Source organism: Corynebacterium glucuronolyticum DSM 44120 (assembly GCF_030440595.1).
GTDB classification, from domain to species: Bacteria; Actinomycetota; Actinomycetes; order Mycobacteriales; family Mycobacteriaceae; genus Corynebacterium; species Corynebacterium glucuronolyticum.
Genome location: NZ_CP047452.1, coordinates 1730144 through 1845486, shown reverse-complemented (window position 1 = coordinate 1845486; position 115343 = coordinate 1730144). Strand labels below are relative to the sequence as shown.

Annotated in this window: 93 protein-coding genes and 2 pseudogenes (2 of these 95 running past the window's edge); 77 read left to right on the top strand and 18 right to left on the bottom strand. The window is 58.5% G+C overall.

The window, feature by feature from the left end; genetic code table 11:
* Together glgX and CGLUCO_RS08130 are read right to left on the bottom strand one after the other, a co-directional pair.
* Positions 1 to 692: the 5' end (the start) of a glycogen debranching protein GlgX gene (gene glgX, locus CGLUCO_RS08135; RefSeq protein WP_084036993.1), read on the bottom strand. Its footprint begins 1510 nt before the window's first position; the window shows 692 of its 2202 coding nt (coding positions 1-692); its start codon is at positions 690 to 692; its stop codon lies beyond the left edge, outside the window.
* Between the two features lie 785 nt (positions 693 to 1477).
* Complete coding sequence (locus CGLUCO_RS08130; RefSeq protein ID WP_260322487.1) at positions 1478 to 2047, bottom strand: TetR family transcriptional regulator; 570 nt, start codon at positions 2045 to 2047, stop codon at positions 1478 to 1480.
* Positions 2048 to 2827: 780 nt separating this feature from the next.
* Here CGLUCO_RS08130 and CGLUCO_RS08125 point away from each other — a divergent pair.
* The 16 genes from CGLUCO_RS08125 (at position 2828) to pyk (ending at position 17481) form a co-directional block, all read left to right on the top strand.
* Positions 2828 to 3481, top strand: a complete 654-nt coding sequence (locus CGLUCO_RS08125; RefSeq protein ID WP_005395570.1) for an RAD23 family protein — start codon at positions 2828 to 2830, stop codon at positions 3479 to 3481.
* A gap of 18 nt (positions 3482 to 3499) precedes the next feature.
* The gene (locus CGLUCO_RS08120) at positions 3500 to 4012 is read left to right on the top strand and encodes a hypothetical protein (protein WP_005389542.1); all 513 of its coding nucleotides are present in this window, start codon (positions 3500 to 3502) and stop codon (positions 4010 to 4012) included.
* Between the two features lie 134 nt (positions 4013 to 4146).
* The gene (gene hisD, locus CGLUCO_RS08115; protein WP_070739218.1) at positions 4147 to 5448 is read left to right on the top strand and encodes a histidinol dehydrogenase; all 1302 of its coding nucleotides are present in this window, start codon (positions 4147 to 4149) and stop codon (positions 5446 to 5448) included.
* Positions 5445 to 6518, top strand: coding sequence for a histidinol-phosphate transaminase (locus CGLUCO_RS08110; RefSeq protein ID WP_005395579.1), 1074 nt, complete (start codon positions 5445 to 5447; stop codon positions 6516 to 6518). The genes hisD and CGLUCO_RS08110 overlap by 4 nt, the downstream gene beginning before the upstream one ends.
* Complete coding sequence (gene hisB / locus CGLUCO_RS08105) at positions 6511 to 7161, top strand: imidazoleglycerol-phosphate dehydratase HisB (RefSeq protein ID WP_005389547.1); 651 nt, start codon at positions 6511 to 6513, stop codon at positions 7159 to 7161. Before CGLUCO_RS08110 ends, hisB begins: the two co-directional genes overlap by 8 nt.
* 3 nt (positions 7162 to 7164) lie before the next feature.
* Positions 7165 to 7329 carry a CG2302 family histidine operon protein gene (locus CGLUCO_RS08100; RefSeq protein WP_159447608.1) on the top strand — a complete coding sequence of 55 codons (165 nt, stop codon included), beginning with the start codon at positions 7165 to 7167 and terminating at the stop codon, positions 7327 to 7329.
* Between the two features lie 141 nt (positions 7330 to 7470).
* Positions 7471 to 8670, top strand: coding sequence for an HNH endonuclease signature motif containing protein (locus CGLUCO_RS08095; protein ID WP_084037029.1), 1200 nt, complete (start codon positions 7471 to 7473; stop codon positions 8668 to 8670).
* 124 nt (positions 8671 to 8794) lie between these two features.
* On the top strand, positions 8795 to 10111 hold the full coding sequence (locus CGLUCO_RS08090; protein WP_084036995.1) for an MFS transporter: 1317 nt from the start codon (positions 8795 to 8797) through the stop codon (positions 10109 to 10111).
* Positions 10112 to 10118: 7 nt separating this feature from the next.
* Entirely contained in the window at positions 10119 to 10751 is a 633-nt protein-coding gene (gene hisH / locus CGLUCO_RS08085) for an imidazole glycerol phosphate synthase subunit HisH (protein WP_005389554.1), read from the top strand.
* Between the two features lie 14 nt (positions 10752 to 10765).
* Entirely contained in the window at positions 10766 to 11491 is a 726-nt protein-coding gene (priA, locus tag CGLUCO_RS08080; protein WP_005389555.1) for a bifunctional 1-(5-phosphoribosyl)-5-((5-phosphoribosylamino)methylideneamino)imidazole-4-carboxamide isomerase/phosphoribosylanthranilate isomerase PriA, read from the top strand.
* A gap of 8 nt (positions 11492 to 11499) precedes the next feature.
* Entirely contained in the window at positions 11500 to 12327 is an 828-nt protein-coding gene (locus CGLUCO_RS08075; protein ID WP_005389556.1) for an inositol monophosphatase family protein, read from the top strand.
* 2 nt (positions 12328 to 12329) lie between these two features.
* Positions 12330 to 13427, top strand: a complete 1098-nt coding sequence (gene hisF / locus CGLUCO_RS08070) for an imidazole glycerol phosphate synthase subunit HisF (RefSeq protein WP_084036997.1) — start codon at positions 12330 to 12332, stop codon at positions 13425 to 13427.
* A 6-nt stretch (positions 13428 to 13433) separates the two neighbouring features.
* Entirely contained in the window at positions 13434 to 14075 is a 642-nt protein-coding gene (locus tag CGLUCO_RS08060; RefSeq protein WP_084036999.1) for a TIGR02234 family membrane protein, read from the top strand.
* 119 nt (positions 14076 to 14194) lie between these two features.
* A complete protein-coding gene (trpC, locus tag CGLUCO_RS08055; protein WP_198481511.1) occupies positions 14195 to 15004 on the top strand; it encodes an indole-3-glycerol phosphate synthase TrpC in 810 nt (269 codons plus the stop codon).
* Between the two features lie 45 nt (positions 15005 to 15049).
* Positions 15050 to 15925, top strand: coding sequence for a prolipoprotein diacylglyceryl transferase (lgt, locus tag CGLUCO_RS08050; RefSeq protein ID WP_198481395.1), 876 nt, complete (start codon positions 15050 to 15052; stop codon positions 15923 to 15925).
* Between the two features lie 134 nt (positions 15926 to 16059).
* Positions 16060 to 17481 carry a pyruvate kinase gene (pyk, locus tag CGLUCO_RS08045; RefSeq protein ID WP_141759626.1) on the top strand — a complete coding sequence of 474 codons (1422 nt, stop codon included), beginning with the start codon at positions 16060 to 16062 and terminating at the stop codon, positions 17479 to 17481.
* Positions 17482 to 17518: 37 nt separating this feature from the next.
* On the opposite strand, the gene CGLUCO_RS08040 is transcribed toward pyk, so the two are convergent.
* Both CGLUCO_RS08040 and CGLUCO_RS08035 read right to left on the bottom strand, forming a co-directional pair.
* A complete protein-coding gene (locus CGLUCO_RS08040) occupies positions 17519 to 18736 on the bottom strand; it encodes an amidohydrolase (protein WP_005395589.1) in 1218 nt (405 codons plus the stop codon).
* A gap of 6 nt (positions 18737 to 18742) precedes the next feature.
* Positions 18743 to 20065 carry a DUF4921 family protein gene (locus CGLUCO_RS08035; RefSeq protein ID WP_196793921.1) on the bottom strand — a complete coding sequence of 441 codons (1323 nt, stop codon included), beginning with the start codon at positions 20063 to 20065 and terminating at the stop codon, positions 18743 to 18745.
* 32 nt (positions 20066 to 20097) lie between these two features.
* Between CGLUCO_RS08035 and CGLUCO_RS08030 the strand changes: the two genes are divergently transcribed.
* Positions 20098 to 20499 carry a hypothetical protein gene (locus tag CGLUCO_RS08030; protein WP_005389565.1) on the top strand — a complete coding sequence of 134 codons (402 nt, stop codon included), beginning with the start codon at positions 20098 to 20100 and terminating at the stop codon, positions 20497 to 20499.
* Here CGLUCO_RS08030 and CGLUCO_RS08025 read toward each other — a convergent pair.
* Positions 20465 to 21388: a glycerate kinase gene (locus CGLUCO_RS08025; RefSeq protein ID WP_005389566.1), complete on the bottom strand. Its 924-nt coding sequence runs from the start codon at positions 21386 to 21388 to the stop codon at positions 20465 to 20467. The two genes, CGLUCO_RS08030 and CGLUCO_RS08025, sit on opposite strands and share 35 nt — an antisense overlap.
* 210 nt (positions 21389 to 21598) lie before the next feature.
* On the opposite strand from CGLUCO_RS08025, the gene gdhA reads away from it, so the two are divergent.
* From gdhA to mutM, 5 genes are all read left to right on the top strand, one after another.
* Positions 21599 to 22945, top strand: coding sequence for an NADP-specific glutamate dehydrogenase (gene gdhA, locus CGLUCO_RS08020; RefSeq protein ID WP_005389567.1), 1347 nt, complete (start codon positions 21599 to 21601; stop codon positions 22943 to 22945).
* Between the two features lie 124 nt (positions 22946 to 23069).
* On the top strand, positions 23070 to 23783 hold the full coding sequence (locus CGLUCO_RS08015) for a DivIVA domain-containing protein (RefSeq protein ID WP_005389568.1): 714 nt from the start codon (positions 23070 to 23072) through the stop codon (positions 23781 to 23783).
* A gap of 12 nt (positions 23784 to 23795) precedes the next feature.
* Positions 23796 to 24329 (top strand): YceD family protein, encoded by a 534-nt coding sequence (locus CGLUCO_RS08010; RefSeq protein ID WP_005395592.1) that lies wholly within the window; start codon positions 23796 to 23798, stop codon positions 24327 to 24329.
* The gene (gene rnc / locus CGLUCO_RS08005) at positions 24326 to 25078 is read left to right on the top strand and encodes a ribonuclease III (RefSeq protein ID WP_005395594.1); all 753 of its coding nucleotides are present in this window, start codon (positions 24326 to 24328) and stop codon (positions 25076 to 25078) included. Before CGLUCO_RS08010 ends, rnc begins: the two co-directional genes overlap by 4 nt.
* Positions 25062 to 25883, top strand: coding sequence for a bifunctional DNA-formamidopyrimidine glycosylase/DNA-(apurinic or apyrimidinic site) lyase (gene mutM / locus CGLUCO_RS08000; protein WP_005395596.1), 822 nt, complete (start codon positions 25062 to 25064; stop codon positions 25881 to 25883). The genes rnc and mutM overlap by 17 nt, the downstream gene beginning before the upstream one ends.
* On the opposite strand, the gene CGLUCO_RS07995 is transcribed toward mutM, so the two are convergent.
* A complete protein-coding gene (locus CGLUCO_RS07995; protein WP_070739149.1) occupies positions 25880 to 27073 on the bottom strand; it encodes an MFS transporter in 1194 nt (397 codons plus the stop codon). The genes mutM and CGLUCO_RS07995 overlap by 4 nt on opposite strands.
* A gap of 30 nt (positions 27074 to 27103) precedes the next feature.
* Between CGLUCO_RS07995 and CGLUCO_RS07990 the strand changes: the two genes are divergently transcribed.
* Positions 27104 to 27397: an acylphosphatase gene (locus tag CGLUCO_RS07990; protein ID WP_084037005.1), complete on the top strand. Its 294-nt coding sequence runs from the start codon at positions 27104 to 27106 to the stop codon at positions 27395 to 27397.
* Between the two features lie 3 nt (positions 27398 to 27400).
* On the opposite strand, the gene glmS is transcribed toward CGLUCO_RS07990, so the two are convergent.
* Both glmS and CGLUCO_RS07980 read right to left on the bottom strand, forming a co-directional pair.
* Positions 27401 to 29275 carry a glutamine--fructose-6-phosphate transaminase (isomerizing) gene (gene glmS / locus CGLUCO_RS07985; protein ID WP_070739153.1) on the bottom strand — a complete coding sequence of 625 codons (1875 nt, stop codon included), beginning with the start codon at positions 29273 to 29275 and terminating at the stop codon, positions 27401 to 27403.
* A gap of 78 nt (positions 29276 to 29353) precedes the next feature.
* Entirely contained in the window at positions 29354 to 30589 is a 1236-nt protein-coding gene (locus CGLUCO_RS07980; protein WP_034989469.1) for an HNH endonuclease signature motif containing protein, read from the bottom strand.
* Positions 30590 to 30724: 135 nt separating this feature from the next.
* On the opposite strand from CGLUCO_RS07980, the gene smc reads away from it, so the two are divergent.
* The 18 genes and pseudogenes from smc to CGLUCO_RS07890 all read left to right on the top strand — a co-directional run bounded on the left by smc (position 30725) and on the right by CGLUCO_RS07890 (position 57040).
* Positions 30725 to 34141, top strand: a complete 3417-nt coding sequence (smc, locus tag CGLUCO_RS07975; RefSeq protein ID WP_084037007.1) for a chromosome segregation protein SMC — start codon at positions 30725 to 30727, stop codon at positions 34139 to 34141.
* A gap of 205 nt (positions 34142 to 34346) precedes the next feature.
* Positions 34347 to 35846: a cell surface protein gene (locus CGLUCO_RS07970; protein WP_232621832.1), complete on the top strand. Its 1500-nt coding sequence runs from the start codon at positions 34347 to 34349 to the stop codon at positions 35844 to 35846.
* A 128-nt stretch (positions 35847 to 35974) separates the two neighbouring features.
* Positions 35975 to 39487 carry a hypothetical protein gene (locus tag CGLUCO_RS07965; protein WP_084037009.1) on the top strand — a complete coding sequence of 1171 codons (3513 nt, stop codon included), beginning with the start codon at positions 35975 to 35977 and terminating at the stop codon, positions 39485 to 39487.
* 178 nt (positions 39488 to 39665) lie between these two features.
* Positions 39666 to 41615 (top strand): signal recognition particle-docking protein FtsY, encoded by a 1950-nt coding sequence (ftsY, locus tag CGLUCO_RS07960; protein ID WP_198481400.1) that lies wholly within the window; start codon positions 39666 to 39668, stop codon positions 41613 to 41615.
* 319 nt (positions 41616 to 41934) lie between these two features.
* The gene (locus CGLUCO_RS07955; protein WP_231286040.1) at positions 41935 to 42249 is read left to right on the top strand and encodes a DUF4298 domain-containing protein; all 315 of its coding nucleotides are present in this window, start codon (positions 41935 to 41937) and stop codon (positions 42247 to 42249) included.
* Positions 42250 to 42547: 298 nt separating this feature from the next.
* Positions 42548 to 44188 carry a signal recognition particle protein gene (gene ffh, locus CGLUCO_RS07950; protein WP_084037011.1) on the top strand — a complete coding sequence of 547 codons (1641 nt, stop codon included), beginning with the start codon at positions 42548 to 42550 and terminating at the stop codon, positions 44186 to 44188.
* A gap of 321 nt (positions 44189 to 44509) precedes the next feature.
* Complete coding sequence (gene rpsP, locus CGLUCO_RS07945) at positions 44510 to 45034, top strand: 30S ribosomal protein S16 (protein WP_005389589.1); 525 nt, start codon at positions 44510 to 44512, stop codon at positions 45032 to 45034.
* A 407-nt stretch (positions 45035 to 45441) separates the two neighbouring features.
* Positions 45442 to 45951: a ribosome maturation factor RimM gene (rimM, locus tag CGLUCO_RS07940; protein WP_034989471.1), complete on the top strand. Its 510-nt coding sequence runs from the start codon at positions 45442 to 45444 to the stop codon at positions 45949 to 45951.
* Between the two features lie 220 nt (positions 45952 to 46171).
* The gene (gene trmD, locus CGLUCO_RS07935) at positions 46172 to 47404 is read left to right on the top strand and encodes a tRNA (guanosine(37)-N1)-methyltransferase TrmD (protein WP_005389592.1); all 1233 of its coding nucleotides are present in this window, start codon (positions 46172 to 46174) and stop codon (positions 47402 to 47404) included.
* 134 nt (positions 47405 to 47538) lie between these two features.
* Positions 47539 to 49887, top strand: a complete 2349-nt coding sequence (locus CGLUCO_RS07930; protein WP_196793924.1) for a Tex family protein — start codon at positions 47539 to 47541, stop codon at positions 49885 to 49887.
* 117 nt (positions 49888 to 50004) lie between these two features.
* Positions 50005 to 50349: a 50S ribosomal protein L19 gene (gene rplS / locus CGLUCO_RS07925; protein ID WP_005389596.1), complete on the top strand. Its 345-nt coding sequence runs from the start codon at positions 50005 to 50007 to the stop codon at positions 50347 to 50349.
* Positions 50350 to 50486: 137 nt separating this feature from the next.
* Complete coding sequence (lepB, locus tag CGLUCO_RS07920) at positions 50487 to 51224, top strand: signal peptidase I (protein ID WP_005389597.1); 738 nt, start codon at positions 50487 to 50489, stop codon at positions 51222 to 51224.
* Positions 51225 to 51285: 61 nt separating this feature from the next.
* Positions 51286 to 51912: pseudogene (locus CGLUCO_RS07915) on the top strand (ribonuclease HII).
* Positions 51909 to 52214 (top strand): DUF2469 domain-containing protein, encoded by a 306-nt coding sequence (locus CGLUCO_RS07910; RefSeq protein ID WP_005389599.1) that lies wholly within the window; start codon positions 51909 to 51911, stop codon positions 52212 to 52214. Before CGLUCO_RS07915 ends, CGLUCO_RS07910 begins: the two are co-directional and overlap by 4 nt.
* A 570-nt stretch (positions 52215 to 52784) precedes the next feature.
* Positions 52785 to 53132 carry a YraN family protein gene (locus tag CGLUCO_RS07905; RefSeq protein WP_005389600.1) on the top strand — a complete coding sequence of 116 codons (348 nt, stop codon included), beginning with the start codon at positions 52785 to 52787 and terminating at the stop codon, positions 53130 to 53132.
* Positions 53119 to 54651, top strand: coding sequence for a YifB family Mg chelatase-like AAA ATPase (locus tag CGLUCO_RS07900; protein ID WP_005389601.1), 1533 nt, complete (start codon positions 53119 to 53121; stop codon positions 54649 to 54651). Before CGLUCO_RS07905 ends, CGLUCO_RS07900 begins: the two co-directional genes overlap by 14 nt.
* A gap of 62 nt (positions 54652 to 54713) precedes the next feature.
* On the top strand, positions 54714 to 55886 hold the full coding sequence (gene dprA / locus CGLUCO_RS07895) for a DNA-processing protein DprA (protein WP_034989509.1): 1173 nt from the start codon (positions 54714 to 54716) through the stop codon (positions 55884 to 55886).
* Between the two features lie 266 nt (positions 55887 to 56152).
* Positions 56153 to 57040 carry a tyrosine recombinase XerC gene (locus CGLUCO_RS07890; RefSeq protein ID WP_070739167.1) on the top strand — a complete coding sequence of 296 codons (888 nt, stop codon included), beginning with the start codon at positions 56153 to 56155 and terminating at the stop codon, positions 57038 to 57040.
* A gap of 141 nt (positions 57041 to 57181) precedes the next feature.
* Here the strand turns inward: CGLUCO_RS07890 and CGLUCO_RS07885 are convergent, their stop codons facing one another.
* Entirely contained in the window at positions 57182 to 58024 is an 843-nt protein-coding gene (locus tag CGLUCO_RS07885) for a M23 family metallopeptidase (protein ID WP_232622027.1), read from the bottom strand.
* Between the two features lie 612 nt (positions 58025 to 58636).
* Here CGLUCO_RS07885 and rpsB point away from each other — a divergent pair.
* From rpsB to rlmN, 6 genes are all read left to right on the top strand, one after another.
* Positions 58637 to 59488 carry a 30S ribosomal protein S2 gene (gene rpsB, locus CGLUCO_RS07880; protein ID WP_005389606.1) on the top strand — a complete coding sequence of 284 codons (852 nt, stop codon included), beginning with the start codon at positions 58637 to 58639 and terminating at the stop codon, positions 59486 to 59488.
* Positions 59489 to 59669: 181 nt separating this feature from the next.
* Positions 59670 to 60497 carry a translation elongation factor Ts gene (gene tsf / locus CGLUCO_RS07875; RefSeq protein WP_005389607.1) on the top strand — a complete coding sequence of 276 codons (828 nt, stop codon included), beginning with the start codon at positions 59670 to 59672 and terminating at the stop codon, positions 60495 to 60497.
* 204 nt (positions 60498 to 60701) lie between these two features.
* Positions 60702 to 61388 carry a UMP kinase gene (pyrH, locus tag CGLUCO_RS07870; protein WP_070739231.1) on the top strand — a complete coding sequence of 229 codons (687 nt, stop codon included), beginning with the start codon at positions 60702 to 60704 and terminating at the stop codon, positions 61386 to 61388.
* 216 nt (positions 61389 to 61604) lie between these two features.
* A complete protein-coding gene (frr, locus tag CGLUCO_RS07865) occupies positions 61605 to 62162 on the top strand; it encodes a ribosome recycling factor (RefSeq protein ID WP_005389609.1) in 558 nt (185 codons plus the stop codon).
* 384 nt (positions 62163 to 62546) lie between these two features.
* Positions 62547 to 63446, top strand: a complete 900-nt coding sequence (locus CGLUCO_RS07860) for a phosphatidate cytidylyltransferase (RefSeq protein WP_196793925.1) — start codon at positions 62547 to 62549, stop codon at positions 63444 to 63446.
* Positions 63447 to 63714: 268 nt separating this feature from the next.
* Positions 63715 to 64899: a dual-specificity RNA methyltransferase RlmN gene (gene rlmN, locus CGLUCO_RS07855; protein WP_414437182.1), complete on the top strand. Its 1185-nt coding sequence runs from the start codon at positions 63715 to 63717 to the stop codon at positions 64897 to 64899.
* A gap of 548 nt (positions 64900 to 65447) precedes the next feature.
* Here the strand turns inward: rlmN and CGLUCO_RS07850 are convergent.
* Positions 65448 to 65993, bottom strand: coding sequence for a DUF2631 domain-containing protein (locus CGLUCO_RS07850; RefSeq protein WP_005389613.1), 546 nt, complete (start codon positions 65991 to 65993; stop codon positions 65448 to 65450).
* Positions 65994 to 66671: 678 nt separating this feature from the next.
* Between CGLUCO_RS07850 and dxr the strand changes: the two genes are divergently transcribed.
* From dxr to ispG, 3 genes are all read left to right on the top strand, one after another.
* Positions 66672 to 67832 carry a 1-deoxy-D-xylulose-5-phosphate reductoisomerase gene (gene dxr, locus CGLUCO_RS07845; protein ID WP_005395640.1) on the top strand — a complete coding sequence of 387 codons (1161 nt, stop codon included), beginning with the start codon at positions 66672 to 66674 and terminating at the stop codon, positions 67830 to 67832.
* 277 nt (positions 67833 to 68109) lie between these two features.
* Entirely contained in the window at positions 68110 to 69291 is a 1182-nt protein-coding gene (locus tag CGLUCO_RS07840) for a M50 family metallopeptidase (protein ID WP_005395644.1), read from the top strand.
* A gap of 92 nt (positions 69292 to 69383) precedes the next feature.
* On the top strand, positions 69384 to 70508 hold the full coding sequence (gene ispG / locus CGLUCO_RS07835; protein ID WP_034989476.1) for a flavodoxin-dependent (E)-4-hydroxy-3-methylbut-2-enyl-diphosphate synthase: 1125 nt from the start codon (positions 69384 to 69386) through the stop codon (positions 70506 to 70508).
* A gap of 294 nt (positions 70509 to 70802) precedes the next feature.
* Here the strand turns inward: ispG and CGLUCO_RS07830 are convergent, their stop codons facing one another.
* On the bottom strand, positions 70803 to 72278 hold the full coding sequence (locus tag CGLUCO_RS07830; protein ID WP_084037013.1) for a DUF5129 domain-containing protein: 1476 nt from the start codon (positions 72276 to 72278) through the stop codon (positions 70803 to 70805).
* Between the two features lie 162 nt (positions 72279 to 72440).
* On the opposite strand from CGLUCO_RS07830, the gene CGLUCO_RS07825 reads away from it, so the two are divergent.
* Complete coding sequence (locus CGLUCO_RS07825) at positions 72441 to 74234, top strand: penicillin-binding transpeptidase domain-containing protein (protein ID WP_084037015.1); 1794 nt, start codon at positions 72441 to 72443, stop codon at positions 74232 to 74234.
* Positions 74235 to 74683: 449 nt separating this feature from the next.
* On the opposite strand, the gene CGLUCO_RS07820 is transcribed toward CGLUCO_RS07825, so the two are convergent.
* Positions 74684 to 76885 carry a LamG-like jellyroll fold domain-containing protein gene (locus CGLUCO_RS07820; RefSeq protein WP_005389623.1) on the bottom strand — a complete coding sequence of 734 codons (2202 nt, stop codon included), beginning with the start codon at positions 76883 to 76885 and terminating at the stop codon, positions 74684 to 74686.
* Between the two features lie 352 nt (positions 76886 to 77237).
* On the opposite strand from CGLUCO_RS07820, the gene map reads away from it, so the two are divergent.
* Positions 77238 to 78107: a type I methionyl aminopeptidase gene (gene map, locus CGLUCO_RS07815; protein ID WP_005389625.1), complete on the top strand. Its 870-nt coding sequence runs from the start codon at positions 77238 to 77240 to the stop codon at positions 78105 to 78107.
* Between the two features lie 86 nt (positions 78108 to 78193).
* Complete coding sequence (locus CGLUCO_RS07810; protein WP_005395657.1) at positions 78194 to 79612, top strand: cobyric acid synthase; 1419 nt, start codon at positions 78194 to 78196, stop codon at positions 79610 to 79612.
* A gap of 322 nt (positions 79613 to 79934) precedes the next feature.
* On the opposite strand, the gene CGLUCO_RS07805 is transcribed toward CGLUCO_RS07810, so the two are convergent.
* From CGLUCO_RS07805 to CGLUCO_RS07795, 3 genes are all read right to left on the bottom strand, one after another.
* Positions 79935 to 81674, bottom strand: coding sequence for an MFS transporter (locus CGLUCO_RS07805; protein WP_005389628.1), 1740 nt, complete (start codon positions 81672 to 81674; stop codon positions 79935 to 79937).
* A 711-nt stretch (positions 81675 to 82385) separates the two neighbouring features.
* On the bottom strand, positions 82386 to 83768 hold the full coding sequence (gene mtr / locus CGLUCO_RS07800; protein WP_005395658.1) for a mycothione reductase: 1383 nt from the start codon (positions 83766 to 83768) through the stop codon (positions 82386 to 82388).
* 527 nt (positions 83769 to 84295) lie between these two features.
* Positions 84296 to 85357, bottom strand: a complete 1062-nt coding sequence (locus tag CGLUCO_RS07795) for an alpha/beta hydrolase (RefSeq protein ID WP_231286042.1) — start codon at positions 85355 to 85357, stop codon at positions 84296 to 84298.
* Positions 85358 to 85954: 597 nt separating this feature from the next.
* Here CGLUCO_RS07795 and mqo point away from each other — a divergent pair.
* The 9 genes from mqo to CGLUCO_RS07750 all read left to right on the top strand — a co-directional run bounded on the left by mqo (position 85955) and on the right by CGLUCO_RS07750 (position 97521).
* Positions 85955 to 87454, top strand: coding sequence for a malate dehydrogenase (quinone) (gene mqo / locus CGLUCO_RS07790; RefSeq protein ID WP_034989515.1), 1500 nt, complete (start codon positions 85955 to 85957; stop codon positions 87452 to 87454).
* A 5-nt stretch (positions 87455 to 87459) separates the two neighbouring features.
* Complete coding sequence (locus CGLUCO_RS07785) at positions 87460 to 88725, top strand: magnesium chelatase ATPase subunit I (protein WP_005389635.1); 1266 nt, start codon at positions 87460 to 87462, stop codon at positions 88723 to 88725.
* 4 nt (positions 88726 to 88729) lie between these two features.
* On the top strand, positions 88730 to 89488 hold the full coding sequence (locus CGLUCO_RS07780) for a VWA domain-containing protein (protein ID WP_005389636.1): 759 nt from the start codon (positions 88730 to 88732) through the stop codon (positions 89486 to 89488).
* Positions 89489 to 90104: 616 nt separating this feature from the next.
* The gene (locus CGLUCO_RS07775; protein WP_232621833.1) at positions 90105 to 91010 is read left to right on the top strand and encodes a VOC family protein; all 906 of its coding nucleotides are present in this window, start codon (positions 90105 to 90107) and stop codon (positions 91008 to 91010) included.
* Between the two features lie 69 nt (positions 91011 to 91079).
* Positions 91080 to 91688 carry a cob(I)yrinic acid a,c-diamide adenosyltransferase gene (cobO, locus tag CGLUCO_RS07770; RefSeq protein ID WP_070739183.1) on the top strand — a complete coding sequence of 203 codons (609 nt, stop codon included), beginning with the start codon at positions 91080 to 91082 and terminating at the stop codon, positions 91686 to 91688.
* Positions 91682 to 93409: a cobyrinic acid a,c-diamide synthase CobB gene (locus tag CGLUCO_RS07765; RefSeq protein WP_084037019.1), complete on the top strand. Its 1728-nt coding sequence runs from the start codon at positions 91682 to 91684 to the stop codon at positions 93407 to 93409. Before cobO ends, CGLUCO_RS07765 begins: the two co-directional genes overlap by 7 nt.
* Before the next feature lie 14 nt (positions 93410 to 93423).
* Positions 93424 to 94227, top strand: a complete 804-nt coding sequence (cobA, locus tag CGLUCO_RS07760; protein WP_005389644.1) for a uroporphyrinogen-III C-methyltransferase — start codon at positions 93424 to 93426, stop codon at positions 94225 to 94227.
* Complete coding sequence (locus CGLUCO_RS07755) at positions 94224 to 95714, top strand: MFS transporter (protein WP_005389645.1); 1491 nt, start codon at positions 94224 to 94226, stop codon at positions 95712 to 95714. Before cobA ends, CGLUCO_RS07755 begins: the two co-directional genes overlap by 4 nt.
* Before the next feature lie 40 nt (positions 95715 to 95754).
* Positions 95755 to 97521: a proline--tRNA ligase gene (locus CGLUCO_RS07750; protein ID WP_084037021.1), complete on the top strand. Its 1767-nt coding sequence runs from the start codon at positions 95755 to 95757 to the stop codon at positions 97519 to 97521.
* A gap of 684 nt (positions 97522 to 98205) precedes the next feature.
* Here the strand turns inward: CGLUCO_RS07750 and CGLUCO_RS07745 are convergent.
* Both CGLUCO_RS07745 and CGLUCO_RS07740 read right to left on the bottom strand, forming a co-directional pair.
* Positions 98206 to 99042, bottom strand: a complete 837-nt coding sequence (locus tag CGLUCO_RS07745) for a FadR/GntR family transcriptional regulator (RefSeq protein WP_005389647.1) — start codon at positions 99040 to 99042, stop codon at positions 98206 to 98208.
* A 359-nt stretch (positions 99043 to 99401) separates the two neighbouring features.
* A complete protein-coding gene (locus tag CGLUCO_RS07740) occupies positions 99402 to 100439 on the bottom strand; it encodes a DUF4439 domain-containing protein (protein ID WP_005389649.1) in 1038 nt (345 codons plus the stop codon).
* Between the two features lie 175 nt (positions 100440 to 100614).
* Between CGLUCO_RS07740 and CGLUCO_RS07735 the strand changes: the two genes are divergently transcribed.
* The 15 genes and pseudogenes from CGLUCO_RS07735 (at position 100615) to CGLUCO_RS07665 (ending at position 115191) form a co-directional block, all read left to right on the top strand.
* Entirely contained in the window at positions 100615 to 101157 is a 543-nt protein-coding gene (locus CGLUCO_RS07735) for a ribosome assembly cofactor RimP (RefSeq protein WP_005389650.1), read from the top strand.
* Positions 101158 to 101318: 161 nt separating this feature from the next.
* Positions 101319 to 102311 (top strand): transcription termination factor NusA, encoded by a 993-nt coding sequence (gene nusA, locus CGLUCO_RS07730; RefSeq protein ID WP_196793926.1) that lies wholly within the window; start codon positions 101319 to 101321, stop codon positions 102309 to 102311.
* A 350-nt stretch (positions 102312 to 102661) separates the two neighbouring features.
* Positions 102662 to 103012 (top strand): YlxR family protein, encoded by a 351-nt coding sequence (locus CGLUCO_RS07725; RefSeq protein WP_081446510.1) that lies wholly within the window; start codon positions 102662 to 102664, stop codon positions 103010 to 103012.
* A gap of 141 nt (positions 103013 to 103153) precedes the next feature.
* A complete protein-coding gene (infB, locus tag CGLUCO_RS07720) occupies positions 103154 to 106057 on the top strand; it encodes a translation initiation factor IF-2 (protein WP_070739192.1) in 2904 nt (967 codons plus the stop codon).
* A 29-nt stretch (positions 106058 to 106086) separates the two neighbouring features.
* Entirely contained in the window at positions 106087 to 106305 is a 219-nt protein-coding gene (locus tag CGLUCO_RS07715; RefSeq protein ID WP_232621834.1) for a hypothetical protein, read from the top strand.
* Positions 106305 to 106658 (top strand): annotated as a pseudogene (locus tag CGLUCO_RS07710) (MMPL family transporter); the annotation flags it as partial. The gene CGLUCO_RS07715 and the pseudogene CGLUCO_RS07710, both read left to right, overlap by 1 nt.
* Positions 106653 to 107558 (top strand): MMPL family transporter, encoded by a 906-nt coding sequence (locus CGLUCO_RS07705; protein ID WP_301387160.1) that lies wholly within the window; start codon positions 106653 to 106655, stop codon positions 107556 to 107558. The pseudogene CGLUCO_RS07710 and the gene CGLUCO_RS07705, both read left to right, overlap by 6 nt.
* Before the next feature lie 56 nt (positions 107559 to 107614).
* Positions 107615 to 108037: a 30S ribosome-binding factor RbfA gene (rbfA, locus tag CGLUCO_RS07700; protein ID WP_034989479.1), complete on the top strand. Its 423-nt coding sequence runs from the start codon at positions 107615 to 107617 to the stop codon at positions 108035 to 108037.
* A 23-nt stretch (positions 108038 to 108060) separates the two neighbouring features.
* The gene (locus CGLUCO_RS07695; protein ID WP_070739197.1) at positions 108061 to 109044 is read left to right on the top strand and encodes a DHH family phosphoesterase; all 984 of its coding nucleotides are present in this window, start codon (positions 108061 to 108063) and stop codon (positions 109042 to 109044) included.
* Between the two features lie 321 nt (positions 109045 to 109365).
* On the top strand, positions 109366 to 110247 hold the full coding sequence (locus CGLUCO_RS07690; RefSeq protein WP_260322482.1) for an LGFP repeat-containing protein: 882 nt from the start codon (positions 109366 to 109368) through the stop codon (positions 110245 to 110247).
* A 107-nt stretch (positions 110248 to 110354) separates the two neighbouring features.
* Positions 110355 to 111179: a hypothetical protein gene (locus CGLUCO_RS07685; RefSeq protein WP_232622044.1), complete on the top strand. Its 825-nt coding sequence runs from the start codon at positions 110355 to 110357 to the stop codon at positions 111177 to 111179.
* A gap of 24 nt (positions 111180 to 111203) precedes the next feature.
* Positions 111204 to 111869, top strand: coding sequence for a hypothetical protein (locus CGLUCO_RS07680; protein ID WP_084037025.1), 666 nt, complete (start codon positions 111204 to 111206; stop codon positions 111867 to 111869).
* A 467-nt stretch (positions 111870 to 112336) separates the two neighbouring features.
* Positions 112337 to 113662: an MATE family efflux transporter gene (locus CGLUCO_RS07675; protein ID WP_070739202.1), complete on the top strand. Its 1326-nt coding sequence runs from the start codon at positions 112337 to 112339 to the stop codon at positions 113660 to 113662.
* A gap of 52 nt (positions 113663 to 113714) precedes the next feature.
* Positions 113715 to 114545: a metallophosphoesterase family protein gene (locus CGLUCO_RS07670; RefSeq protein ID WP_005395697.1), complete on the top strand. Its 831-nt coding sequence runs from the start codon at positions 113715 to 113717 to the stop codon at positions 114543 to 114545.
* On the top strand, positions 114538 to 115191 hold the full coding sequence (locus tag CGLUCO_RS07665) for a 4'-phosphopantetheinyl transferase family protein (protein WP_005389665.1): 654 nt from the start codon (positions 114538 to 114540) through the stop codon (positions 115189 to 115191). The genes CGLUCO_RS07670 and CGLUCO_RS07665 overlap by 8 nt, the downstream gene beginning before the upstream one ends.
* 18 nt (positions 115192 to 115209) lie before the next feature.
* Here the strand turns inward: CGLUCO_RS07665 and truB are convergent, their stop codons facing one another.
* On the bottom strand, positions 115210 to 115343 hold the 3' portion of the coding sequence (gene truB, locus CGLUCO_RS07660) for a tRNA pseudouridine(55) synthase TruB (RefSeq protein WP_005389666.1). Its footprint extends 754 nt past the window's final position; 134 of the gene's 888 nt are visible here — the last part of the coding sequence; its start codon lies beyond the right edge, outside the window; its stop codon occupies positions 115210 to 115212.

Genomic DNA, 115343 nt, shown 5'->3' with positions numbered 1-115343 from the left:
TTCCTCAAGCCCAGTTCGCGGAGGCGATCATCCTGGAAAAATTGGTGGATGGGCATGAGCTCGAGAGCGGTGATTCCCAGATTCTGGAGGTACTCAATAATTGCTGGGTGGGCTAGCCCTGCGTACGTTCCGCGGATGTTCTCTGGGATATCAGGGTGGGTCATCGTGAGACCCTTGACGTGGCCCTCGTAGATGACTGATTCGTTGTACGGAATCTTCGGGGCCTTGTCGTCTCCCCAGTCAAAAAACGGATTAACAACGACTGACTTCATCGTATGGCCGAGGGAGTCTTCCGTGTTGCGACCTTCCGGGCTATCGGGGTTCGTGATGTCGTAGGAGAACAGGGACGGGTCACCATCGTAATCGCCGTCGAATGCGCGGGAGTACGGGTCGACGAGCAACTTGTTTGGGTCGCAGCGGTGGCCGTTGGCGGGATCATAGGGTCCATGAACGCGGTAGCCGTAGCGTTGTCCCGGCTGGATACCCGGGAGGTAAGCGTGCCAAATGTTGGCATCAACCTCAGTAAGCTCGACCCGTGTCTCATTGTTTTCGCTGTCGAGCAAGCACAGTTCTACTTTGTCTGCAATGTCGCTGAACAGTGCGAAATTGGTGCCTGCGCCGTCGTATGTCGAACCGAGAGGGTACGACTGGCCGGGCCAGATTTCCATAGAAGGCTGATTTGCTTCACTCATAATGCGCCAGTTTATCGTCTATTTTTCGCAACTGTGAGTTGACAGCACGGACCAGAAAGCAACTATCGAGAGAAAGTTATGTTTGCCTTAAAAAACAGTGCACTACCTGTGGATTAGCTTGACGTGAGACAGGTAGCAGAAATTTGTACTCATTTCCTCGCGACGCTTCATGAAGTACCAGGTAGTCCACCATGTTGAACAATGTATGGAGGTATCCCTTTGGTTGTGATGAGTGCTTCGCTTCCGTGGGGTGGCCTCACTCACGCGCGTGGGCAATCCCGTAATCCATGTCAAGTGTGTGAATGGACACACCGCCGATTGTACGGATCCTGTAAACAAGATAATCCGGTTGTGTACGTCTAAATGAAGACAAAACTCACTGGTGCTCAACGCCCACTGGCGTTGGAAACAAACTGGTGCTGGAAACCCATTGGAGTGAGATAGGGCGCGAACGGAAGAATGGTGGTCGATGGGGGTGAAGCTAATGTGCGACGTAACTCATGTGGTGCGCATACCGGGCGGGATACTTAAAGGACTACGAGTGTGGTTTATATACGGCACCTTTCGTGGATCGCTCCAGCGTGTGACGGGGAAGCGGGCATGTTTCCCAATCTTTGCAGGAATTCGCGTGTAGAGCCCGGAGTCCTGAATTGTCGCTGAGCTTAGCGATGCGGAAACGACCATCTCAGCGATCGAGCAGTGCGGTGCCAGAAGCGTCCGTGGAGGCTCAGTCTCAAATCCCGTCCCGTTCACAGAGGGAGGAGTTTGAGAGGTGGTAGTACTTTCTACGAGGCCGAAATTCCGCGGAGAATTGTCTCCAGCCCTTCTTCGAACAGTCGGTTCGCTTCGGTTTCCTCTTCTTCTTGCAGGTCGGCAATCTTTGCAGCGACGCGAGCAGCGCCCTTATCGTGGCTCTCCTTAGTGGCCTTTGCGTCGAGGGCTAGGAGCTGAAGCTGGAACTGCTCGTACTGGACATGACCAAGCGTGAAGCTCAAGAGGGTGGAGGCGGCGGTTTCGCTCAATGACTCGTCGGGCATCCGAATGAGGCGAATGAGATCCTCCCGGACTAGCCCTGAGTTGTTGGCCGCTGCGACGACCTCGCAGCCATCGCGGAACTGCAGCATTGCTCGCCGAAGTTCACGGAGCATATCCGCAGTGGTGTCTTGGTCGGTGTCAACGTAATCGATGATTGCATGTCCGATAAGGGCGATGAGCTCCTGCTTGTTTTTCACATGCCAGTAAATGGAACCCGGCGCAGAGTTAAGCTTGCCTGCGATCCTTCGGATAGTCATATCCGCTAGACCGTATGTATCCAGAATTTCCAGCCCGGCTGCAATAATTTTATCTCTGTCCAAGTGCACGTTAGGCAATTGTAGTGGAAACTGTTGTGTTGGGGCATGAGGGCGTGGAGAGATTTTCCACTCCCTCCACGTAGACGTTTGCAAAATGTCTTTAACCAGAGAATTTATTGCAAAAAGTTCCTCTATCTTGCCGGACTATTTCCCCCATTTTTCTGTCTCGCCCTCCCCTCCACCGCTATGATCTCGTTCCTTTATTTTTCGTTGTGAACTTTTCCCTCTACTGGGGCAGGCTAGGCGGTCGTCGCGCAGCGCGGTCTGGGTGGCACCCCCATGCTCATCGTGCGCCTACCCTTCTTACACTTTGTAGTGCCTACCCATCTAGCGCCCATCTAATACATCTAGCACTTTTCGAGTTCGCCAGTTAATGGGGCGGGGAGAATACGAGACGGAGAAGGTTGGGATGTAGAGGCTGGCAAAAAGATGTCTGTGGCGTAAAGCTTGCCGGGGAGGGTGAGGGTTGCCTGCGGGGAATCCGTGAAGTCCCGTAAAAGCTCATTGGATCTGTAACAGCGGAAACAGTGCGGTGATAATGTAAGTGAAAGATTGGAAAGTCTGCTACCGTGCCATCTGGTAAGTGACCACGTCTGACCGTATGTAATCAAGCGGAACCGTTCGTTACCGCCCTGGTTCTAGGTTTTTTACGGATCTGAAGGCGATGCCGGGTAACTGGCAGCGTCCTTTCGCACGCCGTAACCGCGCGAATGTGGGGAAGACGGTGTATCTTGGAAAAACACGGTGACACGACCATAAAGTTATAAGGAGACGAAAAACATCGTGAAAATTAGTGCAGGTTCGAAGAAGTTTATCGCCCTGGCAATGGCAGCCACCGTTGCTCTTAGCGCCTCTGCATGCAGCAAGGAAAACAAGGATAAGGCTGCAGATCAGGTGACGGAGACCAACGTGTCCACCCGCACGACGCAGGTGACCGCAGCGCCGGAGGAGACTTCGAGCTCCGCTGCGCCGTCTCCAACGACGAAATCTGAGGCTCCCGAAACTCTCGTAGAGGAGCAGGGTGCTCAACCTGAGATAGCGCCACTGCCGCAGGTTCCGGCTCCTGAGGTTCTCGCCCCCGTTGAGGGTGAACCTGCAAGTGCGGAGGACGCTCAGGCGATTGCGGACCTCGTCCAGTCTGTGACCTGGGCACCGACGCTGCGCGCCTTCATGGGCAACTTCCTTGAGAACACGTGTCAGCGAGTGATTGAGCAGGCCGGTGGCCAGGGTGCCGTTGACCTGTCTCAGGTTCCAGAGATCCCGCTTGAGCAGATCCCGCAGTACCAGGAGACCCGCTCCACCATTGATGCCGTCGAGGACATCACCGTCAACGGCAACGAGGCTTCCGCATGGGTGACGACGACATCGCAGGGTAACACCCAGTCCGGCACGATGAAGTTCCTACGCGAGGACGGCCGCTGGAAGATGTGTAACTAGAAGCTAAACTTGTAGGCCATGACTGCAACAATCATGGCCCCCGCACTAACCCCACGCAGGATTGTCGGTGATATGTCCGGCATCGTCGCCGTGAGCCTCGTCCTTTCGGGCATCCTCGGCGCTGCGTGGGGTTTCTTCTCGCCAAAGGCCACTGTAGAGACTCTCGGGGATGGGACGTTTATACCGCCGGCGGATTACGGTGCCCACGATTTCCCCGTTTACGTTGCCTACCTCGTCATTGTCACCCTGGGTGGCGTGGCGATCGGCGCGGCAATGAGTCGGGTAAGCATGAAGGTGAGTGGCCAGCTTGTCGCTGTTGTTGTGGCTCTCGTTGCGGCACTGACTGTTGTGGCGGCGGGGCACTCAGTTGCGTACCTGCTTACCGATAGCGAAGGGCTGATGGGGCCGGAGGGGTCGGTGGTGACGGTGCGCAGCGCCGTCGAGGTCGGTGCTGCATTCCTGTGGGCTCCGCTTGCTGCAGCGATAACGTGGCTGTACGGTGCGTACACGGCCAGCACCCGCGCCGAATAAAAGTCTTACATGTAAGAAACATTGTTTTGACGTGGTGAAACGAGGATAATAGGCGGTTACACCCTTTTATCTCACGGTAAGGAGTCACCATGTCCACCACACCGTCTACAGCGGCCCCAGCTGCGGCATCGACAATGTTACGCACGATCGATATCTCCGCTCATTCCTACTCAGACCGAGAGTTGAGGCGGATCGTCCCCCGTAGCCACCAGTCTGTAGATAGCATGCTGGACACGGTGCGACCGATCGTCGAGAAGCTGAAAGAAGAGGGAGCGAGCGCGGCGCTGGCCTACAGCGAAAAATTCGACGGCATCCGACCGCCACACCTCCGCGTGCCCACAGAGGTGTGTGACGAGGCCGCCGCAGCACTTGATCCCGAATTGAAGAAGGCCCTCACCACGGCTATTACGCGCGTGCGGGCCGTCCACGAGGCGCAGAAACCGGCGGATGTCGAGGTCACGCTTGCCCCCGGTGCCACCGTGACACAAAAATTCATCCCCATTTCACGCGTCGGGTTGTATGTTCCTGGCGGTAACGCCGTGTATCCCTCCTCGGTGATCATGAACGTTGTTCCCGCCCAGGCAGCCGGTGTGACCTCCCTCGTTGTCGCCTCCCCGCCGCAGAAAGAAAACGGGGGCTACCCGCACCCCACGGTGCTCGCTGTCTGTTCCCTCCTGGGGGTGGACGAAGTGTGGGCCGTCGGTGGCGCCCAAGCCATCGGTCTGCTGGCCTATGGTGACGAGGGCTACGAGCCCGTCGATTTGATTACCGGCCCCGGCAACATTTTCGTCACCGCAGCCAAGCGACTCGTGCGCACCGTCGTCGGCATCGATGCGGAGGCAGGCCCAACCGAGATTGCGATCCTCGCCGATTCCACGGCTGATCCCACTCACGTTGCCTACGACCTCATTTCGCAGGCGGAACACGATGTTCTGGCCTCCTCGGTGCTCATCACCGATTCGGCGGAGCTCGCACGCGCCGTCGACGCAAAGGTTGCCGAACTCTACACCGTTACCCTCAACGCAGACCGGGTCGCTCAGGCACTCACCGGCGAGCAGTCCGCCATCGTCCTCACCTCCGGGCTTGACCAGTCGGTCGCCGTTGCCAACGCCTACGCCGCCGAGCACCTCGAGGTTCACACCCGCGACGCGGCGGCTGTTGCTGCTCGCATCACCAACGCCGGTGCTATCTTCGTCGGTCCGCACGCCCCGGTTCCCCTGGGGGACTACGCCGCAGGCTCGAATCACGTTCTGCCCACGTCCGGGTCTGCTCGCTACAGCTCTGGCTTGTCGACGCTCACCTTCCTCAAGCACGTCGACATCATCGACTACGACGCCGCAGCACTCGAGGAGATCGCCGACGATGTCATCCGCCTGTCCCAAGAAGAACGCCTGCCCGCCCACGGCGAGGCCATCACCGCACGGAGGACCAAATGATTGAGCTCCCCATCCGCGAGGACCTAAAAGGCAAAAGCCCGTACGGTGCCCCGCAGTTGAACACGCCTGTCCGCCTCAACACCAATGAGAACCCCTATCCACCAAGCGACGACCTCGCCCGCGAGATAGGGGAGGAGGCCGCCCGTCTAGCCGTCACCCTTAACCGCTACCCAGATCGTGATGCCGTTCAGCTGCGTACAGACCTCGCGGCCTACGCATCCCGCGCCACCGGCGTGCCCGTCACCCACGACAACGTATGGGCCGCCAACGGCTCCAACGAGGTGTTACAGCAGCTCCTCTTAGCCTTCGGTGGCCCGGGGCGCACAGCGATGGGCTTTACGCCCAGCTATTCCATGCACCCGCTGCTCGCCGCCGGCACGTTCACCGAGTTCATCTCCGTGCCGCGCGACGACGCTTTCGCCATCGACGAGGATGCCGCCCTCGCGGCCATCGCAGAGCACCAGCCGGACATCGTCTTCGTCACCACTCCGAACAACCCGACGGGCAACTCCACCCCGCTCGCCACGATCCGCGCCATCGTTGAGGCGGCACCAGGAATCGTCATCGTCGACGAAGCCTACGCCGAGTTCTCCACCGCGCCGTCGGCTGCGGTTCTTATTGGGGAGTTCCCGGGAAAGCTCGTCGTGAGCCGCACTATGAGCAAAGCCTTCGACTTCGCCGGTGGGCGACTCGGCTATTTCATCGCCCACCCGGCGTTTATCGATGCCGTCATGCTCGTCCGCCTGCCGTACCACCTGTCCACCCTCACCCAGGCGGCAGCCCGCGTGGCGCTGGCGCACGCGGAGGAAACGCTGGCAAGCGTCGACAAGCTCAAAAAAGATCGGGATGCGCTCGCCGACGATCTGACAAAGCTCGGCTACCGCGTCATCGACTCCGATGCCAACTTCCTCATGATCTCCCACCCGAACGCCACCTGGCAGGACTTCCTCGACGAGGGCGTACTCATCCGCGACAACGGCATTGACGGCTACCTCCGCGTCACCATCGGCACACCAGAGGAAAATTCGAGGTTTCTCGCCGTCGCCACTAAGGTAAGTGCACATGCCTGACATGTCCTTCTCCACGCGCGAGCGGCCCGACAACGCCGCCGCTAAAGACCGCATCGCCCGCGTCGAACGAGCAACCAAGGAAACGACCATCGCCGTCGAAATAAACCTCGACGGCTCCGGCAAGAGCGACATCCAAACTGGCGTCCCCTTCTTCGATCACATGCTCCAAGCATTCGCCAACCACTCGCTCATCGATGTCAGCATCCACGCCTCCGGCGACACCGAGATCGACTGCCACCACACCGTCGAAGACACCGCCATCGTCCTCGGCCAAGCCATCAACGATGCACTCGGCGACAAACGCGGCATAACCCGCTTCGGCTCCGCCTCCGTGCCCATGGATGAAACGCTCTGCGAAGCCGTCGTCGACCTGTCCGGCCGCCCCTACTTCGTCATGCGCGGCGAACCCGACAACATCCTCACCTCCATCATCGGCGGACACTACGCGACAGTCATCAACCAGCACTTCTTCGAAACACTGTCCTACCACGCCCGCATCAACCTCCACCTCATCTGCCACCACGGCCGCGACCCCCACCACATCACCGAAGCCGAATTCAAAGCCGTCGCCCGCGCCATCCGCGCCGCCGCCACCAAGGACCCCCGCCAAGCCGGCGTGCCGTCCACTAAGGGAGCGCTGTAGCCCGTGGGACACTGGTTCGTCTACCTCATGTTCCTCATCGCCGGCCTCCTCGTCGGCGGTGCCTGGTCCATGTACAAAAACGGCTCCCTCAAGGGAATCATCGTGGTGGGGATTTTGGCGGCGGGGGCGCTGGCGCTTGCCCTCATGAGCTACAGCACCGCCCAATAACAACTTTTCCACAGCCGTCTCGACGAAACGACCTGCGAAAACTACGCGACGGTGGCCGGGGTTTTCCGGGCGAGGAAAAGTTATCCACAGAATCGTCGCGTACCCGTGCCATGGGTCGTGTGTGCACGTACCGTGTGCACCATGACAGCTTTAACGGACTACGCACGCCTCACGCGCGGACTCGATCTCCTGCGCGACGTGTACGAGATCGACCGCCGACACCCCAACTCGGTCGAGCTCGTCTCCGCTGCTGCCTACGTTTTCGAAAGCACCGCCTCCGCCTGGCTCACCGCCGCCCGCTCCTGGTTCGGCTCCGGCAACGACGATGCCCTCGCCGAGGCTGAGAGCCTCCCACTAGATACACTTATCGCCATTTCCCGCGCCATCTACAAAGCCGCCCCCGAGCTGCGCGAGGAACTTCGGACCGAGCTCGCCCGCAGTGCCCACGGGAAAACACCCGAAGCTGTGAGGGCACACGCCAAGCAGAAGCTGAAGGAAACCGTCACCGCCAAGGTCACCAACACCATGACCATCTCCCACGAGGCGGATGTTATGGGTATGAAGCACGCCCACCTCCGCCTCCGGGAAGCTCAGATGAACGAGCTTCAGGCCCGCGCGCTGGCGGTCACCTCTCTCAACCGCAACGAGCCGGTCGCCGTCCGGCTTGCCGACGGACTCCTCAAGCTCTTATCCGGTACCTCACCCGACTACAGTGACCACTTCAATCGGTCCCTCACCCCGGCCATCATGCTCACCATCGATGACTCCACCTACGTCGGCGACGGCAAGTTCGCCACCACCGACGGACAAATCATCGATGCCAAGGACTTTTGCGACTACACCCTCGCCCCCTACGGGTTTGTCTGCATCTACGACTCCACCGGCCACATCGGTGTCGAATACGAACTGCGCAACGAGCGCTTCGCCTCCGGCCACCTTCGCAACGCCGTCACCCTAGACCAAATCTTCTGCGCCCACCCCGGCTGCCACGAACTCGCCCAATACGGGCAGTTCCACCACACCATCGCCGTTGCCGATGGTGGCGTGGCCACCTCCGACACCATCATCCCCTTATGCAAGCCACACAACGCGCAAAACGACGACCATAAGGAACGAAACAAGAACGGCTGGCACGGCCGCCACCCAATAACAGGAGAAGCCGGCTACAACCCGCCTGGTAGCGAGGAGTGGTTCTACAACGGGCACCCATCCACCGCGTACAGCGGTAGGGCCATCCACCTGAGACATCGAAAGATGCGGGAGGACAAGCGTCGAAAAGCGAAGAGAAAGCGGAGACGAGCAACACCGTACACGCGTAGGCGAGGACGACGCTGGCTGTAATCGCAGCGCATGCCATACCCCTCCGGGGACGGAGGGGCTATTGGCATGCCCTAAATGGCCATTATCCGGTTTGAGTGCTTGAATGTGGTGGAGGATTGAAACTGAAGACAGAAAGGCGTGATACATGTCCAATAAGAAGGACGAGATTTCAAGTGTCTGGGAAGCGCCTGGATTCATAGCAGCCCTCATCGCCATCGCCAGCGCCTTCGGCGGGTGGGCCATGCTCTTGCCCGTGGTGCCCTATGCCGTACTTCGCGACGGCGGATCTGCCTCCCTCGCCGGCGCAACAACCGGCGTATTCATGGGGTTCACCGTCTGTACCCAGATGATCACGCCAAAACTCACAAGGCGATTCGGTTATTCCCCCGTCCTCGTATGCGCCGCCTTTTTGCTCGGCATCCCCGCCCTTGGCCATATCGCCAGCGTGAAAGCGATCCCCGTGCTCTCAGTCAGCGCCATCCGCGGCATCGGATTCGGTGCGCTGTGCGTAGCGGAGTCGGCTCTCATTGCCGAGCTCGTTCCCGTTCGCTTTTTGGGGAAGGCTACCGCGCTTCTGGGCGTCTCGGTGGGACTGTCCCAGTGCATCCTCCTTCCCGCAGGTCTCACCGTTTCCGAGGCTGTGGGAACCACGCCGGTGTACATTTTCACCGCAGTCGTTTCCTTGATGTCGGCGCTCATGTGCCTGCGCATTCCGCGGTTGAAGCCACAAGCTGCTCCACGCAATAAGTCCCGTTTCACTGAAGACGGCCGATACTTGGCACCGACGTGGAAACTCGTGCTAGTTCCAGCTCTGTGCATCTGCACTGCGGCAATTGCTTACGGCGCAATCTCGTCTTTCCTTCCCAACGCCGTGAAAGAATCGATGCCGGCCCATGGTGCTCTTATTGGGGGTGCGCTTCTCGCCGCCGTCGGCTTCGCCCAAATGATATCCCGCTACTTCGCAGGCGTCGTCGCCGATAAGAGGGGAGTCCCCGGTGCGACGATGATTCCGGCTCAGATCCTGGTTCTTATTGGGGTGGTTTTGCTTGCCGTCACCCTCACCGGCGCCCTGGCCTGGCCGTGGCTTTTCGTCTGCGTGCTGGTGTATGGCCTGGGGTACGGCGCGATCCAGAATGAGTCGATGTTGGACATGTTTACGCGGTTGCCGCGTTCGAAGTTGTCGGAGGCGAGTGCGTTGTGGAATATGTCGTTTGATTCTGGCACGGGGCTGGGGAGCCTCTCATTGGGGTTTGTTGTCGCGTCCTCTGGGTACGTGGGTGCATTTTCGACGGCGGCGGTGATTGTCGCTGTGGCACTTTCGTTGAAGATTGGGGATACGATTATGGGTAATCATCGGATTGTGGAGTATGACAATACGGCTGTGCGGATGCGTCAGTTGGCGCGTTTGGGTAAGCGTGTGGCTGGTCGTGCTCCGGTGTTTTCTCGTCGTCGGAAGAAGTAGGTGTGTGATGGTGCGGCCATCGGTTGCGATTGTTGATTACGGTGCGGGCAATTTGTTTTCGGCCGCGCGCGCTTTGGAGGAGGTGGGTGCGTCTGTTTCGGTGACGGATCGTCCCAGCTTGTCGACGGATGGCGTGCTCATTCCCGGCGTTGGTGCCTTCGCGTCCGCGATGGAGGGACTGCGGTCTGTGTCTGCGGCGCGGATGGTGGAGGAGCGTCTGGCCGGTGGGCGTTCGGTGTTGGGGATCTGCTTGGGGTTGCAGGTGATGTTTGATAGTGGCGTGGAAAATGACGTGACGACGCGTGGTCTGGTCCAGTGGCCGGGCACGGTGGAGTCGTTGGGGGTGACGCCACTGCCACATATGGGGTGGAACACGGTGGAACGTGATGCGTCGTCGCGGATGTTCGCGGGTATCTCCCCCAATGAGAGGTTTTACTTTGTGCACTCCTACGGCGTGTTGGAGGACAACTTCGATCGGACCCCGCCGTTTTCTGCACCTCTTATTGGGTGGACGGAGCACGCGGGCCGTCGGTTCATCTCCGCAGTGGAGGATGGCCCCCTGTGGGCGACGCAGTTTCACCCGGAGAAGTCTGGTCGTGCGGGGTTGCGTTTGTTGTCTAATTGGGTCGATTCGCTGTAGTAGGATCGGTTGTTATGCTGACGCTTTTTCCTGCTGTTGATATTCGTGGTGGTAAGGCTGTTCGTCTGTTTCAGGGCAATGCCGGGAGCGAGACGGTGTATGGTTCGCCACTGGAGGTGGCGGAGGCTCTTAGCGGGGCGGGGTGGCTCCACGTTGTCGATCTGGATGCGGCTTTTGGGGAGGGGGATAATCGCGCAGCCGTGCGGGATATCGTCGATCGTCTGGGTGTGAAGGTGGATCTTTCCGGTGGGCTGCGGGATACCGCTGCTGTTGAGGCTGCGTTTGCTGCTGGTGCGTCGCGTGTGAGTGTCGGCACAGCTGCGGTGTCTGATCCTGCGTGGGTGGGGGAGCTTGTTCGTCGGTTTGGTGACCAGGTTGCGGTTGATTTGGCCTGCCAGCTTGTCGACGATCAGTGGCGGGTGTCCACTCATGGGTGGGTGTCGGATGGTGGAGACCTGTGGGAAGTCCTGGAGGCGCTCGACTCTCAGGGGTGCCGGCGCTTCGTGGTTACCGATGTGTCTAAAGATGGCGCAATGACAGGCCCCAATGTGGAACTGCTGCGGGAGGTGGTTGCCGCCACGGATGCGACAGTGACAGCCTCCGGCGGTGTATCCACGCTTGCTGATTTGGAGAGCCTTGCCCGCTATGAGGACGAGGGGATCGATGGCGTGATTGTAGGAAAGGCTCTGGTAGAGGGAGCCTTCACTGTTGAAGACGCACTGCGAGCGCTCGAGAAATAAGTACCGCTATGGAGGTGCAGCGACTTGCTGATACGGCTGAGCAGCTCATCGTCAGCCAGTGGGATGACTTTATGGACGGTTACGGCAGGGCGACGGCACGCAGAAAACGCGATGGTTCGCCGGTAACGGACACAGACGAGAACATTGAATCTCGGCTGCATACGCTCTTGGAAAAAGAGACGGGAATCGCTGCGGTGGGGGAAGAGACCATCGGTTGTGTGAGCAGCAGGGGGGAAGAGGTTGCCCGCTTGCACGATGCTGTGGAGGGGCTTTGCTATTGGGTGGTGGATCCCATTGACGGCACGTCGAACTATCTGCGTGGTAATCCCTCGTGTGCGATACTCGGAGTTTTGATCTCCAATGAGAGGCCTCTTATTGGGGTGACCAGCTTACCCGCGTTTGAGACGACGATCACCAGTATTGTCGGCGAGGGTCTCACAGTCACTGTGCGAGGCGAACGTCGCTGCTTTCCGATGAGAAAATGGGGTGCAGACGACGGTGGTGAGGAATTAGTTGAGGCCTTGGTGCCAGATTTTTTGGCCGACACGCGCCGCATCGTTTCGGGTCTTATTGAGCGTCCGCAGCCGCGGTTGCGTATTTCTGGATGCGTCGGTGCCAATCTGGGGCTTGTCGCAGCGGCGGGTGTGGGTACGACGGTATCCATGAGCCCGCATGTGTGGGACAACGGGGCCGGGGTGTGCCACCTCCTCGCGCGTGGTGCGTACGTGACAGACTTGCGAGGAAACCCGTGGTCGATCGGCTCGGATGGGGTTATTGGGGGAGTGGAAGAAACAGTGAAGCAGCTGAGTGCGTCTTTGCGAAGGATTGGAAGGTAGCAATGAGTGTCGGTGTGAGAGTTATTCCGTGTCTCGATGTAAAAGACGGCCGTGTGGTGAAGGGGGTTAATTTTGCGGGCCTGCGTGATGCTGGAGACCCGGTTGAACTCGCCGCCAGGTACTTCCAAGAGGGGGCGGATGAGCTGACTTTTCTGGACGTGTCTGCGACGGTGCAGGGCCGGGAGACGATGCGCGATGTTGTCCGGAAAGTTGCGGGCTCCGTCTTCATCCCGCTCACCGTCGGTGGGGGTGTGCGCAGCGTGGGCGATTGCGCGGAATTGCTTCGATGTGGGGCGGACAAGGTGAGCATCAATTCGGCTGCCGTTGCTGATCCGGGGTTAATCAATCAACTGGCTGAGCGGTTCGGTCGGCAGTGCGTTGTGTTGAGCCTCGATGCGCGTCGGACGGGAGAAGGAAACTTCGAGATCACCACCCACGGAGGCACCCGCGGGACCGGAATCGATGCAATTGGCTGGGCCCGGGATGCGGAGCGACGTGGCGCAGGTGAAATCCTCGTCAACTCGATGGATGCTGATGGCACGAAAGAAGGTTTTGACCTGGAATTGTTGCGTCTCATCAGAGAAGCTGTGTCTGTCCCTATTATCGCCTCCGGCGGTGCGGGAAAGGCCGATCACTTCCCGCCTGCGGTGGAAACTGGTGCGGATGCGGTGCTTGCTGCCAGCATTTTCCATTACGGGGATGTATCCATTGGGGCGGTGAAGAGGGCGCTGACCCGAGCAGGCTATGCCACTCGTCCAATAAGAACTCTGCCGGAAGCGGTCGCTGCGAAGGTGCAGTTCAACGCGGATGGTCTCGTGCCTGCGGTTGTCCAGGCTGATAGCGGTGAGGTGCTCATGCTCGCGTGGATGGATGATGTGGCGCTTGCTGCGACGATTGAGACCCGCCGGGCGACGTACTGGTCGCGTTCGCGGAGTGAATACTGGGTGAAGGGCGAAACCAGCGGCCACATTCAGGAAGTGGAGGGTGTGTGGCTGGACTGCGACGGAGACACCGTCCTTCTCCGTGTGAAGCAGACAGGGGCCGCGTGTCACACAGGTATGAGGACGTGCTTTGACGCTTTTCCTGTCGCGCTACAGTAAAAGACCATGAATACCCGTTACGTCTGCCCCGCTGTCTTCGGACTTTCCGGTCTTGCCTCTTGGCTACTTGCGCGACTGCCGTGGATGCACGCGACAGTGAATGACGATAAGGCCGGAGATTCCGTTGAGGTGTTGAGCGGAGCCGCATGGGCGACGGAGCTGCAGATCGCCTCGTTTGCGCTGATCGCGTTTCTCCTCGTCGCCTTAGTTACCAAGTCCGCTGGTCGCCGCGTGACGGGGGTACTGGCGGCGCTGGCTGGTGCCGTGCTGGCGTATTCTCCGATCATGCTTCTCACTGCTGGTGCAGACAGCGACCGGGTGTGGAATATCCTCGCCACAGGTGCCGTGTCTGCTAAAGCCACGGACCCTGTGCGAATCAGCCATTGGGCGGAGATCACAGGTGTCGATGTATCAGCAATTGGGCCTGGATGCACGGTTGTTGCAGCAGCAGCTGCGATTGCAGCGGGTGTCATCCTGGCGATGCGTCCCGGTAAGGACACGAAAAAAGCGGACATGCTGGAAGCGACGGGTACACGGAGGCAGCAGCTGGAAAGCGACATTGAGGCGGCGCCTGATTCGGAGCGCGTCATGTGGGATGCTCTGGACGAAGGAATTGATTTAACAGGTAGAGACGAAGACCGGGGGTAGTCAACAGATATCGGTGGATTTCGTGCCGACTACCTCAGCGGGCTAATATTCTCGGCATGGCCACAGTTTTTGAGGAGCAGCACTACACGCGGTTACGCGTGCGGGCGGAGTGATGCATGATGGCCACCTTATTCGACAATATCCTTGAGGGCGTTATTGCTGATGTGGCTGCCCGCGAAGAGGTTGTGCCCTTCAAAGAGATCAAGCGTCTTTCGCGCAATGTTCCTCCTGCCCGCGATGTCCTTTCCGTACTACAAAAACCAGGTTGTTGCGTGATCGCGGAGATCAAACGCGCGGATCCGGTGACCAACCATGTTATGCCTGTAGCGGATCCTGCAGCTCTTGCTCGCTTGTGTGAGGAGTCGGGAGCATGCATCATTGGGTGCCAAACGGAGGGAAGGCGTTTTAACGGCAGCCTCGAGGATGTGCGCACGGTAAAAGAGAACGTCTCCACACCGGTGTGGTGTAAATCTTTCATCGTCGACCCGTACCAGGTGCACGAGGCGAGATACTACGGTGCAGATCTCGTTGCTCTCCAAGTTGCTGCCCTCGAACAGGATCGCCTCGTGGCTTTGCTCGACCGGGTTCACTCATTAGGCATGGAAGCAATCGTCGAGGTGGCTTCGGAGGAAGAAGCCGACCGCGGTGTTACCGCCGGCGCCCGCATCATCGGCGTGGACGCTCGTGACATGCGTACGCGGACAATCGATCGGGGGCGTTTCCCGCTTATTGCACCCGGGTTGCCCAGTTCGGTGGTGAAAGTGGCGTTATCAGGGGTGTCCACGCCTGTGGATCTGATGCGCTACGCGGGTGCGGGTGCCGACGCCGTTGTTGTGGGTGAGGCACTGTCGCGTTCGACTACACCGGATAGACTGTGCCGGTCGCTTGTGGCAGCCGGTATGCACCCGGCGTGCCCCTCAGCCCGTTAGGGTACATTGTTGTGGGTAGTAATCTCACAAGTGAAAGGTGCCTGCGTGTCCGAAACTATCCTTGCCACCATTCCCTCTCCACCCCAAGGGGTGTGGTTTATCGGCCCGCTTCCGATTAGGGCGTACGCGCTGTGCATCATCACGGGTGTCGTTGTTGCGCTGTGGTTGTCAACGAAGCGCTACGTTGCCCGGGGTGGCGATGCTGATGTGGTGATGGACGCAGCCGTAGTCGCTGTGCCGGCAGGTCTTATTGGGGGGCGCTTGTACCACGTTGCCACCGACTACGATTCTTACTTCTGTTCCACCTGTAACCCGGTGGAGGCCCTATACGTGTGGCAGGGGGGATTGGGCATCATGGGTGCCGTGATCCTTGGTGTTCTGGCCGTGTGGGTGATGATGCGCAGCAAAGGACTGCCAATTGCGCCACTGGCTGATGCTGTCGCGCCGGGACTCGTCTTGGCGCAGGCGATTGGTCGCTTCGGGAATTATTTCAACCAGGAGTTGTATGGTCGCCCGACGGATGTTCCGTGGGGTTTGGAGATTTACTATCGCGTTAACGAGGCCGGGGAGTCTGCCCCCGTGACCGGCCATTCGACCGGAGAAATCATGAGTGTCGTGCATCCGACGTTTTTGTATGAGGCGCTGTGGAATGTGGCGGTTTGTGTCTTTCTCATCTGGGCGGACAAGAAGTTCCAGATGGGGCGTGGTCGTGTGTTTGGTTTGTACGTCGCGTCGTATATGCTGGGTCGCTTCATGGTGGAACTCATGCGTGATGACGCGGCGACGATGGTCTGGGGTCTGCGGATCAACACCATTACCTCGACCGTATTTTTCCTGCTTGCCGTGTTGTTCCTGGTGGTGAGGAAGGGGCGAAGAGAAACACCTGCAGAGGTTGATCCGCGACCCTTAAAAGCAAACTAATACGTCGTTTTGTCCGTTTATGTTTGTTTATGTGGATTTTTTTCCTACGGTCTGACCTGCACGAATAGTGGGAGAGGTGGAAAAGTGACCGGTTTCATGTGGCCATTTTGTCATTTTTGACCTACCCTTTAGGCGTGCAAAGAAGAACTAAGATCGTGTGTACGCTCGGTCCCGCTGTTGCTTCCAAGGAAGGCATCAAGGGACTTGTTGAAGCTGGTATGAACGTCGCCAGGCTGAACTTCTCCCATGGCGATTACGAAGATCATGTAAAGAACTACAACTGGACCCGTGAGGCCGGTGACGAGACGGGCAAGGCTGTTGGCGTCCTCGCCGACCTCCAAGGCCCGAAGATTCGTCTCGGTCGCTTTATTGACGGTGCAACGGTGTGGAATGATGGCGAGATCGTCACCATCACTGTCGATGACGTGCAAGGCACGCACGACCGCGTGTCCACCACGTACAAGGGCCTGGCCAAGGACGCGAAGCCCGGCGACCGTCTGCTTGTCGACGACGGCAAAGTCGCCCTCGTCTGCAAGGAGGTCAAGGGCAACGATGTCGTGTGCGAGGTCGTCGAAGGTGGCCCCGTCTCCAACAACAAGGGTGTGTCCCTTCCTGGCATGAACATTTCTGTTCCTGCCCTGAGCGAGAAGGACATTCGCGACCTGCGTTTCGCCCTGAAACTCGGTGTTGACTTCATTGCTCTGTCGTTCGTGCGTTCCCCCGCCGATGTGGATCTCGTCCACAAGGTCATGGATGAGGAAGGCCGCCGCGTTCCGGTTATCGCAAAACTGGAAAAGCCCGAGGCCATTGATGCGCTCGAGTCCATTATTCTGGCGTTTGATGCCGTTATGATCGCCCGTGGCGACCTCGGCGTGGAGGTGCCTCTGGAGGAGGTGCCGCTCGTCCAGAAGCGCGCCATCCAGATCGCCCGCGAGAACGCTAAGCCCGTCATCGTGGCTACGCAGATGCTCGACTCCATGATTGAAAACTCCCGTCCGACTCGCGCCGAGGCCTCTGACGTGGCCAACGCCGTTCTCGACGGCGCGGATGCAGTCATGCTTTCCGGCGAGACTTCCGTCGGTGCTCACCCGCAGCTGACCGTTCAGACCATGGCGCGTATCGTGCGCTCCGCGGAGCTCGACGGCGTTGTTCCGCCGCTCAGCCACATCCCGCGCACGAAGCGTGGCGTTATCAGCTACTCCGCTCGCGATATCGCTGAGCGCCTCAACGCCAAGGCCCTCGTTGCCTTCACCACCTCTGGTGATACGGCCAAGCGCGTTGCTCGCCTGCACTCGCACCTGCCGCTTTTGGTCTTCACCCCGCACCCGGAGGTGCGCAGCCAGCTGGCTCTCACCTGGGGCTGCGAGACATTCCTCTGCCCGGAGGTCGAAACCACCGACGAGATGCTGGGTGAGGTGAACAAGGCCCTCCTGGCTATGGAAGAGTACAAGCGCGACGACATGATGGTTGTCGTCGCTGGTACCCCGCCCGGAGTGTCCGGTAACACGAACATGATTCACGTTCACCTGCTTGGCGAGACTCCGAGCACCAAGTAGAAAAATTCCCCCACAGCGGACGCTGCGGGGGAATATTTTATCTCGCTAGATACGCTAGCGGTGCGAGAGCCGCAGCTTTCCACGCAGCGGTGAGCGTTGGCTCTGGATCCGGCAGAAACGTGGACTGGTGGTTACTCGGAGCCGCAGCCGGGTCCGCGTCCCACACTGCCCGCGGGGTCATGCCGAGCGTCCAGTAGACGTACGGAGCATCGAAGTGGCGGGGGATTTCGCTGAAATCGTCGGAGGCGGTCCATGGGGTGGCATCGACGGAATCCTCCCCGAAGGCCTCGTCAAAGACGGGGCGGATGGTGTTAAACACCTCGGGGGAGTTGTCGGTGAGCTCGCCGTGGGCGGAGTATACGATCTCCGGCTCTGCAGGGCAGGCGGAGGCTTCGCATTCGGCCTTTACCACGCGCTCAATGGAACGGTAGCAGCGGTCGCGGACAACCTCGTCGTAGAAACGGGTGTTGAGGACAAGCTCGGCTTTCTCCGGCACGATATTGTTCCGCGTGCCGGCACGGAGCTTGCCCACGGTGATCACCGCAAAATCTCCTGGGTACACCTCGCGGCCGACGATCGATTGCAGTCGCAGAATGATGTGCGCGGCGATGATCGTCGGATCCACACCCAGGTGCGGCATGGAGCCGTGCGAGCTGCGACCGTGGATGGTGATGGTCAGCGTGTCGCAGGCGGCTGCGGCGGGCCCCGGCATCGTGTACACAGTGCCCGCCGGACCGGGAAGAATGTGCTGGCCGAAGCACACATCCGGGCGGGGGATGTGGGAGGACAGGCCGTCCTCGATCATCATCGATGCGCCACGGGTGATTTCCTCCGCCGGCTGGAACAGGGCGATGAACGTGCCAGACCAGCGCTCGCGAGAAGCGTCGATAAGCTTGCATGCCCCGAGGAGGGCGGTGACGTGGACATCGTGCCCACAGGCGTGCATGACCCCTTCGTTCTCCGACGCATATGGTGCGCCCGTCTCTTCCGGAACGGGGAGGCCGTCGAAGTCGGCTCGCATGAGCGCTGTCGGACCGTCTCCGTTACGGAACACGGCGACGAGTCCGTGCCCACCTATACCCGTGGAGACCTCGCAGTCGAACTTCGAGAGGACATCCGCGATGTAGGCGGCTGTGTGCTCCTCTTCGAGCGACAGCTCGGGGTGGCGGTGGAGCCACTCGTAGTGCTGCCACAACCACTCGTAGGCGGGTGCAGCGGGAGAAGTGAGAAGTTCAGCAATAGATGCAGGTGACATGAATTCCTATTTCAGGGTGGGGTTGTACTTAAGGCTGTTGCGTTCCAGGCCGCACTCCATCGCGATGCGGATGTTCTTGTTGATGATGCCTTCGTCGCGCAGGCGGTAAAACTCCGGTACCATCCGGTCACGCACGTCCCAGGGAGAGCGGGTGTTGATGTAGATCTTCGTGCCACCCTCGAATCCGGCGAGGGTGGATACGCGCCACTTGATCATGACGCGCCACGGCATGGCAACGTCGAGGTCGATCGGCTGGTGGTACCACTCCTCGTTGCACGGAACGTCGGGCCCGGTTGCCGCGTGGCAGGCATGGATGAGGTCGCTCATGTCGTTGACTTCCTCGGCGGTGTGCTCCCACGGAAAGCACGAAGCAGACTTGGAGTAGATCTCGAGGGTGGGGTAGCGGTGGCCGAAACCAGCGAAGCATACAGCGTGATCGTTTTCGGCGATGATGAGGTTGCGGTATCCCGCGTAGTCCACTGCCCACTCGTTGTACATGTTCGGATTGGAACGCAGGGTGGCGATCTCCTGGTCGGCCTGCACACCGCGATCATCGACGGCGACGAGTTGCTTGTGGAGGTGATCGAAGGACGCGCCGGCGGGCTTCAACCAGTTCTGGAAGGCGACCACGTAGTGCGCGTAGCGGTTGCGCTGGTAGAGGTCGTGGATGCCGTCGATGGTGAACTGCGTAAAAGCACGGTGCTCGTCTTCCGTCAGGGTGCCAGAGGAGGCGAGCTGGTTGTCGTGGGTGGCATCGTCGGTGAAGTGGCGCCTAGCGATGATGACATCGTGACCACCACCGAAGTAGCCCTGCGCGCGACGCACGAGCTCTTCTTCCGGCTGGTTCGGATCTTGGCCCGCAGCCTTCAGGCGGGTACGGACGATGTTCAGAACATGCTCCTTGCCGGCCGGCTCGGACATGTAGCGTTCCATTCGCTCGTGGAGATCGGGATCCATGGTGAACCCGTAGTTCTTTTCCCAGTAGTCATAGGTGACGATCTCGAACAGGTTGGGTACGCGGCGGAACTCGGGGGTCGTATCGTGCAGCTGGCTGTGCTGGAGACCGCGGAGGATCTCCCAGCCGTTGTCGGTGCGCACCATGCGGGATTTTTCCGGTGGGGTGGCATCGAGGTTCCCAGAACAGAAAGCGCAACTGTTCGTGTGCGCATCTGCTCCGAGCGGGAGCGGGTTAGTGGCGGGGGTAGTAAGGGGGCGGTTGCCGCGGCCGGGAACCGTCCAGACCTCGGTGCCGGAGAACGGATTGACCTGTTTTATCGTGCCATCGGCCATGGTTTGGATCGGATGGGGACGCGAATGAATAGGAGACATGCTCCCCATACTAATTGGCTACAGTTAGGTTCATGGCGACCATCACCTTCGACGTGTACATGCCCGCGGAGAAAACCCGCGAACTCCGCTCGGCGTTTCTGCGCACAGCGCGCGATCTGCCTGGCGTGGCGGATACGCGGGTGAGTGTCAATATCCTTCCCGATCCTGAACTTCCCGCAGAGGTTGTTGACCAGTTGGTAGCCACGTATCGGCCGTCGGAGACGGCCGACGAAAAGGTCGAGGACCAACCCGGAGTGACGCGGTTTGTCATCTCCGCGCCGGATTTCACGGGCTCGGTCAACCAGCTGGCGATGCGCCTGTCTCGGATACTTACACCGGCGGTGAATCTGCCGCCGGATCGGGTGCTCTTGGAAAACGAGCTCGATTTCGAGGTTCCCGCTATTTACCCGTGGATCGTTCAGGCAGAGCGTTAGACACCCACTCTGCCAGGGCTGGTGCCGTCCACTCCCGTTCACCGGCCCCCGTCAGCTCGATAACGTCGGTGTCTCCGCTGGCCACACGTACAGCGCGGGTGAGGGCGGTCGGCTTGTCAGCCGGTGTAGCTGTGATGATCAGCTCCGCATCCGCAGCTGAGCTACGCAGCTGCTGATACGGCTCGGACATCGTCAGGGGATTAAAAACGAGCACCTTTCCTGTGCCCGCGAGGCTCACCAGGTACTGCAATGCGAGGGGAACCCCACCGCCGCTGCCGCTTGTTGCGGTGGGCTCCACACCTGTCAGCTCAGTAAGCTTCTCGACGCTCGGTTGGTGCAGCTCGTCCACCCCGCATACCTCCGGCGCATACACAATCCACGTCACGCCGAGTACCCCGGTATTCAGGCTGTTTAGGTCGATACTTCCCAGCTCGGCGAGGGCATGAGCCCCGGGGCTCAGTCGCCGGCCGGTGGCAGTTTGCAGCTGCGCTCCGAGCGCGGTGAGGATTCCCGCGCCAAGATCGTGGGCACCCGATCCTCCCGTGGATAAGACGATGGTGGTCGCCCTGCGAGCGACGGCATCGGCAATGAGAACACCGGTGCCGTACGAGTCGCCGTCGGCTGGATCGTACCCGGGGACCTTCCCGGAGGCGGCGGCCATATCGATGAAGGCGGTCGTGATCTCCTGGTTGAACGTATATGTTGCCTCGGTGAGTCGACCAGTTACCGTCGTCGTTGGTAGGGTGATGCGTTCGCCTGCGAAGTGGGAGGATGTGCCCAGGTAGGCGTCGATAAGCGGGAAAGCTGTACCACCGACTACGGGGGCGATGGCAGCGGCGGCCTCTGCGGGGCTCAACGGGGGAAAACGGTCAGGGGAAACGATGATCATAAAAATAAGCGTAGCCGACGCGAAAATACAGTACGCGCGTACTTTTTGGTGTTAATATATGCACAACGTTACGAACGGGCGATACGGTGCATCGCCTGCACTAACGAAAGGTGTGATAAATGCAACATTAAAGTAGCTTGCATATATGCACTCAAAAGTTGGAAAATTGTAACGTTTTTAGAAAACACGCGACCTAGAAGGGCCTCCCACATGAGTAATGTCGACGAGAAAATCGCCAACTACTACGACCAGATTAAGAAGCGCAACCCTGGTGAGACCGAATTCCACCAGGCAGTCGAGGAAGTCTTGGGGTCGCTTAAGTTTGTGCTGGAAAAGGACCCCAGCTACGCCGACAACGCCCTCATCGAGCGGCTTGTCGAGCCAGAACGCCAGATCATGTTCCGCGTCCCGTGGATCGATGACCGCAGCCAGGTGCAAGTCAACCGTGGCTTCCGCGTCCAGTTCAACTCCGCCCTTGGCCCGTACAAGGGCGGTTTGCGTTTTCACCCGTCTGTCAACCTCGGCATCATCAAATTCCTGGGGTTCGAGCAGATCTTTAAAAACTCGCTGACCGGCCTGCCTATCGGTGGCGGCAAGGGTGGCTCCGACTTCGACCCCAAGGGCAAGTCCGATGGCGAGGTCATGCGCTTCTGTCAGTCCTTTATGACGGAGCTCTTCCGCCACATCGGTGAGTACACCGACGTGCCCGCCGGTGACATCGGTGTCGGTGGCCGTGAAATCGGCTACCTCTTTGGCCAGTACAAGCGACTGACCCGTCGCAACGAGGCCGGCGTGCTCACCGGCAAGGGGCTGACCTGGGGTGGCTCCCTCGTCCGCACCGAGGCCACCGGCTACGGTCTCGTCTACTTCACCGAGGAGATGTTGGGAGCCCACAATGCTTCCTTCGACGGCGCAAAGGTCATCGTCTCCGGCTCCGGCAACGTCGCCATCTACGCCATCGAAAAGGCCCAGGAACTCGGTGCCACCGTCATCGGCTTCTCTGACTCTTCCGGCTGGGTCGAGTGCCCGAACGGTGTCGACCTCGAACTCCTCAAAGATGTCAAGGAAGTCCGTCGTGGCCGCGTCGCCGATTATGTCGAGGAAGCAGACGGTGCCACCCTCCACACCGACGGCACGATCTGGTCCCTGCCCGCCGACATCGCCCTGCCGTGCGCAACCCAGAACGAGATTACCGGTGCCCACGCCCGTCTCCTCGTCGAAAACGGCGTGAAGTTCGTCTGCGAGGGTGCCAACATGCCCTCCACCAACGAGGCCATCGAGATCTACCAGTCAAACGGCATCAATTACGCTCCTGGTAAGGCCTCCAACGCTGGCGGTGTGGCCACCTCCGCGCTGGAAATGCAGCAAAACGCCGGCCGCGACCACTGGACCTTCGAGGAGACGGATGCCCGCCTCAAGCGGATCATGAAGAACATCTTCCGCACGTCCTCCGAAACTGCCGCCAACTTCGGCCACGAGGGTAACTACGTCCTCGGCGCGAATATTGCCGGATTCAAGAAGGTCGCCGATGCCATGATCGCTCACGGCGTGGTCTAAAGATCACCCTTTTCGCGCCCCGTGCACATCGTGGCCGTCCCGTTCTCAATGAACGGGGCGATTATTTTTGCTCTTCTTGGGGTGTTAACCCGGTACACGCCGATTCAACCGGTAACCTGGGTTCATGTTCAAAGTATTTGACTCGCTGGACAAGCTCGTTGACACCGTTGACCGCGCCTACGGCGTACCCATGACCGCAAACTGCATGGTTCCCCGCGTCGAGATGCAGCAGTGGCTCGACGATCTCCGCGACGCTATACCGCATGAAATGGACGAAGCTCAAGATGTCCTCGACGAATCCGATCGGATTATTCACGACGCCGAGGAAAAGGCCTACCAACTAGAAACCCAGTCGGCCGCCGAAGCCGACCGCATCCTCGAGGAGGCCAAGGCAGAGGCAGATCGCCTTGTGCGTGACGCAGAGGAGAAAGCCAAGCGCACCCTCGACGACGCTTATCAAGAGGCCGATGAAGTGACCGAGCGGGCGCAGCGGGATGCCGATTCCACCATTAGTCGCGCCCACCAAGAGGCGGACACGTTGTCTACGCAGGCCAAGGAAGCCTACCAGCGCAGCGTCGATGATGGCCTGGCTGAGCAAGCACGTCTCGTCTCCGAGGCAGAGGTCGTGCGTGTGGCCAAGGAAGAAGCCCACCGCGTCGTGGACGAGGCGCACACCGAGTCCAACCGCCTGCGCCGCGAGTGTGACGACTTTGTCGATAGCAAGCTCGCCGATTTCGAGGCATCCCTGGAGTCCACGTTGCGCTCCGTATCCCGCGACCGTTCCGCGCTCCGCCGTGGGGCGGGAGCCTCCGGCGCGTCGAGTCGTCTCGACCGTTAAGGTGGATACGTTATGGGAAATCCACTACGAATAGACTGCACACGCTTCGTCCGCGGTGTCACCGAGCCGGAACATGTAACGCAGACTGGCGGTAGCCCGCAGCGCATCGGGCTGGAGATGATGGCCATCGAGGAAGGAGACGACATCACCCTCGATGTCGACCTGCTCCCGCTTGGCGAGGGGATCCACGTCCACGGATCTGTGACGGGCACAGCGAAGGCTCAGTGCTCCCGGTGTCTCACCGAGCATGCCGTCGGGGTCAGCATCGATATCGACCAGATCTTTGCGCTTACCGATTCCTTCATCACCACCCACGATGATGGGGCTGAAGAAGATGACGAAGAAGACGACATCCCCCGCGTAGAAAACAACATCATGGACCTCGCACAGGTGGTCATCGACGAGGCAGGAACCTCCTTCCCGTTTAACCCTACCTGCGATAGTTTGACGGGCTCGCCATGCCCGGAGGAAGCCGAGGTCCCCGAATCACAAGACCCGGACGAGCTCATCGACCCGCGCTGGGCCGGACTGGAGAAGTTTAAATGAGCAAAAAGAAGCGCCTCACCGGTGAAGCAGCACTAGAAGAGGCCTTCGCCGCTGTCGACCACGCCCCGCTGTTGGAAAAGCTGGGAACAACTGTTTCTCCAGAACTACTCCGACTGGCGCTCACACACCGCTCGTTTGCCAACGAGAATGGCGGACTACCCAACAACGAACGCCTGGAGTTCCTCGGCGACTCGGTGCTCGGCTGCTCCGTGGCATGGAAACTGTTCGAAACGTATCCATCCTCGCCAGAATCCGTCATCTCCAAGATGCGTGCCCGCATCGTTTCCCGCTTCGGCCTGGCAGATATTGCCCGCGAGATTGGTCTTGGTAAGTATATTCTGCTCGGTCGCGGCGAAATTCTTACCGACGGCCGCGAAAAGGACTCCATCCTCGCGGACACCACCGAGGCTCTCTTCGGCGCGATCTTCCTCGAGCACGGATTCGAGACGGCCCGGCACACCATCCTGACGCTTTTCCACGAGAAGATCGTTCATGCCTCCTCCGATTCCATCCACACGGATTGGAAGACCCTCCTGCAGGAGCGCGCCGCCGAGCGCAAGCTCCCCATGCCCGAGTACGAGGCGAGCTTCACCGGTCCAGACCACGACCGTTTCTTCACCGCAACTGCCATCATTGATGGGAAAGTTGTTGGTACCGGCCAGGGCCACAACAAGAAGGCGGCTGAGCAGCTTGCCGCCAAGCAGGCGGTCACGGTGTTGAGGGAACAAAACATTGCCCGAACTTCCTGAGGTCGAGGTCGTTCGTCGGGGGCTCGACCGGCTCTTGGTAGGGCACCGATTCGTATCGGTTTCCGTCCTCCACCCCCGCGCCGCCCGCAGTACGGAGGCCCTCGCCCCGCGCCTTGCGGGGCGCGAAATTTGTGGCACGGGAAGACGAGGAAAGTTCCTGTGGCTCGTCCTGGACGGCGCGGAAGCGCTCGTCATCCACCTGCGCATGAGTGGTCAGATGCGGATCACTCAGACGGCGCGGCCGGTCTCCCCGCACACGCGTATCGTCGCCGAACTCGACGGTCTGACCGTCCAGTTTGTGGATCAGCGCACCTTCGGCTCCTGGTCTCTTTCTGAGCTTGTCGACGGCCTCCCCGTCACCCTTGCCCACATCGCCCCCGACCTCCTCGACGCATCGCTGGACATACGAGGCGTCGCAAAGCACCTAAAGCGCGGGCGCGGAGAGCTGAAACCCGCCCTCCTCAACCAGGGAATCGTCAGTGGCATCGGCAACATCTACGCCGATGAGATGCTGTGGCGTGCCCGCCTTCACCCGCGCCAAACCCGCAGCCACGTGAGCCCCCACCGGCTCACAGAACTCCTGCTCGCCGGGCAAGATGTGATGCGCGACGCGCTCGCCCAAGGCGGCACCTCCTTCGACGAGCTCTACGTCAACGTCAATGGAGAGTCGGGATATTTCGACCGGTCACTCAACGCCTACGGTAAGGCAGGACTGCCGTGCGACCGCTGCGGTACCGAGATGGTGAAGGAAAAGATCGGCGGGCGCGGATCGACCTACTGCCCCCACTGCCAGCGCCGCTACTAGGCGGCGGGCTTCTCCACCCGGTGGGCAACAAAGGCGATGAAGACGAGCATCAACGCGGTGCCTACCAAGAGTGCCGTCACGAGCCCCGTCCAACCGAAGTCCTCGTAAACGAAGCCGAGTGACGACCCCAGGATAGACGAGCCCATGTAGTAGCTGAACACATAGCTAGACGACGCCTCCGCGCGCCCCTTGTCCGCCACGAGCCCCACCGTCGCCGACGCCGTCGAGTGAATGGCGAAAAAGGAAGCCGTGAACACCACAAGCCCCGCGATCATGAGGGGGAGGGAGGCGGAGTAGGTGGCCACCAGCCCGAGGGCGGAAAGGATCCCTCCTCCTACCAAGACCCGCCCCGGTCCCACCTTCGAGCTGAGCTTGCCCGCCTGCGTCGAGGACCACGTTCCGGACAGATAGAGGATGAAGAGGAAGCCGATGAGCGCCGGTGGGAAGCCGAATTCTTCGGTGAGGTGGTAGCCCACGAAGTTGTACATGGTGACGAACAGGCCCAGCGCCAAGAAGGGGATGGCAAACAGTGCGACAAGAAGTGGCCTGCGCCAGTGGCGCACAATCGCCCGGAATTCGCCAGCAAACGTCAATGAGCGGGCAACGAAGCGACGCTGTCTTGGTAAAGCGATGAGCGCAACGATGGCTAGCCCCACCGACACGACGGCATTCACCGCCAGAGCCCAGCGCCACCCGTAGGCATTGGATACAAACGCGGGAATGAGCCTGCCCGATAATCCGCCGATGGAGTCGGAGGCGATGTACCAGCCCATGACGACGGGTACGGCGGAGGCATCGATTTCTTCGGAAATCCAGGCCATAGCGACGGCGGGAACACCGGAGATCGCCAAGCCTTGCACGCCGCGCAGCGCGATGAGGGAGCCGATCGAGGGCGTGAAGGGGAGGCCGAGGGCAATGATGGTGGCGACGAGCAGAGAAATGGATAGGACGCGCCCGCGACCGTAGCGCTCGGAGAGGATGGAGACGGGGATGACCCCGAGGGCGATGGCGCCGGTTGTGGCGGAGACGGTGAGGGCGGAGGTGGAGGGTGAGGACTGGAAAGCGTCGGAAAGCTGGGGGAGGAGAGCTTGGGTACAGTACATGGCGTTGAACGCCGCAAACCCTACCAAGACCATTGCCAGAATTGCTCTGTTGAATCCTTTATCGCCGCGAGTGAGTCCTCTTACCATGCGGTCTATGCTTCTCCGCCCGCCGGTAGAATGCAACCCATGACTGACGCACAGCTTCTCGCTTTTGTTCACGGGCACGTCCAGGGCGTGGGCTTTCGGTGGTGGGTGAAGTCTCAGGCGCTTGCCCTCGGATTGAGGGGGGAGGCTCGCAATAAGTGGGATGGTCGCGTTGAGGTTGTCGCCGAGGGGGACCGCGCAGCGTGTGAGGAGCTCCTCGAACGCTTGTGTGAGCAACCATCCGCTTTTCGACGCCCCGGCCACGTCACCGTCGTTGTCGAGCAATGGAAAAAACCCCGCGGATTCGCGGGGTTCAAGGAGGCCTAACGGCTATTCCACCGTCACCGACTTGGCGAGGTTACGCGGCTGGTCAATGTCCAGCCCCTTTGCACCCGCCAGGGCGCAGGCGAAGATCTGCAGCGGCACCGTCGCCAGGAGGGGCTGCATAAGTGTTGCGCACTGCGGAATCCAGATGACGTGGTCGGCGTGCTCGACAACGGCCTCGTCGCCTTCCTCGGCGATTACCGTCGTGATGGCGCCACGGGCCTTAATCTCCTGAATATTGGACACTACCTTCGCGTGGAGCTCATTCCTACCACGAGGACTCGGCACGATGACGAAGACCGGCTGGCCGGGTTCGACAAGCGCGATCGGGCCGTGCTTCAGCTCGCCGGCAGCAAAACCCTCGGCGTGGATGTAGGCGATTTCCTTGAGCTTGAGGGCTCCCTCGAGCGCGACGGGGAACCCCACATGCCTACCAAGAAAGAGAACGCTCGTGGAATTGGACAGATCACGGCCGAGCTTTTTGATTTCCTCTTCCTTGTCAATGACCTGCTGCACCTTCTCCGGCATCTCCGTCAACGAGTTGAGAATGTCGCTGATCTCGTCGGCGTACATGTTGCCACGCAGCTGAGCCAGGTAGAGGCCCAAGAGATAAGCGGCCGTAATCTGGGCGAGGAACGCCTTCGTCGAGGCGACGGCGACCTCCGGGCCGGCATGCGTGTACAGGTTCGCGTCGGCCTCGCGGGGAATCGAGGAGCCGTTGGTGTTGCAGATGGCAATAACCTTGGCGCCCTGCTCCTTCGCGTGGCGCACGGCCATGAGCGTGTCCATCGTTTCGCCCGACTGGCTGAGCGCAACCACGAGGGTCTTTTCGTTGACAATCGGATCCCGGTAACGGAACTCGTGCGCCAACTCCACTTCGGTGGGGATGCGGCACCAGTGCTCGATGGCGTAGCGCGCCACCTGCCCGGCATAGCTTGCCGTACCACAAGCAATCACAACAATCTTGTCGACGCTGCGGAGCACCGACTCGTCAATGTTCAGCTCGTCGAGTTGAATGTGTCCATTCTCATCCAGGCGTCCCATGAGGGTGTCACGAACAGCGGCGGGCTGGTCGTGAATTTCTTTGTCCATGAAGGAGTCGAAGCCGCCCTTTTCTGCGGCTGCAGCATCCCACTGCACCTCGAAGGGCTTGCCCTCGGCAGGAGCCCCCTCGAAGTCGGTGATCTCGTAGTCGTCAGCCGTGATGGTGACGATCTGGTCGTTGCCCATCTCCACGCAATGCTTGGTGTGGTCGATGAAGGCGGTGACATCCGAGCCAAGGAAGTTCTCGCCGTCGCCAAGCCCAATTACCAAGGGTGAGTTGCGACGAGCGGCGACGATCCGATCTGGGTGCTCGGCGTGGATAGCCAGGAGAGTGAAAGCCCCCTCCAAACGGGCGACAGCGAGCTGCATGGCCTTAGTAAGGTCACCGGCGGCTTCCGTGTTGTAGTAATGGGCGATCAGGTTCGCCGCGACCTCGGTGTCCGTGTCGGAGTAGAAGTGCACGCCGGTGGCGATGAGCTCGCGCTTGAGCTCCGCGAAGTTCTCGATAATGCCGTTGTGCACTACGGCGAGACGACTGTTATCTACGACGTGCGGGTGGGCATTGTTGTCGGTTGGGCCACCGTGGGTTGCCCAACGCGTGTGCCCAATACCAATAGGCGCTGTTGGTAGGGGTGAGGCATCGAGTGCCTTTTCCAATTCGCTAACCTTGCCTGCCTTCTTTCGGTAGGCGATAACATCGTTTGAAATAACGGCGACGCCGGCGGAGTCGTATCCACGGTATTCGAGGCGACGGAGGCCTTCGAGGCACACGTGGAGGGCGTCGTTGACTAGCTGTTCGTTTTCGGGGTTACCGACGTATCCAACAATTCCACACATATGCGAAAGAGTACACGGTGATGTTGGGGGAGCGCAGCACTGCTCGCCCCACAGGCATGCCTGTGGGCGAGCAGGGTTTTATTCGCTGTTGTCGTCGCCGTCTGCGCAGCGGTCATCATCGGTGCAGTTGCTGTCGCGCCTGTCGTCATCGCGGCCGTCGTCGCGGTGCCCGGCGCGTTTTTCCTCGTCGAGGATCGTGCCGGCGATGTCTCTGCCGGTGTAACCCCGGCATGGGCTGTCGTGGTAGCGGGGCGGCCCACCGTCGGGCGGGACGTAGCGCGGGTCGCCGTTGACGGGGTCGCGTTCGTGACGGCCGTGTTTGGGTTTTGTGGGGTCGTCGTCGTTTTGTCCGTTGTGGTATTTGCAGGCTATGAGGATGTTTTCTGCGGTCGTTTCGCCGCCAGAAGCCCAGGATTTGTCGTGGTGGGCTTGGCTGTACGTGCCGATGCGGTAGCAGCCGGGGTGGGTGCAGAAGATCTGGTCGCAGGCGATACCGGTGCGGAGCGCGCCGTCGGCGAACCGTTGGTTCTTGAGTGGGAGGGTGCAGGAGAGTTTTTTGTTCCCGTCGTACATGACGGCGAAGCCGTAGGGCTCGAGTCGGCAGTTGGCGAGTTCTTCGGCATCGAGGATATCGCCGTCGGTGGTGGCGAACTTGCCGTCGCCGATGTAGGTGGAGTCCGGGATAGGAAGTATGAACGCTGGTGCTAGTCGTCGGTTCCAGAGCCTTGTCGACGTCGTTCCGCACACCCCATCCTCGTAGTCTTGAACGATGCGGTTGAGGCCTTGCGCCCAGCGGAAGGATTCCGGTAGGTCGCTCGGCGCGGTGGAAGCCTCGGCGATCAGCCCGATGAAGCGGTCCATCTTAAGGGCTTCCAGCTTAATATGCGCGTGCTTCATGCCGCAGGCATCGGCGACGGCGGAGACGGTGACCGAGTCGCTTACCTTGCGGGTTTTCACCACCCGGTGGGTGTCGGAGATCTTGGCCTTCAGCTCTTTCCACGTGTGACCTTCGCAGGCGTATGCGAGGAGCATGTCGCGTGTGGTCTCTTTGTCTTCGGCGGCTGTGAGTTCGACCGCCTTGGCGATGAGGATGAGTTGCTGAACGGAGATCGCTTTCGTTTTGCCTTCGGGGTCCTCGTAGGGCACCCAGGTGCGGGCCGCAGCAACGAGCTCTTTGGCAAAGTGCTGCGAAAAGCCAAATTCCTCGGTGAGTTTTTCCACGCGTAATGCCGCCGTATTCGCGAGGGTTGCTACCTCCGCGAATATGGCGGTGCCGTGGAGCGAGTCTGCGAGACTCCCGAGGATTGCTGTCATGGCACTCACGGTATGTCTAAAGATCGGCCGGTGCAGATAAACACCCAAAGTTATCCACAAGTAAAAATTCGACCGTATTTTCACGACGCTGGGCGCGCTTCCTGTGGATAACTAACGTCGGCTAGAGTACGTGACGTGTATTTGAAATCCCTGACGCTCAAAGGCTTTAAGTCGTTCGCCTCCGCAACGACGATGAAATTTGAGCCAGGGATCTGCGCGGTGGTGGGGCCGAACGGTTCTGGTAAGTCTAATGTCGTCGACGCCCTCGCCTGGGTCATGGGCGAACAGGGCGCCAAACAACTACGTGGCGGCAAAATGGAGGACGTGATTTTTGCGGGGGCCGGGTCTCGTAAACCATTGGGCCGCGCCGAGGTGACGTTGACCATCAATAACGACGACGGGGCGCTTCCGATTGAGTATTCGGAGGTGTCGATCACGCGGCGCATGTTCCGCGATGGCGCGAGTGAGTATGAAATCAATGGGTCGAAGGCGCGGCTCATGGATATTCAGGAGCTGCTGAGCGACTCTGGTATTGGCCGCGAGATGCACGTCATCGTGGGCCAGGGCAAGATTACGGAGATTTTGGAGTCGCGCCCGGAGGATCGGCGCGCCTATATAGAAGAGGCCGCGGGCGTGTTGAAGCATAAGCGGAGGAAGGAAAAGGCGCAGCGGAAGTTGACAGGGATGCAGGCGAATCTGGATCGCCTGACGGATTTGACGGATGAGCTGAAGCGCCAGTTGAAGCCCCTGGCGCGGCAGGCGGATGCGGCGCGCCGGGCGCAGACGGTGCAGTCTGAGGTGCGTGAGCTGCGGGGGCTGATTGCGGGCTACGAGCTGACGAGGCTGTGGGCGGCCAATGAGGCGTCGGAAAGCGCGAAGGCGGCGGCGAGTGTGGAGCTTGCGGCTGCCAACGCGGGGGTGAGCGAGGCGGAGGACGATCACCGTCTGGCTGAGGAGTCGCTGGCGAAGCAGCAGCCGGAGGCGACGGCGGCGAACCAAGTGTGGTTTGAGCTGTCTGCGTTGAAGGAGAAGGTGGACGCGACGGTGCGCATCGCGACGGATCGGGCATCGCGGAGCGAGGCGGAGCCCTACCAGGGGCCCGATCCGCAGGAAACGCTGCACCAGGCGGAGGATGCACAAGCGCAGGTGGAGGCTTTAGAGGATGCCTCCGATGTGGCGGCGGAGCGCCTGGAGACGATCCTTGACCAGGTGGAAGATGCGCGGGAGGCAGCGCACGCTGCTGATGAGGAGCATATGCGCCGCGTGCGGGCGATTGCGGACCGGCGCGAGGGGATCGTGCGGTTGGTTACCGGGGAGGAGCAGGCACGTGCGGAGGTGACTCGTGCGGAGGCGCGGGTGGCCGAGGCGTCTTCTAATTGTGCGGAGTCCCGCGAGGCCGCGCGGGCGGCCGATGCTGAGGCGACGCGGGCTTCCGAGGACGTGTCTGCGCATGAAAATGCTCGCGGTCCTCTGGAAGAGACGCGCGTGCGGGCGGTTGCTGAGTCCGGTGCTGCGGAGTCGCGCCTCAAGCAGTTGCGGGATGAGGAGCGCGCAGCGGAGCAGAAGGTTGCCTCGTTGACATCCCGGATTGAGACGCTCGAGTCGACGCGGGCGGCGGGGGAGACGGAGGCTGATCTTCCGCCGCTTGCGGATTTATTGACGGTGACTCCTGGTATGGAGAAGGCCGTTGCGGCGGCCCTTGGTCGTTTTTCGGATGCCGTTGTCGGCGAGCCCGGCGCGCACACCGGTGAGGATTGGTCGCGCACGGTTGTTGTGGATGAGACGGTCGGCGCGCCGTGGCACGTGGAAACGGAGGTGCTGCCGGCGGGTGCCCAATGGTTGACCGACCATGTCCAGGCCCCCCAAGCGGTGCGGCGCGTGTTGGCCGATACGGTCTTGGTAAGGGATACGGGCGAGGCGTTTGCTGTTGTGGTGGCGGATCCGCGCCTGCGGGCTGTTACGCCCGAGGGTCTTGTCGTGGGCGAAGGCTGGGCCGAGGTGGGTGAGGGTACCCGCAGCTCACTGGAGGTTTCTGGGCTTATCGACGCTGCTTCTTCCGCCCTTGCCGCCGCCCGCGCGAGCTTGGAGGAAATGTCGGGAACCGTATCTGGTGCCGAGGAGGCCGCTGAGCAGGCTCGTGTGGAGGCGGCGCAGGCGACGGCGGCGATGCGCGAGTTCCAAGCAGAGCATGCTGCGCTGGTGCGCGAAGCAGAAGCGGCGGTGAAGCGCGCTGCGGACCGTAAGCGGATGCACGAGGCGAACGTCGACAAGCTCACCGCTGCGGAGAAGGCGCTGGAGAAGGCGAAGACGGAGGCGGCTGATGCTGCCGACCGCTTGGCGCGTGTGGAGGATACCGAGACCGAGGAGGAGGTGTCCACCGAGGAACGTGACCGCGCAGCGGAGCGGCTGTCGCATATGCAGGCGATGGAGATGGAAGCCAAGATGGCTGCCCGCCAGGCGGCAGATGAGGTCGAGCGAGCCACGCAGCGTGCCGAGGGCCTGCGCAGGAAGGCCGCAGCGGATGCGGAGGCGCAGAAGCGCTACCGAGAGCAGCAGGAAAAGCGTCTGCGGGTGATCGAAAAGGCGCAACTCGTGCGCGACAATGCGGTGCGCGTGGCTACACGGGTTGCTGATGCCCTCGATCGCGCCCACGACGAGCGTGAACGGACCCGCGCCGTCGTAGCCGAGGCGGATGCCACCGTCAAGAAGCTAGCGGTCGCGGTCCACGATGCCAGACAGCGGCGCTCCCGGGCCCAGGAGGCTTACCATGAGGCGGAGATGGCCGCTGCCCAGGCGGCGGTGCGACTCGAGGAGGCGGAAAGACGAGCCACGGGCGAGACGGGAGTCGCCGCAACGGAGCTGCGGAAGCAGTTTGAGCAACCGGAGGACTTTTCCATCACCGAATACCGCAAGCGTTTGAAGAGCGCCGAGAAAGCACTCGCTGCACTGGGCAAGGTTAACCCGCTGGCGCTGGAGGAGTACGCGGCGCTGGAGGAGCGCTATTCGTTCCTGTCTACGCAGCTTGATGATGTCATCCGTGCCCGTGAGGACCTGCATTCTGTCATTGAGGAAGTAGATGAGAAGATCCTCACCCTGTTCACGGACGCGTGGCACGATGTTGAGGGGGAGTTCCCTGAGGTGTTTGCGACGTTGTTCCCCGGTGGCGAGGGGCGGTTGAAGCTCACGGACCCGGACGACATGTTGACAACGGGAATTGAGGTGGAGGCGCGCCCGCCGGGAAAGAAGGTCAAGCGTTTGAGCCTTCTTTCCGGTGGGGAAAAGACGCTGACGGCACTGGCGATGCTTGTTGCGATTTTCAAGGCGCGGCCGAGCCCGTTCTACGTCATGGATGAGGTGGAGGCAGCCCTCGATGATGTGAACCTTCGTCGTCTCATTGCGCTGTTTGAGAAGCTGCGGGCAACGAGTCAGCTCATTGTCATCACGCACCAGAAGCCGACGATGGATGTGGCTAACGTCCTCTATGGTGTGACGATGCACGGCGACGGCGTCACCCGCGTCATCAGCCAGCGGCTGCACCCCGCAGGGGAGTAGCAACATACCTCGTCTCCGATTCGTCGTGGCTCCTCATCCGCGTGGCATCCATGGGACGTGAAGGTACCGACCGTGCATGAGTCCAGCTGCTGGCAGAACCGGGACCGAGCAACCGACTGCGCCGGGACCGAGCAACCAGAAAGTGCGGATTTCCATTTACTTTGCTGGTGCTGACTAATACACTTGGGCTGAGGAGGATCGAGCTGTGAAAATTCGTGCCCTACTGGTTTCTGTTAGCTGTGGACTCGCACTCGTTGCGCCACCTGTGACACCGAACGCTGCACTCTCAGGTGGGGTGATACCGGTGGCGCATGCGGCGGGATTCAGCGGACTTAAAGATATCGCTCTTTCCCCTGGTGGCGCCGTCATTTACTCTTTGCCTGAAGAAGTAACCTCGCTAACAGTGACAACAGGCAGTGACCTCGCATCCTTGAGCCAGACCCAAAAAGGCAACTGGCGGTTGCAGCTCTCGCCCACGACCCGCCCCGGAACCTACACGCTGGGGATCAGGGCAAAGATAGGCGACACTGTTTCCGATAGCACTGTCCGCGTCACCGTTGGTGCTTACGAGCTGAACTACAAGCCGGAAACGGAAATCGAGCTCTTTCCTGGGCAAAAGATTAGGGTCGCGCCAACCGGTTTAGTGCCGGATGGTACAGAAGTCGACGTCGGCGACACGCCCATGACAGTGACCACGAAGGATCCTGGGAAAGAAAAGGGCGCGATCGCGGTTGCCGTTCCCCCCAACGCTCACCCAGGTCACTACGACATTCCGTTGACCGTTCGTTTTCCCGATACCACTGTGCAAACTACGATTCTGCCGCTTACCGTTAAGAAGCGGGAGATTAAATTCCCCACGCTGCTCACGATCAATCGTGGTGCGAAGACGACGATCAAAGCAGGTGGCTACGTTGCCCCATGGCCGTCGGAGGCAACCATCAGAACCGGAGTCTCCGACCGCTACATGACCGCAACGCCGCATGGCTCCACAGTAGACATCTCGGTTGCCGACGATGCCCCACTGGGAGAACACACCGTGACGCTATTCGTTGACACACCAGGACAGACCACGCAGATTAGCACTGTGACGATACAGGTGGGTCCGCACCAGTTCTTCAACTTTGAAGATGCATTCCACGTTCACGCAGGGGCGGTTCTGGAACTTCAAGATCTCCTATTGCCGGAGGGAGCAAAGGTAGCCCGTGTGCAGGCGGATACGGGGATTCGTGTTATCCATCGTCCGCAGCAGCCGATTACCCTGCAGCTAGGCTCCAACCTCGCAGCGGGTGAGTATTCCATTGACTTCTACATCGACTATCCCGGACAAGACCGGGTGAAAAAGACGATGAAGCTCGTCGTTGATGCTGAGGATGGTTCATCGACAAAGCCGGATGAGCAGCCGTCGCCAACGAAACCAGGGGAAAAGCCGGGGGCAACACCTGAGCCCAGCCCGTTGCCTGGTGCACCCGCCGGGGCATGCGTTGCTCCGCCAGCCGGTTACGCCATCCCGCTGGCGTGGGCGCTCCCGCTGTTGGCGCTCTCCGCCGTTCACCTCCCGCTTCCTGGTCTGCCAGAACCCATTGCCCAGTACCAGAAGAACATCGGCGAAAACGTTTCTGGAGCGATCGGGATCGTCACAACTCTCATCGCGGTAGTTTCTGCTATCGGCTACGGGATTGGGTGCTACGGTCAAAAGACCAACTAACCTAACCAACTAAGGTGTTGCCTATCCGGTGAATGTGAACCCCGCAATTGCGGGCGCGGTAGTCTAACTACCTACACGCTAAATTGGTGACTAACTGACTATTTTCCTGACGTAGAAAGGCAACATCGGTGTCCACGGGTGCCCAACAATCCCCCATTGCAGATCCGAATGATTCCCTCCTCGGGTGGGCATCCCAGACGGAGCTTCGCCTGGCAAGCACACTCAAGGATAACGACTGGTTCACCGAGGCTGGCCTAGATCACGATGAGTGCGAAGCTATAGAGAAGTTCTACGGCACATTCCTCGGGCGCCAGCTAGATTTTGGGGCGGATTTCAGCGTCCTCATTGCATCTACCCCTGCACTTACGGTCACGACTCTCGTCTACCGAGCATCCCGGATGGTTGAGGCAGAAAGTCTGTTCACTGAGTACTTCGGTGGACTAGGCATCGTCGGCACCGAGGGAGCCAGTGAAGACTATCTGCGCGAAAATATTTCGGGGCTCGTGGCCAAGGTCGGGCTCACGACGATCCCCGACTGCGACCCGATCACACTTCTGACGCTCCATGCAGGGATCACCAGCGACGAGGTCCCCACACTGCTGGAAGCGATGGATGCTGCTGAAGATAGTTCGGATAACGCTGGAATCACGGCCGAGTGCCCCCAGCTCACCGCCGGTGCCGACGTTGCGCCGCAGCGCGTGGAGGAGATTATTGAGGCCGTTCGTGGGCTCCGTCAGCACACAGTGGACCATCCCGGAACCTGGCAGATGGAAGATGACACCGAAGCGCCGATCCTGGTACAGGAGAAGGTGTTTGCGGAGCTAGCAGAACGCCCCGTGGGCACAGAAAACCGCAGGGACGCGGTGGGAGCGGGCCACCGTGAGGAGCGTCCGCGCCTAGTCCTCAACCTGGAGCAGGGGAAGGTCTGCGTCCGGTTGCCCGAACAGATTTTGGATCCCGGCGACAATGTCATCAGCTGGCGCGTATCCGTTGGTGGCACGACAGAGGTGTTCCGCACCAACCGGCCGTGGGGGAGCACTCGCAACCTGACCGAGTCCCTGGACCTCACCCTCCGGCACCAGGTGCGCGAAATCCAGGTGGCAGACGTAACCAACCAGCACACGTGGGTGGTTCCGGTTGTGAATAACGACGACCCTCTTCTCGTGTTTTCCACGCGTGGGCAAAACCTCACCGCCAAGCAGTCGCTGCATCACGGCGAGCTCGCGTGCGTGTGCCCTGCCGACGGGACGCTCATCGACGTTGTCACAGGCAAGGAACTCCCCGTCGAGGAAGTTTTTGATGTGGAGGGATGGAACGGCTGGGAAGGGCGCATCCTTGACTGCTCTTCCGCCGACTCGATTCAGCTGCTTCGATCCGGCGAAGCACCGAGCCCGATGAAGGCTGTCCGCTCCATCGACCCGCGCCAGCGCGTCGTATTCACCGAGCCCGAGGGCATCCTGCCGGATGTGCACTCGTCCACCGACCTTCCAGTCCACACCGAGTCTTTGGTTGTAGAGTTCCCGCCCACGCAGTCGGGGACGACGGAGCAGTGGTACCTCACGATTTCCGCCTACGCCGGTGCAGATCAGCAGGGCACGGAGATCGCGCCGACTGAGCCTCTTGAGGTGCCGGCCGAGGGCGGTATCTTTGATGTGTTTGACCCCGAGGTTTACGATGCCCCGTGGGTGGGGGAGTTCCTCGTCCGCATCCGTGGGCCGCGTGGTGAAAGCTTCCGTCACGAATATGCGCTTGTGGAAGGTGCGACGGCATTTGTCGAGGGGTCTGGCCCCTCGTTGCGTATCCCCGCCAAGGGTGGGCTGTCCACGGCGAGCCTGCATGTGCAGCCCGGCGAGAAAGATTTCGATGTCACGCCGCAGGTCGTCGACGTTGCCCCCGAAGAGGCAGGAGCTTTCTTCACGGTGGAGACCGACGAGGGGACGACAATGCCGATGCGGTTTTTCCCCTCTCGTCTGCGGTTCCAGCTCCCCATCAAAGAGTGCGGTCCCATCTGGCGGACGACACGGATCGTTACGCCCGCAGCCGATATCGACACGACCGGGCGAATCCGCGTGCGTGCCACCGGCGAGATTGGGAAGCCACAGGTCACGGTCCGTAACCGCACGGGTGCGCCAGTGCGCACGCTGAACCTCAATCCGGAGGATATGCGCACGTATTCAGCCGAGTTGTCGCCACTGGGTACAGGCCTGGTGGGGGTTAACGGCGGGCGGATCGAGTTCGAGTGGACCGATCCGGGAACGGATCGGCGCGTGTCCGTCAACATCGCGATTTTGGACTCCACACCGGTGGCTACAGGTGCGGAGATTCACGGGTCCACCCTAGAGCTCATCGATTTTGCCGCGCAGACGATCAATGAGACCCCGCGACAGCTCGCCGCGTGGGTGTGGCCGGATACAGCACCGTGGGTCAATGCGGTCACGCTTCCTGTTGAAGATGGAAAGGTGGAGCTACCGGAGAGCTACCAGCAGACGGGGCAGCTGTCGGTGTACCTGCACACTCCCGATCCGTTCAATACAGTGCGTCCCCCGCTGACCCCTCCGTCGACAAGCCTGACGGTGACCCAAGAGGGACATTTCCCGTCGAGCCACCCCGGATTCGACGAGCTGTCGGCGTTCCTCGCCGGTGAAACGGATAACCCGCCGGCGGATCCGTCCATCATGCCAGTTCTGTGGGACAGTGCGATTACCGAGGGTGTATCCCGCAAGGCCATCGTCTCGGTGTTTACCGCGCACCCGGCTGCCGCACTTGCGGGCCTGTCCGCCTCGCTCATCCCAGCGGAAAAGCAGCCCTCTCGGATCATCGCGTCTGGGCTTATCACCTCGTTGTTTAACAACGGAGAGGTGGCAACTGAGATGCACCGTGCGCCATGGATCGGTGCGCTGCAGCTCATCGGTCAGCTGCGCGCCAGCATTGCTGTGGACACGGCAGCAGATGGTGACGACGAAGCCACGCAGGAGGAGGCAGAAGCTCCAGCTGTTGGCGCTGAGACGCAGGTGCTCGACCCGAAGGAAAAGAAGAAGGTCATTGCCCGCCTCAAGGAGGTAGGTGGCAAGCGGCTTGTGGAGACTCTTGCCACCGGCCGCGATGCCACGTTGGACACCGCGTGCGTGGATAAGGGCATCGTCCAGATCTCACACATGGATCCGGCGCAACAGGAGACGCTGCTGTCGATGTTCTTCTCCTCCGCGGAGATCGTCCCCGGGCCGATACTGGAGGATTCCACGAGGCTGCTCGCCGTGTACGAAACGTTCAAGCACCGCGAGGAGCTCAACGTTTTGCTCGCCGATCAGCAGATGATTAAGGCTGCCGTGGCGCTGCTACGCGGGCTGCGGGGTGCGAACCGCCAGCTGTACACGTCGGCGCGCATCCGCTTTGACAAGCTCGACGGTGTGGATACGGAAAACCGCGATAACGTGTGGGCTTTGGCCCCCGTTGTGTCGCTTGTGTTCGCCCTCGCCGCACGTATGCACGCGTACGGACTCATCGGCAAGTCGAAGCAGCTGACGCAGGCGTCCCGTGGGTGGGCGAAGCTCGCCACCATTGTGCCGGAGCTCGTCACGGGGGATATCGTGTCGGCAGAGGCGATGGTGTGCGCGGTGACCTACCCGGGAATCGTCGGCTGAGACGGCGGTCGCGTCGGCGTGTGTTTTTTCCAGCTCACCCGCCACATGGGTGGAGGTGGTGAGGCTTGTCGACGCCCCTGAGATCCCCCTTTTATGCGCCGGTTACTGCTAGTGGGACCCAGGGGAGGCGAGTCGGGTCGGTCGCGCGCTCTGCCCGTTAGCCGGTAACCTGGGGAACATGATTGATTCCACAACGTTGCCCTACTGGATTATTGGTATTGTCATCGCGATCATCATTATCGCGTTGGTGATTTACTTCGGCTTGAAGCGCGGGAAATCTAAGCAGGTTTCCTTTGAGAAAAAAGAGGAACCGAAAGAGCTTACCCAGGCTGAGAAGTCCGGCAATTATCAAGCCAAGAGTGGTTTTAACTTCGCCGCCGGTAACAGTGGAGACAAACAACCGGTGGTGAATGGGGGCCAAACCCTGACGACCACACCGGCTAAGAGCGCCACGACGGGTGCCACTGCCGGTGCCGCCGCAGGTGCGTCTGCTGCCGGTGTCAGCGCCGCAGCTGCAGCCACAGCGCAGGCGCGGGAGCTGAAGCGGGAACAGGAGCAAGCAGCCGCGAAGCCTGCTGCTCCCACCGCTTCCACCACTCCCACCGCTTCCACCCAATCGGTCGCATCCGAGGGTGCTGAGGAACCGGTGGCATCCGGTGATACACGCGAATCCGTATATGAAGCAGCAGGCGATGCGGCGCAGGAATCCACACAGGAGTCGGCTCCCACTCCTAAGGAGCAGGTCGCACGCGTCGAGGACGAAGCACAAGGCGAGGTTGTGGAAACTCCTGCCGCAAACGGTGGGGCGACTGCTGCTGAGGAAACCGAGGCTACCGTGACCTCGGCCGAACAAAGCGGTACTCCTGCGGATGCCACCGCGTCTGCGCCTGCTGACGCCTCGGCAGAGCCGGAGATGTCAGAGGAGGCACCCACAACAGAGGTGGCACAGCAAACGGAACAATCAGCTGCCAGTGCAGGTGCTGGTGAACAGCCAACCGTACGAGACAGCGCCGAAAAGCAGGAACCCGTAGTGGACGCACCCGGGGAGGAGACGCTTCCTACCCAGGAGGAAATTGACGAGTCCGCTGCTGCAGCGGCCGAGCAGGTTGAGGCGGCAGGAGCTGCCCGCGCACAAGACGCGCCGGAACCAACCGGTGAAACCATCACGGCAGAGCCTGCACAGCAGGACGTTCAGACCGAGGATATTGCCCCGGCCGAGGGACGCCTCGGACGCCTGCGTGGCCGACTTGCGAAGTCCAACAATGTTATTGGCCAGGGTGTTCTGGGAATTCTTTCCGCTGGTGACCTGGACGAGGATGCCTGGGAGGAAATTGAAGACACGCTCATCATGGCCGATCTGGGCGCTTCCACGACGATGAAGGTTGTGGATTCGCTGCGTGAGAAGATTGCTGCTCGCGGCGTGCACAACGAAGAGGAAGCTCGTGCCATGCTGCGCGAAACCCTGATCGAGGCGGGTCGCCCTGAGCTGGATCGCTCCATCAAGGCTATGCCATATGACAACAAGCCGGCTGTGGTCCTCGTTGTCGGTGTGAACGGCACCGGTAAGACGACGACGGTGGGCAAGCTCGGCCGCGTCCTCGTGTCCATGGGGCACTCGGTGATGTTTGGCGCGGCGGATACCTTCCGTGCAGCGGCTGCCGACCAGCTCGAGGCGTGGGGGCGTCGTGTTGGTGCCTCGACGGTTCGTGGCAAGGAAGGTGCAGACCCTGCATCCGTTGCCTTCGATGCGGTTGCCAAGGGTACTGAGCAAGGCGTGGACGTGGTCCTCGTTGATACGGCTGGGCGTTTGCACACCTCCACAGGCCTCATGGATCAGCTGGGCAAGGTGAAGCGCGTGGTTGAGAAGAAGGCAAAGGTGGACGAGGTCCTCCTTGTTCTCGATGCCACTGTCGGACAGAACGGTATTATCCAGGCTCGCACGTTCCGGGACGTGGTGGATATCACGGGTGTGGTGCTCACCAAGCTCGACGGCACCGCCAAGGGCGGCATCGTCTTCCAGGTGCAGGAAGAGCTCGGCGTGCCGGTGAAGCTTGTCGGCCTCGGCGAGGGCGCGGACGATCTCGCACCGTTCGAGGTGGAAAGCTTCGTCGACGCCTTGCTGTACTAACTCTCCTGAAGGAGGTGCTGGCAGAAAAGCTGCTGGTAGGAAGGTTCCTGGTAGGGACGGCGCTGGTGGAACTATCTGCCGGTAGAACCAACTGGCGTTGGAAATAGCTGCGGGGAGAAATGGCTGCTGGCGCAGTAATGAGATAAATCTTCTGCGCCAATTCCAGCGTTTGCATGTTAGCGCCGTAGTTTTCCGCGCGTAGCCGTCTCCGCAGACAGCGGGCACTGCACGCCGTGACTGCTCGCGAAAACCGAATAAGACTCAAAGCCCCTGTGCACACACCACTGTGCACAGGGGCTTGTGTTTTACAATGGCGCCCATGAACGAGCAGATGAAGCGCATTGAGCTAAACAACGAGCGCCTGAACGAAATCACCGCGTTCAATGCCAAGTATGAGGACATCGGCGATACCTTCGCGGAGGCATGGGAGACGTTGAAACCTCTGATCGCCTACTACGAGAGCCAGTGGTCCACCGATCTCGCGGAAACTGACGCAGCCTACGGGGTGATGAGTGAAGACGGGGTGTGGAACGAAATGGGGACGTTCTACGAAATTATGAAAGATGTAGCGGCGACGAGCCAGCGCATCCTTGCCGAATATGAAGGCGAGGATAGTAACGAAGGCGGAGAATAAAAGAGTCACCAGCGGGCCTCTTTATGGGGGGCCACATCACGGTCCAGGTAGGGGTCACGGTCACGGTTGAGGTGCTGGTCGGCTGCGACGATGGGCTGGTAGGAAGATCATAGGCGCACGCCGAAAGACGCGGGGCGTGACCGTGGAGCACATGGGCCCAGTCCATGTGGGGGAGAGTCGTCAAGGATGAGGAGTGTGCCCCCAAGGCGGGTGAGAAGCGAATGACAACTGTTCGCTACCATGTAAGAAGCTGTGTTACCGTACTGTGTCTACTGCAGTAAGAAGGGATGAAAGACGAGTGTTTGAATCACTGTCAGACCGTTTGAGCGATGCTCTTACCGGGCTTAGAGGAAAAGGCAAGCTAAGCGAAGCCGATATCAATGCCACCGCGCGGGAAATTCGCCTGGCACTGCTCGAAGCCGACGTGTCCCTTCCCGTCGTGCGCGGCTTTATCAAGCGCATCAAAGAACGTGCGGGTGGCCAGGACGTATCCCAGGCCCTCAACCCGGCGCAGCAGGTAGTCAAAATCGTCAACGAGGAACTCATCGAGATCCTCGGCGGCGAGACGCGCCACCTGCAGATGGCCAAGAACCCACCGACCGTCATCATGCTCGCCGGCCTGCAAGGTGCCGGTAAGACGACGCTTGCCGGCAAGCTTGCCAAGCACCTCGCCTCGCAGGGGCATACGCCGATGCTCGTAGCCTGCGACCTCCAGCGCCCTGGCGCCGTGCAACAGCTGCAGATCGTCGGCGAGCGTGCGGGCGTTCCCACATTCGCACCGGACCCGGGGACAACCCTCGACACCACGGAACACGAGATGGGTACGTCTCACGGTGACCCTGTCCTTGTGGCTAAACAGGGCATCGAGGAAGCCAAACGCCAGCAGCGCGACGTGGTCATCGTTGATACTGCAGGTCGCCTGGGTATCGATGAGGAGCTTATGCGCCAGGCATCCAACATTCGCGATGCTGTTAATCCCGATGAAGTCCTCTTCGTTATCGATGCCATGATCGGTCAGGACGCGGTTCAGACCGCCCAGGCCTTCCGTGACGGCGTCGGGTTCACCGGCGTTGTGCTGACCAAGCTCGACGGCGATGCCCGCGGTGGTGCGGCGCTGTCCATCCGTGAGGTCACTGGCAAGCCGATTATGTTCGCTTCGACGGGTGAGAAGCTCGACGATTTCGATGTCTTCCACCCGGAGCGCATGGCTTCCCGCATCCTCGGCATGGGCGACATCCTGTCTCTCATTGAGCAGGCAGAGGCGACGATGGACCAGGAGAAGGCCTTCGAGTCTGCCGCCAAGCTCGGCTCCGGTGAGCTGACATTGGAGGACTTCCTCGACCAGATGCTCATGGTGCGCCGCATGGGGCCAATCTCCAACATTTTGAAGATGCTCCCCGGTGGCAAGCAGATGAACCAGATGGCAGACATGGTGGAGGAGAAGCAGCTCGACCGCATTCAGGCCATCATTCGGGGTATGACACCGGAAGAGCGCGCCAACCCCAAGATTCTTAACGCCTCCCGTCGCAAGCGCATTGCCAACGGCTCGGGCGTGACCGTCCAGGATGTCAATCAGCTTGTGGATCGCTTTAACGAGGCGAAGAAGATGATGGGTAAGATGGCCGGTCAGATGGGTATGCCCGGGCTCGGTGGCCTGAACCGTTCTGCAACGAAGAAGCAGAAGAACAAGCGCAAGGGCAAGAAGGGGAAGAAGGGAAAGAACAAGCGTCAGTTTGGCTCCATGGCGCAGAATAATCAGCAGAAGGCTGCGCCGCAGATGCCGTCGATGGATGAGCTAAAGAAGCTCCAGCAGGAGATGGAGGAAAACGGCGGGATGCCGGATCTTGGCTCTCTGGGCAAGGGGTTCCCCGGCATGGGAGGTAAGGGCTTCCCTGGCATGGGTGGAATCGATCCGACGAAGTTCGGCTTCCCTAAATAAGGGTTTCGCTTTTCGACGCCCGGTATTCGCCGTTTCTTGAACCGTCAGGTCCCTGCCTGCTTTCGCGGGCAGGGATTTGTCATTTACCCCGTATGACAGGTATAGTTCTCCAGGTTGTCTATGGACAACACCCCGCTTTCGCGTGAAAAGTAGGATTCGACGCATCGGTGGCAAGGCTTCAGAATCTCAAGCCACCGCCTGTGCAACCGGCCTGCTGTCACCTCGCGAATGTGGTTGAACTGTACATTTTCAAGGGTTGAAACCGGCCTGCCACGTTGCAGGTGCTGTACTGCCCAGTGACACAAAAAGGAAGTATTCACCATGGCTGTGAAGATCAAGCTCGCCCGTATCGGTCGTCTGCACAACCCCCAGTACCGCATCGTCGTTCAGGACGCTCGCGGTCGTCGCAATGGTCGCGTCATTGAGAACCTCGGCATTTACCAGCCGAAGAACGATCCCTCCATCATTGAGGTCAACTCCGAGCGCGCACAGTACTGGCTGGGCGTCGGCGCACAGCCGACCGAGCCTGTTCTGGCTATCCTCAAGGTGACCGGTGACTGGCAGAAGTTCAAGGGCATCGAGGGCGCAGAGGGCACCCTCAAGGTTGCTGAGCCGAAGCCGTCCAAGCTCGAGCTCTTCAACAAGGCTCTCGAGGAGGCCAACAACGGCCCGACCGCTGAGGCCATCACCGAAAAGAAGAAGAAGGCCAAGGAAGAGAAGGAAGCTGCTGAGGCTGCTGCCAAGAAGAAGGCAGAGGAAGAGGCCAAGGCTGAGTCTGAGAAGGAAGAGGCTTCCGAGGAGGCTGCTACTGAAGAGGCTCCTGCAGAGGAAGAGAAGTCCGAGTAATCAGGGCTTCCTCGTGGCTAGCGCAGTGGCCAGTGCCTAGCAGTTAGCCATCTCTCAGCTACTTTCGGCACCCACCGATTCGGTGGGTGCCTTTTACATTGGTGAGGCGCAGGAGACCTAACGCGGCTCACGTGTGGGTGATGAGGATCATCCCTGGCACGTTGGCTTGGGGATGTGGTGTTCGTTGGATGAAAATGCACGCACTAAGCGGGTACTCGTCGGGGTAGCAAAAGGTGAACGGCAATCCGGGGAAGCTCCAGATCGGCCAGGTGGTCAAATGTGCTACCACTGTTAGGTTGACTTTTTTCCACGTCGGCACCCCGCCGTCCCATTACACGAAACGGGAACAAGGCAGTAGAGCAACTAGTGAGCTGGGGTGCCCGAAGGCACTAGGTAGAATGGCGACCATGGAATACAGAATCGGTCGTGTGGTGAAGACGCACGGGATCAAAGGGGAAGTCGTCGTCGATCCAACGACAGACGATCTCGATCAGCGGTTTTATGTCGGCGCCGTGCTTACAGGTCGCGCCGGAGGCGGAAAAGAACAACAGTTGACCATCCAGTCCATGCGGCCCCACCAAGGCAGGCTACTAGTTAAGTTCGAGGAAATCCCGGACCGCACAGCAGGGGAGTCACTGCGCGGAATGCAGTTTTTCGCGCCGCCCCTCGAGCACGATCCAGAAGAAGATGGCTACTACGACCACGAGCTGGAAGGTCTTGCAGTGATTCACGAAGGCACACGCGTTGGCGAAGTCACGGATATCACCCATGGACCGGCCGCGACGCTTCTCACCGTAACGATGGATGAGGACGAACGGGATGTGCTCATCCCCCTCGTCGATGCCATCGTTCCGGAGATCAATCTGGGAGAAAAGACAGCAACCATCACCCCGCCTGATGGTCTTCTTGATCTCTAGCGTGGCAGCCAATGACCAACCACACACGAAGCCAATGCGTTGGTGATCCCGTAGGTTATCTACCACGCAGCAGGTAACCTACCGTGCAGCAAGTTACCCACCACGCGGCAGGCTACCTATCACGCAGCACATCCGCCGCAAATCTCACCAGTCAGATATCCACTGTAAAACGCTCCAATTAGCCCGGTAATTTATCTAGAAAGTCAGCCCACCTGTGTCTATGAAAATCGATGTCATCACTATTTTTCCTGAGTACCTTGACCCGCTGAGGCATGCGCTTTTGGGAAAGGCCATCGAGAACGGGCAGTTGTCCGTTGGCGTTCATTACTTACGGGATTGGGCATCGGGGGTTCACCAAGCGGTGGATGACTCGCCCTATGGTGGCGGGCCAGGAATGGTCATGATGCCAACGGTGTGGGGTGCCGCCTTGGAAGACGTTGTCGCAGGGAAAGCGGCCGGCGATGAATTGCAGTCCGCGGAACTGCATAGGGGGCAGGCCCGTCACGACGAGGTGCATGACATCGAATCGCGTGGCTACAGTGCAGAGGCCCTACGGGATGCGAATGATGACCGCCCGCTGCTTATCGTGCCAACCCCGTCGGGCACCCCGTTTACTCAGGAAATGGCTCGGCGGTGGTCCAACGAGGAGCATGTGATCTTCGCCTGTGGCCGCTACGAGGGGATCGATCAACGCGTTATAGATGATGCACATCGCTACGCGCGTGTCGAGGAGGTCTCCATCGGTGATTACGTGCTCATTGGTGGCGAGGTCGCTGTTCTCGTCATGGCAGAAGCGATGGTGCGTCTTATCCCCGGTGTGTTGGGTAATAGCGAGTCTCATGAGGACGATTCCTTCTCCCACGGGCTTCTTGAAGGGCCGAGCTACACCAAACCGCGGGTATGGCGGGGAATGGAAGTTCCGGAGCCGCTGACCAGTGGAAACCACAAGCGGATTGCGAAATTCCATCACGATGAAGCGGTAAAAAAGACTGCCCGGGTACGACCAGATATTTTCCACCACCTCATGGAAACGGGGGAGCTGAGCAAGGAGGACATTCGGCTAGGTGCATCGCAGTACCCGATGCGCACACGTATGCAGGTTCTCGTCCGAGAAAAGGAAATGAACGAGGCGTTAGACCGCCTAGCGGTACACCTCGCGGCCTACAACATCTATGTCACGGAGGTGCAATCAAATCCCGTGAGCCTGGCGTGCGACCCGAGTCACTCGCTCCTTGACGAGTTCGAGCGCACCCATGATCGCTCAGCGATCTCCGAAGAGGTGTTTACTCTCGAGATTCTTACCGAATCCCTAGCCCCAGCAAAGAACCTCACTTCGGCAGTCATGGAGCTTTTCGAGCCCGGTACGCCGTGGATGGGGACAACCGTGGCACGAGAGGACGACGAGGGTCTGACCCCCGCCGATCCAAACGCCTGCGCCGTCTCCTTTGACTAAACGTGTGTGGGTCGAGTTCATAGCTAGCCGGTGGGTGCTCGCTGGTGGGTGCTCGCTGGTGGATGCTCGCTGGTGGATGCTCGCTGGTAGGGCGGACAGCGGAGGATGAGAACTGCGTCGCTACAATTGAGCGAATGATTGCAGCAACTATCGCTCAGGAACTAGGCGTTGATATTGCCAAAGTGGAGGCCACGATCAGGCTTCTCGACGAAGGCAACACCGTCCCGTTCATAGCCCGCTACCGCAAGGAAATCACCGGTGGACTCGATGACACGCAGCTTCGCACCCTCGAGGGGCGACTGCAGTACCTGCGCGAATTAGAAGACCGCAAGAAGACCATCCTCGCAGCCATCGAAGAACAAGGCGCGCTCACCGACGACCTGCGGGCGCTCATCGCAGAATGCGATTCCAAAGCACGCCTGGAGGATCTCTACCTGCCGTTCAAGAAGCGTCGTAAGACGAAGGCAGATAAGGCTCGCGAGGCTGGGATCGGCGAGGCCCTGCAGGAGATCGTCGACAAGCCCGACGAGGATCCGGAGGAGATCGCTCAGCGGTACCAGACGGAAGGCTATGAGGATGTCAAAGCCGTCCTCGACGGCGCGCGGGCGATCGTGGCCAGCGATCTGTCCATGAACGCCGACCTCGTCGGCGAGCTGCGCGACGAGCTTGCTTCCAACGCGACCGCCGTCGTCGGCGTCGTCGAGGGCAAGGAAACCGAGGGGGCGAAGTACCGCGACTATTTCGAGTTCAACCAGAAAGTCCAGGACATGCCCTCCCACCGGGTGCTGGCAATCCTGCGCGGTGAGAAGGAAGGGATCCTCCGCCTAGACCTCGACGGCGGAGATGATGCCGTATACGAGGCCATCGCCTTTGAGCACGCCGGCTACCCGCATTCCGCATGGCTAGATAACGCCGTCCACCGGGCGTGGAAGACGAAGCTGGAAGTCTCCGCAGCGCTTGACGTACGCATGCGGATGAGCGAAAAGGCGGAGAAAGACGCGCTCGCGATTTTCGCCGTCAACCTCCGGGACGTGCTCCTGGCTGCCCCGGCAGGGCAAAAGTCCGTCCTCGGACTTGACCCGGGCTACCGTAACGGCGTGAAATGCGCGACCGTGGATGCCACAGGCAAGGTCTTGAATACCACCATCGTCTACCCGCACCAGCCCCAAAATCAATGGAACAAGGCGCTCATGGAGCTGGCATCCATCGCAGCTGAACACCACGTGGAGCTCCTTGCCATCGGCAACGGCACCGCTTCGCGTGAGACGGAGAAACTGGCCCGCGAAGTGGCAGACATGATTGGCAAGGCCGGCGGCAAGAAACCCGTTCCCGTCGTCGTCAGCGAGTCTGGTGCCTCCGTGTACTCAGCGTCGGATCTGGCAGCCAAGGAATTCCCGGACATGGACGTGTCTCTGCGCGGTGCCGTATCCATCGCCCGCAGGTTGCAGGATCCGCTGGCGGAACTGGTGAAAATCGATCCAAAGTCGATCGGTGTGGGGCAATACCAGCATGACGTGAACCAGACAGAACTGGCTAAGACCCTCGACGCGGTGGTTGAGGATGCCGTGAACTCCGTCGGCGTGGACCTCAACTCAGCCTCCGCGCCACTGCTGAACCGCGTCGCCGGAATTACACCAACGCTGGCCAAGAACATCGTCTCCTACCGCGATGAGAAGGGCACTTTCGCGGCCCGCACGGACCTATTGGACGTCCCTCGACTTGGGTCTAAGACGTTCGAGCAGTGCGCCGGCTTCCTCCGCATCCGTGGCGGACAAAACCCGCTCGACGGCTCTGCGGTCCACCCCGAGGCCTACCCCGTGGTGGAAAAGATCGCCATCCGCAGCGGGGTAGGGGTAGAAGAGCTCATCGGCAACACCCGCATCCTGCACAAGCTCAACCCCGCAGACTTCGCCACTGATACCTTCGGCGAACCCACCATCCGCGACATCCTCAGTGAACTGGACAAGCCGGGCCGTGATCCGCGCCCGGATTTCCACACCGCCACCTTCAAAGAGGGGGTGGAGAAGGTTTCCGACCTTACCCCGGGAATGATCCTCGAAGGGACGGTCACCAACGTTGCGGCCTTCGGCGCCTTCGTGGATGTGGGAGTTCACCAGGATGGTCTTGTCCATGTGTCCGCGATGAGTCATTCGTTCGTCTCCGACCCCCACGATGTGGTGAAAAACGGCGACATCGTCAAAGTGAAAGTGCTAGATGTCGATGTGCTGCGGAACCGAATTTCGCTCACGTTGCGGCTCGATGACGAGCCCGGAGACGAGCAGAGCAAGGACAAGAAGCCACGTTCAGGTGCTTCCTCGCGCGGTGGTGACGGTCACCGCGACAGTGCCCACGGGCGCAGAGATCGCGGTGGAAACAGCTCGCGTGGCAATCGGAACGGAAGCGGTCGTGGCCGTGGCCGAGGCGGAAACAATGGCGGCGGGTCGATGGCTGATGCCTTGCGGCGTGCCGGATTTGGGAAATAGCCACGGATGTGGCAGAATCCTCACGGTTGATGTAACGGATACGAACCAGCCGAGCACCGGGAGATCGGGAGCGCCGCTAGGTTCCTCTTTCCTTGAAATTTTGAAAGGGTTCTTTCTATGAACAACATCCTTGACAAGGTTGATGCAGTTTCCCTGCGCGACGATATCCCGGAGTTCCGCCCCGGCGACACCGTCAACGTTGGCGTGAAGGTCATCGAGGGTTCCAACACCCGTGTTCAGTACTTCAAGGGCGTCGTTATTCGTCGCCAGAACGGTGGCATCCGTGAGACGTTCACCGTCCGCAAGATGAGCTTCGGCATCGGTGTCGAGCGTACCTTCCCGGTGCACTCCCCGAACCTGGACTCCATCGAGGTTGTCAGCCGCGGTAAGGTCCGCCGTGCCAAGCTGTACTACCTGCGCAACCTGCGCGGTAAGGCTGCTCGCATCAAGGAGCGCCGCTAAGCCTCAAACCCGCCTTTTCTGGCTTGCATGCTTTATGCAGCGTGAGCACGAAAAAGTGATGGTTATCTAGGCACGAGCCGAAACCCGGTATCCCCGCGTAGGGGCTGCCGGGTTTTTTGCTGGTACTATGACCTGTCGTGAGTAAGCAGGACAAGAAAGAACAACCGTGGTACATCGAGATCCCGATTGTGATCATCTCCACGTTGATTATCGTTTTTCTCATCCACACCTTCCTGGGCAGGATTTACCTCATTCCTAGCCAGTCCATGGAGCCGACATTGCACGGCTGCACCGGGTGTACCGGGGATCGGATCGTGGTGGAAAAAGTAAGCTACGCCTTCGGTGATCCCGAGCCAGGCGATGTCGTGGTGTTCAAGGGCACTCCTGCGTGGAACACAAACTTTGTGTCTAACCGTTCGGACAACCCCGTTGTCCGTGGCCTTCAGAATGCGGGCTCTCTCGTTGGGCTCGTCGCACCGGATGAGAATGATCTGGTTAAGCGAATCATTGCCAAGGGTGGGCAAACCGTTCAGTGTTTGGAAGGCGACGAGGGTGTCTCCGTCGACGGGGAGCTCATTGATAACTCCTACACGCTGCAGCCACCTGCGTACTCCATCGATCCCTCCAGCGGTTCGGATGCCTGCGGTGGCCCGTACTTCGGCCCCGTGACGGTTCCGGAGGGCAGCTACTTCATGATGGGGGATAACCGCACCAACTCCCTGGATTCCCGCTACCACATGAGCGATGCGCTGCAGGGAACGATTCCGGAGGAAAATATTCGCGGCAAGGTGCAGGCGATCATCCTCCCGCTCAACCGGATTGGATCGGTGGATAATCAACCGATCCAACAGCAACAGCTCGAGGCAGCCAAGTAGCCCCGTGTCCCTCGCCAAGCGGCGCGACCGCGCGCGCCGGAGGATTCGTCAGTTAAAGGGGATGCGCACCCATGAGGTTGCGCTCGCCAAAGCCGGTCTGGGGCCGGTGGCTGGTGTGGATGAGGCCGGTCGCGGTGCCTGCGCCGGGCCGATCACCATCGCTGCGTGTATCCTCCCGGACCAGTTCATCCCTGAGTTGGAGCTTCTCGACGATTCGAAGAAGCTCACCCCCGCGCGGCGCGCTCATCTCTTCCCACTCATCAAGCGCCACGCCATTGCGTGGCACATCGTCCACATTTCGGCTCACGACATTGATGAGCGCGGTATCACCGATGCGAACATCTCAGGCATGCGACGCGCCGTTGGCGGGCTTGCCGTTCGCCCCGGGTACGTGCTTACCGACGCCTGGTGGGTGCCCGGTTTCGCGTAGCCCTCGCTCCCCGTCATCGGTGGCGATGCGACTGCTCGCTGTATTGCGGCGGCGAGCGTGCTGGCGAAATACTCGCGTGATCAGATCATGATCGACTACGACGCGCAGTACCCGGGCTATGGCTTCGCTGGTCACAAGGGCTACGGCACAGCCAAACACATGGACGCGGTGCGCCACCACGGTGCGTCGCCGATCCACAGATATAGTTATTCCAACGTGAGAAATGCTCACAGGGACTGGATGGGAGCGGAATCATGAGCGCAGAAGATCTCGAGAACTATGAGGCGGAGGTAGAGCTCAGCCTGTACCGCGAGTACCGCGATGTCGTCAGCCAATTTTCGTATGTGGTGGAGACCGAACGTCGCTTTTATCTCGCCAACGCCGTTGAGCTGATTCCGCACACCGAAAACGGTGAGGTGTACTACGAGGTGCGGATGTCCGATGCCTGGGTGTGGGACATGTACCGCGCCGCGCGGTTTGTCCGGTACGTCCGTGTTATCACTTACAAGGACGTGAACATCGAGGAGTTGGACAAGCCGGACATGGTGATCCCCGACTAGTTTTCGTTTCCAGGCTTGCCGGATGACCCGACGCTGTCGGGTCATTTTTCGTTTTTACGTCATGAGCCATAGTCGGGCCATAGTCGGGTCGGAGCCGTGGCGGACACTGGCTTTCGTGGACATACCACGACAGTCCGCACTGGGTAATCCTCTGAGACCCGCGTTTTTTTAAAATGAATCACCTGCACAGCACGCGGCCCGGAAGAGGTTTTTACCGTGCGGAAATACGGATTCGCAAAAAATCAGACTACCGGCTCCCGCAAAATCTCCGCTTGAGTAGCGCCTTTTTGCCCAGCCACGTCGAAACTCTCAGGCCCACGTGTCAAGGATGATCCTCATCACCCACGCGTGATCCAAGGCGGGCTATAGGTCCCCTTCGGTGAGCTCGCGGGCCTTGGCAGGCAACGCTGTGGATAAACTTTCGGCATTGGGGTTCCGAAATGGGGGAGTTATCTACAGGCACAAACGTAAGGCTGGAAGCAGAGGGCGTGCCGCCGGATACTGAGGTGGCTTGGATACCGCTTTGAGGTTGCCGAGCACTCTGAAACAAGATCAACAGATCGGGGAACTATGAACTCAAAGAATTTACTCTTGGGAAGACGCGGCGAAACCATCGCGCGCCGGTACTACCAGGATCGCGGATATGGATTCGTGGCTGCAAATGTGCGCTACACGTGTGGGGAGATTGACCTCATCATGCAGCACGGCGACACAACTGTTTTCGTCGAGGTGAAAACTCGAACGAATAGCGCAATGGGTGGGGCTGAAGCAGTCACACCAGCAAAACTGCGCCGCGTTCAGCGCGCCGCAATGACATGGCTGGAAGGCAAACCCTACCGGCCCATCCGGTTCGACGTGGTCGAGATCATCGGCAACGAAATTACGTGCTTCGAAGGAGTTGACCGTGGCTCTTGCTAGAACAAAATCTGTCGCTTTCGAGGGGGTCACAGCGCGGATTGTGGACGTGGAGGCAAACGTTGGGCCAGGTCTCCCCGGCACCTACATCGTGGGACTCGCGGATAAGGCCGTGGCAGAATCCCGTGACAGGATCAAGCTCGCCGCTCAAAACTCACATCTGCCGTGGCCGAAGACAAAAATTATTGTGAGTCTCTCGCCTGCGTCGCTGCGCAAATCTGGTTCACACTTCGATCTTCCCATGGTGCTGTCCATCCTCTTCGCCGGTGCCTCCGGACCGTACGAAGACCACATCCTATCCACTACGGTATTCCTCGGTGAAGTGAGCCTGGACGGAGGTATCAAGCCCGTCACAGGGATTATCCCCGCCATTCTCGCCGCCAAAAACGCAGGCTACGTGCGCGTTGTCATTCCCGCTGGAAACGCTGCAGAAGCAACGTTGTGCCAGGACATGGACATACGAGTCGCCACCGCTCTGACCGATGTGGTGAGGTTTGTCGCCGGTGAGAGTGATCTGGAGGACGCTCACGGGAGTGCCTCTGATGTCGGAGAAGACAACCCAACGGTGCTGGATATGCGCGATGTTGCTGGGCAACCAGAAGCGCGCCGGGCTGCGGAGATTGCTGCAGCTGGGGGCCATAATTTCCTCATGATCGGGCCACCTGGAAGCGGTAAGTCCATGATCGCCGCCCGGCTGCCCGGCCTCCTTCCGGATCTCACACCGGAGTACAAGCTGGAAGCCACAGCCGTTCATTCTGTCGCCGGGCGGACGTTCACCGGTCCGGTTATTCATCCGCCTTTTGTCGCACCGCATCATTCCGTCACTCGAGCCGCCCTCATCGGCGGAGGTGCAGGAAATCCTGTTCCCGGAGCAGTATCACTTGCCCACCGTGGTGTGTTGTTTCTGGACGAAGTTTCGGAAATCTCCGCTTCCATCCTTGATAGCCTCCGCACTCCCTTGGAGCAGGGGTATGTTCGCCTCATTCGTTCGCGCCGCGACGTGTACTTCCCGGCTAAATTCCAGCTGGTTATGGCAGCGAATCCGTGCCGATGCGGTGCGGAAGAGCCGTCGGCGTGCCGGTGCTCGGCGAACGCACGCGCGCGGTATCTCAACAATGTGTCTGGTCCGTTGCGTGACAGGTTGGATATGGTTGTTCGGACCCACGCTCAGGGATCGGTCATCCGCTCCGAGGAACAGGAATCCACGGCAGTGATCCGGCAACGCGTTATCGAGGCTAGGGGGAGGGCGGGGCACCGGTGGGCCCGCGCCTCCTATCCGGGGGTGATCAACGCGGAGATTGATGGTGCGTGGCTGCGGCGTGAATTCCCTGCCGACGAGGAAGCGATGGAATATCTTGCCGTCTATCTTGCGCGAGGTGACATCAGCCAGCGGGGTGTGGATCGCACTCTCAAGTTAGCCTGGACTATTGCCGATTTGGCTGGGTGCGACCGGCCCGATATCGACCATGTCGCCCAAGCCTTGGAATTTCACGATTATGCGGGTGGGGAGGTCGCGGCATGAGCACAAGCGACTTCGTGCCGAGTAAAAAGCGGGAGGACACTCCCGTAACAAATAGGGATCGGATGCCCACCAGCCGTCGAGAAGCGTGGGCATACCTGTCTCGTGTGGTGGAAGGACCGAGCCGTCGCCTCAACGAGCTTCTTTCACAAGGCGTAGACGTAGAGGATATCGCACGGGGCGTTAGGCAACAGCAGGAATGGTTGGGGGAGCTGCGCAAGCAGACGGCGACGCGTCATGAGTGGATGCGACCTGCGGAGGACCTCGAGGCTATTGACGCTATCGGCGGGAGGCTGATTACCCCCGAGGATGACGAGTGGCCGACGGATATTTTTGCGGAGTCCTTCGGATTTGCCGCATCAGGGATGAGTGAACACTGTCGCTCCTACCAAGATGACGCGGTCCCTCCCCACGCGCTGTGGGTGCGGGGCGGAGGTCCACTGAATGGGATCGTCTCGCGCTCAGTTGCGCTGGTAGGTACGCGTGGAACCAGCTCGTACGGTATCGCTGCAACGCGCATGATCACCAGTGGACTCGCTGCTCACCACTGGACGATCGTATCGGGAGGCGCTAAGGGGATCGACACAGCAGCGCACACGGAGGCGATGAACTCCGGGGGTTACACCGTTATGGTCGCTGCCTCAGGACTCGATGTCACCTATCCCGCAAGCAATGCAGATCTGTTTGCGAGAATCGCCACTCACGGTTGCCTCGTCAGCGAATATCCGCCGGGTACGCATCCCGCGCGCCACCGGTTCCTTACAAGAAACCGCCTGGTAGCGGCACTTACAGCCGGCACCGTTATCGTGGAGGCCGGGTGGCGATCAGGGGCGTTAAACACGTTGAGCTGGGCTGAAGGTCTAGGGCGCGTGGCTATGGCTGTTCCCGGTCCGATCACATCCAACACCTCGCTCGGTTGCCACGCGCGCATCAAGAACGGTTCCGCGCAGCTCGTTACCTCCGCAGATGACGTCCGAGAGTTGCTGGAACCGATTGGCACCTGCGATCCAGATGGCCAGCGCGAAATCGATTTCTCCGGTTCGCCTGTCACTACCTTGACGCGCACGGAGATGAGACTCTTCGATGCGTGCTCGTCCACATTCCGTTCCAGTACCGACATTGCGCGGGACGCAGGTTTACCCCTGGGACTTGCAATGCACGTGCTCGTTGACCTAACACAGCGGGGCTTCCTTGTTCGATCGGGGAAGCTCTGGGCGAGAGCGAGCGACGTGGGATGAGCGACACGGGATGAGTGGCAAGAGATGAGTGACACGGGATAAGTGGCTTGGGATAATGGAGAGGTGTCGTCCGCAAAGGGGCATATGCGGGGGGACGGAATGCCTCCGGGTGAGGTACAGGATCGGCCCGCGATCGTTGGAGTTTTCCACCGAGGTGAACCGGTCCGTGGCGGGCCGTGGACCCCGTGCAGTAACAAGACACGGCGGATGAGGAATCAGCAAGAAGTGGCGGATGAGGAATCGCTGCCGGTGGTTACACTACGTATATGGCTACCCCGGACTTTCATGAGCTCATCGAGGATTATTGCGACCACCTCCGGTTCAACGAGGGAAAAAGTGAAGCAACGATCCGAGGCTACCGCAGCGACCTGCTGCTGGCCTGTGAGTATCTGAATGGCGTAGCTGGCTTCACGCTTACCGGGCTTCGAGCCTGGCTAGGAGAAGCTGTGAGCGCAGGAAAATCCCGGGCGACACTTGCTCGGCGGACGGCCGCAGTTCGGAGTTTTTCCACGTGGGCGCACAAGCAGGGATACCTAGAAGAGGATGCCGCCCGCCGGTTGCGAGTTCCGTATAAATCTCACCATCTACCTACCGTGTTAACGAGCGACCAAGCAGGGGAAATGATGGGCAACGCGGGCTCGCACTCCGAACCCGAGTTTCTCCGGGATTCTGCGATCCTCGAATTGCTCTACGCCACTGGCATGCGTGTTGCGGAGCTGTGCTCACTTGATGTCGCCGATGTCGACGGCGCAAAGAACACCGTGAAAGTGACGGGCAAGGGAAACAAACAACGCGTTGTTCCATTCGGTGCTCCTGCACGGAATGCGCTGGACCAGTGGATCTCCGCAGGACGTGGGCACTTTGCCACCGCAGACAGCGGCGATGCGCTGTTCCTCGGCGTGCGCGGGGGACGCATCGACCCGCGACAAGTTCGTCGCATTGTGGAAACAGCCGCCGCGAACACCGGTGTTGACGGGATCACCCCGCACTCTCTGCGACATACCGCCGCTACACATCTGCTTGAAGGAGGTGCTGACCTGCGTGCTGTGCAGGAATTTCTCGGCCATTCCTCGCTGCAGACGACGCAGATCTATACCCACGTATCCGGCGAGCGACTGAAAAAGATCTACAACAACGCACACCCCCGCGCGTAAGCAGATCGGTTCGCGAGCTGCCCAGTGAGGCTGCCTGTTCGGCGTGCCTGCCACTGGTTCACCTTCCGACGATCGTCTCGCCGGGATTATCTGCGCGTACCGCAATCCCTATAGAAGAGAGAGCCACGGGCACCTCACTGCTTACTTCAGTTGACGTTGTTCTCGCACACGAAGTTCAATATCAGGAGGGGTTGGAATCACTCGAATGCGGGGATCGTGCAAAAGGTGGAGCGGATTCATGTACGAATTCGGTCCTGTCTTGGCTCCCCAATGTAGGCCACTGTGAAGGGAGGGTACACGAGCGACAATCCCGATCGTTTGGCCTCGCACGACGGGCTGGCCTGGCACAACGTCCGGTATCACAGGCAGGTAAGTCGTGATGATGTCATCGGCATGGTAAATGGACACCGTCGGTTGGTCCACAGCTAGGCCAGCGAATCGGACGATCCCATCGCCGGAAGCGACGACGGGCGAGCCCGGGGGAGCGGCCACGTCAACTCCACGGTGGCCGGAGCCATACCTCGTTGCTGGCCGATCAAAAGGACGCGTGACGATCGGCCACAGGGGTGAACCGATAGTCGGGCTCACATATTCCCCGGGATGCGTGTCTGCGATAGCTGGTGAAGAAACGAAAATCGATGAGAAGCAGAGGAGACAAACCAACACGAGAGTGTGCAACAGAACCCGTACGGTACCTCTTTTTCTAAGCGCGGGGAAAGGCAAAGGGGCATCTCGCTGGGCGGTTCGAAGCTGGAGCCGGACATCGCTGAACCGCTCTCTTCCGTTCCCGTAGAGCGTTGAGATATCTGTCTCGCCAGAAGCGAGGAGCGCGCGATAGCTTCTATCGGGCCACGTTCGTTTCTTGGGCTCAATGCCGTGGACGGTGTGTGCTCGCCGGGGAGATTGTGGGATGGGAATCCGCTGCTGCGGTAAAGACGCAGTGGTTTCCAAAGTGAGCAGAGTGCGAGCGATGGGCACCTGCATCGCATTGTTTAGTGAGCGGAGAACTGCGGGGGCATCCGACTGTGAATATCGGAGTGTAGGAATTGTGAGCATGCCACCAGTGTGATGAAGGATGCTGGCTTTTGCTGAAATGCAGCAGGAGCTGAGGAATACGCGAGCTCATCGGTTTTATAGTTCCGAAAGTTATCCACAATGAGGAGTCGGAAGCTGGAAGAACGCACGTGAAGGAGGACCACCTGCAGGATCCGCTTATGACCGGAATGAACGGAAACTTTGCCTTGCAGGTGCGCTCACTGGTTTCCTACGGATGCGCTTATTGTGCTGCGGTGGTACGGTCGAACGCGGGGTTACGTCGCATGCTTGGAAATTAGGTCTTTGAGTGTGTCAGGGGTATAGTTGGTAGTCGCAGTGTGCCTGCTTTGGGGATTTCACATTGTGCGAGCTCGGTCGAGCGAAAGCCCGAGTGTGTTCGTATAAACCACATTTTCCCATGACAAGCAGCTGACTACGCGCGGCTTTCCGTGAAGCCCGTTCACGTGGTCCCTTCGGGGTGTGGACGGTCGGAAGTCGCTAGGGTGCAGGAAAAACCTGCACGTTGAGTACGAATGTAACCACAAAAGTAAAGGATCCACCATGGCAGTTGTAACCATGCGAGAGCTCCTCGACGCCGGTGTCCACTTTGGCCACCAGACCCGTCGTTGGAACCCGAAGATGAAGCGTTTCATCTTCACCGACCGTAACGGCATCTACATCATCGACCTGCAGCAGACGCTGACCTACATCGATCAGGCTTTCGAGTTCGTCAAGGAGACCGTTGCCCACGGCGGCACCATCCTGTTCGTCGGCACCAAGAAGCAGGCTCAGGAAGCTATCCAGAACGAGGCTGAGCGCGTCGGAATGCCGTACGTCAACCACCGTTGGCTGGGCGGCATGCTGACCAACTTCCAGACCGTGTCCAAGCGCCTTCACCGCATGAAGGAACTGCAGGCAATGGATCAGGCTGAGGACGGCTACGCCGGGCGTGGCAAGAAGGAAATCCTCATGCTCACCCGCGAGCGCACCAAGCTTGAGCGCGTTCTCGGTGGCATCGCTGACATGAGCAAGATTCCGTCCGCCATGTGGATTGTTGATACCAACAAGGAGCACATCGCGGTTTCTGAGGCTCACAAGCTGAACATCCCGGTTGTCGCTATTCTCGATACGAACTGCGACCCTGATGAGGTTGACTACCCGGTGCCGGGCAACGATGATGCCATCCGCGCCACCACCGTTCTCACCCGCGTTATCTCCACTGCAGTGGAGGAGGGCCAGAAGGCACGCAAGGAGCGCGAGCTCGAGGCTGCCAAGAAGGCCGCCGGGGATGACAACAAGGAAGAGGTTGCACCGAAGGTTGAGGCTTCTTCTGAGGAGGTCGCTCCCAAGGTAGAGGAGTCCAAGGAAGAGGTAGCCCCCAAGGTTGAGGCTTCCGAGGAGTCCGCTAAGTAATTCCAGGGGTCGATGATCCCGGGGAATTATCCCCCCTCTAGGCCCTCACGTACTACGCATGCGTGAGGGCTTTTCTATGATGTTCCTGGCATCGCAAACGAGCAATACTGGGAAACTTCAAGTACGCTTTATTAAGCGAAAACGATCCACAAAAATTTAACTCAAGGAGGATCGCCCAACAATGGCGAACTACACCGCTGCAGACGTGAAGAAACTGCGTCAGATGACCGGATCCGGCATGCTGGATTGCAAGAATGCCCTGAGTGAGACCGACGGCGACTTTGAAAAGGCCGTCGAGCTGCTCCGTATCAAGGGAGCAAAGGATGTGGGCAAGCGTGCAGACCGCGACGCTGCCGAGGGCATCGTTGCCATCTCCGGCAACACCATCGTCGAGGTTAACGCTGAAACCGACTTCGTGGCCAAGACCCCTGAGTTTATCGAGTTCGTAGATGCCGTCGCTGCTGCCGCCGGTGAAGCCAAGGCGAATTCCGCTGAGGAGCTTGCCGCCGTCGAGGTTAATGGTCGCCCCGCAGCTGACGTTCTCCAGGAGATGTCCGCAAAGATCGGTGAGAAGCTTCAGCTTCGTCGCGCTGCCACCCTTGAGGGTGCACATGTCGCCACCTACCTGCATCAGCGTTCCGCCGACCTGCCGCCGGCCGTGGGCGTGCTCGTAGCCTACGAAGGCGAGGGCGACTCCGCGAAGGAAGCAGCGCACCAGGTGTGCCTCCAGGTTGCGGCCCTTAAGGCTCAGTACCTGACCCGCGAGGATGTTCCCGCTGAGGTCGTCGAGAAGGAGCGTTCCATCGCCGAGCAGATCACTCGCGAGGAGGGTAAGCCGGAGAAGGCTATCCCGAAGATCGTTGAGGGTCGCCTGGGTGGCTTCTACAAGGACGTCGTCCTGCTCGATCAGCCGAGTGTTGCTGACAACAAGAAGACCGTTGGCAAGCTGGCCGAAGAAGCTGGCATCACCGTCACCGGCTTCGTCCGTTACGAGGTTGGCCAGAAGTAACACGACTGGCTCTTAGCTAGCAGGATCCTGCGGATCTAGCAGTTCTGCTTTTGGGCGCACCATCGTTTCCAGTGGGAACGGCGGTGCGCCTTTGTTATACGGTAAGATAAAGCCGATTGACTAGCAGCGAATAGCAACAGGAAGGACAGACTCGTGGTCGACGAGGTCGCAGAACAATCCAGCCGAGGTGGGTTCAAGCGTGTCATGCTCAAGCTTGGCGGAGAGATGTTTGGCGGTGGCCAGGTCGGAATTGATCCCGACGTAGTGGAGAATGTGGCGAAGCAGATCGCTGAAGTGTCTAACAATGGCACCGAGGTGTGCGTTGTGATCGGTGGCGGCAACTTCTTCCGTGGAGCTGAACTGCAAAAGCGTGGACTGGACAGGGCCCGCAGTGACTACATGGGCATGCTGGGAACGGTAATGAATTGCCTCGCCCTTCAGGATTTTCTTGAGCAGCAGGGCGTGGAAACCCGTGTGCAGACATCGATCAACATGGCCCAAGTGGCCGAGCCCTACCTTCCATTGCGTGCAAAGCGCCATCTAGAGAAGGGGCGCGTTGTCATCTTTGGTTGCGGCATGGGCATGCCGTATTTCTCCACTGACACCACCGCTGCCCAGCGTGCGTTGGAGATCGACTGTGAGGTTCTCCTCATGGCAAAGGCCGTGGATGGCATTTACAGTGATGATCCACGCACCAATCCTGATGCGGAGCTTTTTGAATCCATTACACCCGACGAAGTCATCCGTCGTGACCTGAAAGTCGCCGATTCCACCGCTTTCTCCCTGTGCAAGGACAACGGGATGCCGATTCTGGTGTTTAACCTCCTCACGGAAGGGAACATTCGTCGAGCGGTCAGTGGCGAGAAGATTGGTACCCTGGTGAGCAAGTAGTTCCGATTCCGTGTTCGTGCCACCGTCTCCGGGCGGAATGTCACACACTGATACCAATCGGCATGAACAGCGGAGACGAACAGTCCTACGACCCGTTCCGGAGCAGAGGAGAAACGTCCTCCTCTGGACGCGGTTCCCAGAAAGTGAATTCATTACAAACGAGCGATGGAGAAAGGTTTTCTTACATCGCTTCCGAAGGAGAAGTAGACTCTAACCATGATTGATGAAGTAATCCTTGAAGCCGACGAGCGGATGGAAGCCACCGTGGATCACACCCGCGAGGAGCTTTCCCACATCCGCACGGGACGCGCTAATCCGTCAATGTTCAACGGCGTGATTGCGGAGTTCTACGGCCAACCAACCCCTATTAACCAGATGGCTACCATTTCTGTTCCCGAGCCACGTATGCTGCTCATTAAGCCGTACGACATGAACTCGATGGACGATATCGAGCGTGCAATTAGAAACTCTGATCTCGGTGTAAACCCGACAAACGATGGCCAGGTTCTGCGCGTAACGGTTCCGCAGCTCACAGAGGAACGTCGTCGCGAGATGGTGAAGGTAGCCAAGTCCAAGGGTGAGGAAGGCAAGATCGCCATCCGAAACATCCGCCGCAAGGGGATGGATCAGCTGAAGAAGATCCAAAAGGACGGCGACGCTGGCGAGGACGAGGTGCAGGCTGGCGAGAAGGAACTGGACAAGGTTACTAAGAAGAACGAGACTCGCGTGGAAGAGCTCGTGGAAGCGAAGGAAAAGGACCTGATGGAGGTCTAAACCGGAGCCCACGTCCAGACGCTCTACGGGTATCCACAGAGCGACGACCTAGCGCCACGGCGACACCCGTGGCGCGTTTGTCGCAGTGGATACAGATGAGGAAAATGCGTAATTCGCCTACAGTGCTGAGTCCAAGATATGCAGGGGAGGATACACGCATAAGCAGTTTCTGGGTCCAATCAAGCGTGGACAGTGCCTGTTCGTGCTTGAAATAGGACACACGGCGAATCTTTATTGCCTCAAGAATGCATCGTTGTGGACTAGGCTCGAGGGGAGTACGCGCAGTGCTTCTGCACCTCCGCGCGCTGAAAGCCTCGCCCTGAACAGCGAGGGAGCCCCGATCCCCGTTTTTTCGACGATCACCAAGGAATCACAAGAAGCACAATGTCCCGTCCAGACTTTTCACGGTTCAGCTGGGAACAGCTTTCAGAGGTCCGCATACCGCGGCCAAAGAATGACTCCGGGCGCAACATGCCCGCCGCCATCACCACAAGCGTCATTCTCATCGCGATCGTCCTGGTTGGTATCCTTGTCGGCCCCGTTGCCTGGTACCCGATTGTCGCGACCGCCGTCGCGCTAGCCACGTGGGAAGTCCATCGGCGTCTGACCGAGGGGGGCTATGCTATGAGCCTGTCCATTCTCCTCTTCGGCGGGCAAATCATGGTGTGGTCCTCGTGGCCGTGGGGATTGTGGGGGCTCATGGCGGGCTACGTGAGCAGCATCCTCCTTGTAATGTTCAGTCGGCTGTTCAGAAACGGTAGGCATACCCCGCCACGCAACTACTGGCGTGATATGTCGATGTCCGTATTCGTGCTGACGTGGATCGCCCTGTTCGGATCGTTCATCGCCATGTTGTCGAACATCACTCGACATGATATCCCCGGGCCCATGTTTATCCTGACGTTTATGCTCTGCGTCATCGCCAGTGATACGGGCGGTTTCCTTGCCGGTGTTGGTTTCGGTTCACACTCCATGGCTCCGGCGGTGAGCCCGAACAAATCGTGGGAGGGGTTCGCCGGTTCGCTTGCCCTCGGCATGGTAGTCGGTGCTCTTACGGTTCGTTTCCTGCTTCACGCAAATCCACTCTTGGGAGTGGTTCTTGGGGCTCTTCTCGTGATCGCAGCGACGTTGGGCGATCTTGTGGAAAGCCAATTTAAGCGCGAGTTGGGTATCAAGGATATGTCGCGGATGCTTCCTGGACACGGTGGGCTCATGGATAGGCTCGATGGAATGCTGCCCGCCGGTGTGGTGACGTGGCTCATTTTGTCGATTCTTCAGACTTAGTCTGAGGAAAGCACACCCCCTGTGGAGTATCCCTCCCGAACAATGCACACAGGCGATGATATTCCGTCCGCGGTTTTCCGTCAGCGTCTAAAAAAGAGAACACATCGCTAGTGGGTCTTGTAGTCGCGTTGCTCACCGAATAGCCCAGGTGGTGTGCAGAAATTCAGTAGTTACCAGCGCAGTCAGGAAACAGCTCGGGCGGTGAAGCGGTGCGCGACGGGAACTCGTTGGGGGATTGCTCGCTCTTTCTGGCACAATGAGGGTTATTATGGCTGAACCTGTTGTTTTGAACTTTAACCGTGCCCGGCGCTCGATGCCGCCGAAGCATTATGCCGATTACACCAAAGACGAGCGGATCGAGATTCTCAAGGAGCTTGGCCTCCCTAAGTTCCGAGACAACCAAATCGCGCGCCATTATTACGGCCGGTTTGAGGCAGATCCTGGACTGATGACTGACCTTCCTGAGTCTGTCCGTACGACGGTAGGGGAGAAGCTTTTCCCCCAGTTGATGTCTCCGGTGCGGGAGACATCCGCAGACGATGGCAAGACCCAAAAGATGTTATGGAAGCTCCACGATGGAACGCTTCTTGAGTCTGTATTGATGGAATACCCAGATCGCGCAACACTGTGCATTTCCTCCCAGGCCGGATGTGGAATGGCATGCCCATTTTGCGCGACCGGTCAAGGCGGTCTCGACCGCAATCTTTCTACGGGGGAGATTGTTGACCAAGTGCGTGCTGCAGCTGCCACCATGCAGGCTAAGGGCGGCCGCTTATCCAACATCGTGTTTATGGGCATGGGTGAGCCCTTGGCCAATTACAACCGTGTTCTCAGTGCCATCCGTCAGATCACGCAGCCGTCGCCGGAGGGTTTCGGTATCTCCCAGCGGGGCATCACACTGTCGACGGTGGGGCTGGCTCCTGCTATTCGACGCTTCGCCGCTGAAGGTTTGTCTTGCCGGCTTGCGGTGAGTCTTCATACTCCTGACGACGAGCTCCGCGATTCTCTGGTTCCCGCTAACAACAGGTGGTCTATTGCAGAGGTTCTTGATGCCGCGCGGGAGTACGCAGAGGCCTCAGGCAGGCGGGTATCGATTGAGTACGCCCTCATTCGCGATATCAATGATCAACCGTGGCGGGCGGACCTACTTGGTAAGAAGCTGCATGGTGCCTTGGGATCCAAGGTGCACGTTAACCTCATTCCACTGAACCCGACACCGGGATCGAAGTGGGATGCAAGTCCCAAACGTGTGCAGGACGAGTTTCAAAAGCGCGTCATCGCGCGCGGGGTCACTTGTACTGTTCGTGATACCCGTGGCCAAGAAATCGCCGCAGCATGTGGACAGCTCGCTGCTGAGGAGCGAACAGGCGCGGCGGCTCGGCGTGCGAAGGAAGCAACCGCGGAGGCAGCTCGCCTGACCGATGAAGCCGCGCGCAACAGTAAGCAGCGATAAGAGTCGGTAACCATCTGGCTGGTCCTCATGCGTTGGTGTTCGGCCACCCGCACCATTTGTGGTGGCCGCAATACCAGGCAGCAGACAGTTTGTAAGACTCGTGGTCGGTTGCGCCTTTCGGGATAAATACAAACGTCTCGCCCTGCTTCCTGGCGCTGGGGCGTGCGGTGGGAAAGCCGCTTGGGAATCATCAATGCCAGTCTGAGGGGCGGGGCTACCAATAGGAACACCAGGGCACATGGCCGCCAATAGGAACGTCAGGGCACATGGCCGCCAAGAACGTGGCTGATCGCTAAAACTGGGCCGGCTGCGTGATGTGGGTGATGACTGCGACGGGTGAGTGCCGGAAGAAAGCAAAGGTAAACCGCCTTTCACCAAAGTGGAAGGCGGTTTAGATTACCCTACTACTCCGAAAAAGGAGGTCTGTGGCGTTCCTGTGACGTACGTCGATGGGAATCCGGCGAGGCGGATCGGTTCATCGCTTGTAGCAGTGAACAGTCACTGGCTTGTGCGTCACATGACGCGCAAGTGCACGACGAGGAGAAGTATTACTTTTCTTCGATGACAGCAGTTGCTGCCTCAGGCGCAGCAACGTGGCGAGCCGGTGCCTCGGTGCGGTGAACGAGAGCCGGATCGTAGTTGAGGCTGCGAAGTTGGGAGTCGGTGAGGTTGGCGTAGTCGCCAGTAAGGTGCTTCTGGTCGTAGTTCCAGTTCTTCTCCTGGTATCCCTGCGGCTGGTTGTTCGCTGTCACCTTGCGTACCTGGTTGAGATCAGGCTTGATCGCGAACACGATGAGTCCGAGGGCGATGACCACAGCGAGCGTCACGAGCCAAATGGTCTCAACGTGACCCCGGTGGTTACCGAAGTTGAAAGCCAGGAGGAGTACGACGCCGATCCAACCACAGATCTGAATGACACCGTTGCCGATGCGGTGCCAGCCCCACTTAGCCGACGGCTCGTCGAGGGTGTTTACTCCGTTGTAAATTTCTCCGCCCTGTTCAGCCTGTACAGCCGGCTTGCGATTCTTGCGAGCCTTCTTGACCTTCTTGCCGGAATTGGCATTTTCGGCATTCACAGTGTGGGAACCAGCCACGGTAACTCCTTATTCCATCAACGTGAGCGCCGGGCGCCAGTAGCAGCAAGAAACTAGCTACCGTGGCGTGCGCAACGCTGCACGTGCACTTTTATCTAGACAGACTAAATCTTTCCACACTTTCTCTACTTCGTCGAACAACCAGTCGCGTATCACTCAAATATCCGCCTTTCGACGTACCCTATTTCCCGCGTAGGGGGTAGGGACCATGTATCCACAGGCTCCACCATTGGGTACGCGAAGACGTTACCGGCGCTGGGAAATCCTCGCTCTGGACGGCTCGCATTGAATGCGCTCACCCCGTTTCCTTCTGCGTGACGGTCGGGTTGCTCGAGAATCTGTAACGGATGACGTTAGTATGTGAATGAGCTATTTTTCGTGGTTGTGAACGCACATGTGTTTTCCAACCTATGCTCGGCGATGTCTGGGTGCTCTCACACGAATCGGGTGAGGGCATCTGCCTACTAGTGTTTTCTATGACACCGGGTAGCCGGAAAGACACCGGGCATGCGGAAAATGCCGTCTCCTTGTTCGGTCAGGGCAACCTCCGAGTAAGGCACCTCCGAGTGAAAGAGCATCCGAGAAGGTGGCATCCGGACTGGGCAGCGGTGTCTGGCAGCAACAGGCGGGTAGATTCACAAACGTAGACGAAGAAACATGAAGGTAAGGCAGGGTTAGATGCCACGGACAGTTTTGATTTTGGGATCCACAGGATCCATTGGAACTCAGGCGTTGGAAGTAATTGCAGCCAACCCCGACAAGTTCCGAGTAGTAGGTATCGCAGCGGGTGGATCGCACACGGATGTGCTCATCGAGCAGGCTCGAGCACTGGGACTTTCCCCATCGCAGGTTGCAGTAGCGCGTCATCATGAAGCAGTGGAAGACGCACTAGGTGGAGAGGTTATTACAGGATCTGATGCTGCGGAACAGCTAGTTCGCTCAGTGAAGGCGGATACCGTTCTCAACGGACTCGTTGGATCGATGGGTCTAGCAGCTACCCTCGCAGTCCTTGATCAAGGCGAAGTGCTCGCCCTGGCTAATAAGGAGTCTCTCGTTGCCGGTGGCGAGCTAGTAATGAAGAAGGCCACTCCTGGACAGATCGTTCCAGTGGATTCGGAACATTCGGCTATGGCGCAGGCACTGAGGTCGGGGACCCACGGTGAGATTCGGTCCCTCGTACTCACAGCATCGGGTGGTCCCTTCCGCGGCTGGACGCGCGAGGAGATGTGGGATGTCACCCCGGGACAAGCCGCCAAACACCCAACGTGGTCTATGGGCCAAATGAATACCCTGAATTCGGCGACGCTGGTGAATAAGGGGCTGGAGCTGATCGAGGCCAGCCTGCTCTTCGATGTGCCGGCGGAGAAGATCGAGGTCACTGTTCATCCTCAGTCAATCGTGCATTCGGCTATCACATTTGTCGATGGGGCTACCATTGCGCAGGCCTCCCCGCCGTCCATGAAACTTCCAATTTCACTGGCGTTGAACTGGCCGGATCGTGTTCCAGATGCGCAACCGCATCTTGACTTCTCGCAAAAATATGAGTGGACGTTTGAACCCGTGGACGAGGTAAATTTCCCGGCTGTCCGACTTGCCCGGGAAGTGGTAACCAGGGGCGGAACGTGGCCAGCAGTGTTTAACGCTGCGAATGAAGAAGCAGCAGCGGAATTCCTTGCCGGGCGCCTCCAATTTCCACAGATTGTCGATGTGGTGGAGTCTGTTTTGGGCAAAGCTGATGATTTTGCCGGTACTCCACGCGATTTCGATGACGTGATGGCCACGCAGGACGCTGCCAGGCGTTGCGCCCATGACGTGCTAGGGTCCCTGCAGTCCGACTAAGCGGGCGCAGCTCTCAGGAGGCTGGATTGCTGTTCGTGACGATTCCGCTCAAAAGAGCGAAGCTGGGAGCTTCCCTCACCTGAGATGTGGATCCAGCTAGTTCCGTGTGTATCTGGGTAAGTAGGACGTGACCATCCCCAGCCTCCATCGCGAGCTTTGTACCTGCACAGGGAAACGTGGAAAGTACCGCTGATTGGCGGTACATGGCACAATCGGGTTACTATTCCCGCGCGCTTCGGTGTGGATCACATGACCAAGAAAGAAGGATGACCGCCGCATGAGTTACTTCCTGGGAGTAGTCCTATTTGCTGTCGGAATAGCAGTGACAATTGCTCTCCACGAGTTTGGGCACTTCGCCATCGCGCGTCTATCTGGCATGCGTGTAAGGCGCTTCTTTGTCGGGTTTGGTCCTACGCTCTGGAAAACCACCAAGGGACACACAGACTACGGCTTTAAGGCAATTCCCCTCGGGGGATTTTGTGACATCGCGGGAATGACAGCGCTCGATGAGATGACCCCCGAAGAAGAGTCTCAGGCGATGTACAAGAAGCCCGCGTGGAAGCGGATCGCTGTGATGTCCGGTGGCATCGCCATGAACATCCTCGTGGGAACAGTCATTCTTTACGGTTTGGCTGTCACGACAGGCCTGCCAAATCCGCACCCCGATGTCACCCCAGTGGTGGCAGAAACGAAATGCATTGGACAAGGGTGCGAGGGGAGCGGACCGGCCTTCGAAGCAGGTATCCGACCCGGCGACGCTATTCGGAGCGTTGGAGGGGTGGAAACGCCCTCATTTATCGATGTGCGGAATGAGGTGTTTACCCATCCCAACGAGACAGTCGACATTGCCGTAGAACGAAACGGTGAACTTCTTACATTCCCCGTTCGAGTAGAGAGCGTCGAGGCAACAGCGGCAGATGGCACCGTCAAGGAAGTCGGAGTCATCGGAGTTTCCAGCGCGCCGATTAAGGATGCCTACCTCACGTACAATCCAGTCAATGCGGTTGGGGCGACGGCATCGTATGCAGGAGATCTTTTTGTTGCCACGTGGGACGGCCTCAAATCGTTCCCGGGCAAGATTCCCGGTGTCGTATCTGCGATTTTCGGCGGCGAGCGTGATCAGTCGTCGCCCATGAGTGTCGTCGGTGCCTCCCGCGTCGGCGGTGAGCTCGTTGAGCGATCCCTGTGGGCCATGTTCTGGATGCTCCTGTCCAACCTCAACTACTTCCTGGCTTTGTTCAACCTCATTCCGCTCCCACCCCTCGATGGCGGGCACATTGCGGTGGTGATCTACGAGAAGATTCGTGATGCCCTCCGCCGCCTCCGTGGTCTTGCTCCTGCTGGTCCTGCCGATTACACGAAGCTAATGCCGATCACTTATGCGGCGAGTCTCGCGCTCCTTGTCATCGGTGGGCTTGTAATTGTTGCCGATGTGGTGAACCCCATAAAGTTGTTCTAAGCAGCAAACTCGGACAGCTACGCGTCCTTTGGAAGGGTAGCAGTGTAAACTGGGGCACCGAAAGTTTCCCCAGCTAGAGAATAGGTTTACGAATGCCAGCACCAATCGGACTTGGAATGCCTGAAGTACCACCAGTTCTGCACCCGCGTCGAAAGACGCGTCAGCTCATGGTCGGTAATGTCGGGGTTGGCTCCGATTACCCGGTCTCCGTGCAGTCGATGACAAACACCAAGACCCATGACATTAACGCCACTCTGCAGCAGATTGCAGAGCTTACTGCCTCTGGTTGCGACATCGTCCGCGTTGCGTGCCCGAAGACTGTGGATGCGGATGCACTCCCGATCATTGCGCAGAAGTCCCCGATCCCCGTCATCGCCGACATCCACTTCCAGCCCAAGTACATCTTCCAGGCCATCGAAGCAGGGTGTGCTGCCGTCCGCGTGAACCCCGGTAACATCCGCGAGTTCGATGGCCGAGTGAAGGAAGTGGCCAAGGCCGCAGGCGATGCAGGCATCCCGATCCGCATCGGAGTTAATGCAGGTTCGCTCGACAAGCGGATCATGGAAAAGTACGGAAAGGCCACCCCGGAAGCTCTCGTTGAATCCGCTATCTGGGAGGCGGGCCTATTTGAGGAATACGGCTACGGTGACATCGCCATCTCGGTGAAGCACCACGATCCGGTGATTATGGTGGAGGCCTACCGTCAGCTAGCAGCCAAAACGGATTATCCGCTGCACCTCGGTGTCACCGAAGCGGGTCCCGCATTCCAAGGCACTATCAAGTCCTCGGTAGCCTTCGGTGCCTTGTTGGCTGAAGGTATCGGCGACACCATTCGCGTCTCGCTGTCCACCGCACCGGTGGAGGAGATTCGTGTCGGAGACCAGATCCTTCAGTCGTTGAACCTGCGTCCCCGAAAATTGGACATCGTGTCCTGCCCGTCCTGCGGTCGTGCCCAGGTGGATGTGTACAAACTTGCGGAGGAAGTCACCGAGTCCCTGCAAGGAATGGATATTCCGCTGCGCGTTGCCGTTATGGGTTGCGTCGTTAACGGGCCAGGTGAGGCACGCGATGCCGACCTTGGTGTCGCTTCCGGCAATGGCAAGGGGCAGATCTTCATCAAGGGTGAAGTAATCAAGACCGTGCCAGAAGAAGACATCGTCGAAACACTCATCGAGGAAGCTAAGAAGCTGGATGCGCAGATGCGCGCAGAAGCCTAATACAACGCTGACACATGATGTGTAATGCGTGACCCATGATGAGAGCGGTGACGGAGGTATGACCCCGTCACCGCTTTTCTAATCCGTTCACCGCTTATTCATTCCCTCGCTGTGCAGGTGCGCTACATGCTTTCCAGGGTGTCTGCCTGACACAGGAATGGGGATAGGTAGGTGGGCAAACGTGCCACGTGAGCATCCGTGCTCCTGCACGTGGTGTCGAAGCCTGCGTTGCTCCTTCACGTACGCGCTTGCCCGATGAGGAAAACCCCTATAAATCGGTAGAAGTACCTTTCTTTAAAAGGAGGATGTTCCGCCTGCGGCTGAAAAACCGGAGGAGAAACCGGAGTATCCGCCCGCAGAATTTGCCCCGGCATCGCTGGAGGCGACAGCATCAGAGTGCCACGTACTCATGACCCAGAAGGGAATGAAGTTGTTCCATCCGTAGCCTGGGCGGTAGTCGCTGCTTGTCAGTGCAGGAGGCTCCGGTACAGTTTCCGTCTCAACATCCGAGAACTTCTCGCTCTTTACCTTCGCCAAGGTGTGGCTGTAATCATCTAACAGCTCTACGTACTCGTCGATAAAAGCCGGGGACGCTATGCGGGCGGTGAGAGCAGTGAGTCGCTCGTGGAGGTCGTCGAGGCGATCAGCAAGCGGCCCCGTGGTGACGAGGTCACGAGCATCCTCAACATCGTGTCGCAGCGCTGTGAGTTGGTCCTTACGTACCAATTCATCTCCGTGCTCCATTGCATACAGCGTATCGATATTTGCTTCTGCTGTTTCAATGTCTGCAGTGATGCCGGCGGCTTCGTCAATATCGGCTTTAGCTTGCGCGAACTCTTTGTCGGGGCTCGTCGGAGTAAGGAGACCGATGCGGTCAACAGATTGTCCCACAGTGACAAATTTATTTTGCACTTCCTCCCATTGTTCTCGTAGTCGCCTGTCTGCGAGGCTGGAGGTTAGAGAGTGTGCGCGGATGTTGATAGCATCTAGGCGCTGGGCAACATCTCCGTAGGAGCGAACCACAGAGTCATAATTACCGCGCGCGGCAAGGGTATCCCTGCGTCGCCGATTTGTCCGGGCCACAAGTGTAGAACCCGCAATCGCTGTAAGAGCGCCAGCGGCTGCACCACTGCCTATCGCCGCTCCTACTCTGTTTTCTGCAGCCTGTGCTTGAGCATCTTCCTGGAGGGCAGTGAGATCGAATGCAGCTTGCGCCCCGGCAAAGAGGCCTGCTGGAATGTTGTTCGCCTTCACCCCGGGCTTAACTGCATCAAGGGCCCGCTGGCGGTGGGAATTGTCTTCGGCAATCTGCACAGCGGCGGTAACATCGTCGGAGCCTGTGATGAAGGATTGCCGTGGATCCAGGCCAACCCCGATAATGAACGTTCCGGGAACGAATTCTTTGCCATCGGCGGTGAAGATCTCGGGGAGCTGCTTGCGAGAATATTCTTCCACCGTATCCAGGGCATTTTCGCGGTTGGTGGCAAACACCATGTAGTGAATGGTTTTTACGACGGAAGGTACCTCGAGCCGTGTGGCATCGTTTTGTAACGCCTGTTTGTCGGCATCGGACAGGATTCCGTCTTTGTCGTGAATCTCTACGGTGAACTGAGTTGTTGGTTGCAGTTCCGCCACGGCAGTGTCGAGGTGCACGGCTTCCGGTGGCGTGCTTAAAGTCCAACCGAGGCTGCCGAGTCCTAAGGCAACGACGGCGGTCACAGAACCGACAACGGCGATGGCCCTATTCCTTGGGATGGGTAGTTTAGGCATAGGTTAAGGCTAGCCTGACAATCACTCCGTGTCAGTGTGTCAGTGTGATTGTGAACAAACGGGTATGAGAACACGAGCCAGTTGCTCTCCAGTCAGCGCCCGCCGTCCGCGCCCGGCGGGGGAGAGTCGTTCGAGGGTACGGGTGCACTACATTGGGGGGATATGAAGCGGCGGATAATTGCAGCCTGCACAATAGCAGTGCTGACAGCGACGGGACTTACGGCATGTACCCCCAAGCCGAAGACCGCTAATCCGGTGGTGGAAGAGTTCGCGCAGGCGCTAAGCGAGGAAAACTACGAAGCGGCTGCAGCTCTCACGGACGATCCGGAGAGCGCTTTAAGCGAGTTCGAACAATCAGCGTCAGGCCTTCAAGCTGAAGGGGTGGATACCGCTGTTACCGGGGTGGATAACGGTGACACGCTGGCCACAGGACATGTGAAAATGACCTGGGACCTCCCGCGAGACCGGGAGTTCACGTATGCGGGAACACTCAACTTAAACAAGGTAAATAATTCGTGGGTGATTCGGTGGAATCCGAATGTTATCCATCCGTCTCTAGGCAGCAACCAGCATCTGGAGCTGCGCGCGATCGAGGCCCAGAGGGCCTCCGTAGTGACGCAAGACGGCGTGGAGATCCTCAAACCTGGTGTGAAGCACCGGATTATCGTCGACAAGCAGGAGACCACCAGTCTTCCCGGAACCGTGACAAAAATCAGCCAGGTTCTCAGCGAAAATGGTGAGCCCCCAATAGATATCCCAGGTGTATCCCGAGCGATTGCGGAGACAGATGGGGTTTACTCCGTTGCAACCGTGAGCAGTGAACACGGAGACGCAGTGAAGAAGGGGCTCGATGGTGTATCGGGAGTGACTGTCAACGATGAATCTGCCCTCGTGCGTCCACAACCGGAGTTCGCACCCGAGCTGGTGAGCGCCATCGAAAAGGAAGTGACGGAGAAAGTCGAGGGGGAAAACGGCTGGAAGGTTGTGACGGCTAATAATGACGGTGCGGTCATCGACACACTGACAACCACGCAACCACAGCTACAGGCGGCAATTCCGGTGTCGCTCGATCACAAGGTGCAGGAGGCGGCGCAGATCGCCGTCGACAGGCGCCCGGAAATGAAGGTGATGCTCGTTGCGATGCGACCATCGGACGGGGCGATTCTTGGTATTGCCCAGACTCGCAAGGCTGATGAGGACGGAAACGTGGCACTCATGGGCATGTATCCGCCGGGATCGGTGTTCAAGATCATCACGGCTATGACAGGGCTCAATAGTCAGGGGCTCACTCCCGGCTCAACGGTGCCATGCCCGGGGACGATGGAGCTCGGTACCCGCGTTGTGACGAACTACAACAGCTTTTCGCGCGGAATGACGAGCCTCACCGACGCGTTCGCTTCGTCATGTAACACGACCTTTGCCGATATTTCGTACCGCCTGGCTCCCGGTGAGCTACACGCGATGGGGCAGAGGTTTGGCCTCGGAGTGGACTACGAGATTCCGGGGCTGAGCACCGTTACCGGCTCCGTGCCAGAGGGTGAGGAACCCCTCGATCGGATTGACGCAGGTTATGGTCAGGGCGATGACCTCGTGAGTCCGTTTGGGATGGCTCTGGTTGCTTCGACAGCCGCGCATGGCTCGACACCGGTTCCGTGGCTTATCGACGGTCTTAAGACCGAAGTGAAAAATCCGGCCGAGCCGCCCGCACCGGAGCAGATCGCTCAGCTCCAGTCCATGATGCGTGCTGTGGTCACCCAGGGTACCGCCCGCGGGATGCGCGCTGGTGGCGAGATTCATGCCAAGACCGGTGAAGCCGAGTTCGCCGGAGGTTCGCATGCGTGGTTTGCTGGCTACCGCGACGACCTCGCTTTTGCCACTCTCATTGTGGGTGGTGGCGGCTCCGAATCGGCAACCGCCGTAACGGATGTGTTTTTCACGGAGCTGGATCGGCCCTAGGGAGCACCCCACTGGGGCATGCGTGGGGGTAAACCCCCACCTCGGGCAGCAAAGTTCTGCATGTCTCATCCTCCTTGCCACCTGTCTTCTGCATTGTCGATTTTTCGACGGGACGTTTGTTGATCAGGGTGGAGTGTGGACATCGATGTGCGGAAAGGACATCGGGAAGCCGCAGACACCGCGCCGATGAGACCGAGGGGACTGACGAAAACTGCCAGTGCACATGTGGCCCTGGCAGTGAATCACGATAGCTTGCACGGAGTCACGTCAGCTCGCACGACTGCCCTGAACACCGGGGCAGCCGTGCGAAATATAGGACACGAAAATGACTGGTGCGTGTGCCATCATTTCCTCTCTGTGTGGTGAGGCGCATTTTCAATGTGCGTTGACGCGCGCAGAGCTCATACAGATCGTCCACGGGCAGATGGCTAAGCCTTAGTCAGCAGCGATTACAGATGGAACGTATTCTTAAGCCAGCCGATCGCGAGGTTACCAGCGGTACCCAGAAGTGCGGCAATAGCACCAAGGGTGGCGATAATACCGAGCACAACGCCTCCAACGGTGGCACCGGCTATTGTTCCGGCAGCGCTGGATGTCGTTGCATCGCCCTTGGCATTCGAACTGCCCTGCTTATCGTCGTGACTGCCACCGTCGTTTGTGTCCTCGGCTTCGTCCTGTTTCTGGTCATTGCCACCAGTTGCACGGGCCGTCAACCACTGATCGGGTCCAATTGGATGGTCGACAATGCGGGTTTCACCAATAGATCCGAACCACGGATCGACGGGCTTACCGTCTTCCATCGAGGTACCCATGAGCCATGTGGACTGGCCACCTAACCCGATGGGTCCATATCCATCGCGCAAGATTGGGGCTCCGTCGATGTACATGTTCACAGACTGCGTCTTGGGGTCGTTCACGATAGCGACATGCATCCACGTGCCCGTGGGAACCTCATGCGACCAGTTGGAGAAGCCTTCATTGTTGGCGCCATGCGACCAGTAGCGGATTTCCCGGAGGTTGGAGACCCCGAGCATTTGCGCAGGATCGGTGTCCCCGTTGCTTGGGTCAGCATCCGTAACTCTGCCACGGCGAACGAGTGCATTGGACCAGCCGTTGTCGTCACCGTTGAAGTCCTTGTCCAGCTTGATGAAGGACTCAAGAGTGTAGCCGTTGGGGAAGTTTTCCTTGTTGATGCTGGCACCGGTAGCTGTCTCGAAGAAGTTGACATCCAGTTTCCCGAGTGGCTTCGACCAGCGCAGCGATCCTTGATCTGAAGACAACGGGTGTGCGTCGTTCTCGTAGGTGATGTCGCCGGTTACTCCACCGCGCAATGGTGCCCTTGTCATATCGGAGTTGCCAGCAACGTCAGGAATGATGGTACCGACAGGAGCTGCTTGGCCCGCTTTCAGCTTCTTGCCCTTGTATGTTGCTTCCCCAGGACGCCAGTGGACAGCCGTTCCATCGACGTGCACGTAATCCTTTGCATTCGCTGGCTTGTCTGCCTCGGTGATTGTGTACGGTTTGTATCCAGCGGAAATGATCTGCTTTGCCGTTTCGGAATAATCGGGATCGTTTCTATCGCCTTCGTCCCATTCTGGTGCGAAACCGGCGAAGCGCTCCTTGAAGTTGAGCGGAACACTGTAACTATCGCCGTCTCCAGCGGGGAGGAGATGATCGAACTGGGTGAGAGCTTCTGGCTTTTTCTCCTTTACCCAGGGGGAAAATGCGGTCATATCGAGGGAGTTGCCGGTGAGATCGAACTCGAGAAGCCCCATGAGACCATTGCCACCGAGGTACGCCATCTGATAGTCCTGCAGGATCGTCACGACATCATGACCGAAATTGTTCTGCATCACCGAATAACCCGCACCGTGGTGGTGACCCGCAATGGTGAGGAAGATTTGGTCGTTCTTGGCGATGAACGTGTCCCAGAGGTGTTGTCCATATTCGGGGGTAAGCCGAATTGTGCCTTCGCCATCGATATTTGAAATCTCGTGGGATGTCAGGATGACCGGCAGATCCGGGTGTTCGTCGATAATTTTCTGTGCCCAATCGAGTGTTTCATCCGGTGCCCGGAAACCGAGAGCAAGAACGAGGTACTTTTGGCCTTCTGCCTCGAAAATATGGTACTCGGACTCGACATCCTGACCATTGACAGTAGCCGTAGTTCGGTCACCGAAGGTCTCGTTCTTTTGTGCGCGGGCAGTGCCGAAATGAGAGGAGAAGGTGCTGGTTGAGCCGTTCATCCCGAGATCGTGGTTACCGGGGAGGATGGAATAGTTCATGCCCCCGTTTTCTAGAACGGCCATGGCGCGGTCGGCGATATCCCATTGGTCGGCTACATCGTTCTGATCGACAACATCGCCGAGGTGGGAGGTGAACGGGATATTGAGAGTCTTTGCATTATCGACGACGAAGTGTGCCTGTGAATCAAAGGGGTTGGAACCGTAGCGATTTGCGAACATCTGTCCGCCCGATGGCGCTTCGTAGCGGGAATAGAACTGGGTATCCGGCAGCACAGCGAGGGTGAAGCGTGAGCCAAGATTGTGTGCTTCACCGGGAGCGGCATCCGCTACGGCTGGGACGAGACTACCGACGAGGGCAGTAGTGACAACAAGGGATAAAAACCGGGAACGCGAACCTGTGCGCATAATTTTCTCCGTCTAGCAGTATCCCCGTCTCGCTCAGGAGGTGACGAGCCGGGTATCCGTGCTCGCACAAAGCTCTGGGAAAGGCGGGTACAAAAATTGGTCATGGGTGAAGGTAGAGACCTTCACTGACGTTCAAACTATTCAGCGGATCTAACCAGCTAATTGCGGCAAAGTTACAAGAAGTTGAGCGATTAATGAACTCTGGACAGCCTGACGAGCATTGACGCTTCTACGGGGCAGGCACGGGTGAGGTTCGTAACGTCAAGAAGGTAGCGACATTAGTGGGGCGTAGCACGTTGGCGTAGGGATATCCGCCACGGGCGAATATCAACATTTTGATTTACCGCGTACCATGATGCACATGGAAAAACGTGCACAAAATCGAGGAAAAATCGGCTCCATCCGCAAGGTACCGGAGAACATTGAGCGACCCGAGTACGTGTGGAAGGATGAGGTGCAGGAGGCCATCGGTGAGCCATATGTGCAGACCCCTGAGGTGATTGAAGCGATGCGGGAATCCTCCAAGATTGCTGCAAACGCGCTCAAGGTCGCCGGTGAGGCCGTGAAGCCTGGTGTCACTACCGATGAGCTTGACCGAATCGCCCACGAGTACATGTGCGACCATGGTGCATACCCGAGCTGCCTCGGTTACCGAGGCTTCAAGAAGTCGGTGTGCACCTCCGTCAACGAGATCGTCTGCCACGGCATTCCGGATTCTACCGTGCTGCAGGAAGGGGATATCTGCAATATCGACGTCACCGCCTACAAAAATGGTGTCCACGGTGATACCAACGCAACGTTCCTTGTCGGCGAAGTTTCCGAAGAGGTTAAGAACCTGGTTGAGCGGACGAAGGAAGCCATGATGCGTGGCATTAAGGTGGCGAAGCCAGGGCGAGAGGTCAACGTCATCGGGCGCGTTATCGAGACGTATGCCCACCGTTTTGGGTACTCCGTGGTTACCGACTTCACCGGCCATGGCGTTGGCCCCACCTTCCACAACGGACTCGTCGTTTTGCACTACGATTCCTCGGCCTACCGGGACATTCTGGAGCCTGGCATGACACTCACAATCGAGCCGATGCTGAACCTCGGTGGCCTGGACTACCGCATCTGGGACGACGGCTGGACAGTGCAGAACACCGACCTTAGCTATTCAGCCCAGTTCGAGCACACCCTTGTCATTACCGAGGATGGGAACGAGATTCTCACCATTCCGGACTAAAACACCCGGACTAAAGCTCCGAAAAAGAACCGTTCGACATGCCCCGACGCTGCACCAGAGCGTCGACAAGCTAAGAAAGGAACGCCGTGAGTGCTGTACTGATCTGCGGGACCACCTCCGACGCTGGGAAGTCCGTTCTCGTCGCCGGACTGTGCCGGGCGCTGGCGCGCCGGGGAGTATCCGTAGCGCCGTTTAAAGCCCAGAACATGTCGAATAACTCAGCTGTATGCCCTACCGGTGGGGAAATCGGCAGGGCTCAGGCGTTGCAGGCATTCGCCTGTGGGCTGGAACCTGAGGTGCGTTTCAACCCGGTGCTTCTCAAACCCGGGTCCGATAGGAGATCTCAGGTTGTCGTGCTTGGCCGCGTCGAGGGCGATGTGGGGGCGAAGGATTATTTCACCCGGCGCACCCGGATGCGGGAAGTAGCGGCGGAGACGCTGCGTGAGTTGGAGCGAGAGTATGACATTGTCGTCTGCGAGGGAGCCGGCTCGCCAGCGGAAACGAACCTGCGCGCTACCGACGTAGCCAATTTCGGATTGGCAGAGGCCTGCGACCTGGATGTCTACGTTGTCGGTGACATCGACAGAGGTGGCGTGCTTGCTCACCTGTTTGGTACCTACCACATCGTCGATGAGGCGGATCGCGCGCGGATTAAGGGATTCATCATCAACAAGTTCCGTGGCGATCCGGACATCCTCCAGCCGGGCCTCGATGACTTGTATGCCCGCACCGGTGTGCCGACCATCGGTATTCTTCCGTTCATCGATGGTTTGTGGATCGATGCGGAAGATAGCCTTCAGTCCGCAGAAGGGCGTATCGTCGGCCTCGCCGCCAGCGTTGCCCCCGGGGAAAAGACAATTTCGGTTGCAGCAGTCCGCCTCCCGCGAGTGAGCAACGCAACGGATGTTGAGGCTCTGGCAGCCGAACCCGCGACCACGGTGACGTGGACGAGCGATCCCGGCCTTGTACGCTCGGCCGACCTCGTCGTTGTCCCCGGATCAAAGGCGACGGTGACGGACTTGGAGTGGATGCGTGGCAACGGTATCGCGGACGCGCTGTGCCAACGGACGGAGCCGATTCTCGCTATCTGTGGTGGTTACCAGATGCTAGGAAAATCGATTGAAGACGATGTCGAGTCGCACCGTGGCAAGACACGTGGCCTCGGGTTGTTTGACTTGGACATCGCCTTCCACCCTGAAAAGACACTCAAGCGGTGGCCTGATGGGACCTACGAGATTCACCATGGCAGGGTGGCACGCAATGGGGATCCAACCTGGCTCGATGGCGAAGGATCGCGTGTGCGCAATCTGTGGGGCACACACCGGCATGGTGTGATGGACGATGACGAGCGCCGAAAGGACTTCCTCAGCGAGGTGTTTTCCCTCCCGCGGTCACAGGCATCATCCGCGGGGGAGCGAATGAAGCAGGTCGATCTTCTCGCTGATGCGGTGGAGGAACACCTAGACATGGATGCCTTCATCTCTCGCTACAGCCGGAATTCCTAAGCGAAGCAGGACGAACCGGAACGGCCCTCGGATCGCAGTCGCATCCGGCTACAGCTGGGTGGAGCCTAGTACAACCGAGTGCAACCGAGTTACAGCCGGGGGCGGTCAGGTTGAAACCGGGTACTGCTAGCTAGAGCCAGCTAGAGCTAGGTTCCTTCCACGGCACCTGCGGTGAGCGACATCCACCGTGCCTTCGATCTGCTGCCGGAGGGGGCGGCGGGTCGCTCGGCCAATCAGTCAGGCGGTCAGAGCCAGACGTGCCGACGCAGCTGAGCTGATTCCTGCTTCAGAAAACCCGTGCTTACCCCGGCGCTGCTCGAGCCTAGGACGCGTTCTGTGTCTTGATCCAACGCTGTGGATCTCCAACACCGTGGTGCCACAGCACCCAGAGCGGCAGGCTCATGAGCGTGACGATGAGGAAGATAGTGCCGAAGATCACCGAAGGATTCAGCGTTGCCCCGAACACCTGGATGAGCGCGGCGAAAGACACCATCGTCGTGGTGCCCACAACACCCATCACCTGAAGCGCCGATGCGACAAAGCCGGTCTGCTGTGCAGAGGCGAGGCCGAGTGTGACGGAGTTCAAACGCGGGTAGATGAATCCCATGCCTGCGGATGCAATGCCCCAACCAAGGACGGTAACCAGCCAGTGCAAGTTGAAGGCTGCGGTGGCGAAGCACATGAGCACACCGATAACCATGACAATGAAGCCGACGCGGAAGACACTTGGAGTGGCAATCGTTTCACCACGGCGGGCCTGTGTTTCCGAGCCAACGAACCACAACAATCCGGAAGCAGTTAGCGCGAGTCCCGTCATTGTCGGACCCAAGCCATACATTTGAGACAAAAGGAGCGGAATATAGATCTCGACTGTGAAGAACGTGTCCATCAAACCGCGGGTGACGATGAGACGGGGAATACCATGTTTAGCCCTAACCGTTCCCTCTGGAACGAGGGGGAGCAGGGAGAAGAACATGATCACAAGGCCAACAATCACCAGGAGGACGCACAGCAGGGGGGAAACCTGCGAGGAGGCGTTGAGGATCGACGTACCTGCCGCCAGGAAGAGAGCGGCGATGAGCATTTTTGAGCTCTTCCCCGAGCTTTCTCCTTTTTGCACCGGCATGGTGCTGGTGGCGCGGATGACCAAGACCTGCGCGATAACGAGGATAACGGTGATGAACACGAACACCGCGTGCCAGCTGAACCAAACAGTGAGAAGCCCAGCGAGACCAGGCCCCACGAGCGCCGGTAGCACGTACGCGCCGGCGAACGCAGAGAACACAGCGGGTCGTAAGCGCGGTGGGTAAACAACAGCGATGACGGCGTAAATGGCGACGATGAGCCCACCGACGCCGATTCCTTGGATTGCGCGGGAGATGAGGAACACCGCCATGTCAGGAGCGAAAATGGCCAGGATCAGGCCTGCGGTAAGAATTACCGCAGAACCGATAAGCGATGTCCGGGCACCTAGCTTGTCTGTGACAATCCCGCCTAGGACCATGCCTACGATGGATGTGGCGTACGTCGCAACAAACGTCAGGGAGTAAGCATTCACCGAGCCGAGATCAGCAACGATCCGCGGCATAATCGCCGTAACCGCGGTCTGGTCGAAGGAACTGGCGAGCATAGATACGAGGAGACCAATGGTGACTGCGGCATACGGAGGCCGGAAGATGCCTCCTCCGGAAGTTTTTCCACCCTTGCGGGAGACAGTGAGACCCCGCCCATTTCGCCTCCAGTCTCGACCTGTGGGTAGGCGAAGCAGTCGCTTGTGACCTCGGGCCATTCGCTTCTTACGCTCGGTGGGGCTGGCACCGTCAAGGGTTGTGGCAGCCTTCCTTTCCATTGCTGAAGCAGAGCGAACTGTGGATTCGACCGGCAGCGGGCGAGAGCCAGAGTCGGAGGATGCCGAGGGCGCGTTTTCGCCAGGGGAGTTGCGGTGGCGGTCATCCGGCGTCGCATTAGACTGTGCTTCTCGCGCCTTGTCTAAAGTGCCTTGCTCACGGGAATTGTCGTTCCGGTTTTCGCCTTGTGACATCTTCCTATCGTCTGCCGTCATCTTCGTCCTCCCATCGTCACGCTTGGCGTATAAACCCTTACTTTTCTAACTTACCGCCGGTTGATCCCAATCGGAGAGCATCGTGCCATGTGAGGTGATTGTCCGGTGTATCAGCCAGAGCAATCTGCGGAAAGTGCATTCCGGTTGAGGAATTACCTAAGCCCAGCGGATTCTACTACAAAGTGGTGGATCACAGCAGGCCGAATGATAAGCCTGGTGTGTGAGTAGTGACGCGGTGCTCCGCCTGGGCAAGGTGGAAATCAGGTGTAGGAACCCCAGCGATCAAACTACAAGGGCAAAAGCAGTGGCACCTGCTGGAAAAATGAGATTTGTCTCACTCAGAGAAAGCGGACACCAACAAGAAAAAGCAATATGAAAGTGGCACAGCCGCACCCTTGTCCGCCCCGCGAAGGTGCGGAGGGGTGCGGCGTGTGCGAGATCGCAGCGAGTCCGGAATGGACTCCCGCAATGCCAAGAAAAGTCACTCGAAGAAGAGGCAGCAAGAGAAATCTGGTACTTCGGCTCGAACGCGATGCGTGAGAATTCAGGAGCAACCGCACATTCGCACCGTCTCGCTACGTACCGCGAGCCCGTCTTGCAGGGCAGTCCTGCGAGTTCACATGGCAGCAGTTGTCTATCGTCATGCTTACGATCTCAGGATCTCACGTTCTCAGGATCTCACGTTCTCAGGATCGTTCGAGAGGGCGATTATTAGTCGAGACCGAGCAGAGCATTCTCAATGACTTCCGGGAGGGCGGGATGAATCCAGTATTGCTTGGTTGCCAGATCTCGGTACCCAATACCCCAAACCATCGCGGTAATCAGTTGCTGGATGAGGGTTGTGGCCTGGGGGCCGATAATATGCGCGCCGAGCAGCTTGCCAGTGGCGGAATCACCGATGAGCTTTACAATGCCGGTGGAATCTTCCATTGCCCAGCCGAAGGCGACATCGCCGTAGTTTTGAATTTTCACGGTTACGGAGCCCGATTTTTCGCGTGCTTCCTCCTCTGTAAGCCCAACGGTTGCGATTTGCGGGTGAGTAAAGATTCCTGCTGGGACATAATCGTGAGGAAGTGTGATGAGGTTATCTGGGTTCAGCACATTGTTTGCTACTGCACGGGCCTCGGCATTGGCGACGTGCTTGAGCTGGAACGTGTTGCAGGCATCTCCCAGCGCCCACACGCCCTCGCAGGAGGTGCGGCCAAACTCGTCAACGGTGATGAGGCCACGGTCATGGGCGATACCTGAGGCCTCGAGATTGAGGAGATCTCCGTTGGGAATTCGACCGGTCGCAGCCAGAAAGATATCCGCAGTAACACGTGAAGAATCATCCAGTACCGCTGTGACCTGACCGTTTTCCTCTGTCGTTAGAGAATCAATTTCGTGGCCGAGGTGTAAGTCCCAACGCGTTACGGCGATCTCGTTGAACCGCTGGCGGATGTCCGCGTCGAGCGTCTTGAGCAACTCACCTGAGCGGTTAATGATGCTGACCTTCGTACCCAGTGCTGAAAAAACGTGCGCAAACTCGGCGGCGATAACACCGCCACCTTGAATAATCATGGATGAGGGGAGTTCCTCAAGCCGCATAATGTCTTTGTTTGTGTAGTAACGAACCCCAGAGTCCTTGACCACATCAAGGACATTGGTTCGAGCGCCCGTGGCCAGGATGATGGTGTCACCTGAAATTTCCCACTTTGTATCGCCTTGCCCCGTCGACAGAGTTTTCGGTCCGATGAACCGGGCGTGTTTGTCGAAAACCGTGATATTTGGAGTTTCGTCGCCACGTCGGTACTTCTCTCCACCCTCGGCTATCGGATCAATGCGTTTGCCAAAAATGCGATTCTGAAGCTCGTTCCAGTCGATACCCTCGTAAGAGGTACGAAGGCTGAGGGAAGACGAATCCGCCGCTTCGAAGGCGCGGTCGGCGGCATAGACAAACATTTTGGTGGGAATGCAGCCAACATTGAGGCAGGTGCCACCGAACCGATCTTCTTCGACGATGGCTATCGACATGTCATCGAAGCGCTCGTCTGGGATCATATTTCCGCTGCCGGTACCGACGATGATGAGGTCAAAGTGGGCTGAATGAGCCATGAGAAATCGTTGCTCTTTCTTTGCTCTAAAAGGTCATGAACAATTCGCAGGATATGTGACGGAACCTGCGTAGCGCGCCGGGAGACAACACGTGCCTGCGCCTCGCGCCCGGTCTGTCGCATAGCGCATGCCTCTAGTCTACGAGAAATCGGTGTTGTGGCTCGCAGAGTGAAATCAGCTAGCCAGGCCCGTGGGCGATGAACGTGCGCACATGCCTAGAAAGAACGCGTGGGAGGAAGCAGAAAAGAGAAGGTTCATTGGCTTTCCCGCAGGATTTCCCTCACCCGCATCCGTATACAACGTCCGAAAACGGCTGCCGTTTGCGGCAGCTGCGGATGGCAACCGTAAATTACGCCCGTAAACGTTAGCCGTAAAATGCACCCAAACTGCAGCTGGCATTCTCTGGAGCTTCGAAGCATCTACACTCCTATCTTCTAGTCATGCGTGGCGACCCCGGCATACGCGGGTCGGTGCGGTTGGGAGGCTCAGGTGGGAAGAAGAGCCACGGCCTGTAAGAAGCAGGCAGACTAATGACTAACCGGAGCGATAGTGGTTAACCACTCGGCGGTGACCTCGAAAGCTTGCTTGCGTGGAGTCGGGAGCGAGAGAAAGACATCGTGACGGGCGCTTTCAATCGCACGAAGGTCGACGGCTGATCCCAGTTTCGGAGACCAGGTAGCGACGTGTTCAACGTCGATGACGGCATCGGCTGTGTCAGTTGCAGCAGAATAGGGCTTATTTAGCCACGATTTTGTCGAGCTAAGCGCCAGGATAGGGACATCGCACTGAATCTTTCCCTCGTGAATGAGGTTTTGGTAGTGCATGACCGTGTTAAGGAAACCCCAGTACACAGGGTGGCCATGGACAGGCTTCATTTCCTCATTGAAATCCCACTCACCGTGGTAATTCTTGCTCAGGGACTCACCGTATGCAGAAAGATTGCCACCCTTGACCTCAGATTTAGGGTTAACGCGGGACATGATCCCGCCGAGAACTTTCGCCCCAGCCACCACAACGGGGTTGTACTGCATGTCCAGCCACGGACTGTTAAGAATGAGGCCGGCGATCGTTGTGGTCAGCGGGTTGCCATCTGCAGCAGTGTTGCGGAGGTGGTTGAGCCAAAGAGGCAGGATGAGGCCACCCGTTGAGTGTCCCATAGGGACAAGAACGTCGTGCTTGCTCGCTATAAGCGTTGCCGCTATGGAGAGTTCTTCAAAGTGGTAGGCCAGATCCGACACGTAATGCCAGGACTGTCCTGGGCGGTGAGAGCGTCCACACTTGCGCAGATCGAGGGCATAGAAGGCATAGCCTCGAGAGGTGAAGAACGTCGCCTCGTGTTTTTGAAAGAAATAATCAGACAGGCCATGGACGTAGAGGAGTGCTGGTCTCTCGTAGTAATCCTCTGGAGACAGGCCCTCAGGAAGATAGCGCACAAGAGTCGCGATGAGGTCTCCTTCGCCGTCAGGATCCGCGCTCAAGGGGATAGTCATTTGTGTAAACCCATCACCCAGCATGTCCTTTTCCCAGGAGGATTCTTGTGCGAAGGCAGTTACGAGTGCGTCTGGTACGTTCCGGCTATCACCTGTCATGCAAGCAAGCATATTATATGCGGTTTCTTCTGGGGCAGTGTGGTAGCGACATAACGGGAAATGGTGTTAGGGGGTGCCGGTAGCGGTGGGGCGGTGCATCGGTGGTGTCTGCGTGGTGGAGGTTTGTCTCATGGGATGAAAATTTCCTGCGTATGTGTTAAGTCATGGTCGCCGAGGGGCCTAAAAGTGAGGTACGCTACGTCGGTTGTATTCCCGTGAGTTCATTCACCTATTTACACCCAATTAGGGGCATGAACCTGGTGTTTTGGGTGAGTTAGCTCCACAATGAGGCTCGAGAAGTGCAACTCGGGGGTAGGATTTGAAGCAACCGAAAGTGCATGCGCAAGCACCCCTCCGGTTGTGCCGAGGGGAAAGACCGAGCAAGCGATGCTACGTAGACATGGCATAGTGGATGTGTCGTAGGTTGTGGTCCAGCGCGGGTTTTCTCCGCGTGACTATCAGCCTGCTCGTTTTTCTGCATGCCACGATCTCTACGAGGATCCTTGCTCCGCCGGCTGCGGGCAGCACGTAGCTTTGTCGCGTGCTTTTCGTTAGCGTGCGTTGACCGTAAACATAGTGCAGGAAGTGGTTCACAAGTTGTTAGGTAACAATCTCCCCAAGAAAGTTAGCGACGAGGTGGATGTAGTCCTCATCGGCGGAGGTATCATGAGCGCCACTTTGGGTGCCATGATCAAAGCCCTCGAGCCGGAGTGGACGCAGCTCGTCTTTGAGCGCCTGGATGCGCCCGCACAGGAATCCTCGTCCCCGTGGAATAACGCCGGCACCGGCCACTCCGCGCTGTGCGAGCTTAACTACACCCCCGAGGTAAACGGCCGCATCGACGTTAAGAAGGCCGTCAATATTAACGAGAAGTTCCAGCAGTCGCGCCAGTTCTGGTCTCACCAGGTTGAGACCGGTGTGCTGAAGGATCCGAGCGGATTCATCAACCCGGTTCCTCACGTTTCCTTCGGCCAGGGGCAGGAGCAGGTCAACTTCCTCCGTAAGCGGTACGAGACGCTTGTCAAGCACCCGCTCTTCCCGGGAATGCAGTTCTCTGATGACAAAGAAGTCTTCAGCGAGAAGCTGCCGCTCATGGCTAAGGGCAGGAACTTCAACCACGAGCCTGTAGCGATTAGCTGGACTAAGGCCGGCACCGATATCAACTACGGCAACCTAACCAAGCAGTTCCTCAATCACTCGGTGGAACAGGGCACAGAGATCCGGTACGGCCATGAGGTTTTTGATCTCCGTAAGGATGGCACGGGTTGGAAGGTGTACGTCAAGAACGTACACACCGGTGACCAGAAGTGCGTTCATGCCCACTTTGTGTTTGTCGGTGCCGGTGGCTACGCGCTACCGCTTCTTATGAAGTCCGGCATTCCGGAGATCCGCGGTTTTGGTGGTTTCCCTGTCGGTGGCCAGTGGCTGCGGTGCACGAACCCCGAGATTGTTGAGCAGCATGAAGCTAAGGTATACGGCAAGGCAAAGATCGGTGCGCCTCCGATGTCCGTTCCGCACCTCGACACCCGCGTCATCGACGGTGAGCGCAGTCTTCTCTTCGGGCCGTATGCAGGTTGGACACCGAAGTTCCTGAAGAAGGGATCTTGGTTGGATCTGCCTAAGTCCTTCCGCCCGACGAACCTCTTCTCCATGCTGTCTGTGGGCTTCCAGGAGATGCCTCTGACGAAGTACCTGATTGAGGAAGTTCTCAAAGATCAGGATGACCGAATTGAGGCACTGCGGGAGTACATGCCGACAGCTCAGGCTGAGGATTGGGAACTGGTCGAGGCCGGCCAGCGTGTGCAGGTCATCGCCCCGGTTGTCGGCCCGAGCTTCGGTAAGCTGCAGTTCGGTACGCAACTGATCTACCACTCCGATGGTACGATTGCTGGTGTTTTGGGTGCATCCCCGGGTGCGTCCATCACCCCGTCCATCATGATTGAACTGTTGGAGCACTGCTTCGGCGATCACATGATTGAGTGGGGTGACAAGATCAAGGAAATGATCCCGTCCTACGGCATCCGTTTGACAAACAATGTTGACCTGTTCAACGAGCAGTGGGAAAGGACACAGAAGACTCTCGAACTGGAGGACTAGTCCTAATGGCCAACACCCCCTATCCGTTTACTGCAGTTGTTGGTCAAGATCAGCTCAAGCTAGCGCTCATCTTGACCGCAATTAGCCCTCGGATTGGGGGTGTTGTTGTGCGTGGGGAGAAAGGCACTGCCAAGACGACGACGGCACGAGGATTTGCTGCACTCATGCCACAGGGCCAGTTAGTTAATCTGCCGCTTGGTGCCACGGAAGATCGGGTCGTGGGTTCCCTCGACTTGGAAAAAGTTCTCACAACTGGTCAGGCCGAGTTTCGTCCGGGCCTGCTCAGCGAGGCGAATGGGGGGATTCTTTACGTAGACGAAGTTAACCTCCTCAGTGATCACCTGGTTGACGTCCTGCTGGATGCTGCAGCCACCGGACGAGTCACCGTTGAAAGGGATTCCATTTCTCACACGGAAGAAGCACGGTTCGTGCTCGTCGGCACAATGAACCCGGAGGAAGGGGAGTTACGTCCCCAGCTTCTGGACAGGTTCGGACTCGCCGTGGATGTTGTCGCCTCCCACGATGTGGCCCAGCGTGTTGGCGTAATCCAGCGACGCATGGCGTTCGAAGCAGATCCGGAAGCATTTGTGGCGAAGTTTGCAGAACCCGAAGCTGCAGTGGAGCGCGCACTCGTGCGGGCACAGGAAATTGTCCAGAGCCTGACTTTGAGTGCTACGAACTTGAAGCGGATAGCGACGGTATGTGCGGGCTTTGACGTCGACGGGATGCGTGCTGATTTGGTCATCGCTCGCGCAGCTGCAGCACACGCAGCATGGCGGTTGGCTACAGCCAGCGATGCTGACGGCAGCGACAATCTCATTGCGGAAGTTACGGATACGGATATCCGAGCCGCCGCCGAACTTGCGCTTCCCCATAGGATGAGGCGAAATCCATTCGATAGCCCCGAACTAGACCAGGATCGCTTGGACGAGTTGATGAATGAGCCACTGCCAGAAGACGACCCGGAGCCAGATCCTGAGGAAGAGGATGGAGATCCGGGACGCTCCGATTCTGGCGAAGGCGACGGGGATGCGGCCGACGATAGTGAGTCCCACGGTAACGATGAAAATACGACTGAAAGTGATTCCGGCAATCGGGAGCAGCAGTCTCCGGCCACACCCGCGCCGGACCGAGAGACTTCTGCCACCGCAGAGCCGTCCTCTTCTACTGGAGGGGTAACGGATGCAGAGCCTGCCCGCCAGCCGAACGGTGCCGCGCCGGTGGCCAAGAAGGAGGATCGCGCCGTTCAAGGCGCTCCCTTTCGTTCCTAGACTGGTGTCCAAGACAGGAGTAGGAGAGGGCGGCCCCCTCGGCCGTCGTTCCCGCTCGTATTCTCGCCGTGGTGAGGCGGTTCGCCCCGCTTCCCCCGGGCGAGGACACGGCATTCACCTTCTCGGGACGCTTCTCGCAGCAGCCGAGCGCGGGGCCACAGTCGATAGTCGCGGGATCGAATTTGAGCCTCGGGATCTGCGCGGGGCGATCAGGCTCGGTACAGAGGCGAATCTCGTTGTGTTCGTGGTTGATGCGTCTGGCTCAGTGGCTGCAAAGGATCGACTGAAAGCGGTTACTGGCGCGTGCATTTCGATCCTTCAGGATGCGTATCGGCGAAGGGATCGTGTGGCCGTTATCAGCGTCCGGGGAAAGAAAGCGACAGTGCTTGTGCCTCCAACTCGGTCGGTAGATATTGCGGTGAGTCGTCTTTCTCAGGCCAGAGTAGGTGGGAAGACTCCGTTGGCTTCTGGCTTGGAAGAGACGTACAAGCTCATTGACCGTGAGGTATTTAAGTCGTCGGGCTTGCGCTCGATAGCTGTTGTTCTCACGGATGGCCGTGCAACTGACGGGCTCAAACGGGTTAACGAGGTAGCAGGTGCACTTGCCTCCCGCAAGGATGTGGGCTGTGTTGTCATTGACTGCGAGGCTGGTCGTGGTCGGGTGCGTCTGAATCTCGCAGCTGATGTTGCCCGTGCACTGGGGGCTCCCGTCTTGTCAATCTCGGATTTCAAGGAAGCTGGGGCAAAAAGCTTATCCGTCTAGCTTTAATGTGACTAAAGTCACATTCGGGGGGACGGGGAATTTCGGGGGTCCCCCCGGGGGGAGTGAAACTATTCACAGCTTTCGTTTCGCCCGGGAAGAAAAAAATACTTTCGGCTAAAACGTAATACGTATTTGTTGTGTTCATAATGTTTTTAGGTACCGAAGTGTAGGAACAGGGTTAAGTTGTAGAACAAAAGAAATCGGAAAATGAGAAATTCATTAAAGCTTCTCACTGTCGCTCTTAAGGTTTCGAAACGGTTAAAACCGCAGTGAATGGACATATTTGTGACGCTCGGAGCTAGGTAAATCTGAGATAATCTGATAAAGTAACCAGCGAGGCTAAGGATTCGATCAGGATAGCCCGTGAAGTACCGGTGATTTTTGTCGGACCCATGTGCTGCGCGCGGATCATGAATTCACGCTCGAAGTGGACAGAGTGCGTATCGGTTGTTCTAAGAATCTCTCAGCTGGGTAGCAAAGTTTTCCCACGATGGACGTGCACAGTGCGAGTTGACAATAAATGCACTTGTGTACTGAGCGTTCTTACCGAACCGAAGGTTGACGCTTTTACCGTGGTACAAAAGTAGGTGGATAAGGGTAAGGAAAGGGAGGTAGCGTGAGTTTCATAGTCCCCGTCATGCGATTTGGCGACGAACTTGATGAGGCCGTCGCTTTCTATTCTGAGGCGTTTGATGATGCAACCGTCGAGAAGCTGTATCACTACCCAGATAATCCCGAGACATGCGAGCTTCTCCGCTCGCACCCTGAGGTTACAGGTCGCACCCTCGGTGCGAAGATGATGTTTGGGAATTCGCAGGTTTTCTTTATCCATGCTCCGTTCTCAGTCGACGAGGACGAGTCCATCTCCCTTATTGCTAACTTCGCTGGAATCAACGACCCGGAGATCTGCGACCGCGCGCAAAAGGTGTGGGACGCTCTCTGCGAGGGCGGAGAAATTATAGTCGAGTTCGAATCTTTCCCCGGCGGGCGTTCCGCCGGAATCGTCCGCGATCGCTTCGGCGTGACATGGGAAATCATGAACACCATTCCCGACGGAAAGAAGCGCCAATTCCTCGTTCCGTCTGTAGCTTTCGGCGGGAAATATCAAAATCAAGCGTCGGATGCCGTTGATTTTTACTCACAGGTCTTCCCCGACCATATCGTTGATGAGACGTTCAATTACCCGGAGGGTGACGGACTCGTAACAGAAAAGTCCGTACTGTTTTGTGCCATGCAGGTAAGTGGCCAGTGTTTCGTTTTCCAGGATGCAGGTGTGCCGACCGAGCCATCGAGCCGTCGCTCCACTGTGTTTGCTATTTTCTGCGAAAATCAGGCGGAGATTGACGAGTTGTGGAAGGAGCTTGCAGCAAACGACACTCCGTTCGGTTTCCCCGGTGTGTGCACGGATAAGTTCGGTCTCAACTGGATGATTGTCCCCGAACATGCAGCTTCTCTAGCACAGGATGGACCTACCATCGACAAGCTCTGGCACATGGAGAAGATTGATACCACCCAGCTGTAGCCGAACATATTGCAGCCGGAGGTTACGCATGCGTAGCTGGTAATTCATCGGACGGACTACCATAGACGTATGCCTAAAGGACACGTTGATTCACACGCTCTACCTGATGACGGCCTAACCACAAGGCAGCGCCGTCTACTTCCCGTCACCGCAGTTTTCACCGGTGATGGGAAGGGGAAGTCTACCGCAGCGTTTGGTATGGCCATGCGCGCCTACAACCAGCATTTTTCCATTGGGATTTTTCAGTTTGTGAAGTCACCCAAATGGAAAGTGGGTGAGGAGGCCGTATTCACGACCCTCGCCGGCGTGGAGGGCGCGCCAACTGTTGAGTGGCACAAGATGGGGCAGGGGTGGAGCTGGATCAAGAAGCGGGCGGACGGGGAGGATCCTGCACAGGCCGCAGCTCAAGGGTGGGAGGAAGTTAAGCGCCGTTTGCAGGCCGAACAACATGATTTCTATCTATTGGATGAGTTCACCTACCCGATTGAGTGGGGGTGGATCGACATTGATGATGTCTGCGAAACGCTGCGCAACCGCCCCGGCACACAGCATGTGGTGATGACCGGCAGGCGTGCTCATCCGGAGCTCATCGAGGTTGCAGACTTGGTGACAGAGATGCGCAAAATCAAGCACCCGATGGACGAGGGGCGTAAAGGACAGAAAGGCATAGAGTGGTAGCCCCTACCACTGCTCCCGCTGCCGCCGGTGTTGTTATAGCAGGTGCTGGTAGCGGGACGGGGAAGACGACCGTTGCCACGGGCCTGATGGCTGCTCTGTCTCGCAGCTACCGCGTTGCACCTTTTAAAGTCGGTCCAGATTTCATCGACCCCTCTTACCATGCACTGGCAACGGGCCGTCCGGGGCGAAACCTCGATTCTTTCATGTGTGGGAAGGATCTCATCGGCCCCTTGTATGCCCACGGTTGTCAGGGAGCTGACGTCGCTGTCGTCGAGGGGGTCATGGGGCTTTTCGACGGTCGAATCACCTCCGATGCCGATGGTGCCCGGTGGGCACCAGGATCGACGGCGGAGATCGCAGGACTTCTTGGTTTACCTGTCATCGTCGTCCTCAACGCTCGTGGGATCAGTGCAACTGCGGGTGCTCTCGCCCATGGTCTGGCCTCATACAACTCCGATGTAAACGTGGCTGGCGTGATTCTTAACCAGGTAGGCAGTCCGCGCCACGCCGAAGCATGCACACGTGCGATCGAAGGTTGTGGGATCCCCGTCGTCGGCGCAATTCCGCGGGTCGCAGATGTCGAGGTTCCTTCGCGCCACCTCGGACTGGTGACAGCAGCAGAGCAGGGTGATAGCGCGCTCGCTGTAGTAGAGCACATGGCTGATCTCGTCGCGCAGCACGTCGATACAGAGGACATTCTTCGTCTGGCTTCCACCACCTACGTCGGTCCAGCATGGAACCCGCAGGGTGCAGTGGAGGGAACACCAGTGGTTGTTGAGTCGGCGAAGCGGTCTGAACCTGCCGGGTGCTCGTCCTCGTCCTCCCATCATGGCAGAAGTCCACGCATCGCCCTCGCTGGTGGGCCCGCTTTCACCTTTGTTTACGCGGAACTACCTGAGATATTACAGGCCTGTGGGGCTGACGTTATCGGGTTTGATCCGCTTACTGATTCGCTTCCTACGTGCGATGGCCTCATCATCCCTGGAGGTTTCCCGGAGGAGCATCTGGAACCACTGACGCGCAATCAGACGTTGTTGCATGAGATTCGGCATGCTGCCGCCAATGGGATGCCCATTTATGCTGAGTGTGCCGGGCTCCTCGTGCTGTGCGGTAACCTCGATGGTGCGCCGATGGCCGGAGTCGTGCCACGGGATGCATCTATGTCCGGTCGCCTCACGCTGGGGTACCGGGAGGCTACGGCACGTGCAGACAGCGTTCTGTTCCGTGCAGGGGACACAGTCCGCGGGCACGAGTTCCATCACACCACCCTCGCCCCACCAGAACCGAAACCTGTTCAGGCGGAGGCGAACTCTCCCCAGTCAGAAATGAACGCTCCCCAGGCAGAGACACAGCCAGCCCAAGAATTGGTGAGTTCTCAGATTGCCACAGGCTTGGGCATGTCGGTGAATTCTGACGAATGCCACCACTCGGTGACAGCACAGCAGACCCCTGGTGGACCTGCATCTATGCACGCCCCCGAACTCGGCGAGGATGCTGTGGGAGCGAGCGCCGTCGGCCGTGTAGAGACAACCACGGGTGTGGAGCCAGAGCCTGACTCGGCGTGGCGCTGGCTGGGGTGGAAAGGAAAAGAGTGCGCCGAGGGATTTGTCACATCCAACGTGCACGCAAGCTACCTGCATATGCACCCGGCCGCTATTGCTACCAACATTGCTACCTTCGTTGCGGCGTGCAGCCGTTTCGGACACAGAAATGAAAGCTAATATACTTGACTTCTATGAATGAACGCGAGCAGCAGCAAGCTGGCAGTCCCGTTTCCGTACCCCGTGGAGAATACCGCCGCGAATTTCGTCCGGAAAAGGGAACAGTCACACTTATCGGTGGGGGACCTGGTGCGGCTGACCTCATCACCCTCCGCGGCCTGCGGGCACTAGAAACAGCCGATGTCATCCTGACAGATCATCTGGGCCCGTCCAGCTGCCTTGATGAACTCATCGATACTTCGGCAAAAAAGATCGTCGATGTGTCTAAGCTTCCCTACGGAAGAAAGGTGGCACAGGCGGAAACAAACCGCCTCCTTATTGAGTACGCTCGCGAGGGGTACGTTGTCGCCAGGCTCAAAGGCGGCGACTCCTTTGTCTTTGGCCGCGGCTTCGAAGAAGTACAGGCGCTGACGGAGGCCGGTATTAGCGTCCACGTCGTCCCGGGAGTCACATCTGCGATCTCTGTTCCAGCTGCGGCGGGAGTTCCTATCACCCAGCGTGGGATCGTTCACAGCTTCACTGTCGTATCGGGGCACGTGCCGCCGGAACACCCATCGTCTCTCAATGACTGGGCCGCTCTTGCGCACACGGGTGGTACCCTAGCCGTCATTATGGGTGTCAAGAACGCCTCCGCTATCGCCCACAGCCTCATTGAAAACGGCAGGCCGAGTGATACACCGGTCGCTGTAATTGAAGAGGGAACGACGAACAAGCAGCGCTCGTTCCGCGGTCGCCTTGATGAGCTAGGAAAGATTATCGAGGATAATGATGTCCGACCGCCTGCCGTTTACGTGATTGGAGAAGTCGCCGCTTTATGAGTAACAAGCCCCAAACGTCCTACCCGGTAACCGGCTCAGCCTACGGGTGGCCACTGATCGTCCTGTGTGCCCTGCAGCTCATGGTTGTGCTGGACGGCACAGTAGTCAACCTCGCACTTGCCCGTATACAACAGGACTTGGGGCTTACCGACGAGCTCCGCAGCTGGGTGGTCACCGCGTATGCGCTTGCGTACGGTGGCTTGTTGCTGCTAGGCGGTCGCATTGGCGACGTTTTCGGGCGGAAGCGAGTATTCCTCATCGGCGTGGGCCTCTTCACCGTGGCATCCCTCGCCTGTGGCTTGACAAACAGCGCCATCTTGCTGCTCGTCGCTCGTGTTGTCCAGGGACTCGGAGCCGCCATTGCTTCCCCTACTGCCATGGCACTCCTCGTCGTCACCTTCGCACCCGGAAAACCCCGCAATCAAGCCTTCTCCGTTTTTGCGATGATGACGGGATTAGGATCCGTTCTTGGGCTCGTTATCGGTGGCGCACTGACACAGGCGTCATGGCGCTGGATCTTCCTCATCAACGTGCCAATCGGACTGCTCATTGTGGTGGCCGGAATGAAATACCTCCGGCATCCGGGTGATCGTGCAACGATCACGCTTGATGTCCGTGGCGCGATTTTGGCAACGGCGGCATCTACGCTTCTCGTATTCGGGTTGTCCGCCGGAGGCGGTGGCGCTTCGCCACTTATTGTTGCTTCGCTTATGCTGGGCGCCGTGCTGCTGGTCTTGTTCTTTCTTTCCCAGCGCAAGGCCTCCCATCCTGTTCTCCCGCTGAGCATGTTCGCCAACCGCTCGCGCGCAGCAGTTTTTGTTTGCTTGCTCCTCGTCGGTGCCCTCATGATGGCGATGACAGTCCAAGTCGCGCTTTTCGTCCAGGAGGTCCTCCAGTACACACCGCTTCAGGCGGGTCTTGCATTTATCCCCTTTGCCTTCGCGTTGGGTGCTGGCTCTGGCGTTGCCGGAAAACTTGCGGAAACCGTCGCGCCCCGTTTCATCGCAGCAGGTGGCGGTGTCATCCTCGTTGGTGGTTTCATCTACGGCTCCACCCTGGACATGACTGCCAGTTACTGGCCGGATCTTCTTGTCCCAATCCTCATCATCGGTGCTGGAATCGGTATCATCCTCATCCCACTTACGCTTTCTGTCGTCGCCGGAGTGAAGCCGGACGAGGTTGGTCCCCTCACAGCAACATCGCTGGTGAGTCAGACACTTGGCGGGCCTCTAGGCCTCGCCGGGGTGACTGCGTTTGCCGAGAGAGTCGTACGCAGTGGACTCGGCGATGCAGCATTTGAAACGCTGAATCGCAGCGCCCTGACAGAGGTACAGCGAGCAGCTCTGGGGCAGGGGTACACGGATTCTCTTCTCATCTGCGCGGCGCTCGCAGCCTGCGTAGTTGTCATCTGCTTGGTTCTCGTTCGTTTTACGCCGGAAGATATCCGTGAGGGGAAGAAGGCAGAAGAGTTAGCTAACCAGGGCTAGTCGGTGGAAACCTCGCGGCGTAGGGGTAAGGTCTATACCCATGATTACTCGTTTGTCCACTCTCTTTCTCCGCACTCTGCGTGAGGATCCCGCAGACGCGGAAGTACCGTCCCACAAGCTTCTCGTTCGCGCAGGCTACATTCGGCGTGTAGCCCCCGGCGTGTACACCTGGCTGCCGCTCGGCCTCCGCGTGTTGCGCAAGATTGAGAACATCGTCCGCGAGGAAATGAATGCGATCGGGGGCCAGGAACTGCGGTTCCCGGCGCTCCTTCCTCGCGAGCCCTACGAGCTCACCCAGCGCTGGACGGAGTACGGCAACTCGCTGTTCCGCCTCAAGGATCGCAAGGGCAATGACATGCTCCTCGGTCCGACCCATGAGGAAATGTTCACCCAGGTGGTGAAGGACATGTACTCTTCGTACAAGGATTTCCCCGTACTCCTATACCAGATCCAGACGAAATACAGAGACGAGGAGCGCCCTCGCGCGGGTATTCTCCGTGGTCGCGAATTCGTGATGAAGGATTCTTACTCCTTCAATATGGACGACGAGGGACTGGACGAGTCCTACCAGAATCATCGCCAGGCGTACCAGAACATCTTTAACCGCCTCGGTCTTGACTACGTCATCTGCAAGGCTACTTCCGGGGCCATGGGCGGATCCGCCTCGGAGGAATTCCTTGCAGTCAGTGAAAACGGTGAGGACACGTTTGTCCAGTCGAGCGACAAGACCTATGCGGCCAACGTAGAAGCCGTCGTGACCCCAGCTGCTGAACCTCGCCCGATTGAGGGACAGCCCGAGGCAGAGCTACACGAAACTCCACAGGCCGAGACAATCGAGGCGCTGGTCGAGTGGGCAAATAGCAAGGGTATCACCATCGAGGGCACGGACATCACCGCAGCGGATACGCTCAAGTGCATCGTTGTTAAGGTAGCCAAGCCCGGTGCGGATCCTGAACTGACCGCCATTCTCGTCCCTGGCGACCGCGAGGTAGACATGGGTCGCCTCGAGGCATCTCTCGAACCTTCCACCGTGGAGCTCGCAAGTGACGAGGACTTCAAGGAGACCTCCTTCCTCGTGAAGGGTTATGTTGGCCCACGTTCATTCAATAAGCAGGGTCTTACCGTGCTTGCTGATCCCCGTGTCGCGGAGGGAACGTCCTGGATCATTGGTGCCGATGAACACGAGCACCACATGGTCGGTGCTGTGGCTGGCCGTGACTTCACCGTAGACGGTTCGATTGAGGCTGCTGAGGTTCGTGAGGGTGACCCGGCACCGAACGGTACAGGTACTTTGACGCTCCAGCGTGGTATTGAAATTGGTCACATTTTCCAGCTTGGCCGCAAATACACCACGGCGATGGATGTGCAAATTCTGGATGAGAATGGCAAGCGCAGCGTACCGACGATGGGCTCTTACGGCATCGGTGTGTCCCGCGCGATGGCCGTCATCGTCGAGCAGAGCTACGACGATAAGGGTCTTGTGTGGCCCGCATGTGTTGCTCCGTATCATGTTCACGTTGTCGTGGCCAACAAGGATAAGGAAGCACAGGACGCAGCAGAGAAACTTGTCGCTGATCTCGATGCTGCAGGCATTGAAGTGCTGTTCGATGATCGCCCGAAGGTAAGCCCCGGCGTGAAGTTCAAGGACGCGGAACTCCTCGGCATTCCCTACACTGTGGTTCTCGGCCGTGCGTTTAAGGATGGGGAGATTGAGTTCCGTGTTCGTGCAGGCGAGACCTCCACTATCCCCGTTGACGGTGCCCTCGAGCACATTGTCACGACTGTGCGCGAGGCGTTAGCGCACTAGCGTCCTAATCGGCAATATCAATATGCAGTGTGGCTTCGTTTTAGCCACCTTGGCCGGATGCCTGCTGTGAGCCGGTTAACGCACGAGCCTCAGAGCAAGCATGTGCTTCTGATTGGCGGCACGTGCTTCTTGAATGGTGGCACGTGCCAATCAATTGGTGGCCTGCACCTCAGAGAAGCCGAAGGCCGATTTTGCGCGCAAACCCGGGCATCACGCTCTAAGCTAGCTGGCACATAACAAATTAGCGCCTCAATGGCACGCATTATGGGCCACGCTCGTAGAGCATAGGGAGAAGCCACTGCCAGCAAAGAAAAGCCCCAACCCTCTGATCAAATCCTCGTCGGAACGATACGGAGAGTTGGGGCTTCCTCATACAAAACCGGAAAATTATGGCACAAACCGGAAATTATGGCATAAACCGGAAATACTGACATAAACCGGAAATACTGACATAAACCGGAAAAACAGAGCACGTCGTGCGTTGCCGTTAACGGGCTTAATCGCTGGAACGAGCGCTAGCGCACAAGGTGGCAGCGCCTTTCGCGTCAGATGAGGGAACCTCTGTCCCCGCGCTGACCTCGTTCCTCACTCCTCTTAGGCCGACTGTCGATGTAAGTAACAGGAGCAGCTGGGGAGGTAGTAGGGGTCAGAGTGTCCACTGAGCGGGGATTAATCGAGCAGGGATTAATCGTGGGTGGCCTCTGGCGAATCGGTTGCAGGTGCATCCTCGGTGGCCATTGGGCTATCGGGTTCATTTGTGTTGATCTGGGAGATATCTGCTCCGTCCTCATCATCAGCAGGGCGGTACGTGGACAGGTGCGCGATGATCGGATCGAAGTGGGCGTTCACGGCGGCGACACAGGCCTCCTCGTCGCGCGCCTCGAGAGCGTCGACCATCGCTTTGTGAAGCTCCGCGTTAGCAAACTTTTGCTTACGGATGGTGGACTCGAAGGGAACGCGGATGTAGGCGTCGAAAAGCGCAGCGATGAGCGGAGCATACAGTGCGTTGCCCAAGTCCTTGAACAAAGTGACGTGGAATTCCCTGTCCGTGTCCGTGGTGACATAGCCAGCTCGCTGCTCTGCCTCCATACGAGCGATGATGATTCGAAGCTCATCAATATTTTGCTCTTCCGCGTGGCACGCAAGACGCATGAGACTCGTTTCCAAGACTGAGCGAAGCTTCACCACATCCTTGAGCACGGAATAACCGTTCTTTGCATCTCGTTGGGATGCGAAGATGAGCTGGGTCGTCAGGGCCTCTAGAGTGATGTCGTTGACGAAGGTACCGGCACCGCGCTTGATGGTGACGAATCCCAGTGCTTCCATAACCTTGAGGGCTTCGCGTACAGCAGACCGGGAGGCGCCGGTAAGTTCCATGAGTTTTGACTCGGGTGGAATAGGCTTGCCAGTTTTCAGACCTTCGCGCACGATGTAATCGGTAATCGTTGTCCGCACCTGCTGAGTGCGGGAAGGCGTGCTCGTGCGGCGGTTAGCCGCAGACCAATCGGGTGTCGTTGTCATCAGGGAACTCTCCTTGTAGTGGGAGGGCGGGTTTCGAATACGTACACCATGCTTTCGTCATAGGCCAACAAAGGCACATACGCTATGCCGGAAACGGCAGTAGGAAGTGCCTACGAACCCGTGCCCATACATGATTCAAATATAGGACAGGAAAGCCCTATTAGCCAACGAAGCGCTTTCAGCTAGCGGGAGTTTTGCGCCAACGGGGTACCGTTGGTTTGGATCACCGGGATGCCGTTGGTCTGTGCCAACAGGGTGCCGCTGGTTTGGGACACCGGAGGCCGTTGGTTTGGATCACCGGAATGTCTTTAGTTACCGGATGTCGTTGGCTGTGGGTTGTTCTAGCTCACCGGCGTGGCCTAGGGGTGGGTTTCAACCAGCCCCGCGTCCTCCACACTGAGCCCAGCAGCTTGAACCAGAGGAAGACTCCGGAGAGCGGCCTGGCCGGCAGCGCGTACACAGAACTCTCGCCACGCAGGGTCTTCCGCTCGCGCAGCTAGTTCACGCCACATGCGGGTGGACTGGACTCCGTCCAAGACAGCGTATTGCAGTGCGCTCGTGGGATCGGTCGGTGTAACTGTCGGGGTGGCATATCCAGGAGCAGATGCAGTAGAAGCCTGCGGGACGAGAGTCTGCAAGGCGTGCTCAACTAAACCGTGTTCCTTTGATGCCGCCACCATGAGGTTCCCAATTGTAGGATCTGCGTAAGCAGCTGCCGTGGTTAGGCCGTACTGGGATGCCTCCTGCCAACCAAGTGCTTCCTCAACAGCTTGCTTATCGGCCTGGCTGAGATTTGCAGAGAAGTCCGCATCACAGCCACGTGCTGTAGGAAGCTGGTTGAGGATATGGGTGACAAGGTCGTTTTCTCCCTCGGCTGTGAGGTCAAGGCTAGGGATCTGGGGAGCAGCCAGGCTGGCTGCGACGTACTGGTCGGCGATGAGTGGCTGACTAGTCTTGTCGGCCTCAGATAGCGAGGCGATCATCGCATCCAGTACAGTCTCTAACGTAGCTGCGCGTTTTCCTGCGACGCGGGGCCCCGAAGAGGATGCCGCACAAGACTCAGGATCGATGGTGTACTCGCTTGAGGCAGCGTCCCCGTCCTTGTCACCGGGGGTGAGAGTTTTTAGTGTGCGTTGGGACTGAGCGTCGATCTGCCCTGAAACAGGATCGATGGAGTAAACACAACTAGGGGGAAGCGAACCGTCCTTCGTCATCCCGCACAGCCGTTCAGCTTCAGCGTGCAACGTCGCAGCTTGGTCTCTCCACACCTGAGCTTGCGCGTCCGATAGCTCCTCTGAACCAGCGATCGCCACTGCATTGTGCTCGAGTCCAACGAGTGTGCGATCGGGCTGCGGGCCCTGGAATGCACTGCAGCCCCCCGTCGCGCCAGCAAGCACGACAGACGCTGTTAACAGCGACGTTAACTTCCGCGCCCGTTGGAAGAAACGCGGATGAAAAGTCCCCCGCAGTAGAGGATTCTGTGGTGTAGTCGAGTGTTCAGCCGGAGTTGTAAGCACGATGAAAAAGTGTAACCGTTCCGCGTTTTATGCGGTAACCGGTACCATTTAGAACATGGCACTTCCATCAGAAAAGACTTTGCTCGATATTGCAACCGAAACCGGTCGCCCTTGGGGTCTGTTTCCCCTTCGCGTAAAAACAGTTGAAGCAGGCCCACATTCCACCGTTACGGTCATCGTCGATTCCGAGTCGGATCCAGATATTGATGCTGTAGGAGAATTCTCAACGGCCCTGTCACAGGTTTTTGATGAGAAGGAGGCCTCCAAAGAGTTGTCCTTCGGGGCTGGTTACAACCTTGAGGTTTCCACTCCAGGTATCGATGAGCCACTGACCCGGCCGTACCAGTGGGCGCGCAACCGTGGTCGCGCTGTTACAGTTACCCTCAAAGGGCAGGAGCCTGCAACCTACCGCATCGGTGCCCTGAGCCCGGAAGAAGACCGAGTAGTCCTCATTTACTCCGAGGGCACGAAGGGAAACAAGAAAGCCAAGAAGACAATCGTCGCGTTACACGATGTTAAGCGAGCCGTGGTAGAAATTGAGTTTAACGGCGCGCCAAAAAATGAGGCCGCTCTTTCGCAAGAACCATTTGAGGAGTAATACGTGGGAAAAACCAGCCACTGTGTCAGCAGTTGCTGCCCTAGCTGCCCCCGTTTCAACAGTCGATTTTCAATCGGCTGCTGGTACGGGGAAAGTCCTACTGCGATAATGTGTACACGAGCTATCCATTCACGCCATCAACTACACAAGAGGTAAAACAAGTGAATATTGACATGTCCGCGCTCCGCGTACTGGAGAAAGAGAAGGGAATCTCCGTCGAAGACCTTCTCACCACCATCGCCCAGGGGTTGCACAGTGCGTATCTGCAGGCACACCACCTTGAGGACGAGTCCAGCGCGCGCGTCGAGATCGACCCTGACTCGGGAGCAGTCACTGTGTTCGCCATTGAACGTGATGAGGACGGGGAGATTATTTCTGAACAAGATGAAACTCCCGAAGACTTTGGCCGACTTGGCGCGAGTGTAGTTCGAGATGCTGTCTACCGGCGTCTGCGTGAGGTGAAAACCGACCGAGACTTTGACGAATATGCGGGGCTCGAAGGCAAGTGCGTGTCAGGTGTCGTTCAGGCTGATGCCCGCGCGAATGAGCGGGGGATTGCTGTGGTTCGGCTCGGAACGGAGCTTCAGGGGCAGGACGGTATTCTGCTGCCCGGTGAGCAAATTCCCGGAGAAAACCTGAAGCACGGTGACCGTGTGAAGTGCTACATCGTTGGCGTAGGCAAGGGGCGGGGTTCCCTGCAAATTTCCCTTTCTCGCACGCACCCGGAACTGGTTCGTCGGCTCTTCGAACTCGAAGTTCCTGAGGTGGAGTCCGGCGACGTGGAAATCGTGGGCATTGCTCGCGAGGCGGGGCACCGGTCTAAGATTGCCGTCCACGCCACCACGAAGGGCGTCAACGCGAAGGGTGCCTGCATTGGTCCGAAGGGACAGCGCGTGAACAATGTCATGCGAGAGCTCCGCGGTGAGAAGATCGACATCATCGATTACGACGAGAATCCCGCCACCTACGTTGGCAATGCGCTCGCTCCCTCTAAAGTCGTTGGAGTGGAGGTTCTCGATGAGGAGAACCAGATTGCTCGCGTCACCGTGCCGGATTATCAGCTGTCCCTGGCAATCGGCAAAGAGGGGCAGAACGCCCGTCTTGCTGCACGACTGACCGGCTGGAAGATCGACATTCGTTCCGACGAGTCCTAATCCGATGCACCATCTTCCGGACGAGCAGCATCCACCTCGGTGGGATATCAGCAAGCAGCACGTCCACGGCAAGATGCAATGCCTCCAGTGGGGCGGATTCTCCTGATCGCCTGCACGATCGGTCCGAACGCGCAGGGGACTGGGTAGCAGAACATCTGAAAGGACGCCACCTGCGCCGTTATTTTCACAAAATCGGCGCAGGTGGCGTAACATGTCTAAAGGCTCGTTGTTCACACCAGTGACCACGAGTTCTTTTGTGGAAGTAATGCCAGTGGCTAAGAGTGTTCGGAGGTGTTGTGTCGCAGGTGGGAACTGAGAAAGCACGGAAAACAACAAGTGCTGACTGTCCAGTGACCTCTCCACGCAACCGATTCCGAACCTGCATCGCCACTCGTCGGGTTCAACCTGACACCTCACTACTTCGTGTTGTTGCGGATACGGATGCGTCTAATCGCGTGATTCCGGACCCGCAGCGAAGGCTTCCAGGGCGAGGCGCATGGCTGACCCCGACAGTGGAGGCCTATGAGATAGCAGAAAAGCGTCAGGCGTTTCGCCGGGCGTTAAGGATGAAGAGGAATCCAGATTCCTCACCGGTGCGTGAGTACATCTCGCGCGCGCAAGCCGCACCTGCGGGGATAAACAACCGAGAATCCTCCGCAGACCGCGGTATGACTACGACAAGGAAAGACCCTAGTAACTGATGAGCACACGATGAAGCATCAGCGATGAAAGTCCAGACCATGTCACGGTAGTCGCACGACTTGGCTTTTCGGGCCACCTCTCACACGGTGGTGCCAATTCTGTGGGCTACTCGTGACCTAACCAGATATACAAGGAGTACAGTGCCCGGAAAGCTACGTGTCCACGAGCTCGCGAAAGAGCTCGGGGTAACAAGCAAGGAATTGCTCGCCACGCTGAAGGAGCAAGGCGAGTTTGTAAAGACGGCATCGTCAACAATCCAGCCACCGGTAATTCGCAAGATGCGCGAGTTTTACGCATCGCATGGCGAAGCTGAAGAGCCGAAGAAGCCCACAAAGGCCACAAAACCGGCTGATGCCGCAAAGAAGACAACTGCCACAAGGCCGTCTACGGCCAAGCCATCGGCGGCGAAGCCTGCCCCGAAGCCGGGTGCAAAGCCGTCTCCGGCTAAGGCGCACCCCTCACCGGCACGTGTCGCCGAGGAAACGGCGGCAGCGCCGAAGCCGAAGAATTCTTCCAGCAAGACTGCTTCTGCAGCAAAGCCTGGCCCGAAGCCGGGAGAAAAGGCTCCGAGCCCAGCCAAGGCTGCGAAGGCGGCACACGGGGAGAAAAAGACCAAGCCTGCACCAAAGCCAGGTGCACCGAAGCCCACCCCTGCAACCGCAGCACACAAGTCTGCGGAAGCACACGCAGGTAATGACAAGTCAACGCCGAAGCCCGGCCCGAAGCCGGGTATGCCACCGCGCCCGCGTGGCGGGGCACCGCGTGTTGCAAACAACCCATTTTCCACGAGCAGCTCATCCAGTCGCCCGCCGCGTCCCGGTGGAAACCGCGGAGGGCGGCCCGGATCTGGCAGTGGTCAGTCTGGTCGTGGCGGGAGCCCCCGCCCCGGTGGAAACCGAGGCGGTCACAGGAGTGCAGCACCCGGCAGGTCAACCGGCGCAAGCCACGGATCGAAGCGTCCGTCGCCGGCACAGATGCCGACACACCCGAGTCCGGGCCAGATGCCGAGCCATTCCGCCACATCCAAGGAAAGCCGTGGAGGCCGTGGCGGTCGCGGCCGTGGCGGACACAACAACGGCGGTTTCGGCGCACCACGTGGTGGTCGCGGCGGACGTCGCGGCGGTACCGCAGGTGCATTCGGACGTCCGGGTGGCGCACCCCGCAAGGGACGCAAGTCGAAGCGTCAGAAGCGCCAAGAATACGAGGCAATGAAGGCACCGAAGGTCGTTGGCGGCGTCAAGCTACCTGACGGCAAGGGCCAGACCATCCGCCTCGCACGCGGTGCATCGCTTGCAGATTTCGCAGACAAGATCAACACCGAGGCCTCGCAGCTTGTTCAGGCTCTGTTCAACCTCGGCGAAATGGTAACCGCAACGGCATCCGTTTCGGACGAGACGCTGCAGCTGCTTGGCGAGGAAATGAACTTCAAGGTTGAGGTTGTGTCCCCCGAGGATGAGGATCGCGAACTCCTGGAGAGCTTCGACCTTCAGTTCGGTGAGGACGAGGGCGACGAGGATGACCTCGAGCGCCGCCCGGCCGTCGTGTCCGTCATGGGCCACGTCGATCACGGTAAAACCCGCCTGCTGGATACGATCCGCCACTCCAACGTGGGCTCCGGCGAGGCCGGTGGCATTACGCAGGGTATCGGCGCGTACCAGGTTGAGGTTGAGGTGGAAGACAAGCCTCGCAAGATCACCTTCCTGGACACCCCAGGCCACGAGGCGTTCACCGCTATGCGTGCACGTGGCGCGAAGTCCACGGATATCGCCGTTCTGGTTGTCGCCGCTGATGACGGCGTTATGCCCCAGACGGTGGAAGCGATTAACCACGCCAAGGCTGCGGACATCCCGATTGTGGTGGCCGTGAACAAGATCGATAAGGAAGGCGCATCCCCGGAGAAGATCCGTGGACAGCTCACCGAATACGGCCTCGTTCCGGAGGAATACGGCGGAGACACGCAGTTTGTCGATATTTCCGCTAAGCAGAACATCAACATCGATGCCTTGCTGGAAGCGATCGTGTTGACCGCAGATCTGCAGCTCGAACTGTTCGCCAACCCGGAGATGGACGCACAGGGTGTTGCCATTGAGGCTCACCTCGACCGTGGTCGTGGCCCTGTTGCCACAATTCTCGTTCAGCGCGGTACCCTCCGTGTGGGCGATTCCATCGTCGTCGGCGATGCACACGGACGCGTCCGTCGCATGCTCGATGAGTACGGCAACGACGTGGAGGAAGCCCTCCCGTCCCGCCCCGTACAGGTCCAGGGCCTCGACAGTGTTCCTGGTGCCGGTGATTCTCTGCTCGTGGTCGAAGATGACCGCGTTGCTCGCCAGATCGCCAACCAGCGCAACGCGCGCAAGCGCAACGCCCTGCAGGCGAAGCGGAAGAAGCGCATCTCGCTCGAGGATCTGGATGCCGTGTTGAAGGAGACACAGCAGCTCAACCTCATCCTCAAGGGCGACAACGCAGGTTCCGTGGAAGCCCTCGAGGATTCGCTCCTCAACATCGAGGTGGACGACGAGGTCGAGCTCAACATCATCGACCGTGGTGTCGGTGCTGTCACCGAGACCAACGTCACCCTGGCCGCTGCGTCTGATGCCATCATCATTGGCTTCAACGTCCGCGCAGAGGGTAAGGCGACGGAGCTCGCACACCAAGAAGGTGTGGATATCCGCTACTACACGGTTATCTACGATGCCATCAACGAGGTGGAGTCCGCTCTCAAGGGCATGCTCAAGCCGATCTATGAGGAGAAGGAAATCGGTACTGCCGAGATCCGCCAGCTCTTCAAGGCATCGGCTGTCGGCCTCATCGCAGGCTGCATGGTGGAAACCGGCAAGGTGCGCAGGAATGCGACCGCCCGCCTCACCCGCGACGGCAACGTCATCGCGGAGAAGGCGACCATCGACTCCCTGCGGCGTGGCAAGGACGATGCGACCGAGGTCGCAGCCGGCTACGAGTGCGGTATGGTTCTCAGCTACCCGGACATCGCTGTCGGCGACCAGATTCAGGTGTACGAGATGGTCGAGGTACCGCGCACCTAGTCGCTTCGCTCCTAGGGGTGGAGCACCGAATGGGCTTCGCTCCTAGGTGTGAAGATTCAGGGGAACTCGCGCTCGTATTTGAAGGCGCGAGTTTCCTTCTGCTGTCGGTGACAGGCATCATTGTGGCGCTCCTACTCATCGTCACCTACAAGTCTCCGATCCTGTGGATCATCCCGCTGCTGGTGATCGGCATTGGTGACCGCCTCGCGGCGACGGTTTTCACCTGGGTGCTCGGCCCCTCGGCATAGTGTGGGACGAGTCCACCGCCGGAATTTTGAGTGCGCTCGTCTTTGGTGCTGGCACAAACTACGCCCTGCTGCTGATCTCGCGATACAGGGATGAGCTGCTGCGTCACGAGGATCGCTACGAGGCAATGGCGGCGGCATGATTGCCGACGGTGAAAACTGTTGCTGCCTCGGCACTTACCGTCGTCATCGGTGTTGCCTGTTTGCTCCTTTCCACCGTTGCCTCGGCACGGGGCCTGGGACTCGCCTCTGCGGTGGGGATCATCGTCGCATTCATTTTCGCCATGTTCGTGCTTCCCGGAATCCTTGTCATGTTTGGGCGGTGGGTTTTCTGGCCGAGGCAGCCTGTTGTGGGGGAGACACCCAATCACGGAGTGTGGGAGAAAGTGGGTTCCGTGGTCCGCACGCGGCCGGGAATCGCAGCCACCGTGGCCGGCGTGCTTATCGCCATCTGCTGCCTGGGGCTCATTCCGATCCCAACCGGCTTGAACCAGCCTGATCAGTTCATCGATACGTCTGAGTCGATTTCGGCAGCAGAGACGCTTTCGGAAAAGTTCCCTGACCAGTCCGCCACGCCGGAGGTTGTTGCCACAAAGGATCCAGAGATCCTCGAGTCCATTTCCGGAGAGGTGACACCGGCAGGCGAGGTGGATGGCTGGTTCCTTGCCAATGTCACCGGCTCAGACGTGGAGACGTTGCGCACGCAGGTTGCGGGCACCGAGTTTCTTGTTGGAGGCCAGAACGCGCAGCTTATCGACGCAGAAACGTACGCGCAGGCTGACCGTCGGTTGATTTTCCCCGTCATCTTGGCGCTGGTCTTCGTTGCCCTCGCTGTCGCGCTCCGTTTCCTCGTCGCCCCGGCAATCATGGTGGCATCCGTAGTCGCCACAAACGTCGCAGCCCTTGGGCTCGGCTGGTGGATTTCAACGGGCGTTTTCGGCTTTGACAGGTTTGCCTCGGAAACCCCTCTCTATGCGTTCGTGTTCCTCGTCGCCCGTGGCATTGACTACTCCATCTTCCTTGTCACTCGTGCACGTCAGGAAGCTGTGCACGAGGGGACTCGCGACGGAATAATTACAGCGCTGGCCTCTAGGGGTGGGGTGATCACGTCTGCGGGTATCTTTCTGGCGAGCGTGTTTGCGGCGCTCGGTGTTCTCCCGCTCGTCGTATTACCCCAGGTCGGCATCGTGATTTTTGTTGGTGTGTTGGGTGATTCGGACGATCCTCATCCCCGCCCTTGTCATCCTTCTCGGTGACAAGTTCTGGTGGCCAAGTAGGATCGAAGGCGCGGAAAAAGTTTAAGGAGGATTTTATGGCTGACAAGGTACGTGCCGGCAGGATGGCAAAGCGGATCCAAACGATCGTCGCCACCGCACTCGAGCACGAGATTAAGGACTGGCATCTGGAGTACATCACTGTGACCGATTGCTCACTCACTGGTGACTTGCATGATGCCACGGTGTACTACACTGTACGTGGTAAGACACTCGATGAAGAGCCCGATTACGCTGCGGCTGCCGAGTCTCTTAACCGCTGGAAGGGTCGTCTCCGCAAAATTGTCGGTGACCAACTCTCTGTCAGGTTCACCCCGACCCTTTCGTTCGAACTGGACACGGTTCCAGAATCCCGCGCACACATGGAAGATCTCCTGGCCCGCGCCCGCGCGCGCGACGAGGAGGTGCGCAAGCTTGCCGAGGGGAAGACCCCCGCTGGTGAGGAAAATCCGTACAAGTAACCCGTTGTGGTAAGGAGAAAATTATGTACACCGCTTTTGCCGAGCAGTTCGCTCAGGAACTCGATAGGCTTGTCGACGCTTCTTCGGTCGCCGTTGTCGGTCACGTGCGCCCCGATGGCGATGCCATCGGTTCCGTCACCGCTCTTGTCGCAATGCTCCGGCAAAAGGGTGTCAATGCTCACGGCTTCATCGGCCAGGAGGAGCGCTTCTCCGAGGACTTGTACACCATCCCCGGTGCCGAGGACGTGCGCACCGTGACGAGCTTCCCACAGGACGTCGCCGCGTGCATCACCGTGGATTGCTCCTCCCTCGACCGCACGGGTGCGCTGCAGGAAGAGATCGCGGCACTGGATAAGACCGTGGTGATCGATCACCACGCCTCTAACACCGAGTTTGGGTACAAGAACTTCGTCATCCCGGAGGCCGAGGCCACCGCGGTCATGTTGTACTACTTCATCGCCCCCCTTGGAGTGGAACTCACCAAGGACATCGCCCATAGCCTGTACGCCGGCGTGCTTACGGATACCGGCAGCTTCCGGTGGGGCGGCCCGCAGATGCACGCCGTGGCTGCTGAACTTGTGAAGACGGGGATCGATCAGCAGGCCATTGCCTACGAGCTTGTCGACCGCATCACCACCCAGGACCTCCGCTTTAACGGGGAGATCCTGTCCAAGCTGCAGGTGTTCGATGCCGGTGGGATTAGGATCGCGTCGCTTACGGCTACCCACGAGATGATCGAGGGCCGACCGAAGTCCACCATTGAGTCTCTCATCAATTTCGTCCGCGCCACCGACGATACGGATATGGGTTGCGTGTTCAAGGAGCAGCACCCGGGGGAGTGGACGGTGAGCCTGCGCTCGCGCACCCTCGACGTGGCCGAGTACGCCCAGGCTCTTGGCGGTGGTGGCCACAAGCCCGCCGCCGGCTACTCCGATACCGGCACCGCCGACGATCTCGCCCGCCACCTTGTTCAGGTGGTCGAGGAAATTGGCAAGAACGTGCAGTAGCTCACGGACAGAAGGCTAGTGATACCTAAGGCTAACCATTAAACAGGTCTGAATACGGCATGATGAGGTCCATGGCAGAGCTCATATTCTCGTATTTGCTTCTATCAAGCTCCGGACTTCCCAGCCCTACAGATTATTAACCCATGTCCAGCACACGAGGGTCCCCGACCGAAGTGTTATAAATTAATGTGCTATATTTTACATGCAGTTAGCGTATTTCTGACAGCTTTATCGACAGGGTAACTATGCCTAAAACAGTAATCTGGCTGGCTGCAACGATCTCGAGTATAGTTCTCGTCGCCTCTTTGGGATTGCCAGCTTATGCTCAATTTCTCGCATTTAGGAAGTTCATCTTTGAATAGCGGTGCCACGGAGCACAGAATCTCAGTCGATGAACTATCGGTCCACGAAAGTGATATTAGTAATCCGGCCGCAGGCATCAGTGGTGGTCCCTTTGCAGAGTGGGGCTTTCCCACACCGCCCGGTGCCGAATCCTACCAGGTTAATCAGGTATCTGAGGGTAATCTCGCCCCACAAGGCCTGGAGGAGTGGCATCCCACGGACGATCCGAAAGAGACGATAGCTGAAGGGCAGATGCGCTTAGACCACGAGACGGTTCCGGAGGATTTCACCAAGGCCGACGCCGACAAGGCAGAAACGACTGAGGCCTATCTTCAATCGGACGCTGTTTCTAGCCTGCGAACTGCGACAGGCTGCAGTGTTTATTGGCCATCCTGGTTTGAGGTCTGTGGGGCTATAAAGACCAAGTACGACCAGATCGGAGGGCCGACAAGTTTCCTTAACTTGCCTAAGTCTAACGAGCTGACCAACCCGAATGGCGTAGGAAAGCGTTCGGAATTTGTTAACGGATTCATCTACTGGCACCCCGACACCGGGGCGCAAAGTGTCAGCATTCCCGTCTCTAAAGTATGGCAGCGCCATGGTTGGGAACACGGCTTCCTTGGCTACCCTATCACTAGCGACATGACTCTAGGGGACCAGTGGTTTAAACAGGACTTCCAGGGCGGACACGTCTATACCCACAATGCGGTGTCTGTATCGCAGGCTAGCATCCAGGGTGCGATCTACGATAAGTGGCAATCCATGGGAGCTCAAAAAAGCGAACTTGGGTATCCAATCAGTGATGAATTGACTACTCCTGATGGAGTTGGGCGCTATAACGTCTTTCAGGGGGGGGAATGATCTACTGGACACCTACGGCGGGAGCGCATGCCGTTAGAGGTGGGATACTGGCTTCTTGGTCCGCCCAAGGCTACGAAGCTAGTGGTTATGGGTACCCCGTCGGTGATATGTTCATCAACGATCAGGGAGCTCAGCAGCAACAATTCGAGGGCGGGGTGCTCTATGCGGACCCCAATGTCTTCTGGCAACCGTTCTCATGCTTCCATGCTGTTACTCGAATTGCAGCACAATACGGAATTCTGGATGGAGTGCAGTACATGTGCTCAAATCGTGGGATTTCATTTAGCGTTAATGGCACCGACTATTGTGGAATGCCGACAGTTGAAGACGTAGCTAAGAGCTTGTCGGCCGCTAATTCGCGAGCTGCACGAGGGGCGGCGGGGCCCGTCGGAGTCGAATGTGATGTGTATGATTCTGGTCTGATTGGTGGGCCATATCGCTACTCAGATTATAGAGTTAGTAAAACGATCGAGTTTTGTATTGGGGAAACCAAACCAGTATCACTGGTTTCTCCTGTAGAACCGAAATGGTCGCGAGAATTCGCGTGGAAGGTTACCGATAAGTTGACTCAACGAAGGCATGGAGAAGTGTCAACGAATGTCATTACCTTGGCTTTACCAAGCTTCGTATTCCATGTTGATACCCGACTTAGGCAAGATCGTCGTGCTCGCGCAGACTCGACAAATGCCAAGACAACCAGTACGGTTACCCAGCCTGGTCCAAATAATGCAAGCCATAGTCCTTACGACATTCCCGAAGAACCTGGTACGTATTTTACGGAGGTAGATGGCATTAGCCTTGAAGTCCCCGAATGGGGTTACGAAGCTAGTTTTGGCGGGTATAGGTTTGCGATAGGTCGATTCGAATGCCCCCAGTACACTTTCTATGGAAACCTCTGTGTTTTTACCAATCCTGTTGACGATCACACCTAGGCTTAGTTAGAAAAGAGACCGAAAATGGATAGTCCTTTGTGGAATGACTTCTGTGAAAATCAGGAGCTCACTCAGTTTGAAGAGGTAACAGACCTGTGCTCCTCTGGAGTGCTGAACAGCCTCATGACGCACAACACGTCGACGGAGATCATTTTCGATTGCATGAAATATCCTGACGGCACTACGGACGAACAAGGACCGTTCACTAACTACACGACCTACCGTGTACATTCCTATCCCGCCCAATCCGAGCACATCTACTTCCGCGACGGCGAAGAGATCGACCACATCGGACCGGAGGTTCGCAACAATCATCTTATTCACCGTGCCCAACTCACGTCCGGCTGCGGGTGGCCAACTGTGTTATTGTACTTCCAAGGATACCCAGAGTTCTGGGGTGAGCGCCATCAGGTCCCACCATACGCACACTACCCACGCTCGTTTACGCGTGCAGGAAAACCGCTAGAGCGAGGCCGTTACATCAGAGTTGTAAGTTATTCTGAAGAGGAGATGCTTAAATATTGCATGTGGAAAGAAGCTGTTATTGACACGGAATTTTCGATGGCGGTGCTCCTCGCCCGCCACTACGGTTCTGACATCGATGGCGTGTGGACCATGCTTCACATCGACGAGCGACATGACCTCCGAAAGCCAGAACATAAAATAGCAAACTACCGCTGGTCCTTCTAACATTGAGGAATGTGACGGAGTCCCGGGAAAGGTCGACTCATTCTCGTCGTTGTTTGGTAGTTTTGGTTTTAGAGTCTGCCACAGTAGTAATTGGTCGTCACCTATGTCGACGAGAGCACGTACAACCATGTACTGCTCGGTAGCCAGGTATGGGGTTGCCCGCAAATGGTGGGCACGTAGTGGAGCTACCTTATAGTTAGGCAGCTGTTTCTTCATAGTTGGTGGTCTGGGTGATGCGGTGCTCGAAGTCGACGGGGCTGAGCATCCCGAGTGCGCAATGCCGCCGGCGACGGTTGTAGACCACTTCAATCCAGCGCGCGACACCCGCGCGTGCGGCATCACGGGTCTACCAGCTAGCCATTTTCATGTGAACAGAACTAAACGGTAGAGGTCTGTCAGCCCGCTGTGGTTTTTCGCGTCGTGACATCGATTACGTACACTGCAATAGTTGATATTTTCCCGTTGTGATGGAGCGTTTTTCTGTGGCGAATGCGAAGCAGGTAGAGGGAGACCTTTCCAAGGTGACCTTTGGCACGATCCTCAAGCTGGCATTGCCGGCGCTGGGGGTGTTGGCGGCGTCGCCACTGTATTTGTTGTTGGATACTGCGGTGGTGGGCAGGCTCGGTGCCGTTGACTTGGCAGCGCTCGGCGCGGCGACGACGATCCAATCGCAGCTGACCACCAACCTCACCTTCTTGAGCTACGGCACGACGGCGCGAGCATCCCGCAAGTTTGGTGCCGGGGATGAAAAGGGCGCAATAGCTGAGGGGGTGCAGGCCACGTGGGTGGCGCTTTTCGTGGGAATCGCCATCTGTTTGTTCGTGTGGATCACTGCGCCATGGCTTGCTCTGTGGCTTTCCAATGACCCTGGTGTTGCGAGCGAGGCAACTATCTGGCTTAGGGTAGCAAGTCTCGGCATCCCCATGATTCTCATGACCATGGCTGGAAATGGCTGGCTTAGAGGCATCCAGAACACTCGCACCCCGTTCTACTTCACGCTCATGGGAGTTATCCCATCGGCGATATCCGTGCCGTTCTTAGTAGACCGGATGGGCATTGTCGGTTCCGCATGGTCGAACCTCGCCGGGCAGACGATCACCAGCGTCTTTTTCGTTGGCTATCTCCTCTATAGCCACAAGGGGTCGTGGAAGCCACAACCCAGCGTGATGAAGGAGCAGCTGGTGCTCGGCCGCGACCTTATCGCCAGGTCGCTGGCATTCCAGATTGCTTTTATTTCGGCGGCGGCGGTGGCCGCCCGTTTTGGGACGGCGTCGCTCGCCGCGCACCAGGTGCTCATCCAGCTGTGGAACTTCCTTGGTCTGGTTTTGGATTCGCTTGCCATTGCTGCTCAGACTCTTGTGGGAGCAGCGCTTGGAACCAAAAACATCAGCTACGCACGATCGGTGGGAGAAAAGGTGGCCCGGTACTCCGGGCTCTTCGGCGTGGGGCTTGCAGCGATTATTGCTTCGGGGTACTCCCTCATCCCGCGCATCTTTACGCCTGCCACGGAGGTTCACCATGAAATGCATGCGGTGTGGCTGATCTTCGTGGTGATGATACTGTGCGCAGGACTGGTTTTCGGTCTTGATGGGGTGCTTCTCGGTGCTGCCGACGCCGGGTATCTGCGAAACCTCAATATCGCCGGGGTGGCGGTGGGATTTCTCCCCGGGTTGGTTCTGGCCTATTACCTCAACGGTGGACTACCCGCTGTATGGCTTGGCCTGGGAATGTTCATCCTCATTAGGATGGTTGGCGTCATCTGGCGGTTCCGGTCCATGAGGTGGGCCAAATAAAGACGTACGATAGGGTAAATAACTTTCAATGTAGTTAGAGAGGTCGGCCTTCATGACGTCGTCGCGGAGAGTTAAAAAGACACTGTGGGCAGTGTCCGACCTTCACGCTGCGGTGAAGGCGAACCGCGACCCCATCGAGATGATCAGCGCGGACAATCCCGCCGATTGGCTCATCGTTGCAGGTGATGTTGCGGAGCGTACGGGGCTCATTATTGATGTATTACGCACACTGCGTGCCAAGTTTGAGACCGTTATCTGGGTGCCAGGAAATCACGAGTTGTACTGCCGCAGCAAGGACCCCTTCACCGGCCGTCAAAAGTACGAGGAATTGGTTCAAGGATGCCGGGATATCGATGTCCTCACCCCGGAAGACCCGTACCCGGTTTTCGGCGGGCACACAATTGTGCCGCTATTTACCCTTTATGATTACACTTTCCGGTTTCCCGGGATGACTGTGGAACAGGCTATTCAGTCAGCACACGATAGGGAACTGGTGATGACCGACGAGTTTGCCATCGCCCCGTTTGTGGATATTCGAGGATGGTGCTGGGATCGGTTGGCGTATTCGATCAAACGGTTGTCCAAGGTGGAGGGCAAGACGATCCTTATCAATCACTGGCCCCTCACTATTGAACCGTGCGAGCGATTGAAGTATAGAGAACTGCAGTTGTGGTGTGGGACGCGCCATACCCGGACGTGGCCCGCCCGGTACCAAGCCTCCGCGTGCATCTACGGACACTTGCATATTCCGAGTACGACCGTGGTGGACGGCATTCCGCACATTGAGGTGTCCCTCGGCTACCCTCGTGAATGGTCACAACAAAAAGACCGAGGAATTCGCCCCTGGCCATACCCGGTGCTGGAGGTGGACGGAGATGCTTGATCCGCTGTTGTTCCCGCCGTCGGCCCATTACGCCTACATGTTCACGGATCCTCAGGAGCAGGATCTCACCAACTACAACCGCCTTCACCCGCTTGAGCGAGCGCTCGTATCACACGCGGTGAATTCCAGGAAGGCCGAATTCGGTGATGCGCGGTGGTGCGCGCACAGGGCGTTGAAAGAGATGAATCGCGATACGGGCCAGCCTATTCTCCGCGGAGACAGGGGAATGCCACTGTGGGCGTCCTCGGTGTCGGGTTCGCTCACGCACACCGTGGGACTGCGGGCGGCGGTGGTTGCTCCCCGCCTCCTCGTTCGCTCGATGGGGCTTGATGCGGAGCCCGCCGAGCCACTGCCTCCCAAAATAGTGGAATCCATTGCGTTTGGACCTGAGCTGAAATGCATAGAGGAGCTCAAAAGCACGGTTCCGTTTGCGGATCGGCTCATGTTCTGCGCCAAAGAAGCCACGTACAAGGCGTGGTTTCCGCTCACCCATCGCTGGTTGGGTTTTGATGAGGCGAGCGTGCTCCTCCGCGCCGATGGGACGTTTACCTCGGTTCTTTTGGCACGCCCCACCCCCTTACCCGCAATCGAGGGCCGGTGGGTGTGTCGTCACGGATACATCATCGCCTCCACTGCGGTGGAATAGCTGCAGCTGAGGTTACAGCTACAGTCCGAGCGTCGACGGGCGTGCCACAAAGACAGTGGAAAGGCGCTTGCCCTGCTCCTTGATAAGCGCGATGGAGCGGCCATCGGGCGCGACCGCTGAGTGGACGCCTTGTAAACCTCGGGGCGAAAGCC

What these genes read in the sequence shown, in the direction of transcription:
- CGLUCO_RS07680 (WP_084037025.1), top strand. Translation starts at nt 111,204, where the DNA reads ATGGATAGTCCTTTGTGGAATGACTTCTGTGAAAATCAGGAGCTCACT.
- CGLUCO_RS07820 (WP_005389623.1), bottom strand. Translation starts at nt 76,885, where the DNA reads ATGCGCACAGGTTCGCGTTCCCGGTTTTTATCCCTTGTTGTCACTACT.
- CGLUCO_RS07690 (WP_260322482.1), top strand. Translation starts at nt 109,366, where the DNA reads ATGCTCAATTTCTCGCATTTAGGAAGTTCATCTTTGAATAGCGGTGCC.
- CGLUCO_RS07885 (WP_232622027.1), bottom strand. Translation starts at nt 58,024, where the DNA reads ATGCAGGTGCCCATCGCTCGCACTCTGCTCACTTTGGAAACCACTGCG.
- CGLUCO_RS08025 (WP_005389566.1), bottom strand. Translation starts at nt 21,388, where the DNA reads ATGATCATCGTTTCCCCTGACCGTTTTCCCCCGTTGAGCCCCGCAGAG.
- rbfA (WP_034989479.1), top strand. Translation starts at nt 107,615, where the DNA reads ATGGCTGACAAGGTACGTGCCGGCAGGATGGCAAAGCGGATCCAAACG.
- CGLUCO_RS08075 (WP_005389556.1), top strand. Translation starts at nt 11,500, where the DNA reads ATGGAGGTGCAGCGACTTGCTGATACGGCTGAGCAGCTCATCGTCAGC.
- CGLUCO_RS07755 (WP_005389645.1), top strand. Translation starts at nt 94,224, where the DNA reads ATGAGTAACAAGCCCCAAACGTCCTACCCGGTAACCGGCTCAGCCTAC.
- CGLUCO_RS07735 (WP_005389650.1), top strand. Translation starts at nt 100,615, where the DNA reads ATGGCACTTCCATCAGAAAAGACTTTGCTCGATATTGCAACCGAAACC.
- mtr (WP_005395658.1), bottom strand. Translation starts at nt 83,768, where the DNA reads ATGGCTCATTCAGCCCACTTTGACCTCATCATCGTCGGTACCGGCAGC.
- CGLUCO_RS07995 (WP_070739149.1), bottom strand. Translation starts at nt 27,073, where the DNA reads ATGGTAAGAGGACTCACTCGCGGCGATAAAGGATTCAACAGAGCAATT.
- CGLUCO_RS07695 (WP_070739197.1), top strand. Translation starts at nt 108,061, where the DNA reads ATGTACACCGCTTTTGCCGAGCAGTTCGCTCAGGAACTCGATAGGCTT.
- CGLUCO_RS08120 (WP_005389542.1), top strand. Translation starts at nt 3,500, where the DNA reads ATGACTGCAACAATCATGGCCCCCGCACTAACCCCACGCAGGATTGTC.
- CGLUCO_RS08010 (WP_005395592.1), top strand. Translation starts at nt 23,796, where the DNA reads ATGGGAAATCCACTACGAATAGACTGCACACGCTTCGTCCGCGGTGTC.
- CGLUCO_RS07890 (WP_070739167.1), top strand. Translation starts at nt 56,153, where the DNA reads ATGGCTACCCCGGACTTTCATGAGCTCATCGAGGATTATTGCGACCAC.
- ispG (WP_034989476.1), top strand. Translation starts at nt 69,384, where the DNA reads ATGCCAGCACCAATCGGACTTGGAATGCCTGAAGTACCACCAGTTCTG.
- CGLUCO_RS07745 (WP_005389647.1), bottom strand. Translation starts at nt 99,042, where the DNA reads ATGACAACGACACCCGATTGGTCTGCGGCTAACCGCCGCACGAGCACG.
- CGLUCO_RS07955 (WP_231286040.1), top strand. Translation starts at nt 41,935, where the DNA reads ATGAACGAGCAGATGAAGCGCATTGAGCTAAACAACGAGCGCCTGAAC.
- CGLUCO_RS07685 (WP_232622044.1), top strand. Translation starts at nt 110,355, where the DNA reads ATGTTCATCAACGATCAGGGAGCTCAGCAGCAACAATTCGAGGGCGGG.
- CGLUCO_RS07980 (WP_034989469.1), bottom strand. Translation starts at nt 30,589, where the DNA reads ATGACAGCAATCCTCGGGAGTCTCGCAGACTCGCTCCACGGCACCGCC.
- CGLUCO_RS07805 (WP_005389628.1), bottom strand. Translation starts at nt 81,674, where the DNA reads ATGACGGCAGACGATAGGAAGATGTCACAAGGCGAAAACCGGAACGAC.
- CGLUCO_RS07905 (WP_005389600.1), top strand. Translation starts at nt 52,785, where the DNA reads ATGAACTCAAAGAATTTACTCTTGGGAAGACGCGGCGAAACCATCGCG.
- hisB (WP_005389547.1), top strand. Translation starts at nt 6,511, where the DNA reads ATGCCTGACATGTCCTTCTCCACGCGCGAGCGGCCCGACAACGCCGCC.
- rplS (WP_005389596.1), top strand. Translation starts at nt 50,005, where the DNA reads ATGAACAACATCCTTGACAAGGTTGATGCAGTTTCCCTGCGCGACGAT.
- CGLUCO_RS07665 (WP_005389665.1), top strand. Translation starts at nt 114,538, where the DNA reads ATGCTTGATCCGCTGTTGTTCCCGCCGTCGGCCCATTACGCCTACATG.
- CGLUCO_RS08015 (WP_005389568.1), top strand. Translation starts at nt 23,070, where the DNA reads ATGTTCAAAGTATTTGACTCGCTGGACAAGCTCGTTGACACCGTTGAC.
- CGLUCO_RS07830 (WP_084037013.1), bottom strand. Translation starts at nt 72,278, where the DNA reads ATGCCTAAACTACCCATCCCAAGGAATAGGGCCATCGCCGTTGTCGGT.
- hisF (WP_084036997.1), top strand. Translation starts at nt 12,330, where the DNA reads ATGAGTGTCGGTGTGAGAGTTATTCCGTGTCTCGATGTAAAAGACGGC.
- dxr (WP_005395640.1), top strand. Translation starts at nt 66,672, where the DNA reads ATGCCACGGACAGTTTTGATTTTGGGATCCACAGGATCCATTGGAACT.
- CGLUCO_RS08030 (WP_005389565.1), top strand. Translation starts at nt 20,098, where the DNA reads ATGGCGACCATCACCTTCGACGTGTACATGCCCGCGGAGAAAACCCGC.
- map (WP_005389625.1), top strand. Translation starts at nt 77,238, where the DNA reads ATGATGCACATGGAAAAACGTGCACAAAATCGAGGAAAAATCGGCTCC.
- hisD (WP_070739218.1), top strand. Translation starts at nt 4,147, where the DNA reads ATGTTACGCACGATCGATATCTCCGCTCATTCCTACTCAGACCGAGAG.
- tsf (WP_005389607.1), top strand. Translation starts at nt 59,670, where the DNA reads ATGGCGAACTACACCGCTGCAGACGTGAAGAAACTGCGTCAGATGACC.
- trpC (WP_198481511.1), top strand. Translation starts at nt 14,195, where the DNA reads ATGGCCACCTTATTCGACAATATCCTTGAGGGCGTTATTGCTGATGTG.
- CGLUCO_RS07990 (WP_084037005.1), top strand. Translation starts at nt 27,104, where the DNA reads ATGCAACCCATGACTGACGCACAGCTTCTCGCTTTTGTTCACGGGCAC.
- frr (WP_005389609.1), top strand. Translation starts at nt 61,605, where the DNA reads ATGATTGATGAAGTAATCCTTGAAGCCGACGAGCGGATGGAAGCCACC.
- rimM (WP_034989471.1), top strand. Translation starts at nt 45,442, where the DNA reads ATGGAATACAGAATCGGTCGTGTGGTGAAGACGCACGGGATCAAAGGG.
- CGLUCO_RS08090 (WP_084036995.1), top strand. Translation starts at nt 8,795, where the DNA reads ATGTCCAATAAGAAGGACGAGATTTCAAGTGTCTGGGAAGCGCCTGGA.
- CGLUCO_RS07785 (WP_005389635.1), top strand. Translation starts at nt 87,460, where the DNA reads ATGGCCAACACCCCCTATCCGTTTACTGCAGTTGTTGGTCAAGATCAG.
- CGLUCO_RS07860 (WP_196793925.1), top strand. Translation starts at nt 62,547, where the DNA reads ATGTCCCGTCCAGACTTTTCACGGTTCAGCTGGGAACAGCTTTCAGAG.
- rnc (WP_005395594.1), top strand. Translation starts at nt 24,326, where the DNA reads ATGAGCAAAAAGAAGCGCCTCACCGGTGAAGCAGCACTAGAAGAGGCC.
- pyrH (WP_070739231.1), top strand. Translation starts at nt 60,702, where the DNA reads ATGCTCAAGCTTGGCGGAGAGATGTTTGGCGGTGGCCAGGTCGGAATT.
- CGLUCO_RS07795 (WP_231286042.1), bottom strand. Translation starts at nt 85,357, where the DNA reads ATGACAGGTGATAGCCGGAACGTACCAGACGCACTCGTAACTGCCTTC.
- CGLUCO_RS08060 (WP_084036999.1), top strand. Translation starts at nt 13,434, where the DNA reads ATGAATACCCGTTACGTCTGCCCCGCTGTCTTCGGACTTTCCGGTCTT.
- rpsP (WP_005389589.1), top strand. Translation starts at nt 44,510, where the DNA reads ATGGCTGTGAAGATCAAGCTCGCCCGTATCGGTCGTCTGCACAACCCC.
- CGLUCO_RS07825 (WP_084037015.1), top strand. Translation starts at nt 72,441, where the DNA reads ATGAAGCGGCGGATAATTGCAGCCTGCACAATAGCAGTGCTGACAGCG.
- CGLUCO_RS07715 (WP_232621834.1), top strand. Translation starts at nt 106,087, where the DNA reads ATGGGCTTCGCTCCTAGGTGTGAAGATTCAGGGGAACTCGCGCTCGTA.
- hisH (WP_005389554.1), top strand. Translation starts at nt 10,119, where the DNA reads ATGGTGCGGCCATCGGTTGCGATTGTTGATTACGGTGCGGGCAATTTG.
- CGLUCO_RS08110 (WP_005395579.1), top strand. Translation starts at nt 5,445, where the DNA reads ATGATTGAGCTCCCCATCCGCGAGGACCTAAAAGGCAAAAGCCCGTAC.
- CGLUCO_RS08040 (WP_005395589.1), bottom strand. Translation starts at nt 18,736, where the DNA reads ATGTCACCTGCATCTATTGCTGAACTTCTCACTTCTCCCGCTGCACCC.
- rpsB (WP_005389606.1), top strand. Translation starts at nt 58,637, where the DNA reads ATGGCAGTTGTAACCATGCGAGAGCTCCTCGACGCCGGTGTCCACTTT.
- CGLUCO_RS07930 (WP_196793924.1), top strand. Translation starts at nt 47,539, where the DNA reads ATGATTGCAGCAACTATCGCTCAGGAACTAGGCGTTGATATTGCCAAA.
- glmS (WP_070739153.1), bottom strand. Translation starts at nt 29,275, where the DNA reads ATGTGTGGAATTGTTGGATACGTCGGTAACCCCGAAAACGAACAGCTA.
- priA (WP_005389555.1), top strand. Translation starts at nt 10,766, where the DNA reads ATGCTGACGCTTTTTCCTGCTGTTGATATTCGTGGTGGTAAGGCTGTT.
- CGLUCO_RS07840 (WP_005395644.1), top strand. Translation starts at nt 68,110, where the DNA reads ATGAGTTACTTCCTGGGAGTAGTCCTATTTGCTGTCGGAATAGCAGTG.
- trmD (WP_005389592.1), top strand. Translation starts at nt 46,172, where the DNA reads ATGAAAATCGATGTCATCACTATTTTTCCTGAGTACCTTGACCCGCTG.
- gdhA (WP_005389567.1), top strand. Translation starts at nt 21,599, where the DNA reads ATGAGTAATGTCGACGAGAAAATCGCCAACTACTACGACCAGATTAAG.
- cobO (WP_070739183.1), top strand. Translation starts at nt 91,080, where the DNA reads ATGCCTAAAGGACACGTTGATTCACACGCTCTACCTGATGACGGCCTA.
- cobA (WP_005389644.1), top strand. Translation starts at nt 93,424, where the DNA reads ATGAATGAACGCGAGCAGCAGCAAGCTGGCAGTCCCGTTTCCGTACCC.
- CGLUCO_RS07750 (WP_084037021.1), top strand. Translation starts at nt 95,755, where the DNA reads ATGATTACTCGTTTGTCCACTCTCTTTCTCCGCACTCTGCGTGAGGAT.
- rlmN (WP_414437182.1), top strand. Translation starts at nt 63,715, where the DNA reads ATGGCTGAACCTGTTGTTTTGAACTTTAACCGTGCCCGGCGCTCGATG.
- CGLUCO_RS07675 (WP_070739202.1), top strand. Translation starts at nt 112,337, where the DNA reads ATGGAGCGTTTTTCTGTGGCGAATGCGAAGCAGGTAGAGGGAGACCTT.
- dprA (WP_034989509.1), top strand. Translation starts at nt 54,714, where the DNA reads ATGCCCACCAGCCGTCGAGAAGCGTGGGCATACCTGTCTCGTGTGGTG.
- CGLUCO_RS08035 (WP_196793921.1), bottom strand. Translation starts at nt 20,065, where the DNA reads ATGTCTCCTATTCATTCGCGTCCCCATCCGATCCAAACCATGGCCGAT.
- CGLUCO_RS07670 (WP_005395697.1), top strand. Translation starts at nt 113,715, where the DNA reads ATGACGTCGTCGCGGAGAGTTAAAAAGACACTGTGGGCAGTGTCCGAC.
- CGLUCO_RS07910 (WP_005389599.1), top strand. Translation starts at nt 51,909, where the DNA reads ATGAGCGCAGAAGATCTCGAGAACTATGAGGCGGAGGTAGAGCTCAGC.
- ftsY (WP_198481400.1), top strand. Translation starts at nt 39,666, where the DNA reads ATGATTGATTCCACAACGTTGCCCTACTGGATTATTGGTATTGTCATC.
- CGLUCO_RS08095 (WP_084037029.1), top strand. Translation starts at nt 7,471, where the DNA reads ATGACAGCTTTAACGGACTACGCACGCCTCACGCGCGGACTCGATCTC.